General features: G+C 64.2%; 99 protein-coding genes, 2 tRNA genes and 1 pseudogene (1 of these 102 only partly in view). 43 read left to right on the top strand and 59 right to left on the bottom strand.

What is annotated here, in order from left to right:
* Positions 1-106: 106 nt before the first annotated feature.
* Complete coding sequence (gene tssF, locus NCR35_RS07950; RefSeq protein ID WP_250533921.1) at positions 107-1,993, bottom strand: type VI secretion system baseplate subunit TssF; 1,887 nt, start codon at positions 1,991-1,993, stop codon at positions 107-109.
* A gap of 937 nt (positions 1,994-2,930) precedes the next feature.
* Between tssF and argE the strand changes: the two genes are divergently transcribed.
* The gene (argE, locus tag NCR35_RS07945) at positions 2,931-4,163 is read left to right on the top strand and encodes an acetylornithine deacetylase (RefSeq protein ID WP_250533920.1); all 1,233 of its coding nucleotides are present in this window, start codon (positions 2,931-2,933) and stop codon (positions 4,161-4,163) included.
* 29 nt (positions 4,164-4,192) lie between these two features.
* Positions 4,193-5,197: a threonine ammonia-lyase gene (locus tag NCR35_RS07940; protein WP_250533919.1), complete on the top strand. Its 1,005-nt coding sequence runs from the start codon at positions 4,193-4,195 to the stop codon at positions 5,195-5,197.
* A gap of 52 nt (positions 5,198-5,249) precedes the next feature.
* Here the strand turns inward: NCR35_RS07940 and NCR35_RS07935 are convergent, their stop codons facing one another.
* From NCR35_RS07935 to NCR35_RS07920, 4 genes are all read right to left on the bottom strand, one after another.
* On the bottom strand, positions 5,250-6,068 hold the full coding sequence (locus tag NCR35_RS07935; RefSeq protein WP_175940647.1) for an ABC transporter permease subunit: 819 nt from the start codon (positions 6,066-6,068) through the stop codon (positions 5,250-5,252).
* Positions 6,068-6,976 carry an ABC transporter permease subunit gene (locus tag NCR35_RS07930; protein WP_250533918.1) on the bottom strand — a complete coding sequence of 303 codons (909 nt, stop codon included), beginning with the start codon at positions 6,974-6,976 and terminating at the stop codon, positions 6,068-6,070. The genes NCR35_RS07935 and NCR35_RS07930 overlap by 1 nt, the downstream gene beginning before the upstream one ends.
* The gene (locus NCR35_RS07925; RefSeq protein ID WP_250499451.1) at positions 6,973-8,145 is read right to left on the bottom strand and encodes an ABC transporter ATP-binding protein; all 1,173 of its coding nucleotides are present in this window, start codon (positions 8,143-8,145) and stop codon (positions 6,973-6,975) included. The genes NCR35_RS07930 and NCR35_RS07925 overlap by 4 nt, the downstream gene beginning before the upstream one ends.
* A gap of 122 nt (positions 8,146-8,267) precedes the next feature.
* On the bottom strand, positions 8,268-9,323 hold the full coding sequence (locus tag NCR35_RS07920) for a polyamine ABC transporter substrate-binding protein (protein ID WP_250533935.1): 1,056 nt from the start codon (positions 9,321-9,323) through the stop codon (positions 8,268-8,270).
* 558 nt (positions 9,324-9,881) lie between these two features.
* On the opposite strand from NCR35_RS07920, the gene NCR35_RS07915 reads away from it, so the two are divergent.
* From NCR35_RS07915 to NCR35_RS07905, 3 genes are all read left to right on the top strand, one after another.
* Positions 9,882-11,213, top strand: a complete 1,332-nt coding sequence (locus NCR35_RS07915; protein ID WP_250533917.1) for an Nramp family divalent metal transporter — start codon at positions 9,882-9,884, stop codon at positions 11,211-11,213.
* A 211-nt stretch (positions 11,214-11,424) separates the two neighbouring features.
* Entirely contained in the window at positions 11,425-12,636 is a 1,212-nt protein-coding gene (locus tag NCR35_RS07910; protein WP_250533934.1) for a phospholipase A, read from the top strand.
* Positions 12,637-12,658: 22 nt separating this feature from the next.
* Positions 12,659-12,862 carry a DUF1289 domain-containing protein gene (locus NCR35_RS07905; RefSeq protein WP_250533916.1) on the top strand — a complete coding sequence of 68 codons (204 nt, stop codon included), beginning with the start codon at positions 12,659-12,661 and terminating at the stop codon, positions 12,860-12,862.
* A 96-nt stretch (positions 12,863-12,958) separates the two neighbouring features.
* Here NCR35_RS07905 and NCR35_RS07900 read toward each other — a convergent pair whose 3' ends face one another.
* The 4 genes from NCR35_RS07900 to NCR35_RS07885 form a co-directional block, all read right to left on the bottom strand.
* Positions 12,959-14,551, bottom strand: coding sequence for an ABC-F family ATPase (locus NCR35_RS07900; RefSeq protein ID WP_244848599.1), 1,593 nt, complete (start codon positions 14,549-14,551; stop codon positions 12,959-12,961).
* A gap of 222 nt (positions 14,552-14,773) precedes the next feature.
* Positions 14,774-16,219 (bottom strand): threonine synthase, encoded by a 1,446-nt coding sequence (gene thrC / locus NCR35_RS07895; RefSeq protein ID WP_250533915.1) that lies wholly within the window; start codon positions 16,217-16,219, stop codon positions 14,774-14,776.
* Positions 16,220-16,234: 15 nt separating this feature from the next.
* Positions 16,235-17,551 (bottom strand): homoserine dehydrogenase, encoded by a 1,317-nt coding sequence (locus tag NCR35_RS07890; RefSeq protein ID WP_250533914.1) that lies wholly within the window; start codon positions 17,549-17,551, stop codon positions 16,235-16,237.
* Between the two features lie 26 nt (positions 17,552-17,577).
* Positions 17,578-18,816, bottom strand: a complete 1,239-nt coding sequence (locus NCR35_RS07885) for a pyridoxal phosphate-dependent aminotransferase (protein ID WP_206468098.1) — start codon at positions 18,814-18,816, stop codon at positions 17,578-17,580.
* A 491-nt stretch (positions 18,817-19,307) separates the two neighbouring features.
* On the opposite strand from NCR35_RS07885, the gene NCR35_RS07880 reads away from it, so the two are divergent.
* The 12 genes and pseudogenes from NCR35_RS07880 (at position 19,308) to NCR35_RS07825 (ending at position 32,724) form a co-directional block, all read left to right on the top strand.
* A complete protein-coding gene (locus NCR35_RS07880) occupies positions 19,308-19,682 on the top strand; it encodes an Mth938-like domain-containing protein (RefSeq protein WP_250533913.1) in 375 nt (124 codons plus the stop codon).
* A gap of 341 nt (positions 19,683-20,023) precedes the next feature.
* Positions 20,024-21,697 carry a glycosyltransferase family 39 protein gene (locus NCR35_RS07875; RefSeq protein WP_250533912.1) on the top strand — a complete coding sequence of 558 codons (1,674 nt, stop codon included), beginning with the start codon at positions 20,024-20,026 and terminating at the stop codon, positions 21,695-21,697.
* A gap of 93 nt (positions 21,698-21,790) precedes the next feature.
* Entirely contained in the window at positions 21,791-22,162 is a 372-nt protein-coding gene (locus NCR35_RS07870; protein WP_244848594.1) for an SMR family transporter, read from the top strand.
* 35 nt (positions 22,163-22,197) lie between these two features.
* Positions 22,198-23,355 (top strand): DegT/DnrJ/EryC1/StrS family aminotransferase, encoded by a 1,158-nt coding sequence (locus NCR35_RS07865; RefSeq protein ID WP_250533911.1) that lies wholly within the window; start codon positions 22,198-22,200, stop codon positions 23,353-23,355.
* 16 nt (positions 23,356-23,371) lie between these two features.
* On the top strand, positions 23,372-24,415 hold the full coding sequence (locus NCR35_RS07860) for a glycosyltransferase (protein WP_244848592.1): 1,044 nt from the start codon (positions 23,372-23,374) through the stop codon (positions 24,413-24,415).
* On the top strand, positions 24,412-25,398 hold the full coding sequence (locus NCR35_RS07855; RefSeq protein ID WP_250533910.1) for a formyltransferase: 987 nt from the start codon (positions 24,412-24,414) through the stop codon (positions 25,396-25,398). Before NCR35_RS07860 ends, NCR35_RS07855 begins: the two co-directional genes overlap by 4 nt.
* Positions 25,395-26,441: a bifunctional UDP-4-keto-pentose/UDP-xylose synthase gene (locus tag NCR35_RS07850; RefSeq protein ID WP_250533909.1), complete on the top strand. Its 1,047-nt coding sequence runs from the start codon at positions 25,395-25,397 to the stop codon at positions 26,439-26,441. Before NCR35_RS07855 ends, NCR35_RS07850 begins: the two co-directional genes overlap by 4 nt.
* 9 nt (positions 26,442-26,450) lie before the next feature.
* Entirely contained in the window at positions 26,451-27,347 is an 897-nt protein-coding gene (locus NCR35_RS07845) for a polysaccharide deacetylase family protein (protein ID WP_250533908.1), read from the top strand.
* Positions 27,348-27,406: 59 nt separating this feature from the next.
* Complete coding sequence (locus tag NCR35_RS07840) at positions 27,407-27,868, top strand: peroxiredoxin (protein ID WP_175940246.1); 462 nt, start codon at positions 27,407-27,409, stop codon at positions 27,866-27,868.
* A gap of 381 nt (positions 27,869-28,249) precedes the next feature.
* Positions 28,250-30,142, top strand: coding sequence for a PhoH family protein (locus tag NCR35_RS07835; protein ID WP_250533907.1), 1,893 nt, complete (start codon positions 28,250-28,252; stop codon positions 30,140-30,142).
* A 191-nt stretch (positions 30,143-30,333) separates the two neighbouring features.
* Positions 30,334-31,326: pseudogene (locus NCR35_RS07830) on the top strand (C40 family peptidase); the annotation flags it as partial.
* A gap of 591 nt (positions 31,327-31,917) precedes the next feature.
* Positions 31,918-32,724, top strand: coding sequence for an SDR family oxidoreductase (locus NCR35_RS07825; protein ID WP_250533905.1), 807 nt, complete (start codon positions 31,918-31,920; stop codon positions 32,722-32,724).
* A gap of 48 nt (positions 32,725-32,772) precedes the next feature.
* Here NCR35_RS07825 and NCR35_RS07820 read toward each other — a convergent pair whose 3' ends face one another.
* From NCR35_RS07820 to NCR35_RS07785, 8 genes are all read right to left on the bottom strand, one after another.
* Positions 32,773-33,783, bottom strand: a complete 1,011-nt coding sequence (locus NCR35_RS07820) for an inorganic phosphate transporter (RefSeq protein ID WP_244848586.1) — start codon at positions 33,781-33,783, stop codon at positions 32,773-32,775.
* Positions 33,784-33,884: 101 nt separating this feature from the next.
* Complete coding sequence (locus NCR35_RS07815) at positions 33,885-34,511, bottom strand: DUF47 domain-containing protein (RefSeq protein WP_250533904.1); 627 nt, start codon at positions 34,509-34,511, stop codon at positions 33,885-33,887.
* A gap of 137 nt (positions 34,512-34,648) precedes the next feature.
* Positions 34,649-36,037 (bottom strand): replicative DNA helicase, encoded by a 1,389-nt coding sequence (locus NCR35_RS07810; protein WP_175940241.1) that lies wholly within the window; start codon positions 36,035-36,037, stop codon positions 34,649-34,651.
* Positions 36,038-36,159: 122 nt separating this feature from the next.
* The gene (gene rplI, locus NCR35_RS07805) at positions 36,160-36,615 is read right to left on the bottom strand and encodes a 50S ribosomal protein L9 (protein ID WP_175940240.1); all 456 of its coding nucleotides are present in this window, start codon (positions 36,613-36,615) and stop codon (positions 36,160-36,162) included.
* A 28-nt stretch (positions 36,616-36,643) separates the two neighbouring features.
* Entirely contained in the window at positions 36,644-36,919 is a 276-nt protein-coding gene (gene rpsR, locus NCR35_RS07800; RefSeq protein ID WP_007000150.1) for a 30S ribosomal protein S18, read from the bottom strand.
* A 2-nt stretch (positions 36,920-36,921) separates the two neighbouring features.
* Positions 36,922-37,221 (bottom strand): primosomal replication protein N, encoded by a 300-nt coding sequence (gene priB, locus NCR35_RS07795; RefSeq protein WP_250533903.1) that lies wholly within the window; start codon positions 37,219-37,221, stop codon positions 36,922-36,924.
* A gap of 45 nt (positions 37,222-37,266) precedes the next feature.
* Positions 37,267-37,638 (bottom strand): 30S ribosomal protein S6, encoded by a 372-nt coding sequence (gene rpsF / locus NCR35_RS07790; RefSeq protein WP_061117413.1) that lies wholly within the window; start codon positions 37,636-37,638, stop codon positions 37,267-37,269.
* 132 nt (positions 37,639-37,770) lie between these two features.
* The gene (locus NCR35_RS07785) at positions 37,771-38,733 is read right to left on the bottom strand and encodes a LysR family transcriptional regulator (RefSeq protein WP_250533902.1); all 963 of its coding nucleotides are present in this window, start codon (positions 38,731-38,733) and stop codon (positions 37,771-37,773) included.
* A 171-nt stretch (positions 38,734-38,904) separates the two neighbouring features.
* Here NCR35_RS07785 and gcl point away from each other — a divergent pair, with 171 nt between their 5' ends.
* The 3 genes from gcl to NCR35_RS07770 are packed head-to-tail and all read left to right on the top strand — an operon-like array spanning position 38,905 to position 42,462.
* Complete coding sequence (gene gcl / locus NCR35_RS07780; protein ID WP_250533901.1) at positions 38,905-40,680, top strand: glyoxylate carboligase; 1,776 nt, start codon at positions 38,905-38,907, stop codon at positions 40,678-40,680.
* A 44-nt stretch (positions 40,681-40,724) separates the two neighbouring features.
* Positions 40,725-41,525: a hydroxypyruvate isomerase gene (gene hyi / locus NCR35_RS07775; protein WP_250533900.1), complete on the top strand. Its 801-nt coding sequence runs from the start codon at positions 40,725-40,727 to the stop codon at positions 41,523-41,525.
* 28 nt (positions 41,526-41,553) lie between these two features.
* Positions 41,554-42,462 carry a 2-hydroxy-3-oxopropionate reductase gene (locus NCR35_RS07770; RefSeq protein WP_250533899.1) on the top strand — a complete coding sequence of 303 codons (909 nt, stop codon included), beginning with the start codon at positions 41,554-41,556 and terminating at the stop codon, positions 42,460-42,462.
* A gap of 164 nt (positions 42,463-42,626) precedes the next feature.
* On the opposite strand, the gene NCR35_RS07765 is transcribed toward NCR35_RS07770, so the two are convergent.
* From NCR35_RS07765 to NCR35_RS07740, 6 genes are all read right to left on the bottom strand, one after another.
* Positions 42,627-43,640: an asparaginase gene (locus NCR35_RS07765; protein WP_250533898.1), complete on the bottom strand. Its 1,014-nt coding sequence runs from the start codon at positions 43,638-43,640 to the stop codon at positions 42,627-42,629.
* A gap of 33 nt (positions 43,641-43,673) precedes the next feature.
* The gene (locus NCR35_RS07760; protein ID WP_175940234.1) at positions 43,674-44,600 is read right to left on the bottom strand and encodes a CysB family HTH-type transcriptional regulator; all 927 of its coding nucleotides are present in this window, start codon (positions 44,598-44,600) and stop codon (positions 43,674-43,676) included.
* 39 nt (positions 44,601-44,639) lie between these two features.
* Positions 44,640-45,710, bottom strand: a complete 1,071-nt coding sequence (locus tag NCR35_RS07755; protein WP_250533897.1) for a sulfate/molybdate ABC transporter ATP-binding protein — start codon at positions 45,708-45,710, stop codon at positions 44,640-44,642.
* 15 nt (positions 45,711-45,725) lie between these two features.
* Complete coding sequence (gene cysW, locus NCR35_RS07750; RefSeq protein WP_244848579.1) at positions 45,726-46,628, bottom strand: sulfate ABC transporter permease subunit CysW; 903 nt, start codon at positions 46,626-46,628, stop codon at positions 45,726-45,728.
* Positions 46,625-47,509 carry a sulfate ABC transporter permease subunit CysT gene (cysT, locus tag NCR35_RS07745; RefSeq protein ID WP_250533896.1) on the bottom strand — a complete coding sequence of 295 codons (885 nt, stop codon included), beginning with the start codon at positions 47,507-47,509 and terminating at the stop codon, positions 46,625-46,627. Before cysT ends, cysW begins: the two co-directional genes overlap by 4 nt.
* A gap of 105 nt (positions 47,510-47,614) precedes the next feature.
* Entirely contained in the window at positions 47,615-48,661 is a 1,047-nt protein-coding gene (locus tag NCR35_RS07740) for a sulfate ABC transporter substrate-binding protein (RefSeq protein ID WP_250533895.1), read from the bottom strand.
* Between the two features lie 248 nt (positions 48,662-48,909).
* On the opposite strand from NCR35_RS07740, the gene lexA reads away from it, so the two are divergent.
* From lexA to NCR35_RS07725, 3 genes are all read left to right on the top strand, one after another.
* Positions 48,910-49,578, top strand: a complete 669-nt coding sequence (gene lexA / locus NCR35_RS07735; RefSeq protein ID WP_250533894.1) for a transcriptional repressor LexA — start codon at positions 48,910-48,912, stop codon at positions 49,576-49,578.
* Positions 49,579-49,718: 140 nt separating this feature from the next.
* The gene (locus NCR35_RS07730) at positions 49,719-50,054 is read left to right on the top strand and encodes a hypothetical protein (RefSeq protein ID WP_250533933.1); all 336 of its coding nucleotides are present in this window, start codon (positions 49,719-49,721) and stop codon (positions 50,052-50,054) included.
* Positions 50,055-50,134: 80 nt separating this feature from the next.
* On the top strand, positions 50,135-50,716 hold the full coding sequence (locus NCR35_RS07725) for a DUF2939 domain-containing protein (RefSeq protein WP_250533893.1): 582 nt from the start codon (positions 50,135-50,137) through the stop codon (positions 50,714-50,716).
* A gap of 28 nt (positions 50,717-50,744) precedes the next feature.
* Here the strand turns inward: NCR35_RS07725 and NCR35_RS07720 are convergent, their stop codons facing one another.
* Positions 50,745-51,254 (bottom strand): universal stress protein, encoded by a 510-nt coding sequence (locus tag NCR35_RS07720; protein WP_244848575.1) that lies wholly within the window; start codon positions 51,252-51,254, stop codon positions 50,745-50,747.
* 296 nt (positions 51,255-51,550) lie between these two features.
* Between NCR35_RS07720 and nodI the strand changes: the two genes are divergently transcribed.
* Together nodI and NCR35_RS07710 are read left to right on the top strand one after the other, a co-directional pair.
* Positions 51,551-52,504 (top strand): nodulation factor ABC transporter ATP-binding protein NodI, encoded by a 954-nt coding sequence (nodI, locus tag NCR35_RS07715; RefSeq protein ID WP_250533892.1) that lies wholly within the window; start codon positions 51,551-51,553, stop codon positions 52,502-52,504.
* 5 nt (positions 52,505-52,509) lie between these two features.
* Positions 52,510-53,358: an ABC transporter permease gene (locus tag NCR35_RS07710; protein ID WP_256465388.1), complete on the top strand. Its 849-nt coding sequence runs from the start codon at positions 52,510-52,512 to the stop codon at positions 53,356-53,358.
* A 54-nt stretch (positions 53,359-53,412) separates the two neighbouring features.
* Here the strand turns inward: NCR35_RS07710 and gnd are convergent, their stop codons facing one another.
* The 3 genes from gnd to NCR35_RS07695 all read right to left on the bottom strand — a co-directional run bounded on the left by gnd (position 53,413) and on the right by NCR35_RS07695 (position 57,878).
* On the bottom strand, positions 53,413-54,414 hold the full coding sequence (gnd, locus tag NCR35_RS07705; RefSeq protein ID WP_250533932.1) for a phosphogluconate dehydrogenase (NAD(+)-dependent, decarboxylating): 1,002 nt from the start codon (positions 54,412-54,414) through the stop codon (positions 53,413-53,415).
* Complete coding sequence (gene tkt / locus NCR35_RS07700; RefSeq protein ID WP_250533891.1) at positions 54,399-56,489, bottom strand: transketolase; 2,091 nt, start codon at positions 56,487-56,489, stop codon at positions 54,399-54,401. Before tkt ends, gnd begins: the two co-directional genes overlap by 16 nt.
* 336 nt (positions 56,490-56,825) lie before the next feature.
* Positions 56,826-57,878, bottom strand: a complete 1,053-nt coding sequence (locus NCR35_RS07695; protein ID WP_250533890.1) for an NADP(H)-dependent aldo-keto reductase — start codon at positions 57,876-57,878, stop codon at positions 56,826-56,828.
* Positions 57,879-58,080: 202 nt separating this feature from the next.
* Between NCR35_RS07695 and NCR35_RS07690 the strand changes: the two genes are divergently transcribed.
* On the top strand, positions 58,081-59,529 hold the full coding sequence (locus NCR35_RS07690; protein ID WP_250533889.1) for an MFS transporter: 1,449 nt from the start codon (positions 58,081-58,083) through the stop codon (positions 59,527-59,529).
* 250 nt (positions 59,530-59,779) lie between these two features.
* On the top strand, positions 59,780-59,977 hold the full coding sequence (locus NCR35_RS07685) for a hypothetical protein (RefSeq protein ID WP_244848570.1): 198 nt from the start codon (positions 59,780-59,782) through the stop codon (positions 59,975-59,977).
* A 14-nt stretch (positions 59,978-59,991) separates the two neighbouring features.
* On the opposite strand, the gene NCR35_RS07680 is transcribed toward NCR35_RS07685, so the two are convergent.
* From NCR35_RS07680 to dusA, 6 genes are all read right to left on the bottom strand, one after another.
* Positions 59,992-60,360: a hypothetical protein gene (locus tag NCR35_RS07680; RefSeq protein ID WP_250533888.1), complete on the bottom strand. Its 369-nt coding sequence runs from the start codon at positions 60,358-60,360 to the stop codon at positions 59,992-59,994.
* A gap of 28 nt (positions 60,361-60,388) precedes the next feature.
* The gene (locus NCR35_RS07675; RefSeq protein ID WP_250533887.1) at positions 60,389-60,592 is read right to left on the bottom strand and encodes a hypothetical protein; all 204 of its coding nucleotides are present in this window, start codon (positions 60,590-60,592) and stop codon (positions 60,389-60,391) included.
* Between the two features lie 45 nt (positions 60,593-60,637).
* The gene (locus tag NCR35_RS07670) at positions 60,638-61,027 is read right to left on the bottom strand and encodes a DUF5594 family protein (protein WP_250533886.1); all 390 of its coding nucleotides are present in this window, start codon (positions 61,025-61,027) and stop codon (positions 60,638-60,640) included.
* 21 nt (positions 61,028-61,048) lie between these two features.
* Positions 61,049-61,351, bottom strand: coding sequence for a hypothetical protein (locus NCR35_RS07665; RefSeq protein WP_159836054.1), 303 nt, complete (start codon positions 61,349-61,351; stop codon positions 61,049-61,051).
* A 126-nt stretch (positions 61,352-61,477) separates the two neighbouring features.
* A tRNA-His gene (locus NCR35_RS07660) sits at positions 61,478-61,553 on the bottom strand.
* 130 nt (positions 61,554-61,683) lie between these two features.
* Positions 61,684-62,688, bottom strand: a complete 1,005-nt coding sequence (dusA, locus tag NCR35_RS07655; RefSeq protein WP_250533885.1) for a tRNA dihydrouridine(20/20a) synthase DusA — start codon at positions 62,686-62,688, stop codon at positions 61,684-61,686.
* A gap of 143 nt (positions 62,689-62,831) precedes the next feature.
* Here dusA and NCR35_RS07650 point away from each other — a divergent pair, with 143 nt between their 5' ends.
* Positions 62,832-63,074, top strand: coding sequence for a hypothetical protein (locus NCR35_RS07650; RefSeq protein WP_250533884.1), 243 nt, complete (start codon positions 62,832-62,834; stop codon positions 63,072-63,074).
* A gap of 93 nt (positions 63,075-63,167) precedes the next feature.
* Positions 63,168-63,593 carry a hypothetical protein gene (locus NCR35_RS07645; RefSeq protein WP_175940213.1) on the top strand — a complete coding sequence of 142 codons (426 nt, stop codon included), beginning with the start codon at positions 63,168-63,170 and terminating at the stop codon, positions 63,591-63,593.
* Between the two features lie 33 nt (positions 63,594-63,626).
* Here the strand turns inward: NCR35_RS07645 and NCR35_RS07640 are convergent, their stop codons facing one another.
* The 6 genes from NCR35_RS07640 to NCR35_RS07615 all read right to left on the bottom strand — a co-directional run bounded on the left by NCR35_RS07640 (position 63,627) and on the right by NCR35_RS07615 (position 66,970).
* Positions 63,627-64,739, bottom strand: a complete 1,113-nt coding sequence (locus tag NCR35_RS07640) for an enoyl-CoA hydratase/isomerase family protein (protein ID WP_250533883.1) — start codon at positions 64,737-64,739, stop codon at positions 63,627-63,629.
* Positions 64,740-64,778: 39 nt separating this feature from the next.
* Positions 64,779-65,411 carry a TetR/AcrR family transcriptional regulator gene (locus tag NCR35_RS07635; RefSeq protein WP_250533882.1) on the bottom strand — a complete coding sequence of 211 codons (633 nt, stop codon included), beginning with the start codon at positions 65,409-65,411 and terminating at the stop codon, positions 64,779-64,781.
* Between the two features lie 73 nt (positions 65,412-65,484).
* Positions 65,485-65,673: a hypothetical protein gene (locus NCR35_RS07630; protein ID WP_250533881.1), complete on the bottom strand. Its 189-nt coding sequence runs from the start codon at positions 65,671-65,673 to the stop codon at positions 65,485-65,487.
* Positions 65,674-65,873: 200 nt separating this feature from the next.
* Positions 65,874-66,161, bottom strand: a complete 288-nt coding sequence (locus tag NCR35_RS07625) for a DUF1488 family protein (protein ID WP_248322148.1) — start codon at positions 66,159-66,161, stop codon at positions 65,874-65,876.
* A gap of 177 nt (positions 66,162-66,338) precedes the next feature.
* Positions 66,339-66,698: a hypothetical protein gene (locus NCR35_RS07620; RefSeq protein ID WP_250533880.1), complete on the bottom strand. Its 360-nt coding sequence runs from the start codon at positions 66,696-66,698 to the stop codon at positions 66,339-66,341.
* Positions 66,698-66,970 (bottom strand): hypothetical protein, encoded by a 273-nt coding sequence (locus NCR35_RS07615; protein ID WP_250533879.1) that lies wholly within the window; start codon positions 66,968-66,970, stop codon positions 66,698-66,700. Before NCR35_RS07615 ends, NCR35_RS07620 begins: the two co-directional genes overlap by 1 nt.
* 329 nt (positions 66,971-67,299) lie before the next feature.
* On the opposite strand from NCR35_RS07615, the gene NCR35_RS07610 reads away from it, so the two are divergent.
* Entirely contained in the window at positions 67,300-67,617 is a 318-nt protein-coding gene (locus NCR35_RS07610; protein ID WP_502801657.1) for a hypothetical protein, read from the top strand.
* A gap of 37 nt (positions 67,618-67,654) precedes the next feature.
* Here the strand turns inward: NCR35_RS07610 and NCR35_RS07605 are convergent, their stop codons facing one another.
* Together NCR35_RS07605 and NCR35_RS07600 are read right to left on the bottom strand one after the other, a co-directional pair.
* On the bottom strand, positions 67,655-68,152 hold the full coding sequence (locus NCR35_RS07605) for a heme-degrading domain-containing protein (protein WP_250533877.1): 498 nt from the start codon (positions 68,150-68,152) through the stop codon (positions 67,655-67,657).
* A gap of 177 nt (positions 68,153-68,329) precedes the next feature.
* Positions 68,330-68,406: transfer RNA gene (locus NCR35_RS07600), tRNA-Met, on the bottom strand.
* Positions 68,407-68,636: 230 nt separating this feature from the next.
* Between NCR35_RS07600 and NCR35_RS07595 the strand changes: the two genes are divergently transcribed.
* From NCR35_RS07595 to NCR35_RS07585, 3 genes are all read left to right on the top strand, one after another.
* The gene (locus NCR35_RS07595; RefSeq protein WP_250533876.1) at positions 68,637-69,002 is read left to right on the top strand and encodes a DUF2946 domain-containing protein; all 366 of its coding nucleotides are present in this window, start codon (positions 68,637-68,639) and stop codon (positions 69,000-69,002) included.
* Positions 69,003-69,086: 84 nt separating this feature from the next.
* Entirely contained in the window at positions 69,087-69,449 is a 363-nt protein-coding gene (locus NCR35_RS07590; protein WP_250533875.1) for a copper resistance CopC family protein, read from the top strand.
* 7 nt (positions 69,450-69,456) lie between these two features.
* On the top strand, positions 69,457-69,906 hold the full coding sequence (locus NCR35_RS07585) for a copper chaperone PCu(A)C (RefSeq protein WP_250533874.1): 450 nt from the start codon (positions 69,457-69,459) through the stop codon (positions 69,904-69,906).
* Between the two features lie 62 nt (positions 69,907-69,968).
* Here NCR35_RS07585 and NCR35_RS07580 read toward each other — a convergent pair whose 3' ends face one another.
* Positions 69,969-72,512, bottom strand: a complete 2,544-nt coding sequence (locus tag NCR35_RS07580; RefSeq protein ID WP_250533873.1) for a penicillin-binding protein 1A — start codon at positions 72,510-72,512, stop codon at positions 69,969-69,971.
* 555 nt (positions 72,513-73,067) lie between these two features.
* Here NCR35_RS07580 and NCR35_RS07575 point away from each other — a divergent pair.
* The 3 genes from NCR35_RS07575 (at position 73,068) to NCR35_RS07565 (ending at position 75,751) form a co-directional block, all read left to right on the top strand.
* Entirely contained in the window at positions 73,068-73,478 is a 411-nt protein-coding gene (locus NCR35_RS07575; RefSeq protein ID WP_250533872.1) for a plasmid mobilization protein, read from the top strand.
* 224 nt (positions 73,479-73,702) lie between these two features.
* Positions 73,703-74,383, top strand: a complete 681-nt coding sequence (locus NCR35_RS07570; RefSeq protein WP_250533871.1) for a PspA/IM30 family protein — start codon at positions 73,703-73,705, stop codon at positions 74,381-74,383.
* Between the two features lie 123 nt (positions 74,384-74,506).
* The gene (locus NCR35_RS07565) at positions 74,507-75,751 is read left to right on the top strand and encodes a tetratricopeptide repeat protein (protein ID WP_250533870.1); all 1,245 of its coding nucleotides are present in this window, start codon (positions 74,507-74,509) and stop codon (positions 75,749-75,751) included.
* Positions 75,752-76,066: 315 nt separating this feature from the next.
* Here the strand turns inward: NCR35_RS07565 and glgX are convergent, their stop codons facing one another.
* The gene (gene glgX, locus NCR35_RS07560) at positions 76,067-78,280 is read right to left on the bottom strand and encodes a glycogen debranching protein GlgX (protein WP_250533869.1); all 2,214 of its coding nucleotides are present in this window, start codon (positions 78,278-78,280) and stop codon (positions 76,067-76,069) included.
* 194 nt (positions 78,281-78,474) lie between these two features.
* Here glgX and NCR35_RS07555 point away from each other — a divergent pair, with 194 nt between their 5' ends.
* The 4 genes from NCR35_RS07555 (at position 78,475) to NCR35_RS07540 (ending at position 81,592) form a co-directional block, all read left to right on the top strand.
* Complete coding sequence (locus NCR35_RS07555) at positions 78,475-79,860, top strand: DUF2252 domain-containing protein (RefSeq protein WP_250533868.1); 1,386 nt, start codon at positions 78,475-78,477, stop codon at positions 79,858-79,860.
* 142 nt (positions 79,861-80,002) lie between these two features.
* Positions 80,003-80,446 carry a large conductance mechanosensitive channel protein MscL gene (gene mscL, locus NCR35_RS07550; protein WP_250533867.1) on the top strand — a complete coding sequence of 148 codons (444 nt, stop codon included), beginning with the start codon at positions 80,003-80,005 and terminating at the stop codon, positions 80,444-80,446.
* A gap of 337 nt (positions 80,447-80,783) precedes the next feature.
* Complete coding sequence (locus NCR35_RS07545; RefSeq protein ID WP_206468060.1) at positions 80,784-81,275, top strand: hypothetical protein; 492 nt, start codon at positions 80,784-80,786, stop codon at positions 81,273-81,275.
* Positions 81,276-81,382: 107 nt separating this feature from the next.
* A complete protein-coding gene (locus tag NCR35_RS07540) occupies positions 81,383-81,592 on the top strand; it encodes a dodecin (protein WP_175940183.1) in 210 nt (69 codons plus the stop codon).
* A gap of 81 nt (positions 81,593-81,673) precedes the next feature.
* Here the strand turns inward: NCR35_RS07540 and NCR35_RS07535 are convergent, their stop codons facing one another.
* The 4 genes from NCR35_RS07535 to NCR35_RS07520 form a co-directional block, all read right to left on the bottom strand.
* Positions 81,674-82,759, bottom strand: a complete 1,086-nt coding sequence (locus NCR35_RS07535; RefSeq protein ID WP_250533866.1) for a BMP family ABC transporter substrate-binding protein — start codon at positions 82,757-82,759, stop codon at positions 81,674-81,676.
* Positions 82,760-82,950: 191 nt separating this feature from the next.
* On the bottom strand, positions 82,951-83,880 hold the full coding sequence (locus NCR35_RS07530) for an ABC transporter permease (protein ID WP_250533865.1): 930 nt from the start codon (positions 83,878-83,880) through the stop codon (positions 82,951-82,953).
* A 22-nt stretch (positions 83,881-83,902) separates the two neighbouring features.
* Positions 83,903-85,009, bottom strand: coding sequence for an ABC transporter permease (locus NCR35_RS07525; protein WP_250533864.1), 1,107 nt, complete (start codon positions 85,007-85,009; stop codon positions 83,903-83,905).
* 2 nt (positions 85,010-85,011) lie between these two features.
* Positions 85,012-86,583 (bottom strand): ABC transporter ATP-binding protein, encoded by a 1,572-nt coding sequence (locus NCR35_RS07520; protein ID WP_250533863.1) that lies wholly within the window; start codon positions 86,581-86,583, stop codon positions 85,012-85,014.
* Positions 86,584-86,852: 269 nt separating this feature from the next.
* On the opposite strand from NCR35_RS07520, the gene NCR35_RS07515 reads away from it, so the two are divergent.
* A complete protein-coding gene (locus NCR35_RS07515) occupies positions 86,853-87,785 on the top strand; it encodes a LysR substrate-binding domain-containing protein (protein WP_175940178.1) in 933 nt (310 codons plus the stop codon).
* Positions 87,786-87,937: 152 nt separating this feature from the next.
* On the opposite strand, the gene NCR35_RS07510 is transcribed toward NCR35_RS07515, so the two are convergent.
* Entirely contained in the window at positions 87,938-89,308 is a 1,371-nt protein-coding gene (locus NCR35_RS07510) for an 8-oxoguanine deaminase (RefSeq protein ID WP_250533862.1), read from the bottom strand.
* 467 nt (positions 89,309-89,775) lie between these two features.
* Between NCR35_RS07510 and uraH the strand changes: the two genes are divergently transcribed.
* Both uraH and NCR35_RS07500 read left to right on the top strand, forming a co-directional pair.
* Positions 89,776-90,129 (top strand): hydroxyisourate hydrolase, encoded by a 354-nt coding sequence (gene uraH / locus NCR35_RS07505; protein WP_250533861.1) that lies wholly within the window; start codon positions 89,776-89,778, stop codon positions 90,127-90,129.
* Positions 90,130-90,204: 75 nt separating this feature from the next.
* Positions 90,205-91,398 (top strand): urate hydroxylase PuuD, encoded by a 1,194-nt coding sequence (locus tag NCR35_RS07500; protein WP_250533860.1) that lies wholly within the window; start codon positions 90,205-90,207, stop codon positions 91,396-91,398.
* Positions 91,399-91,452: 54 nt separating this feature from the next.
* Here the strand turns inward: NCR35_RS07500 and ltaE are convergent, their stop codons facing one another.
* The 11 genes from ltaE to NCR35_RS07445 all read right to left on the bottom strand — a co-directional run.
* Complete coding sequence (gene ltaE, locus NCR35_RS07495) at positions 91,453-92,472, bottom strand: low-specificity L-threonine aldolase (RefSeq protein WP_250533858.1); 1,020 nt, start codon at positions 92,470-92,472, stop codon at positions 91,453-91,455.
* Positions 92,473-92,598: 126 nt separating this feature from the next.
* A complete protein-coding gene (locus tag NCR35_RS07490) occupies positions 92,599-93,099 on the bottom strand; it encodes an ureidoglycolate lyase (RefSeq protein WP_250533931.1) in 501 nt (166 codons plus the stop codon).
* Positions 93,099-94,109, bottom strand: coding sequence for an allantoicase (gene alc / locus NCR35_RS07485; protein ID WP_250533856.1), 1,011 nt, complete (start codon positions 94,107-94,109; stop codon positions 93,099-93,101). Before alc ends, NCR35_RS07490 begins: the two co-directional genes overlap by 1 nt.
* Before the next feature lie 32 nt (positions 94,110-94,141).
* Positions 94,142-94,663, bottom strand: coding sequence for a 2-oxo-4-hydroxy-4-carboxy-5-ureidoimidazoline decarboxylase (gene uraD, locus NCR35_RS07480; protein WP_250533855.1), 522 nt, complete (start codon positions 94,661-94,663; stop codon positions 94,142-94,144).
* A complete protein-coding gene (gene puuE, locus NCR35_RS07475; RefSeq protein ID WP_250533854.1) occupies positions 94,660-95,616 on the bottom strand; it encodes an allantoinase PuuE in 957 nt (318 codons plus the stop codon). The genes uraD and puuE overlap by 4 nt, the downstream gene beginning before the upstream one ends.
* A 134-nt stretch (positions 95,617-95,750) precedes the next feature.
* Positions 95,751-96,485, bottom strand: a complete 735-nt coding sequence (locus NCR35_RS07470) for an aspartate/glutamate racemase family protein (protein ID WP_250533853.1) — start codon at positions 96,483-96,485, stop codon at positions 95,751-95,753.
* 68 nt (positions 96,486-96,553) lie between these two features.
* Positions 96,554-98,056, bottom strand: coding sequence for an NCS1 family nucleobase:cation symporter-1 (locus NCR35_RS07465; protein WP_250533852.1), 1,503 nt, complete (start codon positions 98,054-98,056; stop codon positions 96,554-96,556).
* Positions 98,057-98,384: 328 nt separating this feature from the next.
* A complete protein-coding gene (locus tag NCR35_RS07460) occupies positions 98,385-99,140 on the bottom strand; it encodes a GntR family transcriptional regulator (RefSeq protein ID WP_250533851.1) in 756 nt (251 codons plus the stop codon).
* 297 nt (positions 99,141-99,437) lie between these two features.
* Positions 99,438-100,361, bottom strand: a complete 924-nt coding sequence (ldcA, locus tag NCR35_RS07455) for a muramoyltetrapeptide carboxypeptidase (RefSeq protein ID WP_250533930.1) — start codon at positions 100,359-100,361, stop codon at positions 99,438-99,440.
* A complete protein-coding gene (gene tadA, locus NCR35_RS07450) occupies positions 100,355-100,936 on the bottom strand; it encodes a tRNA adenosine(34) deaminase TadA (protein ID WP_250533850.1) in 582 nt (193 codons plus the stop codon). Before tadA ends, ldcA begins: the two co-directional genes overlap by 7 nt.
* Positions 100,933-101,249, bottom strand: the 3' portion of a protein-coding gene (locus NCR35_RS07445; protein ID WP_159836014.1) for a DnaJ family domain-containing protein. It continues 82 nt past the right edge of the window; 317 of the gene's 399 nt are visible here — the last part of the coding sequence; its start codon lies off the right edge, out of view; its stop codon occupies positions 100,933-100,935. Before NCR35_RS07445 ends, tadA begins: the two co-directional genes overlap by 4 nt.

The following is a 101,249-nucleotide window of genomic DNA, read 5'->3' as shown; positions in this document are numbered from 1 at the left end:
CGGCTCATCGAGCCACTGCGGCAGCGCGCGGCCCGACAAGGCGAGCGTGCGCGGCTGATCGAACCAACTCATGCTGCTACTCCTTTCTTGTTTCTACTTGTGAACCTCAAGCGATGCCTCGCGTTCCCATGCGCGGCTGCCATTGCGTGATAAGCCCCCGCTGCACGGACCTGAGCGCCGTGGTCGTATAGCTGTGCGTGGACACGTGCCGCGCGACATAGCGCTCCAGCGCCAAGGCAAGCGCATAGGGGCTCACGCCGGCCATGCGCGCCTCATCGAAAGTGAGCGCACATTCGATCGCGCGTCCGTAGGGCTGGTCCAGTTCGGGCGACAGCAGGCACGCCACCGGTTGCGTGCGCGTGTCGACGAGGGCATCGATGTGACGGCGCTGCGATGCGGAGTCGTCGTTGAGATACAGGCGCAAGAGGCGGCGCAAGCCTTCCGCGGACGATTCATCCGACGACGAATTGAGCGTGTGGTAGTCGAGGTTCAGTTGCCCGTACAACTCCCACGCCCGCTTGCCAATCGCCATAGCCGGTTTCGGTGCTGTCGGCGCGCGAATTAATCCGATGCCCGTGATCGGCAGCGTTCGGTCGGCAACCACATCGTTATGTGCATTGCATTGGATCAGACAAGGCAGGTCGCGATTGGTGAGCCATGCGTCCAGCGTCAGATAACCAAAGGCTTGCGCAAGCGGCTGGCCGTCCTTGTCCATCAGCGCGAGCAGCGTGCGCGTCTCGGTGAACGGACGGCGCGTCTCGTATTGACGCTCGTCGTAGTCTGTCTGATTGAGCACGCGGCGCAGCGCGAAGTAGCGTGCATCGCGCAGGCGGTCGTCCCGATAGGCGGCGTGATAATCGTGAAAGGCCACCGGCGGCGAGTCTTGCCCGGCTTGCCCGCGCACCGCCTGCACCGAATGCACTTCGTAGTCACGCGGCGCGTCGGGCACGGGCGTCAAGACATGCTCACGAGCGGCAGCGTCGATCTTGAGCGGCCCGACAGTTCGCGCAAACAGGTTGATGATCGGCGTGCAGTAAAGGGCGAAGTCCGCCGCGCTGATCCGCTCCGCGAGCGCCCCGAACGGCCGATCGAGCAGGATGACGATCTCGGCCTCGGATCCGTGAATCGACGCGAGCGCCTTGCTCAGACCGGTCACGGTGAAAAAGCCGAAGCGCGCCGGAAAGCAAAACCACTCGTGCAGCAAGTTGTGTCCGTGGAAACGGTCCGGCACGCGTGGCAACAGACTCTGCTCAGGTTCCAGCCCCTCGTGAACCACGGCATCGCGGGTGACGCAGTGGAGCCTGCCGTTGGCGAACGCGCCGGGCGCCGCGATGACCGTCGAGATGCTCGCGGTATGCAGCAGTTCGAATAGGTGCGAGGCCGTGGTCTGATCGCCTGCCAGATACACCGGCAGGCGGTCCAGGCCGCTTAGCCCGGAGATCGGCATGCCGTTGACGGTGCGCAGCGCGATGCGTAGCGCGCCGAGCACCGCCTGGTCCGCCGGCACGTATCGATAAAGCATCGGGATGTCGGGCGGTGGAGCGTTGATGGCCCGAACCCGCGCGATGTCGAGTGGGAAAATCCTCACGTCCTGACTGCTGCGAAACTCGCATGCAGTCTGACCTTCCTCGACCATCGAGGAACTGAACGCGGTGCCACGCGGCAGCAGTAGGCCGTCGTGACGATGCCCGTCGCCGTCCTTGGGGAACGCACGCGCCATCGCCATCGAAGGGATGGGCGTGACGTAGTTGGGGTAGATCACCGCCAACAACGGCTGGATGAAGTCAGGAAACGCGTCCTCGATGCGCTGGGCGCCGCGCGCCATGACGAAGGCGAACGACTGGAGCAGCCTTTGCACGAAGGGATCGGCAACTTCGTTCTCGCTGATGCCCAGCCGTCGGCCTATCTTTGCATGATCATTGCCGAACTCATGCGCGCTCGCTTCGATATAGCGCAGTTGCTCCAGATACTGCTCGAGAAAGCGCGGATCCATGCCTATCGCCTATCGCTAAAGCGACCCGATGCTGCGTTGATGCTCGGGTTGACGAATCGGACTGGCATGCGATTAAGCTAGGGACAGATGCGGGAGAGTTTGCCATCCTAAACATTGTTTTGTCTTTTACTGCGAAGAAACGTGACAGAAATGGATGATGTCCAGGCGCGCCGTCTGGAACGCTCCTTCCACCGTAGGTTGGCGTGATGAGGCTTAGAGATTGGACCAATAGCGCGACGCTGCATTCGAGCAGCCACTGCTCTTGTCCTTGGAAGCAACTCTTCTCGCTATCGGCGAGCACAGACGAGGATGAGGGTGTGACCTGGAAAAGCTCACGACGGTGAGCGGCAGTCGGTCGAACGCAAGTCTTATCTTTGTATCTAGCGCCACCTGAAAGAATTATTTGGCTCAGACGCATGGGTGACGAGCTATCTCGAGCGCGTCCTAGGCGGGCTGCGCCTGACGCAGTTCGACCACGCGCGCCTCGGCATCGGTCGCCGTACGCGACGGGCTATGGATGGGACGCCGGCATCGATGGGCCAGCGCGGTGTCGTCCTGCTCGTAGCGCCTGATCCCGTTGTACCCGGCCTTCGGACTAATCCGGTACTGAGACAGGAGGCGCGTCAGTTGGCACCTTCTTGGCTGGCCAACTTCGCGAATCCAAGCCGCAGTTGCGTGATCTCTTTGCTATCCCAGGTCAGGACCGACCCTGGGCGAATCATTCATCGGAAGTGTTACCTATGTCCTGACATACCTGTTACCCATGTCGCCGGCCCGCACTGCAGCAAAAAGCGTGACCCGCGTGCGCGTGCAGGGAAACGCCATGGGCCGGTACGAAACAAGTGCCCCGACGGCCGCAACCGCAATCAATAAACCCCGCCGCGACCCGCCCCATTCTTTTCAGCTATGATCGAACCCTACCCGCAGGAGAGAAAAAATGTCACAGGTCGCTGACCCGGCGCATCGGCAGCAAGAAGCCGCAACAAGCTCGAGCAACCCGAAATCCCTGCCGTGGATCTCACGGCTCATTTCCTTCGACACGGTAAGCCGCAATCCCAACCTCGGTCTGATCGAAACCGTCCGCGACGACTTGCGCAAATCGGGCATCGAAGCCGTCATCACGACCGATCCGCGCGGCCAGTGGGCGAATCTCTTCGCGACCGTGCCCGCGCACGACGGCGAGACCAACGGCGGCATCGTGTTGTCGGGCCATACGGATGTCGTGCCGGTCGACGGCCAGGACTGGACAAGCGATCCGTTCAAGCCGGAAGTGCGCGACGGCCTGCTCTACGGCCGCGGGGCGTGCGACATGAAAGGCTTCATCGGCGCGGCGCTCGCAATGCTGCCCGTCATGCAGTCGACCAAGCTCGCCAAGCCCATCCACTTCGCGCTTTCGTACGACGAAGAAATCGGCTGCGCAGGCGCGCCGCTGATGATCGAGGACCTCAAGAAGCGCGGCGTGCGCCCGGACGGCTGCATCGTCGGCGAACCGACCTCCATGCGCCCGATCATCGCGCACAAGGGCATCAACGCGTTTCGCTGCTGCGTGCGCGGCGCGGCGGCGCATTCGTCGCTGACGCCGAAGGGTCTCAACGCCATCGAATACGCCGCGCGCCTGATCTGCTTCATCCGCGATGTCGCCGACGAATTCCGTGCGAAAGGCCCGTTCGACGAACTGTACGACGTGCCCTTCACCACCGCGCAGACGAGCACCATCAAGGGCGGCAACGCGCTCAACACCGTGCCCGCCGAATGCACGTTCGACTTCGAATTCCGCAATCTCCCGACGATTGACCCGGAAGCCATCTTCGCGCGCATCGAGTCGTACACGCGCGAGACGCTCGTGCCGAAGATGCAGAAAGAGCACGCGAACGGCGCCATCGAGTTCTCGAAGATCGCGTCGGCGCCGGGGCTCGATGCCACCGAGCAGGCCGCCATCACGCAACTCGTGCGCGCGCTCACCGGCAACCAGGAAAAGCGCAAGGTCGCGTACGGCACCGAGGCGGGACTCTTCGCGCTCGCGGGCGTGCCGAGCATCGTGTGCGGGCCGGGCAACATCGAGCAGGCGCACAAGGCGAACGAATACGTGTCGCTCGAACAACTCGCCGCCTGCGAAGCGTTCCTCGGCAAGTTCATTCACAGCATGTCGGTCGACGCGCAGGCGCGCTGATCGGTCCATCGGAAAACGCATTGCACGCCATGTCCAGCGCGATACAGCCTACCGACAACACCATCGACGGCACGCCGATCCCCACGCTCGACGAGATCGCCGAACAGCATATGGCGCTCGCGCCGTGGGTCGCGCGCACGCCGGTTTTCGAGCGGCACGACTTTCCGAAGCTGGAAGGCACGCCCGTCACGTTCAAGTTCGAACTGTTGCAGGCGAGCGGCACGTTCAAGGCGCGCGGCGCGTTCTCGAACATCCTCGCGCTGACCGAGAGCGAGCGTGCCGCGGGCGTCACCTGCGTGTCGGCGGGCAATCATGCGGTCGCGGTCGCCTACGCGGCGCAGCGCATGGGCGTCGGCGCGAAGGTCGTCATCATCAAGACGGCGAACCCGGCGCGCGTCGAGCTGTGCCGGCGCTTCGGCGCGGACATCGTGTTCGCGGAGAACGTCGCGGATGCATTCGATGTGGTGCGGCGCGTCGAAGCAGAAGAAGGACGCGTGTTCATCCATCCGTTCAACGGCTATCGCACGGTGCTCGGCACGGCGACGCTCGGCTATGAGTGGACGTCGCAAGCGCCCGATCTGGATGCGGTCATCGTGCCGATCGGCGGCGGCGGGCTCGCTGCGGGCGTCTCGACCGCGATGCGCCTCGCGAATCCCGCGCTGCACGTGTACGGCGTGGAGCCGGAAGGATCGGATGCGATGAGCCGCAGCTTCGCGGCCAACCATACGGTGAAGATGGGCGCAATGCACAGCATCGCCGATTCGCTGATGGCCCCGCATACCGAGCAGTACAGCTACGAGCTGTGCCGCCGTCATATCGACGCCGTCGTGACCGTGTCCGACAGCGAGTTGCGCAACGGCATGCGGCAGTTGTTCAGCGAACTCAAGCTGGCGGTCGAGCCGGCGTGCGCGGCGTCCACCGCCGCCCTGCTCGGCCCGCTGCGCGAGACCTTGCAAGGCAAGCGCGTGGGCCTGCTGCTCTGCGGGACCAACACCGACGCCGACACGTTCGCGAAGCATATCGCCACGCCCTGATGTGCAAACGGCCCCTTCCGGGGCCGTTTTTACGCTTGCACGCGTGAACGCATCAACTGACCGCAGCGAGCCGCCGCCGCTCGCTGCGCTGCATGAAGACATTCGCCGCAATCACCCCCACCGTCACCAGCGCGATAAAGAGCGTCGCCAACGCATTCATCTCCGGATTCAAGCCGAGACGCACGCGCGAAAACACGACGAGCGGCAGTGTCGTCGATCCCGGTCCGGACAGGAACGCCGACAGCACGAGGTCGTCGATGGACAGCGTGAACGACAGCAGCCAGCCCGCGACGAGCGCCTGCGAGATGAGCGGCAACGTGATCGAGAAGAACACGCGCAGCGGGGTTGCGCCGAGATCGAGCGCGGCTTCCTCGAGCGACGGATTCAGTTCCCGCACGCGCGATTCCACGATGATCGCGACATACGAGATGCACAGCATCACGTGCCCGATCCAGATGGTGAAGATTCCGCGCCCCGCCGGCCAGCCGATCAGCTTCGCCATTTCGACGAAAAGCAGCAGCAGCGAGATGCCCTGAATGACTTCGGGAATCACGAGCGGCGCGTTGATCATGCCGGTGTACAGCGTGAAGCCGCGAAAGCGCCCCATGCGAGCCAGCACGAAGCCCGCCCATGTGCCGATGACGACCGACGCGCACGCCGTCAGAAACGCGATGCGCAGCGACAGCCATGCGGCGTTGATGAGTTCGTCGTCGGACCACAGCGCGCGATACCACTTCAGCGAGAACTCGGTCCACACGGTGACGAGCGGCGAGTCGTTGAACGAGTACACGACGAGGCTGATGATCGGGATATACAGAAACGCGAACCCGATTCCCAGCGCCGTGATTTGCAGCGAACGGCTCGGCTTGATCATCGGTTTTCCTCCAGTTGCTTTGCCTGGAAGTGCTGGAAAAGCGCCATCGGCACGAGCAGCAGCAGGACCATCGCGCAGGTGACGGCCGAAGCCATCGGCCAGTCGGCGTTGTCGAAGAACTCGTTCCACATGACGCGGCCGATCATCAGCGTATCCGCGCCGCCGAGCAGTTCCGGAATCACGTACTCGCCCACCGCCGGAATGAACACGAGCAGGCATCCCGCGATGATGCCGTTCTTCGACAGCGGCAGCGTGATCTGCACGAACGCCTTCCACGGCTTCGCGCCCAGGTCGTAGGCGGCTTCGAGCAAGGTCAGGTCCATCTTCACGAGATGCGCGTAGAGCGGCATCACGAGAAACGGCAGATACGAATACACCATGCCGATATAGACGGCGATATTCGTGTGGTAGAGCTCGATCGGCGTATGAATCAGGCCGATGGACATCAGAAAGTTATTCAGGAGTCCGTTGTTCTTGAGAATGCCGATCCACGCGTACACGCGAATTAGGAACGAGGTCCAGAACGGCAGCATCACGGCCATCATCAGCACATTGCGCGTGGCCGGATTGGAACGCGCGATGTAATACGCCATCGGATAGCCGATCAGAAGGCACAGCACCGTCGAAACCGCCGCGACCAGCAGCGAATTCATGTAGGTCGCGAAGTACAGGCTGTCGGTCAACAAGAACGCGTAGTGCGAGAAATCCAGCGTGATGTTCATCACGCCGTCTTTCATCGCCACGAGTTGCGTGTACGGCGGAATGCCGAGTTCGCTGTCCGCGAAGCTGATCTTCACGACCAGCAGGAACGGCACAAAGAACAGCAGCAACAGCCACAGATACGGCCCGGCGATGACCGCGGTGCGCCCGCTCACGCCGATGCGCTTGAGCACGTTCATCATCATGACGTCAGCACCACGCCCGCCGACGCGCTCCATCGCACGTAGACTTCATCGTCGAACGTCGGCGATTCGATCTCGCCGATCGCGAGGCTCGACAAATTCGCGACCACGGTTTTGCCGCTTTCGAGCGTCACGTGATAGAGCGTGTAGCCGCCCATGTACGCGATGTTGCTGATCTTGCCGCGCCCCCAGTTGAACGCGCCTTCGGGCGGCTTGCGCGTAAGCGCGATGCGCTCGGGACGCACCGAAATGGTCACCGGCATGCCGAGCGGCCCGGTGATGCCGTGACTCACGTACAGGCGCACCGGCAGTTCCGCCGATTCCACGAAGATGTGATCCGGCTCGTCTTCGACCACCGTGCCGTCGAAGAGATTCGTCGAGCCGATGAACTGCGCCGAGAAACGCGTGTTCGGATACTCGTAGACATCATGCGGCGTGCCGAGCTGCACGATGCGGCCTTCGCTCATCACGGCGAGGCGGTTCGCCATGGTCATCGCTTCTTCCTGGTCGTGCGTGACCATGATGCAGGTAACGCCGACCTTGTCGAGAATGTTCACGAGCTCCATCTGCGTGCGCTGGCGAATCTGCTTGTCGAGCGCGGACATCGGCTCGTCGAGCAGAAGCAGCTTCGGACGCTTGACGAGACTGCGCGCGAGCGCCACGCGCTGCTGCTGGCCGCCGGAAAGCTGATGCGGCTTGCGCTTCGCGAACTGCGCCATCTGCACGAGTTGCAGCGCGTTCTCTACGCGGTCCTTCAGCTCGCCGCCCTTCACGCCTTCCTGCTTCAGCCCGAAGGCGACGTTCGACTCCACGCTCATGTGCGGAAAGAGCGCATACGACTGGAACATCATGTTGACCGGCCGGCGGTACGGCGGCATCTTCGCGAGGTCTTCGCCGTCGATCAGAATCTGCCCTTCCGTCACGGACTCCAGGCCCGCCAACATGCGCAGCAGCGTCGACTTTCCGCATCCGGAACTCCCGAGCAGCGCGAAAAGCTCGCCCTTCTTCACCGACAGATCGACGCCCCGAACCGCCACCGTCTCGCCGAATTTCTTGACGACGTTCACGACCTGCACGAAGTTGTCGTCCGTGCCCGGACCGGATGCCGCACTGCCCGGCTGCGGCCGGCCCGATTGTGGCGCTGCCTTCAACGCGCTCGACTGCTCACTCATGATTGCCTGTTCGACTCCTGCGTCTGTGGTTCGCCGCGAATCACCTGCGCCGACGAATCACGAACAAAGCCCCCGGAGGTCCGAGGGCTTCGTCATTTCAATGAATAACCGGTTCTCTCGACTTAGCGGCCGGACTTGAATTCCGTCCAGAGCCGCGTCTGCAAACGCTGGATCTCGGGCGGCAACGGCTTCAGCAGGAACAGGGTCTTGAGGACGTCCTGCGGCGGATACACGGCCGGGTCGTCCGCCACGTCCTTGCTCACGTACTTGCGCGCTTCCAGGTTCGCGCTCGGGTAGTACACCGCGTTGGTGATGGCGGCGTGGACCTGCGGCGTCTCGATGTAGTTGATCCACTCGTGCGCGGCTTCCTTGTTCTTCGCGTCCTTCGGAATCGCCATCACGTCGAACCAGATCGGCGCGCCGCCCTTCGGAATGTAGTAATCGATCTTGAACGGCTTTTTCGCCTCGATGGCGCGGTGCTTGGCGATCACCACGTCGCCCGACCAGCCGTACGTGAAGCAGATGTCGCCGCCGACCATGTCGTTGATATAACCCGACGAATTGAACTGCGTGATGTAGGGGCGAATCTTCTTCAGCATCGCGAGTGCTTCGCGATAGTCCGCCGGATTCGTGCTCATCGGGTCTTTGCCGATGTAGTGCAGCGCGGCCGCGAACATCTGGTCCGGCGCGTCGAGCACGGACACGCCGCATGCCTTCAGCTTCGAGATGTTCTCCGGCTTGAAGAGGATGTCCCAGTTGTTCAGCTCGGCGTTCGGGCCGAGGATCTGCTTCGCCTTGTCGACGTTATAGCCGAGTCCGGTCGTGCCGTACGCCCAAGGCACCGCGTATTTGTTGCCGGGGTCCGCGCCCGCGACGAGTTGCATCAACGTGGGATCGAGATACTTCAGGTTCGGCAGCTTCGACTTGTCGAGCGGCGCGAAGATGTTCGCCGCAATCTGCTTGCCGGCGTAATTGCTCGTCGGCACGACGATGTCGTAGCCCGAGTTGCCCGTGAGCAGCTTGGCCTGCAGCGTGTCGTCGCTGTCGTAGTTGTCGTACTTCACCTTGACGCCCGTCTGCTTGGTGAAGTTCGGGATCGTGTCCTTGGCGATGTAGTCCGACCAGTTGTACACGTTGAGTTGCGTATCTTTCGCCGATGCCCCGAGCGGAAGCAGCATCGCCGCGCACCCGAGCGCGCCCGCGAGCTTCGCCAGTTTGTTGTTCATCTCGATTCTCCCTTGTTCCGACTTCTCGATGGCATCGCGCACGCGGTCCGCCGCTTCTGGTCGAGCGGCCCGCGACAGCCTGTAAAACCCCGAAAACTACCACTAAACCGAAGTGCGACAAAAAATAATGCGCCGCTTGTCGCACAAAGCACACGGGCGACGGCGCCTTCGCCCTTCGCCCGCAAAAGTGCGCGCATTTTAGCCCCTATTCGCCCCGGGCGACACCGGATAAAACCACGCGCTTCGGTTTGCAGTAACGTCATGGCGGGAAACATTCGCCCGTGCGCCGGTCGCGTGCCGCCTTCATCCCGCCGCGGAAAAGGCGCGCGTCGCGCTTTTGGGCTTCGGAAACAGTCAGCGGAACAGTCGTTGCTTAACCAACCGGCGTGCGTCGCGGGAAAGCGTCGCCGTCGTGGCATCCGTCACGCTTATCCGTCACGCACGCTGCCACGGCGGCCTCGGGAACCGCCCGAGCGCGCCGTCGCACCGCACCTCGAGGCCACCGTCTGCATGAACACCAATCCGTCCGCGCTTGCTCAACTCTCCGCCTCGAAGTCTGGCGCACCGCCCCGCCCCGGCACGCGCGATGTCCCGCCCCGGCGGCCGCGCGGCCGCTGGTATTCGTTTGCCGGAGCCGGCGCGCTCGTCGCCGTCGGCTACATGGACCCCGGCAACTGGGCGACGGCGCTTTCCAGCGGCGCGCGTTACGGCTATCAACTGCTCTTCGTCGTGCTGCTCGCGAGCCTGATGGGCATGCTGCTCCAGTGGGTCGCCTCGCGCGTCGGCGTCGTCACGGGGCGCGATCTCGCGCAGCTCTGCCGCGAACGCTACAGCCGCCGCACGACCATCGTGCTGTGGCTCGCGTGCGAAGTGGCGATCATCGCGTGCGATGTCGCGGAAGTGGTCGGCAGCGCGGTCGCGTTGCAGATGCTGCTCGGCGTCTCGCTCACGGTGGGCGTGCTGATGTCGGCGGTCGGCACGTTCGCGATGCTCGCGCTGCAAAGCCGCGGCAAGCGGCCGTTGCAGCGCGCCGTGACCGCGCTGATCCTGTTCGTGAGCTTCTGCTTCGTGATCCAGCTTGCGCTCGCGCATCCGGCGTGGCATGAGGCGCTGGCAGGCTTCGCGCCGCCGCCCGCGCTGATCCGCGATGCCGGCATGCTCTGGCTCGCGGCCGGCGTGCTCGGCGCGACCGTCATGCCGCACAACCTCTATCTGCACTCGTCGCTCGTGCGGGATCATGCGGCGGACCGCGACGACGAAGCCATCGGCGATGCGCTCAAGGGCGTGAACATCGACACGTTCGCGTCGCTTGGCATTGCGTTCATCGTCAACGCGTCGCTCTTGATCGTGGCGGCCGCCGTCTTCCACGCGGGCGGCCACGCCGAAGTCGACGATCTCGCGGACGCGCATCGGCTCATCGCGCCGCTCGTCGGCAGTCACTGGGCGGGCATTGCGTTCGCGTCGGCGCTCCTCGCGTGCGGACTCAACGCGACGGTGACCGGCACGCTCGCCGGCCAGGCCGTGATGGAAGGCTTTCTGAACCTGAAGGTGGCGCGCTGGGCGCGGGCGCTGCTCACGCGCGGGCTGGCGATCGGCCCCGCCCTCGCGGCGGTCGCGAGCTTCGGCCAACACGGCTCGAACTCGCTGCTCGTCGCCACGCAGGTCGTCCTGAGCGTGCAATTGCCGCTCGCGGTGATCCCGCTCGTGCGCTTCGCTTCGGATGCCGGGCTCATGGGCCGCTGGCGCGTCGCGCGGGTGCCGCTCGTGCTGTCGTGGGGCTGCGCGGGCGTGATCGTCGCGCTCAATGCCGCGATGCTTTGGCAGGCGGCGACGGGCCATTGAACGTCCCGCATCGCAGACGAGAGCGAGCCGGCGTCCGGGCAAGGTCGGCGTCATCCGGTTAGGATCGACGGTTATCGCGCTTCGTCGGACACAGCGAAACCGCAGTCCGACGATCCCCCTTCGCCAACAGGATGCCGACTACATGGCCTCAGGCCCCCGCTTGCTTACGATTCCGTTCATCAACCTCCGAACCCGCCGCGCGCTGCGGTGCATGTTCCTTGTGTTCGGTCTCTCGACCGGCACCGCCGCGCACGCGACCGTCGCCGTACTGCAACCGGCGCGCGAAGCGGCGGCCACGCAGCCGCTCGAACTGACGCTGCTCTACACCGACGACGATGCGAAGCCGCTCACCGTGGACGTGCCGAAGCAGCTCACCGTGCGCCTGACCAACGGCGACTTGCCGCCCGCCCCGCTTGTCCTCGCGCGCGACCCGAAGACGCCCGACCGCCTGCGGCTCGCGCCGGGACAGTATCGGCGTGTGCGCTATTCAGCGCCGTGGCCGGACTCGGCGCGCGGCACGATCAAGATCGATCCGGTGGGCTTCGATGCCTCGCCGATGCTCGTCACGCTGAATCGAGGCGAGGATCAGATGCAGGTGGTCGCCGCGGAGCAGCGCGAAACGCAAGCCGCGACGCCGACGCAACTCGCAAGCGCGGCGGCCGTCGCCAACACGTCCGCCGTACCGACCACGACGACCGACACGATGCTCTCGGGCCGCTTCTCGACCTTCGAGCCGATCTACTTCGCCGACGGCCACAACGGCGACAATCTCGCCAAGTTCCAGTTCAGCTTCAAATACCGCCTGCATTTGCCCGACGATCCGCGCTCGCGCGGCTTTCTCGACAACCTATATTTCGCGTACACGCAGACGTCCATCTGGGATTTGTCGGCGCCGTCCGCGCCCTTTCGCGACACGAGCTATCAGCCGCAGCTTTTTTACTACGTGCAGGACACCGGCTGGAAGAGCCCGCTCTTCACGCGCATGGGCGTGACGGCGGGTATCGGGCATGAGTCGAACGGGCGAAGCGGCGCGGAGTCGCGTGGAATCAATATGGCCTTCGTGCGGCCAACGTGGGACTTCGGCGACATCAACAGCAATCACCTGACGCTATCACCGAAGTTCTATTACTACCTGTCGAAGAGCGACAACGAAGACATCGCGGACTATCGCGGCTATGTCGATTTCCTCGTTAAATACGGCAGCCCGGATGGCTGGCAGCTCGCAACGACACTGCGCAAGGGCACGAAGCACTGGTACGGCAGCGTCGATTCGCAACTGACCTATCCGCTCGCGAAGCTGATCGGCAGTGCGTGGGGCGGCTACGTGTTCGTGAGCTATTTCAACGGCTACGGCGAGGACATTCTGGACTACAACCAGCGACATCACTGGATCGCGCGGATAGGCTACAGTATTGCCCGCTGATTCATTTCCTACGATCCCGCTCATGTCCTCGATTCTCCACGAACTTCCCGACAGCCCTTGCATCGGCGTGTGCTCCACGCTTTTCGACGACGTCTGCAAAGGCTGCGGCCGCACGGCGGGCGAGGTCTCGAACTGGGTGTTTCTGAGCGACGAGGAGAAGCGCGCGATCTGGGAGCGGATCACGCGCGAGGGAACGGCGATGCGGTTTCGCAATGACAAGGTGTGAGCGTTGGCGGTTGCCTGACACAGCAAAACGGGCGTCTGCAAACGAAAAAAGCCGCAAAACGCGGCTTTTCTCTCTTCAGCGGCCGAACTCGCCGACTTACTGAATCCCCTGGCTCGCCAGAAAATCCTCGTAATTCCCGCCGAAGTCCCGCAACGTGCCGTCCGTCTTCACCTCGATGATCCGGTTCGCCAGCCCGCTCACGAATTCGCGGTCGTGCGACACGAAAATGAGCGTGCCTTCGAACTTGTCCAGCGCGATCTGCAGCGACTCGATCGACTCCATGTCCATGTGGTTCGTCGGCTCGTCCATCAGCAGCACGTTGTGGCGGCCTAGCATCAGCTTGCCCCAGATCATGCGGCCCTTCTCGCCGCCCGACAGCACCTTCACGTTCTTCTTGATGTCGTCGGCGTTGAACAGCAGACGGCCGAGCGTGCCGCGCACCATCTGGTCGTCGTCGCCTTCCTGACGGTACTGGTCGACCCACTCGGTCAGCGTCTCGTCCTTCGGGAACTCTTCGTACGTGTCCTGCGGCATGTAGCCGACGTTCGCGTTCTCCGCCCACTTGACCGTGCCGCCGTCCAGTTCCAGCGCGCCCTTCAGCGCCTTGAGCAGCGTGGTCTTGCCCGCGCCGTTCTCGCCGATGATCGCGATGCGTTCGCCCGGCTGTACGCTAAGGTTGAAGTTCTGGAAGATCGTGCGGTCGTACTTCTTCGTGATGCTGTCGGCCACCACCGCGATGTTATGCAGCTTCTTCTCGAAGTCGAAGCGGATGAACGGGTTCTGCCGCGACGACGGCTTGAATTCCTCGATCTTGATCTTGTCGATCATCTTCAGGCGGCTGGTGGCCTGGCGCGCCTTCGACTTGTTGGCCGAGAAGCGGCGCACGAAGTCCTGCAGGTCGGCCACGCGTTCCTTCGCCTTGGCGTTCGCGGCCTGCTGACGCTCGCGCGCCTGCGTGCTCGCGAGCATGTAGTCGTCGTAATTGCCCGGCCAGATTTTGAGCGTGCCGTAGTCCATGTCCGCCATGTGCGTGCAGACCTGGTTCAGGAAGTGCCGATCGTGCGAGATGATGATCATCGTCGAGTTGTACTGGTTGAGCACGTCTTCCAGCCAACGGATCGAGTTGATGTCGAGGTTGTTGGTCGGCTCGTCGAGCAGCAGCACGTCGGGCTTCGAGAACAGCGCCTGCGCGAGCAGCACGCGCAGCTTCCAGCCTGGCGCGATGTTGCTCATCGGGCCGTTGTGGTCGGCAATGTTGATGCCGATGCCGAGCAGCAGTTCGCCTGCGCGCGCTTCGGCGGTATAGCCGTCGTATTCCGCGAACTTCGCTTCGAGTTCGGCGGCGCGCATGTAGTCGTCGTCGGTGGCGTCCGGGTTCGCATAGATCGCGTCGCGCTCGGTCATCGCGGCCCACATTTCGGTGTGGCCCATCATCACGACGTCGAGCACGCGCATGTCTTCGTACGCGAACTGGTCCTGACGCAGCTTGCCGAGACGCACGTTCGGCTCCAGCATGACGTTGCCGGAACTAGGTTCGAGATCGCCGCCCAGAATCTTCATGAACGTCGACTTGCCGCAGCCGTTCGCCCCGATCAGGCCATAGCGATTGCCTTCGCCGAACTTGACCGAGATGTTCTCGAAGAGGGGCTTGGGCCCGAATTGCATGGTGATATTGGCGGTAGACAGCACGGCGCGTCCTTTCGAATGGAGTACGGCGAAAAACCTGAGATTTTAGCAGCTTTTGACGGCTTTTTCGCCGTCTGAAGCCGTTATGCGGGCGGTTGTCCGGCGCGGCATCCGGCAAAAATGCCCGCGATGCGGCCGTCCGGCCGCGAAGCGCGCGCCGAAAGCGCCGCGGGGGCGCGGCCCTCGTTGGACCGCGCCCCCGCGCGTCGTCTCGCCCCCGAACCCTCAGGTCCGCTCGGCGATATAAGCCTTCACGACGCTCGCATCGGCAGGAACGATATCGAACCTTTGTGGCAGTTTTTCAAGTCCCACGAATGCCGCCGGCCGCTCGGGCTCGCGTTCGAGCGCCTCGCGGATGGTTTCGCCGAATTTGATCGGCTGCGCCGTCTCGAGCACGATCATCGGCACGCCGGGCTTGAGATTCTCGCGCGCGACCTTGACCCCGTCCGCCGTGTGGGTGTCGATCATCGTGTCGTAACGCTCGAACACGTCGCGGATGGTCCGCACGCGGTCGTCGTGGCCGCTCTTGCCCGACACGAAGCCGAATTGCTTCACGCGGGCGTAATCGCCGCTCGCCGCGAGATCGAACCCGCCCTTCTCTTCGACATCGCGGAAAAGCTGCACGACGCGCGCCGGATCGCGGCCGAGCAGGTCGTACACGAAGCGCTCGAAGTTCGACGCCTTCGAGATGTCCATGCTCGGCGATGTCGTGTGATACGTCTCCGCCGCGCCGCGCACGCGATACACGCCAGTCCTGAAGAACTCGTCGAGCACGTCGTTTTCGTTGGTGGCGACGACGAGCTGGTCGATCGGCAGGCCCATCATGCGCGCGATATGTCCCGCGCACACATTGCCGAAATTGCCGGACGGCACGGTGAACGACACGCGCTCGTCGTTGCTCTTGGTCGCGGCGAAATAGCCCTTGAAGTAGTAGACGACCTGCGCCACGACGCGCGCCCAGTTGATCGAATTGACTGTGCCGATCTTGTGCTTGGCCTTGAACGCGTGATCGTTCGACACGGCCTTTACGATGTCCTGGCAATGGTCGAAGTTGCCTTCCACGGCCAGATTGAAGATGTTCGGGTCCTGAAGCGAAAACATCTGCGCGGTCTGGAACGCGCTCATCTTCCTGTGCGGCGACAGCATGAAGACGCGCACGCCGGTCTTGCCGCGCATCGCGTATTCGGCGGCGCTGCCCGTATCGCCCGACGTCGCGCCGAGGATGTTCAGTTCCTCGCCGTGCTTGGCCAATGCGTACTCGAACAGATTGCCGAGCAGTTGCATGGCCATGTCCTTGAACGCGAGCGTCGGACCGTTCGACAGTTCCAGCAGCGAAAGCGGCGCGCCGTTCTCCACGCCGAGCGTCTTGAGCGGCGTGATCTGCGAGGCGCTTTCTTCGTGGCGCACGTTGCTGTAGACCTGCGCCGTGTACGTCTTGCGCGTGAGCGAGCGCAGGTCGTCGGCGGGAATGTCGTCGCTGAATTTGGACAGCACTTCGAATGCGAGATCCGCGTACGACAGCGTGCGCCAGCGCGCGAGTTCATCGGCCGATACGCGCGGATACTCCGCCGGCAAGTACAAGCCGCCGTCCTTCGCGAGACCGCCGAGCAGGATGTCGGAAAACGTGTGGCGCTCGCCGGTGCCGGCGCCGCGCGTCGAAATGTAGTTCATGTCGCTTTCCTGCGCTTAATTGAGGGCTGCAATGCGCAGCTTCGTCACCTTCGAGACCACCGTCGCGAGCGCCTCGATCTCGGCGATCGCCGCGTTCGCGTTCTTTTCCACGGTCTCGTGCGTGATGAGGATGATGTCCGTTTCGCCCTCGTGGGCGCCATCGACCTGTTGCGATTCCTTTTGCAAGAGCGCGTCGATGGAAATGCCCTTGTCCGCCAGAATGCGCGTGATGTCGGCGAGCACGCCCGTGACGTCCGCCACGCGCAGCCGCAGGTAATAGCCGCTCGTGATCTCGTCGATCGGCAGGATCGGCGTGTTCGAAAGACTATCGGGCTGGAAAGCCAGATGCGGCACGCGATGCTCCGGATCGGCGGTATGCAGCCGCGTCACGTCCACGAGATCGGCGACCACGGCCGATGCCGTCGGCTCCGCGCCCGCGCCCTTGCCGTAGTAGAGCGTCATGCCGACCGCGTCGCCATGCACGACGACCGCGTTCATCGCGCCTTCTACGTTCGCGAGCAGGCGCTTTTCCGGCACGAGCGTCGGATGCGTGCGCAGCTCGATGCCCTTGTCCGTGCGCCGCGCGATGCCGAGCAGCTTGATGCGATAGCCGAGATCTTCCGCATAGCGAATGTCGATGGCCGCGAGCTTGCTGATGCCTTCCACGTATGCGCGGTCGAACTGCACCGGCACGCCGAATGCGATCGCGCTCATGATCGTGATCTTGTGCGCGGCGTCGACGCCTTCGATGTCGAAGGTCGGATCGGCTTCCGCGTAGCCCAGCTCCTGCGCGGCCGAAAGCGCCGTCGCGAAGTCGATGCCGCGGTCGCGCATCTCCGAAAGAATGTAGTTCGTCGTGCCGTTGATGATGCCCGCGATGGCCTCGATGCGGTTCGCGGTCAGCCCCTCGCGCAACGCCTTGATGATCGGAATGCCGCCCGCCACCGCCGCCTCGAACGCGACCATCACGCCCTTCGCGCGCGCCGCTTCGAAAATCTCCGTGCCGTGGACCGCGAGCAGCGCCTTGTTGGCGGTCACGACGTGCTTGCCGTTGGCGATCGCGCGCAGCACCAGTTCGCGCGCGAAACCCGTTCCGCCGATCATTTCGCACACGATGTCGATGGCAGGATCGTCGACGACCGCGTGGAAGTCGTCCGTGACCGCGACTCCCTCCGCAGCCTTGGCCTTGGCCGGCGTGCGCACCGCGATGCGCGCGATCTCGATGCCGCGGCCCGCGCGTCGTTTGATTTCTTCCTGATTGCGCCGCAGCACGGTGAAGGTGCCGCTGCCCACCGTGCCGAAGCCCAAGAGTCCTACTTTGATCGGTTCCATACTGCGCGAGTCTTATAAAGGGAGATTTAAGCGGAGTGCCGTTTGCGATAGCCGTCGAGGAAGCGCGCGATGCGGTTGATCGAATCGGCCAGATCGTCGATGTTCGGCAGGAAGACCACGCGGAAGTGATCCGGCGTCGGCCAGTTGAAGCCGGTGCCTTGCACGAGGAGCACCCGTTCTTCGAGCAGCAGGTCCGTGATGAACTGCTGGTCGTCGGCGATCGGGTACATCTTCGGATCGAGCTTGGGGAACATGTAGAGCGCGGCCTGCGGCTTCACGCAGCTTACGCCGGGAATGGCCGTGAGCATGTCGTAGGCGAGATCGCGCTGCTTGAAGAGCCGCCCGCCCGGCACGATCAGGTCGTTGATGCTCTGATAGCCGCCGAGCGCCGTCTGAATGGCGTACTGGCCGGGAACGTTCGGGCATAGGCGCATCGACGCGAGGATGCCGAGCCCTTCCAAATAGTCCTTCGCGCGGCGACGGTTCTCCTCGATCAGCCCCGAAATCGCCATCCAGCCCGCGCGGTAGCCGCACGAGCGATAGCTCTTCGAGAGGCTATTGAACGTGACCGTGATGACGTCTTCGGACAGCGCGGCCATCGACGTATGCGTCTTGCCGTCGTAGACGATCTTGTCGTAGACCTCGTCCGCGAAAATGATGAGACCGTGTTCGCGCGCAATGCCGATCAGTTCCAGCAGCAGTTCGTCCGAGTACAGCGCGCCCGTCGGGTTGTTCGGATTGATGACGACGAGCGCCTTCGTGTTCGGCGTGATCTTCGCGCGGATATCGTCGAGATCGGGCATCCAGCCGTTGCCTTCCTCGCACATGTAATGGCGCGGCGTGCCAGCCGAAAGGCTCACGGCCGCGGTCCACAGCGGATAGTCGGGCGCGGGCAGCAGCACTTCGTCGCCGTCGTTCAGAAGCGCCTGCATGGCCATCACGATCAGCTCCGACGCGCCATTGCCGATGAAGATGTCGTCCAGTTCGACGCCCGCCACGCCCTTTTGCTGCGTGTAGTGCATGATCGCCTTGCGCGCCGCGAACACGCCCTTCGAATCCGAATAGCCCGACGAGCCGGGAAGATTGCGGATCATGTCCTGAATGATCTCGTCCGGCGCCTCGAAGCCGAACGGCGCCAAATTCCCGATATTCAGCTTGATGATGCGATGCCCTTCCTCTTCGAGGCGCTTCGCGTGTTCGAGCACGGGTCCGCGGATGTCGTAGCAGACGTTTTGCAGCTTGTTGGATTTAAGGATCGGTTTCACGGCTAGCGGCTCTTTTGTTGAACGGGCTGTCGGGTTCGCTTGTTGTGCGGCTGCTGAAGCGGGCGATTTCGGCGGCCGGCGCGCCGTTCGGACGCGCGGCGCTGCTCGAAGTATCGCCGAAGTGTCGACGAGTATCGACGAAACAGCGCCGGACAGGCAAAGCGGGATGTTACGGAGTTGTGCGGCCGACCAGACGTTTGGCTTTGCGCAATGGCCGGCGCCGCGATTGACGCCGGGCCAGATAGGGCAAGGGCGCTGCCGGCCGGATTGCGTGTCGATGGCGGCTTGTGGCGGCACGCGAGCGCAACGGGCGCCGCAAGCGAACCCGGCGGCCGGAAAGTTATAATTTACTGATTATGGCTCAGTTCCGCAATGCACCATCGTGCGCCATCGGCGGGAGCGCTTCGCCCCGTTAACGTGCCGCGCCGGATCGGCCGCGGCGCGTCAGCCGGAACCAGGCCCGCCCCCTCTTTCCTTGCCGGATCATCGTTTTGAAACTTCATCAGGAATCCAGCGGCGCGCTCAACACCATCACGAGCTACGGCGAAGGCTTCGTGGCCGTCAATCTCCAGCGCCACGAAGGCAGCGTCATCATCGTGCCGGACGCGCCCGTGCAGGACTGGCCCGTCGCCGCGTTCGACGCCCTCACCCCCGCCGACTTCGATGCGCTCATCGAAGCCGCGCCCGAGGTCGTCATCTTCGGCAGCGGCGCGAAGCTGCGCTTTCCGCATCCGCGCCTCGTCGCGAATCTGGCGAAGCATCGCATCGGCGTAGAGACCATGGACTTCGGCGCGGCCTGCCGCACCTACAACATCCTGATGTCCGAGGGGCGGCGCGTCGCCGCCGCGCTTCTGATCGAAGGGTGATGTCGCCCGGTCGCGAATAAGCGTCCGATAAGCGTCCGATAAGCCGGCGTCAGGCACACTCGCGGCTCCCACGGCCGCCGCGCCCCGTTTGCATGCGCCAGTAAGCGTGCGCCAAATTGACGAATCGCGGCCGTCCGTGCGATACACTCCCGCCCGGCGCGCGCACGCCGCCGCGTCCCGCATGTCCTGGCCGATGAACTTCGGCGGCTCATGCGTGCCTCAAGATGCGGCGCGCACCGGGAGCATGAAAGCGCCGGAAGCATGAAAGCGCGGGCATCGCGCCTTGCCAAGCCATTTCGAATCACTAGCGCCGCAATTGCGGCATCGGACAGGTCGACTTCATGAACGATACGCCTTCGCGGCTACCGCTCACACGTCTTTCGCTCATTCTTCTCGTACTCGCGCTCGCGATCGTCTGGTTCGCGCCGCTCGGCCTGCGTCATCTGGTGCCGAGCGACGAAGGCCGCTACGCCGAAATGGCGCGCGAGATGTTCGTGACCGGCGACTGGATCACGCCGCGCTACAACGGCTACAAGTATTTCGAGAAACCGCCGCTGCAAACCTGGGCGAACGCGCTGACGTTCGCGTGGTTCGGCATCGGCGAATGGCAGGCGCGGCTATACACCGCGCTCACCGGCTTCGCGGGCGTGCTCCTCGTCGGCTACACCGGCACGCGCGTGTTCAACGCGATGACCGGTTTCGCCGCCGCGGTGATCCTCGCGACGTGCCCGTACTGGAACCTGATGGGCCACTTCAACACGCTCGACATGGGCCTGTCGTTCTGGATGGAGGTGACGCTGTGCGCGCTGCTGCTCGCGCAGCGCCCCGGCCTGCCGACGCGGCAGGTGCGCCTGTGGATGTGGCTCTGCTGGGCCGCGATGGCCGCCGCCGTGCTCTCGAAGGGTCTGGTCGGGCTGATTCTGCCGGGCGCGGTGCTCGTGCTCTATTCGCTGGTCTCGCGCGACTGGGCGCTGTGGAAGCGGCTCTATATCGGCAGCGGGCTGATCGTGTTCCTCCTCGTGGCCGCGCCGTGGTTCGTGCTCGTGCAGATGAAGAATCCCGAGTTCTTCGATTTCTTCTTCATCGTCCAGCAGTTCAAGCGTTACCTGACGCCCGAGCAAAACCGCCCCGGCGCGTTCTATTACTTCGTGCCGGTGCTGATCGTCGGGTTCCTGCCGTGGCTGTCGATCGCGTTCCAGAGCGTGCGACACGGCATCAAGACGCCGCGCCAGCCGAACGGCTTCGCGCCGGTGACGATGCTGCTCGTCTGGTCCGGGTTCATCTTCCTGTTCTTCAGCGCCTCGCACTCGAAGCTGATTTCCTACGTGCTGCCCATTGCGCCGGCCATCGCGCTCGTGCTGGGGCTCTATCTGCCGTCGCTCACGCGCACGCAGTACCGCAGGCACCTGATCGGCTATGCGGTGTTTCTGATCGCCGCGGCGTTCGGCGCGATTTTCATCGGCCGGGCGGGCAGCGCGAATACGCCCAATGCGCTCTATCGCGAGTTCCAGGTGTGGGTCTATGCGGGGCTCGCGGTGGCGTTCGTCGTGACGATCGTCGCGCTGTGGCTAAACCGTCGCAGCGTGCTCGCGGGCGCGGCGGGACTTGGCGCGGCGTGGCTGCTGCTCGGGACCATCGCGGGCACCGGCCACGACGTGTTCGGCACCGACAGTTCGGGCGTGAAGCTCGTGCCCGCCGTGAAGGCGGCGATGGGGAAGCTGCCGGCCGACACGCCGTTCTATTCGGTCGCGAAGCTCGATCACACGATGCCCTTCTACCTCGGCCACACGATGATCATGGTGCAGGAAGCCGACGAACTGAACTTCGGCGTGCATGCGGAACCGCAGAAGTGGCTGCCGACGCTCGACGACTGGGTGAAACAATGGGACGCCGACCGCTACGCGCTTGCGCTGCTGCCGCCGTCCCGCTATGACGACATGCTCGCGCGCCATGTGCCGATGCAGGTCATCGCCCGGGACGCGCGCCGCGTGATCGTCGAAAAGCCGCAGCCCTGATGGCGCGGCGCCGCCCCGCCGCAATGCCGCAATGCCGCCGGCGCACGAGCGTTCGGCATCCGGCGGCGAACCGAGTATCCTTATTCTTCATCGATGAATCCGATTTCCTTCACTTGCATCGTCATCGGCGTATTGTTGAATGCTTGCGCCCAGTTGCTGCTCAAGGCGGGCGTGAACGCCGTCGGCCATTTCGACATGACGCCGGCGAACATTCTGCCGGTCGGTTTCAAGATCGCGACGCAGTGGCCTATCATCGGCGGCCTCGCGTGCTATGTGGTGAGCGTGGTCGTGTGGATCGTCGGGCTGTCGCGCGTGGACGTTTCGGTCGCCTACCCGATGCTCTCGCTCGGCTACGTCGTCAACGCGTTCGCGGCATGGTATTTGTTCGGCGAAGTGCTGTCGGTGCAGCGGCTCGTCGGCATCGGCATCATTCTCGTCGGCGTGGCCGTGCTCGCGCGCGGCTGACCCCGGATTCTCTCCACTCTTTAAGCACACACTCCATGACTCAGACCTCGCGGCCGTTCCTGCCCTTCGTCAAGCCCGAGATCGACGAAGAGACCATTCGGGGCGTCGTCGACGTGCTGCGCTCCGGCTGGATCACCACCGGCCCGCAGAATCAGCAGTTCGAAGCGGAGCTGTCCGCGTACTTCGGCGGCCGTCCGGTGCGCGCGTTCAATTCCGGCACCTGCACGATGGAAATTGCGCTGCGAATCGCGGGCGTCGGCGCGGGCGACGAAGTCATCACCACGCCGATGACCTGGGTCTCGACCGCGAACGTGATCTTGGAAGTGGGCGCCACGCCGGTTTTCGTCGATATCGACCCGGTCACGCGCAACATGGACCTGAACTTGCTGGAACGCGCGATCACCCCGCGCACGAAGGCGCTGATGCCGGTGTATCTCGCGGGCTTGCCCGTGGACATGGACCGGCTCTACGAGATCGCGCGCGCCCACAAGCTGCGCGTGATCGAAGACGCGGCGCAGGCGGTCGGCGCGAGCTGGCGCGGCAGGCGCATCGGCTCGTTCGGCGATCTGGTGTCGATCAGCTTTCACGCGAACAAGAACGTGACGTCGATCGAAGGCGGCGCGCTCGTGATGAACAACGAAGACGAAGCGGAACTCGCGCGCAAGTACCGGCTGCAAGGCATCACGCGCACGGGCTTCGACGGCATGGACTGCGACGTGCTGGGCGGCAAATACAATCTCACGGATGTCGCCGCGCGCGTCGGGCTGGGATCGCTGCGCCGGATCGAGTCGATCACGGAACGCCGCCGCGAACTGGCGCATCTCTACTTCGACGCGTTCGAAGGCGGCGCGGCGGTGCGGCTCGGCGTCGGCCTGCCGGTGAAGAACTTCGCCGACAGCAACTGGCATATGTTCCAGATCGCGCTGCCGCTGGAAAACCTGCGCCTCACGCGAGCGGAGTTCATGGCGCAACTGAAGGAGCGCAATGTCGGCAGCGGCGTGCATTATCCGGCGCTGCATCTGTTCACGCTTTACCGCGAGCGCGGGTTCAAGGAAGGCATGTTCCCGCATGCGGAGCGCTTCGGCGCGAGCACCGTGACCTTGCCGCTCTTCCCCGGCATGAGCGCGGACGATGTCGCGCATGTCGTGAAGTCCGTCGACGAAATCTGCGAGCAGTATGGACACAATCGTTAAGGAAACGCACAGCCACATGAGTCATACCGATTTTCCGGCGAGTTCGCCCGAGGTCTCGGTCATCATTCCGGTGTACAACGAGGCGGACGGTCTCGCCGCCCTGTTCGATCGTCTGTACCCGGCACTGGATGCGCTCGGCGCGTCGTATGAAGTCATCTTCATCAACGACGGCAGCCGCGACAAATCCGCCGCGCTCCTCGCGCAGCAGTTTCACGCGCGCCCCGACACCACGCGCGTCATTCTGCTCAACGGCAACTACGGCCAGCACATGGCGATTCTCGCGGGCTTCGAGCAGTCGCGCGGCGAGATCGTCGTGACGCTCGACGCCGATCTGCAGAATCCGCCGGAAGAAATCGGCAAGCTCGTCGCGAAGATGCGCGAGGGCTACGACTACGTCGGCACCATCCGCCAGCAGCGGCAGGACAGCCTGTGGCGCAAGAAGGCGTCGCGCGCGATGAACCGCCTGCGCGAGCGCATCACGAAGATTCGCATGACCGATCAGGGCTGCATGCTGCGCGCGTACAGCCGCCACATCATCGACACGATCAACCGCTGCGGCGAGATCAACACGTTCATTCCGGCGCTCGCGTACACCTTCGCGCAGAATCCGATCGAAGTGGACGTCGCGCACGAGGAACGCTTCGCGGGCGAATCGAAGTACTCGCTTTATAGCCTGATCCGCCTGAACTTCGACCTCGTCACTGGCTTTTCGGTGGTGCCGCTGCAATGGCTGTCGTTCATCGGCGTGATTCTGTCGGTCGGCTCCGCGGGCCTCTTCGTGCTGCTCCTGATTCGCCGCTTCATGTTCGGCGCGGAAGTTCAGGGTGTGTTCACGCTCTTCGCCATCACGTTCTTCATGCTCGGCGTGATCATCTTCGCGCTCGGGCTGCTCGGCGAATACATCGGCCGCATCTATCAGCAGGTGCGCGCGCGTCCGCGTTATCTCGTGCAGACGATTCTCGAACAACGCGACGGGCTTTCCATCGCGAGCAAGCCGATGCAGGAACCCGTGCAGCCGGTCGCCGCCGCCGTGATCGGCCGCGAGGAACCGGGCCGATGAAGCCGCGCGCCGTCGTCTTCGCGTATCACAACGTCGGCGTGCGTTGTCTGCAGGTGCTGCTCGCGCGCGGCGTGGACGTCACGCTCGTCGTCACGCACGAAGACAGCGCGAGCGAGAATATCTGGTTCGGCAGCGTCGCGCAGGTCGCGGCGGAACGCGGCATCGAAGTCATCACGCCGGCCGATCCCAAAGCGCCCCACGTGCACGAAGCCGTGGCGAAAGCCGCGCCCGATTTCATCTTCTCGTTCTATTACCGGCACATGCTGCCCGTCGCGCTGCTCGCGCTCGCGACGCGCGGCGCGTACAACATGCACGGCTCGCTCTTGCCGAAGTATCGCGGCCGCGTGCCGACGAACTGGGCGGTGCTCAACGGCGAGACCGAAACCGGCGCGACGCTGCACGAAATGGCCGAAAAGCCGGACGCCGGCGCGATCCTCGCGCAGACGCCCGTGCCGATCCTGCCCGACGACACTGCCGCGCAGGTCTTCGACAAGACGGTGGTCGCCGCCGAGCAGACGCTCTGGCGCGTGCTGCCCGCCCTGCTCGCGGGCGAAGCGCCGCATCTGCCGAACGATCTCGCCGCCGGCAGCTACTACGGCGGGCGCAAGCCGGAGGACGGCCGCATCGACTGGACGCAGTCGGGAGAGCGCGTCTACAACCTGATTCGCGCGGTTGCGCCGCCATATCCTGGCGCCTTCACCGATATCGGCGAGCATCGCTTCATCGTCGCGCGCGCGCGGCTCGTGCCGCCGACCGGCGCGCCCAGTATGCCGCCCGCGCGGCTTGCGGCAATGGCCAGTTTGCCGCCGGGCCTGACGGTGACGGATAATGCGCTGTTTGGCGTCTGCGGCGATGGCCGCGTGATCGCCGTGTACGAGCTGCGTCACCGGCTGCTCGACAGCGCGTCGCAACCTTTGGGCGAAGAACGCGCCGTCGATTCCGCCGAATTCGGCCGACTCATTCAATCCTCTCGTCATTCATGAAAAAAGTTCTCATCCTGGGCGTCAACGGCTTCATCGGCCATCACCTGTCCAAGCGCATCCTCGAAACCACCGACTGGGAAGTGTTCGGGATGGACATGCAAACCGATCGTCTGGGCGACCTCGCGAATCACGAGCGGATGCATTTCTTCGAAGGCGACATCACCATCAACAAGGAGTGGGTCGAGTATCACGTGAAGAAGTGCGACGTGATCCTGCCGCTGGTTGCGATCGCCACGCCCGCGACTTACGTGAAGCAGCCGCTGCGCGTGTTCGAACTCGACTTCGAAGCGAACCTGCCGATCGTGCGTTCGGCCGTGAAGTACGGCAAGCATCTGGTGTTTCCGTCGACGTCCGAGGTGTACGGCATGTGCACCGACGAGCAGTTCGACCCGGAAAACTCCGTGCTTTCATACGGTCCCATCAACAAGCCGCGCTGGATCTACGCGTGCTCGAAGCAGCTGATGGACCGCGTGATCTGGGGCTACGGCATGGAGGGGCTCAACTTCACCCTCTTCCGCCCGTTCAACTGGATCGGCCCGGGCCTCGACTCCATCTACACGCCGAAGGAAGGTTCGTCGCGCGTGGTGACGCAGTTCCTCGGCCATATCGTGCGCGGCGAGAACATCAGCCTCGTGGATGGCGGCGCGCAAAAGCGCGCATTCACGGATATCGACGACGGCATCGGCGCGCTGATGAAGATCATCGAGAACAAGGACGGCGTGGCAACGGGCAAGATCTATAACATCGGCAATCCGAAGAACAACTTCTCGGTGCGCGAACTGGCGAACAAGATGCTCGCGCTCGCGGGCGAGTTTCCGGAATACGCGGATACGGCGAAGCGAGTGCAACTGGTCGAGACGTCGTCGGGCGCGTACTACGGCACCGGCTATCAGGACGTGCAGAACCGCGTGCCGAAGATCGACAACACGATGCAGGAGCTCGGCTGGGCGCCGCAAGCCACGATGGACGACGCGCTGCGCAAGATTTTCGAGGCGTATCGCGGACACGTGGGCGAAGCCCGCAAGCTCGTCGAACAGGCGTAAGACCGCAGCGTGGCCCGCATCGTCCTCAAGATCGACGTCGATACGCTGCGCGGCACGCGCGAAGGCGTGCCGAACCTCGGGCGCCTGCTCGACAAGTACAACGCCCGCGCGACGTTCCTCTTCAGCCTCGGCCCGGATCACACCGGCTGGGCGCTGCGCCGGGTGTTCCGGCCCGGCTTCCTGCAAAAGGTGTCGCGCACGTCGGTGGTCGAACATTACGGCATCCGGACGCTGATGTACGGCGTGCTGCTGCCGGGGCCGGATATCGGCCGGCGCGCGGTGTCGGAAATGCGCGCGATCCACGAAGCCGGCTTCGAGTGCGGCATTCATACGTGGGATCACGTCTACTGGCAGGACAACGTGCGTTCGCGCGACCGCGCGTGGACCGTCGCGCAGATGCAGCAAAGCCACGCGCGCTTCGTCGAGATTTTCGGCGCGCCGCCCGTCACGCACGGCGCGGCCGGCTGGCAGATGAACGGCTATGCGTTCGAGCAGATCGACGCCTGGGGCATGCGCTATGCGTCGGACGGCCGTGGACACACGCCGTACATTCCGGTGCTCGATGGCCGCACGCTCGCGCACATTCAGATGCCGACCACCCTGCCCACGCTCGACGAAGTGCTCGGCGTGAACGGCGTCGACGAGAGCAACGTCGCGGCGCACGTCTTGCGTCATACCGCGAATAACCCGCACGATCAGGTGTTCACGCTGCATGCCGAACTCGAGGGCCAGAAGCTCGCGCCGGTATTCGAGCAGCTGCTCGCGGGCTGGCGCGCGCAGGGACACAGCTTCGCCACGATGGGCGACTATCATGCGACGCTCGACCGCGCGAGCTTGCCGTCTTATCCCGTGACGTGGGGCGAGATCCCGGGCCGCGCGGGCGAGCTGATCGTGCAGCCGGGCTGAGACGCCGTTTTGCATCGGCGATACACAGCGAACACAAGACAACAACAGGAGAAACCTTCGTGCCAGTCGCAGTCGACCAGCCCGTTCCCGACTTCACCGCGCCCGCCACGGGCGGCGAGTTCACGCTTTCGAGCCTGCGTGGCCAGAAAGTCGTGCTCTTCTTCTATCCGAAGGACAACACGCCGGGCTGCACCACGGAGAGTCTGCAATTTCGCGACCACTACGACCAGTTCAAGGCGGCGGGCGCTGAAATCGTCGGCATCTCGCGTGACAGCGTGAAGTCGCACGACAATTTCAAGGCCAAGCTGGAACTGCCCTACACGCTCGTCTCCGACGCCGACGAAGCCATCTGCTCGCTGTTCGACGTCATCAAGATGAAGAAGATGTACGGCAAGGAAGTGCGCGGCATCGAGCGTTCGACGTTTCTGCTCGACGCCCAGGGCGTGCTGCGGCGCGAGTTTCGCGGCATCAAGGTGCCAGGGCACGTAGAGGCCATCGTCGAGGCTGTACAAGCCATTTGAGGCACGCTATATTGATTCGCAATGAGCGCCTGTCCACCCCATTCCTCAAGCCTTTGCGCGAGCCGCCGTATGCCGTTTGGCGCGGTCGGCATGGACCCGGGCTATGTGGAACGGGCACGGCGCAGGCGCTCTGAAAGAGAAGTCAGCCGCTGGTTCCGGTAGCCGGAACGGCGGCTTTTTTATTGGTGTCGCGCGCTTCCTCGCTTTTGTCGTGGGCGCGACGCAACCTCAAGGAGCAGATCGAAACCTAGGCGAACCGGCGTTTTCGACAACGAAGCGCGCCACCGGGCGCAAACTGCGGCACACGTAGCTTACGGGCGGACGAGCAGGATGCGACAGGCGGCGCACGATACACGACCCGATTCCTTTCGAGGGAACACCATGCCTTTGCCTACCGCCCCGGCCAAGCTCGGCCATCTCCTTCCGGCCGAAGAGTACAAGGCCAAAGCCCGGCCTTCGAAGCAGCCGAAAAAAACGGCTGCGGCGAGCGACGACGACGCCATCGGCTCGGTCGAGACCGTTGCCGCCGAGCGTCCCGCCGCCGCCAATTCTGCGAACGCCACGAACGCCGCCAACACGCTGCGCTCCATCGCCAGCGACGTGCTCGCGCAGGCGCCGCAGGACGCATCGACCGAGACACCCGCCGCTGCTGCGCCGGTTGCGCCCGTTGCGCGCGGCCGTCGCACGAAGCAGACTGCCGCCCTGTTGCAGCCGGTGCCCGCTGCGCGCCAGAAAGACGAAGAGACGAGCGAGGAAGCCGGTCCCGTCAAGCGCGAGGCGCGCGCGGACGCGCCCGCCGCGACGCCGGCTCCGAGCACCGCGCCCGCCAAGGACGCGCGCACGCAGAACAAGCGCCGCCAGCGCGGCGCGGTCGAGGAGGAACTGCACAAGCTCTTCGTGCTCGACACGAACGTGCTGATGCACGACCCGAGTTCGCTCTTCCGCTTCGAGGAACACGACGTCTATCTGCCGATGATGACGTTGGAAGAGCTCGACAATCACAAGAAGGGCATGTCGGAAGTGGCGCGCAATGCGCGTCAGGTGAGCCGCACGCTCGACGCGCTCGTCGCGCACGCGGGCCAGATGTCGGAGGGCATCCCGCTTGCCGCGCAGGGCAACCGCGACGCGCTCGGCCGCCTCTACTTCCAGACGACGCTGACCGATATCGAGCCGGTCGAAGGTTTGCCCGTCGGCAAGGCGGACAACCAGATTCTCGGCGTCGTGCGCGCGCTGCAGAAGGAGCGGCCGGACCGGCAGGTCGTGCTGGTGTCGAAAGACATCAACATGCGCATCAAGGCGCATGCGCTCGGCCTGCCCGCCGAGGACTACTTCAACGATCAGGTGCTGGAAGACAAGGACCTGCTCTATTCCGGCGTGCGCGCGCTGCCCCAGGATTTCTGGACGAAGCACGCGAAGGGCATGGAAAGCTGGCAGGACACCAAGACCGGCACCACGTATTACCGCGTGACCGGGCCGCTTTGCCCGTCGATGCTCGTCAACGAGTTCGTCTATCTCGAGCCGCAGAACGGCGAGCCGTCGTTCCACGCGGTCGTGCGCGAACTGAACGGCAAGACGGCGCTCTTGCAGACGCTGCGCGACTACGGGCATCACAAGAACAATGTGTGGGGCATCACGGCGCGCAATCGCGAGCAGAACTTCGCGCTGAATCTGTTGATGAATCCGGAAGTCGATTTCGTCACGCTGCTCGGTCAGGCGGGCACCGGCAAGACGCTGATGGCGCTTGCCGCCGGCCTCGCGCAAGTGCTCGACGACAAGCGCTACAACGAGATCATCGTGACGCGCGCGACGGTGCCGGTCGGCGAGGACATCGGCTTTCTGCCGGGCACCGAGGAAGAGAAGATGCAGCCGTGGATGGGCGCGTTCGACGACAACCTCGAAGTCCTTCAGAAAACCGACGACGCCGCCGGCGAATGGGGCCGCGCAGCCACGCAGGAGTTGATCCGCTCGCGGCTGAAGGTGAAGAGCATGAACTTCATGCGCGGGCGGACGTTCGTCGATAAATACGTGATCATCGACGAAGCGCAGAACCTGACGCCCAAGCAGATGAAAACGCTCGTCACGCGCGCCGGTCCGGGTACGAAGATCGTGTGCCTCGGCAACATCGCGCAGATCGACACGCCGTATCTGACCGAGGGCAGCTCGGGGCTGACTTACGTCGTCGACCGCTTCAAGGGCTGGACGCACAGCGGTCATGTGACGCTGGCGCGCGGCGAGCGCTCGCGGCTCGCGGATTACGCTTCGGACATTCTGTAACCACGCGCGGCATCGATGAAACGGCCCGGCGGAGCGATCCGCCGGGCTTTTGTTTGTCCGGGCGTTCCGCTCTCGCAACACTTATCGCACAAAGTTAAAGTGGAACCTCACGATGTCTTGCCGCACGGCCGTGCGGCGGGCTAGTATCGGCGGACTGTCTTCTCTTCGGCGAGCGCGCTCGCTCGGCCTCAATGCGTCGAATCTGGCTACCGCTTTTCGTGTCCGTCCTGCTTGCCGCGTGCGGAAGCGCGCCGCAACAGGCGGCGCGTAAGCCCGCGGTCTCGGCCAGCACGACGCCGCGCGCGTATAAACCGCCGTCGGGCTTCCCGAACTTCGTCGATCACAGCGTCGGGCGCGAGGAGATCTCCATTCAGGCGATGTCGCTCGTCGGCGTGCCGTACCGCTGGGGCGGCAATACGCCCGAGGCCGGTTTCGATTGCAGCGGGCTCGTGCGCTATGTGGTCGATCGCGCCGCGTCCGTGAATCTGCCGCGCACGACCGCCGAGATGAGCGGGCGGGGAGAATCCGTCGAGCCGGACGAAGTCGCGCCCGGCGATCTGATCTTCTTCAACACGACCGGGCGACCGCATTCGCACGTCGGCATTTATGTCGGCAAGCTGCGTTTCGTGAATGCGCCGTCGACGGGCGGCACCGTGCGGCTCGATTACCTGACGAATCCCTACTGGGCGAAGCGGTTCGACGGCATTCGCCGCGTCGCGCCGCCGAAGACGGCGCCGACGCCGTTCGATGCGCCGACGTATGTGGCGGGGCGTGGAGCGTGGTCCGAAGAGGCAACTGCCAGCGCGATTGCGGTCGAGCGACCGTCGACGTCAATCGGCGCAGCGGCTTCGGCTTATGCGGGCCGCGCGCCTGTCTCAGCGACGACGAGCGGGACTTCCGTAGCCTCGGCCTATGTCCGCCAGAAGCCGGCCGCAACCACCGGCGCGGATTCTTTCGAGCCGCCGCCAGGGTCGATTAACGCGGCGCAGAGGCAATCGTCTGCTGCGGCTTCGGCTTCGGCTTACGCGCGGCAAACGCCTGCCGCAGCCGCCAGCGCTGATGCCTTTGAACCGCCGCCCGCGTCGTTGAGCGCTGCGCAGCGGCAGTCGTCCGCTGCGGCTTCGGCTTATGCACGTCAAACGCCTGCGGCACCAGCCAGCGCGGACGTCTTTGAACCGCCGCCCGCTTCGTTGAGCGCCGCGCAGCGGCAATCGTCTGCTGCAGCTTCGGCCTACGCGCGTCAAACGCCGGCCGCAGCCGCCAGCGCGGACGCCTTCGAACCGCCGCCCGCTTCGTCGAGCGCGGCGCAGCGGCAATCGTCAGCAGCGGCTTCGGCTTACGCGCGTAAAACGCCCACCGTAGCCGCCAGCGCGGACGCATATGAACCGCCGCCCGCATCGTGGAGCGCGGCACAGCGCCAGTCGCAGACATCCAGCAGAAGAACAACCGCGTCCCCAAGCCAGGCACCCGATCCGATCCGGGCCGCCGCCGATGCCTACGAGCCTCCGCCGCCACTCTCACGCGCCGCCCGCCAGCAAGCCCAGGCGGCCATGGCGTCGCAGGCCGCCGAACCGCCCGTGCGCGCGATGCGGGCGTCGACGGGCTCGCTAACTCCACCGCGCGCCGCATCGAACGACGACCCCATCGCCCGGTTCGCAACAGGCGCCGACTGACGCGACGCAAGCCGCGCAATGCGACACCCCGCGCCCTGCTCTGCTATCGTGTCCGATACTTCCTCGACAGCGGCATCAAAGAACCGATAGGAGCGCAACATCATGGATCTGGGAGTGGCCGGCAAGGTCGTGTTGATCACGGGCGGCAGCAAGGGAATCGGCTTTGCGTGCGCGAAGGCGTTCGCGAGCGAAGGCGCGAAAGTCGCAATCGTCTCGCGCGATGCCGCGAATCTCGCCCGTGCGCGGGAACAACTCGCGGCCGACGGTCATCACGTCCACCTCGCGCGCGCCGATCTGCACGAGGCGCATAGCGCGGAAGACGTGGTCGAAGAAGCGAGCGCGGCGCTCGGTCCCATCGATATTCTGATCAACAGCGCAGGCGCCGCCCGCCGCTACGACCCCGATACGCTCGACGCCGCCGCCTACAAGGCCGCGATGGACGCGAAGTACTTCTCGTACGTCTATCCGCAACAGGTCGTGCTCGAGCGCATGGCCGAACGCCTGCGCAACGACCCCGGCGCGGAGCCGGGCGCCATCGTCAATATCGTGGGCATGGGCGGCAAGATCGCGACGGACATTCATATCGCGGGCGGCGCGGCCAACGCAGCGCTGATGCTCAACACGGTCGGACTCGCGCATCACTACGCGAAGCTCGGCATTCGCATCAACGCGATCAATCCGGGCGCGACGCTCACCGAGCGCGTCGAGGAAGCGCTGCAACTGGAAGCGCAACGACAAGGCGTCACCCGCGATCAGGTGCTCGCCGAAAGTCAGGCCAAGGTGCCGCTCGGGCGTTACGCAAAACCGGAGGAGATTGCCGACGTCGCCCTCTTTCTGGCGAGCCGCCGCGCAAGTTATGTGTCGGGCGCGATCATCCCGATGGACGGCGTGTCGTCGCCGATCATCTGATGCGCCGCGGCCCGCGTTCTCACGCGGGCCGCGGGCCAAGCCGACTGCTTACAGGAAGCGGTGTCCGATCCACCAGCCCGCCGCGGCGAGCGCCGAGGAAGCCGGAATCGTCAGAATCCACGCCCACACGATGTTGCCAGCGACGCCCCAGCGCACCGCGCTGAACTTCTGCGTCGCGCCCACGCCGACGATCGCGCCGGTAATCGTGTGCGTCGTCGAAACGGGAATGCCCAAGAACGACGCGACGAAGAGCGTGATCGCCCCGCCCGTCTCCGCGCAGAAGCCGCCGACGGGCTTGAGCTTCGTGATCTTCTGGCCCATCGTGCGCACGATGCGCCATCCGCCGAACAGCGTGCCGAGTCCCATCGACAGATAACAGAGCCCGATGACCCAGATCGGCGGCGCATCCGAGCCCACGGAAGCGTAGCCGGTCGCGATCAGCAGCATCCAGATGATGCCGATGGTCTTCTGCGCGTCGTTGCCGCCGTGCCCGAGCGAATACAGTCCAGCCGAGAGCAGTTGCAGACGCCGGAAACGCCGGTCCACTTTCGACGGCGGCGTGCGGAAATACAGCCACGACACCAGCAGCATGAAAAACGAGCCGAGCACGAAGCCGAGCAGCGGCGAGATGAAGATGAACGCGACCGTCTTCAGGAGCCCGTCCCAGTTGAGCGAGCCCCAGCCCGACTTCGCAAGCGCCGCGCCGACGAGCCCGCCGATCAGCGCATGCGACGAGCTCGACGGAATGCCGTACACCCACGTGACGATGTTCCAGCCGATCGCCCCCACCAACGCGCCGAAGATGACGTAGTGATCGACGATGTCCGGGTCGATCGTGCCCCTGCCGACCGTCGCGGCGACTTTCAGGTGGAAGATGAAATACGCGATGACGTTGAACGCCGCCGCGAACGCGACGGCTTGCTGCGGCTTCAGCACGCCGGTCGAAACGACCGTCGCGATGGAGTTGGCGGCGTCGTGGAAGCCGTTCATGAAGTCGAACACGAGTGCGACCATGACGAGCGTAGCGACTGCCCAGATAGCGAGTTGAATCGAATGCATCAGTTGGTGTGGTATTGACCGGCGCTGTACTGACGGCCGGTCTGTGTCGTCATCGCCCGCCGCATCCAATCAGCCTGCGCGAACGGGCTTGGGCGGCATGATCAGGCGTTTTCCAGCACGATGCCTTCGATGATGTTCGCGACATCCTCGCACTTGTCGGTGATCGTCTCCAGAAGCTCGTAGATCGCCTTGAGCTTGATGAGCGTCTTCACGTCGTCTTCTTCGCGGAAGAGCTTCGACATGGCCGAGCGCAGCACGCGGTCCGCGTCCGACTCCAGGCGGTCGATTTCTTCGCAGATCTTGAGAATCTCGCTCGCGCGCTTCATGTCTTCGAGCAGACTCACGGCCTGCTGCACGCGCAGACACGTGGCCGTGCAGATATGCGCGAGCTGGCTCGCTTCCGATGTCACCGCGCGCACGTCGTACAGCGAGATGGCCGTGGCGACGTCCTCCATCAGGTCGAGGATGTCGTCCATCGTCGTGATGAGCTTGTGGATCTCGTCGCGGTCGAGCGGCGTGATGAACGTCTTGTGCAGCAGATCGATGGTTTCGTGCGTGAGCTTGTCGGCACGCTTTTCGTTGGTCTGGACGTTCTGCTTGTGAACCTCGGCTTCGTCGAGGTTGTCGATCAGCAGTTCGAGCTCGCGGCTTGCATCGACCATGCATCTCGCGTGCGCGTTGAAAATCTCGAAGAATTTGCCCTCGGTGGGCATGAAACGACCGAACATGAAAGTCCCGATAGATGGGTCAATGAGGCTGACATCAAACCGACATATTGTACCTGCGCGCAGCACCCCGCGCACCGCGCGCGGACGCCGCGTGCATGGGGCTTGATCGAAGGCTTGACAGTCTTGCTGGAACGGGGCTATTCGCCGCCGTAGAAGCTCTGGACGCCGGCGAAGTTGTCGAACTTCGTATACTGGCCGTGGAACGTCAGGCGAACTGGCCCGATGGGACCATTACGCTGCTTGCCGATGATGATTTCCGCGGTGCCCTTATCCGGACTGTCGGGGTTATACACCTCGTCGCGGTAGATGAAGAGGATCACGTCCGCGTCCTGCTCGATAGCGCCGGATTCGCGCAGGTCCGACATGATGGGCCGCTTGTTCGGACGCTGCTCGAGACCGCGATTGAGCTGCGACAGCGCGATCACCGGCACGTCGAGTTCCTTCGCGAGGCCCTTCAGCGAACGCGAGATTTCGGAGATTTCGGTCGCGCGGTTCTCGCCACCGCCGGAGCCGGACATCAGCTGCAGATAGTCGACGATGATAAGCCCGAGCTTGCCGCACTGGCGCGACAGGCGCCGCGCCCGCGAGCGCAGTTCCATCGGATTGAGGCCGCCGGTTTCGTCGATGAAAAGCTGCGCCTCGCTCATTTTCTGCACGGCATGCGTGAGCTTCGGCCAGTCTTCGTCGGTGAGACGCCCCGTGCGCATGCGGTGCTGATCGAGCCGGCCGACCGAACCGAGCATACGCATGGTCAATTGCGTGCCGGGCATTTCCATCGAAAACACGGCAACGGGCAAGCCGTACTCCACGGCCACGTATTCGCCGATGTTCATCGAGAACGCCGTCTTACCCATCGACGGGCGCCCCGCCACGATAATCAGTTCGCCGCCGTGCATGCCCGAAGTCATGCGGTCGAGATCGACGAAGCCGGTCGGCGTGCCGGTGACATCGCTCGGATTCGCGGTGTGATAAAGCGTGTCGATGCGCTCGACGACCTGCGTCAGCAGCGGCCCGATTTCGAGGAAGCCTTGCGTGCCGCGCGCGCCGTCCTCGGCGATGGAGAACACGCGCGCTTCGGCTTCGTCCAGAATCTGGCGGACTTCCTTGCCTTGCGGATTGAACGCGTCGGCGGAGATTTCATCGGCCACGGACACGAGACGGCGCAGCACCGCGCGGTCGCGCACGATTTCCGCATAGCGGCGGATATTCGCCGCGCTCGGCGTGTTCTGCGCGAGCGCGTTCAGATACGCGAGGCCGCCCACTTCCTCGGCCTTGCCGGCCATCGTCAGCGATTCGTAGACGGTGATCACGTCGGCCGGCCGCGTCGCGGCGATCAGCTTGCCGATGTGCTCGTAAATGATGCGATGGTCGTAGCGGTAGAAGTCGCTCTGCGACATCACGTCGGCGATGCGGTCCCATGCCGCGTTATCCAGCAGCAAGCCGCCGATCACCGATTGCTCGGCTTCGATCGAGTGCGGCGGAACCTTCAGCGCGTCGAGTTGCGGATCTTTGGACGGTGCGTTCATGGGGTGGAATTATCGACGAAATCGGCCATGCGGTGTATTGATCGGACAAACAAAAAAGGCAGGAACCCGCGAAGGTTCCTGCCCTTTCTTACTGCTCGCGAAGCCGAAGCCTCGCGTAAAACTTAGGCGTGTTCGCCGAGCACCGACACCGTGACGTCGACCACGACGTCCGTGTGCAGCGCCACTTGAACCGGATGGTCGCCGACCATCTTCAGCGGGCCTTGCGGCAGACGCACTTGCGCCTTTTCCACTTCCGCGAAGCCTTGCGACTTCAGTGCTTCGGCGATGTCCGCGTTCGTGACCGAACCGAACAGACGGCCGTCGACGCCGGCCTTCTGCGAGATCTGAACCGTGAAGCCGTTCAGCTTGTCGCCTTGAGCTTGCGCTGCAGCCAGCTTTTCAGCGGCGTTCTTTTCGAGTTCGGCGCGGCGAACTTCGAATTCGGCGATCGCGTCCTTGGTCGCGCGGCGAGCCTTCTTGCCGGGGATCAGGAAGTTACGTGCGTAGCCGTCCTTGACCTTGACGATGTCGCCCAGGTTGCCCAAATTGACGACCTTTTCCAAAAGAATGATTTGCATTTTTGGCTATTCCTTATGCGTCGTCTGATTAGGCCTTGTGCAGGTCGGTGTACGGCAGGAGCGCGAGGAAACGCGCGCGCTTGATTGCCGTGTCGAGCTGGCGCTGATAGTGCGCCTTTGTGCCAGTCAGACGAGCCGGCGTGATCTTGCCGTTTTCGCCGATGAAGTCCTTCAGCGTTTCCGTGTCCTTGTAGTCGATGTACTCGACGCCGGCTGCCGTGAAGCGGCAGAACTTCTTGCGCTTGAAGAGCGGGTTTTGTTGCTGACGACGCTTGTCGAATTTCTTACCAGTCGGGCGGGGCATGTTCAGTCCTTTCCAATGTCCTGCAATTCTGTGATGTGAAACACCAGGGTTCGGGAGTTACGGCCTTTTTTCGCCAGAAAGCCCGTGAAGCGCGTTTCGACGCCCATCGGACAGCTTTCCAGCCTGCCGCTCGCTTCTCCGGCGGCGACCGCGGGCAGTGTCAGTTCGATCTTCCGGGCGATGCCCGCTTCGACGACTTCTGCCGCGTGTTGCAACGTGCAGCTTGCGATCGGAATGCCGGCGGGCGTGTATCGCACCGGTTCGCGTTCCACGACGCTCGCTATCAGTTGCAGCCGGTTCACGAGTGAGTTTCGGTTCCCTGGTGGCTTGACAGTGTTGAACTGTCCTTAAGCCTGCGCTTCGGACGGCTGGCTGGCCGCCTTCTTGGCTTCTTCGCGCTGCACTTCCTTCATCATCGGCGACGGGCCGGTTTCGGCCTTCTTCATCTTGACGATGAGGTGGCGCAGAACGGCGTCGTTGAACTTGAACGCGTGTTCAAGTTCTTCGAGCGTCGCCTGGTCGCATTCGATGTTCATGCAGACGTAGTGAGCCTTCGCGAGTTTCTCGATCATGTAGGCCAGTTGGCGGCGGCCCCAGTCCTCGATACGGTGGATCTGGCCACCGTGCGACGTGATCGTGCTCTTGTAACGCTCGATCATCGCGGGCACTTGCTCGCTTTGATCGGGATGCACGATAAAGACGATTTCGTAATGACGCATATTCACTCCTTTTGGATATAAGCCGCCCGGGCGTCGGACCGGTGCGGCAAGTGAGAAGCCAGCGAGTATATACCGTTTGGTGGTCGGACGGCAAGACGAACCGGAGTTTTCCGACTGACTTTCGCCGCTTTTTCAATCATTTAGCGCGCCAGCGCTCGCCTGCCGATGCGCTTCGCCAGGCGGCTCGGCCGCGCGGCTCCAATAACCGGGCTGCGCGTAGATTTCCTTCAGGTAATCAATGAAGTAGCGCACGCGCGCCGGCACGTAGCGTTGCTGCGGGTAGACGGCGAGGATGTCGTAGTCGGGCAACTCGTACTCGTCCAGCACGGTTTCGAGTTCGCCCGCCGCCAATTGGCGCTGAATTTCCCACGTCGAGCGCCAGCCGAGCCCGAGGCCCTCCGACACCCAGCGATGCAGCAATTCGCCGTCGTTGCAGTCGAGGTTGCCGCTCACGCGCACGGTCGCGAGCTTGCCGTTGCGCCGGAAATACCAGCCGCGGTTCTGCCCGCCTTGCAGGTTGAACGCGAGGCAGTTGTGATTCGGCAGATCGTCGAGCGATTTCGGCTTGCCGTGCTTGCGGAAGTACGCAGGCGTGCCGCACACCACGCGCCGGTTGCTCGCCAGCTTCACCGCGACGAAGTTCGGATCGACCGCCCCGCCGATGCGGATCGACAGATCGTAGCCCTCGCGCACCAGATCCACGACGCGGTCGGTCAGATTGAACGACATCTGCAATTCCGGCTTGTCGGCAAGGAACGCCGGCGCGTGCGGCGCGACGTGCATGCGCCCGAACGCCGCTGGCGCCGACACGATCAGATGCCCGCCGACCGCGCGCCGCCCCGCCGCCAGTTCGTTCTCCGCCTGATCCCACTCGGCCAGCAAATTTTTGCAGCGGTCGAGAAACGCCGCGCCCTCTTCGCTGACCACGAGCCGCCGCGTCGAGCGGTACATCAGCTTGACGCCGAGACGCTTTTCGAGCGCGTCGATGCGCCGTCCGAGAATGACCGGCGACACGCCCTCTTCCAGCGCCGCCGCCGCGAGGCTGCCGGCTTCCGCGACGCGCACGAACGTCTCGATCTGCTTGAAGCGGTCCATTTTCCTGTCTCCTGTGCCGAGCCGCGCCGCTGCCTCATTCGAAACTTTTTGTTTGGGAAAAAGCGACTCCGACTGATCTTATCAAACCTTTTTCACAATCTTAAAGTGCAACGGAACCCTGCTTCGATGCAGACAGCGATAACGGAAAGAGACTGAAGGAAGGAGACATTCATGGCCAAGATGAGAGCCGTCGACGCAGCCGTCCTCGTGCTGGAAAAGGAAGGTATCGATACCGCGTTCGGCGTGCCGGGCGCCGCGATCAACCCGTTCTACTCGGCGATGAAAAAGTCGGGCAGCATCAGCCACGTGCTCGCGCGCCACGTCGAAGGCGCGTCGCACATGGCCGAAGGTTATACGCGCGCCGGGCCCGGCAACATCGGGGTATGCATCGGCACGTCGGGGCCGGCGGGCACGGACATGATCACGGGCCTCTACTCCGCTTCTGCCGATTCCATTCCGATTCTTGCGATCACCGGGCAGGCGCCGCGCGCGCGTCTCTACAAGGAAGACTTCCAGGCGGTCGATATCGAATCGATCGCCAAGCCCGTCACGAAGTGGGCCGTGACCGTGCGCGAGCCGGCGCTCGTGCCGCGCGTGTTCCAGCAGGCGTTCCATCTGATGCGCTCGGGCCGCCCCGGCCCGGTGCTGGTGGATCTGCCGATCGACGTGCAGCTCGCCGAAATCGAATTCGACATCGACACCTACGAGCCGCTTCCGGTCTACAAGCCGAAAGCGACGCGCGCGCAGATCGACAAGGCGCTCGCGATGCTCAACGACGCCGAGAAGCCGCTCATCGTCTCCGGCGGCGGCGTGCTAAACGCGGCGGCCGAAGACCTGCTCGTGCAATTCGCCGAAACGCTGGGCGTGCCCGTCATCCCGACCCTGATGTCGTGGGGCGCCATCCCCGACGATCACCCGCTGATGGCCGGCATGGTCGGCTTGCAGACGTCGCATCGCTACGGCAACGCGACGATGCTTGCATCGGACTTCGTGCTCGGCATCGGTAATCGCTGGGCGAACCGGCATACGGGCAGCGTCGAGGTCTATACGAAGGGCCGCAAGTTCGTTCACGTCGATATCGAGCCGACGCAAATCGGCCGCGTGTTCGGACCGGACCTCGGCATCGTCTCGGATGCGAAGGCGGCGCTCGAACTCTTCGTCGAAGTGGCGAAGGAATGGAAGGCCGCAGGCAAGCTGAAGGACCGTGGCGCGTGGGTCGCGGACTGCCAGCAGCGCAAGCGCACGATGCAGCGCAAGACGCACTTCGACAACGTGCCGATTAAGCCGCAGCGCGTCTATGAAGAGATGAACCTGGCGTTCGACCGCGACACGTGCTTCGTGACGACGATCGGTCTTTCTCAGATCGCCGGTGCGCAGTTTCTGCACGTGTTCAAGGCGCGCAACTGGATCAACTGCGGTCAGGCCGGCCCGCTCGGCTGGACGATTCCAGCTGCGCTCGGCGTGCGCGCGGCGGACCCCCAGCGCAAGATCGTCGCGCTCTCGGGCGACTACGACTTCCAGTTCATGATCGAAGAGCTTGCGGTGGGCGCGCAGTTCAAGCTGCCGTACGTGCATGTCGTCGTGAACAACTCGTACCTCGGTCTCATTCGTCAGGCGCAGCGCGGCTTCGACATGGACTACTGCGTGCAGCTCGCGTTCGACAACATCAACGCGCCCGAACTCGAAGGCTACGGCGTGGATCACGTCGCGGTCGCCGAAGGCCTCGGCTGCAAGGCGCTGCGCGTATTCAAGCCGGAGGACATCGCCGGGGCGCTGAAGAATGCGCAGGCGCTCGCGGCGGAACATCAGGTGCCGGTCGTCGTCGAGATGATTCTCGAACGCGTGACCAACATCGCGATGGGCACCGAGATCGACGCCATCAACGAGTTCGAAGAACTCGCCGAGAGCCGTGCCGACGCGCCGACCGCCGTCACGCCGCTCGACTGAAGCATCAACTGACGACCCACTGACCGACCATCAGGAAAAGAACAATGCCGAAATTCGCCGCAAATCTGACGATGCTCTTCAACGAAGTCCCGTTCCTCGACCGCTTTGCCGCGGCGGCGAACGCGGGCTTCGAGGCCGTCGAATTCCTGTTTCCGTATCCGTATTCGATCAGCGATCTCAAAGCGCGCGTAGAGGACAGCGGCGTGCGGATCGTCCTGCACAACCTGCCTGCCGGTAACTGGGAAGCAGGCGAGCGCGGGATTGCGTGTCTGCCGGATCGCGTCGCCGAGTTTCGCGACGGCGTGCCGCGCGCGATCGAGTACGCGCGCGCGCTGAACGTGCCGCAACTGAACTGCCTCGTCGGCATACCCACAGCGGGCGTCTCGGCGCAGCAGGCGCGCGAAACGATCATCGAGAACCTTCGTTTCGCCGCCGATGCGCTGAAGCAGGAAGGCATCCGTCTGCTCGTCGAGCCGTGCAATTCATACGACATTCCGGGCTTCGCGCTGAACCGATCGCACGAAGGACTCGACGTGATTCGCGCGGTCGGCTCCGACAATCTCTTCCTGCAATACGACATCTATCACATGCAGCGCATGGAGGGCGAGCTGGCCGCGACGATCAGGAAGAACCTGCCGTCGATCGCGCACATTCAGCTTGCCGACAACCCCGGCCGCAACGAACCCGGCACCGGCGAAATCAACTACGCGTTCCTGTTCGATCTGCTCGATTCGATCGGCTACGACGGCTGGATCGGCTGCGAGTACAAGCCGCTCGCGGGCACCGAAGCCGGGCTCGGCTGGCTTCGCTCGATCGCAACGGACAAGGCGCGCGCCGCTGCCTGAACCACGACACAAAGGAGGAGCACACAGTATGGCAACGATCGGTTTCATCGGCCTCGGCATCATGGGCGCGCATATGGCGCGCAACCTCATCAAGGGCGGTCACGCGCTCGTCGTGAACGGCAAGTATCCGGTGCCCGACGATATCCGCGCGCAAACGAAAGTGGTCGCGGACTCGACGGCCGTCGCGCAGGCAAGCGAGATCGTCATCACGATGGTGCCCGACACGCCCGATGTCGCCAACGTCTTGTTCGCCGATGACGGCGTGGCCAAGGGCTTGAGCCAGGGCAAGCTCGTGATCGACATGAGCTCGATCAACCCGCTCGATACGCAGGAGTTCGCGAAGAAGATCAACGCGCTCGGCTGCGATTACCTCGATGCGCCCGTGTCCGGCGGCGAAGTCGGCGCGCGCGAAGCGACGCTCACGATCATGGTGGGCGGCCCGGAGAAGTCGTTCAACATCGCGAAGCCGCTCTTCGAACTGATGGGCAAGAACATCTCGCTCATCGGCGACAACGGCGCGGGTCAGACCTGCAAGGTGGCCAACCAGATCATCGTCGCGCTGAACATCGAAGCGGTCGCCGAGGCATTGCTTTTCGCATCGCGTTCGGGCGCCGATCCGGAACGCGTGCGCAAGGCGCTGATGGGCGGCTTCGCATCGTCGCGCATTCTCGAAGTGCACGGCGAGCGCATGACGAAGCGCACGTTCAATCCCGGCTTCAGGATCGAACTGCATCAGAAGGACCTGAACGTCGCGCTCGACGGCGCGCGCAAGATGGGCCTCGCGCTGCCTCACACGGCGAGCGCACAGCAGTTGTTCAGCGTATGTGCAGCCAATGGCGGCAAAGCGTGGGATCACTCGGCGCTCGTGCGCGCGCTCGAGATCATGTCGAACTTCCAGGTGGCGGAAGAACCGCAGCAAGCGAAGGCTGCTGCGTAGGCTCGCGCCTGAACCGTGGGGCGTCCCGCGTATGGGCACGCGGGACAAATGCCGCTCTGGGCTGAGGGCGGCAAGTGGGGTCCGAGAGCGGCATCCGGCGGCGCGCCGGGTTAGCCTTGGTCGGTCAGACGGTTCGCCGTCGGGTGTCCGCGTCGGATTCGCGTTCAGTAAGTATCGAAGAGGCGTTGCAGCGCCGCGGCGTCTTTCACGCCGGCCGATAGCGCCAGCATCAACAGCACACGCGCCTTGTATGGATTCAGCGTTCCCGCGCTGACCGTGCCGAGCGCATCGTCGCTAGCCGCGCCGTTTCGCATTACGTGTCCCGAACCGACGCGCGATGCCCGCACGACGGCGACGCCCGCCTTCACCGCATCGCTTAGGGCTTCTGTGATGCTCTCGTGCATCGAACCATTGCCCGTCCCCGCGACGACGATTCCCTTCACGCCCGCCGCGACGAGCGCATCCACCGCGACGCCCGAAACGCCCGCATAGCTCGCGATTATTTCGACCATCGGCCAGTTCTCGGCCACGGCGAATTCGCTTGCCGTCGTATGCGGCTTCGTCACCGTACGCTGGAATTCCACGCGGCCGTCCTGCACGAAACCGAGCACGCCGGTTTCGGGCGAGCGAAAGGCATCGACGGCATACGTGCTCGTCTTCGTCACATCGCGGGCGCTGTGGATCTGGTTATTGAACGCGACAAGCACGCCCTGCCCTGCGGCATGCTTCGAAGCTGCGACCGTGACCGCGTTGAGCAGATTGAGCGGGCCATCGGCGGATAGCGCGGTCGATGGCCGCATCGCCGCGGTCAGCACGACAGGCTTCGTGGTCTTCACGGTCAAGTGCAGCAGATACGCCGTTTCTTCGAGCGTGTCCGTGCCATGCGTGATGACGATGCCGTCGATGTCGTCCTGCGCGGCGAGTTCGTTGATGCGCGCGGCGAGCGTCGTCCAGAGCGCCAGGCTCATGTCCTTGCTGTCGATGCCCGCGATCTGTTCGGCATGAATTCGCGCGACGGAGGCGAGCGCAGGCACGGCGTCGAGCAGCTTGTCGACGCCGACGACGCCCGCCTTATAACCGGCCGTGGACGCAGCATCGCCGGCCTGTCCGGCGATCGTGCCACCCGTTGCAAGGACGGCGATGCGAGGGGGAATGCGAGGGAGAGTCTGTGTGTTCATGCCGGCGATTGTAAATCAGCCGGCATGTGTGTTTCAGGCCGCTTCGCGCAGTTGCGCGGCGATCTGCGCTTCGTCGAGCTGCGGCGCGAACATTTCGATCAGCCGGTACGCATACGCGCGCAGGAACGCGCCCTTGCGCAAGCCCACGCGCGTGGTGCTGGCTTCGAACAGGTGCTGCGTATCGAGCGCGACGAGTTCGGTATCGCGCTTGGCGTCATAGGCCATCGCCGCGACAATGCCGATGCCCATGCCGAGTTCCACATACGTCTTGATCACGTCCGCGTCGATGGCGGTGAGCACGATGTCGGGCATCGCGCCCGCGCTCGCGAACGCCTGGTCGACGTGTGAACGCCCCGTGAAATCCTGATCGTAGGTGACGATCGGATATTCCGCGATCTGCTCCAGCGTGATGTCTTTACGCCCGACGAGCGGATGGTCCTTCGGCACCACCACCGTGTGATGCCACGAATAGCACGGAAACGTGACGATGTCGGGATAGCGGTCCAGTGCCTCGGTCGAGATGCCGATATCCGCCTCGCCGTTCACGATCATCTGCGCGATCTGTTGCGGACTGCCCTGCCGCAGCGCCAGATGCACCTTAGGAAATACTTCGGTGAACTGACGGATTACTTTTGGCAGCGCGTAACGGGCCTGCGTGTGCGTCGTGGCGACCACGAGATGCCCGTTGTCCTGATCCGCGAACTGGCGCGCCACGCGCCGCAGGTTCTCCGCATCGAGCAACATGCGCTCAATCAGCTGATGCACCTGCTTGCCCGGTTCGGTCAGCCCCGTGAGCCGCTTGCCGCGCCGGATGAAGATATCGACGCCCAGTTCGTCTTCGAGATCCTTGATCTGCTTGGACACGCCCGACTGCGACGTGTACAGCACGTTTGCTACTTCCGTCAGATTCATGTTCTGACGCACGGCCTCGCGCACGAAGCGCAGTTGCTGGAAGTTCATGGTTCGCCTCTCTTGTCTTGCTGCCGTTTTATGGATGTCTCATTGCGCCGGAAAGACGCGCAGCGCGCGCGGCACGGCGCGCACGCCATCGCCGATATCGAGCTTCAGCGAGCGCCATGCTTCCCGGTCCAGTTCCGCTTCGAGCACGCCGCCCGCGTCGCCTTCCAGTTCCACACGTACCGAGCCGCCGAGCGTCACCACGCGCCGCACGCCGACCACGATACCGTCGCGATGCGCGAGACCCGCGGCATCGTCGGCGCGGTACAGCGCGAGGTCGTGCGGCCGCACATAGGCGAGCGCGCGGCCGCTGAAGTGTGCTTGTGCGGCGATGGCTTGCGCCGCGCCATCCGCGACGAAGCCGCCCGCATCGACATGACCCTGAAGGCGATTGGCCGCGCCGAGGAATTCATACACGAACGATGTTTGCGGATGATCGTACACATCCTGCGGGCTGCCGACCTGCTCGACGCGGCCATGATTCATCACGACGATGCGATCCGCCACTTCGAGCGCTTCCTCCTGATCGTGCGTGACGAAGAGCGTGGAGATATGCAGATCGTCGTGCAGGCGGCGCAGCCAGCTTCGCAGTTCCTTGCGCACCTTCGCATCGAGCGCGCCGAACGGCTCGTCGAGCAACAGCACTTTCGGTTCGACAGCGAGTGCCCGTGCAAGCGCGATACGTTGCCGCTGCCCGCCCGAAAGCTCCGAAGGAAACCGCTGCGCGAGCCAGTCCAGTTGCACGAGCTTGAGCAATTCGTGCACTTTCTCGCGGATCACGGCTTCCGACGGACGCTCGCGGCGCGGCTTCACGCGCAGACCGAACGCCACGTTTTCGAACACCGTCATGTGCCGGAACAGCGCGTAATGCTGGAAGACGAAGCCCACTTGCCGGTCGCGCGCGCCCACTTGCGCGACGTCTTCGCCATTGAGCAGGACCTGACCGGCATCGGCATATTCGAGGCCCGCGATCACGCGCAGCAGCGTGGTCTTGCCGCATCCGGACGGCCCGAGCAGCGCGACGAGTTCGCCCGCCGGAAAGTCGAGCGTGACGTTGTCGAGCGCGGTGAAATCGCCGAAGCGCTTTTGCAGATTGCGAACGATGATGCTCATGATGTGTCCTTTGCCTTAGTTCTTGGCGCCTGCATCGGCGAGCGATTGCGACATGCGGCGTTCCGCGACGAGCTTGAGTCCGAGCGTCACGAGCGCAAGCAGCGCGAGCAGCGAGGCGACGGCGAACGCGGCCGAGAAGTTGTATTCGTTATAGAGGATCTCGACGTGCAGCGGCATGGTGTCGGTCTGTCCGCGAATGTGGCCCGATACCACCGATACCGCGCCGAACTCGCCCATTGCGCGTGCATTGCAGAGAATCACGCCATACAGCAGGCCCCACTTCACGTTCGGCAGCGTCACGCGGCGAAAGATCTGCCAGCCCGAAGCGCCCAGCACATGCGCGGCTTCTTCCTCGTCGTTGCCTTGCGCCTGCATCAGCGGAATCAATTCACGCGCGACGAACGGGAACGTCACGAAGATCGTCGCCAGCACGATGCCCGGCACCGCGAAGATGATCTGAACGTCGTGCGCCGCGAGCCACGGACCGAACCAGCCTTGCGCGCCGAACATCAGCACGTAGATGAGGCCGGAGATCACGGGGGAAACCGAGAACGGCAAGTCGATGAGCGTGGTCAAGAGCGCCTTGCCGCGAAAGTCGAACTTCGCGATCGCCCACGATGCCGCGAGGCCGAACACGACGTTGAGCGGCACGGCAATCGCCGCCGTCGTCAACGTGAGCTTGATGGCGGACCATGCGTCCGGGTCTTTCAGCGACTCGAAGTAATAGTCGATGCCCTTCGCGAACGCTTGCGCGAACACCGCGACGAGCGGCACCACGAGAAAGAGCGCGAGGAACAGGAGCGCGATGCCGGTGAGCAGCCAGCGCACCGCGCGCGGTTCCGTGACGGGATCGAGCGTGCGCGCATCACGCGGCGCAGCGGTGTTCATCGCGATGGCTTTGGTGTCAGATGTGCTCATGCGTGGCTCCCTTGCACCGATACCGCGTGCGCAGGAACAGCGCCCGTGCGGCTCGTGCGCCGTTGCAGGAACCATTGCAGCGTGTTGATGAGGAGCAGCATCAGGAACGACACGCACAGCATGACGACGGCGAGCGCAGTGGCGCCCGCATAGTCGTATTGTTCGAGCTTCGTGATGATGAGAAGCGACGTGATTTCCGACTTCATCGGCACATTGCCCGCGATGAAAATCACCGAGCCGTATTCGCCGAGTGCGCGCGCGAACGCCAGCGCAAAGCCGGTCAGAAGCGCCGGAAAGAGCGACGGCAGCACGACGCGGCGAAACGTCAGCCAGCGCGTCGCGCCGAGGCACGCGGCGGCTTCTTCCTGCTCGCGTTCGAAGTCTTCCAGCACCGGCTGCACCGTGCGCACGACGAACGGCAAGCCGATGAACGTCAGCGCCACCAGCACGCCGAGCGGCGTGAACGCGACCTTGATGCCGAGCGGCGCGAGATACTGCCCGATCCAGCCGTTGCCCGCATACACGGCCGCGAGCGAGATGCCCGCCACAGAAGTCGGCAGCGCGAACGGCAAATCGACGATGGCGTCCACGATGCGCTTCATCGGAAACGTGTAGCGCACGAGCACCCACGCGACGAGAAAGCCGAACACCGCGTTGATGAGCGCCCCGCCGAGCGCCGCGCCGAAGGTCAGCCGGTACGACGCCAGCACCCGCGGCGATGTCACCGCGCGGACGAACTGCGCCCAGTCGAGCGTCGCCGTCTTCGCGAACGTGGCGGCGAGGGGTATCAACACCACGAGGCTCAGATACGCGAGCGTGATGCCGAGCGTCAGGCCGAAGCCCGGTAGCGCGCTCGGCTTGCGCAAAGTGAAAGTCGTCATCCTTGCTTTCGTCCTGTTCCAGTGCGCCGGGGAGCGCGTGTCATCGAATGCTTGTGTGACCGGCGGCGTCATGGCGCGCCGCTTCGGTTTGCTTACGTTTTGCGCTTATTGCGGTTGATAGATCGAGTCGAACACGCCGCCATCGGCGAAATGCGTCTTCTGCGCCTTGGTCCAGCCGCCGAACGTGTCGTCGATGGTGTAGAGCTTGATCTTCGGGAACTGCTTCGTGAGGTCGGCCGGCACCTTGTCCGAGCGCGAACGATAGAAGTTGCGCGCGGCGATCTGCTGGCCTTCGTCGCTATACAGATACTTTAGATACGCCTCGGCGAGCTTGCGCGTGCCGTGCTTGTCGACGACCTTGTCCACCACCGCGACCGGCGGCTCGGCCAGAATGCTCACCGAAGGCACCACGATCTCGAACTTGTCCGGACCGAATTCCTTCAGCGACAAAAACGCCTCGTTTTCCCACGCGATCAGCACGTCGCCCTGGCCGCGCTGCACGAAGCTCGTCGTAGCGCCGCGCGCGCCGGAGTCGAGCACGCCCGCGTTCTTGTACAGCTTCGCGACGAAGTCCTTCGCGGTTTGCTCATTGCCGCCCGGCTTGTGCTGCGCGTAGGCCCACGCGGCGAGATAGTTCCAGCGCGCCCCGCCCGATGTTTTCGGGTTCGGCGTGACGATGGAGACGCCCGGCTTCGTGAGGTCGTCCCAGTCCTTGATGTGCTTCGGGTTGCCCTTGCGCACGAGGAACACGATCGTCGACGTGTACGGCGAGGCGTTATCCGGCAGGCGCTTCTGCCAGTCGGCGGCCACGAGCCCCTTGCCCGCGAGCGCGTCGATGTCGTAGGCGAGCGCGAGCGTGACGACGTCCGCCTGCAGGCCGTCGATGACCGCTCGCGCCTGTCCGCCCGAACCGCCGTGCGACTGCTTGAACGTGACGGTCTCGCCGGTTTCGGCCTTCCACTTCTTGGCGAATGCCTGATTGAAGTCCTGATACAGCTCGCGCGTCGGGTCGTACGACACATTCAGAAACGACGTCTGCGCGTGTGCTTGCGTGCTCATCGCCACAATCGCGCCGATGCCCGCCGCCGTCAGCGCAAGCGCCGTCAACGCTTTGCGTGCTTTGGTCCCCAATCCCGCTTTCGTGCTTTGCATTCCCCGTTCTCCGTCTTATCCAATTGACGGAATCAGTCTATCGGCGGGCCTATATGAACAGAAATAATCGTTTTTCAGTCTTTTATATCCAAAGCTGCTAAAGCCTGAGGCGCGCGCTCATGTGGCGTGGCACGTCGGCCCGTGTTGCGGTTTCGCGCGGAACTTAAAGTAATGCTTGAAAAGCGCGGAATACTGTATAAAAATACAGTCATCTGTTGATCCATACAGTGCACGAGAGGCCCGAGCCAGTGACCAGAACCTCAAAACTTACCGCGCGTCAGCAGCAGGTCTTCGAACTGCTCCAGCGCGCAATCGAGCGCACCGGCTTTCCGCCGACGCGCGCGGAGATTGCCGCTGAGCTGGGCTTTAGCTCCGCGAACTCTGCGGAAGAGCATCTGCGGGCACTGGCGCGCAAGGGCGTCATCGAACTGGCGGCGGGTTCGTCGCGCGGCATCCGGCTGATTGGCGACGCAGGCCGTTCAGAAGACGCCCCGCACCAGTTCACGTTGCCGCACGCGAGCATCATGCAGCTCTCGCTGCCGCTCGTGGGCCGTGTCGCAGCGGGCAGTCCCATCCTCGCGCAGGAGCATATTTCGCAGCATTACGCGTGCGATCCCGCGCTGTTCTCGAGCAAGCCCGACTACCTGTTGAAAGTGCGCGGCTTGTCGATGCGCGACGCCGGCATTCTGGATGGCGACCTGCTCGCCGTTCAAAAACGCACCGAGGCGAAGGACGGACAAATCGTCGTTGCGCGGCTCGGCGACGACGTCACGGTGAAGCGTTGGAAGCGACGTCCGGACGGCGTCGAACTCATCGCGGAGAACCCGGACTACGAGAACATTTTCGTACGGTCCGGCAGCGGAGACTTCGCGCTGGAAGGCATCGCAGTGGGCCTGATCCGCTCGGGCGAATTCTAGTCAGCGGCGGCAGCGCGCTTTCAAGCGTCGCTGAGCGCCTTTTCACGCCACGCACGACGCGGCGCGTTTCGAGTACATCAAGCACGGACGGCAGCCGCTCGCGGCATGCCGGGGTGCGTCCTATCGTCTGGAGAGTCATGATGGAACGTTTTGCCCGTTTGCTGCCCTTTCGCCGGTTCGGCCGTCTGCGTCATCTACGTGCGTTGATTCCTTGCGGCGCCGCTGCGCCTTCGCGAGCCGAAGCTGCGCCGGATCTCTTCGATTCCATGCCCGCGCTGCCGTCTCGCCAGCCTGCGTTCGCGCGCGTGTCGCTGACGCAGACGGTCCACGCGGAGCCGCCGCGGAGTGCTCCCGTGCGCGTCTATCGAAGCGAGTCGCGGCTGATCCTGGTCGGCAAGATCAGCGAAGTGTCGCGCATGATCGACCGCTGCATCGACGAAGAGCGCGCCGGTCTCACGGGCGGAACGGTGGCGTGAACTGGCGGCGGGTCGGGGAATTTGTCGTGCGTCGGCGTGGTCCATTCTGCATTGACCTTTGCTGAAGGCTTGACCGTCGCATGTCCCGCACCGCTCGTTTGGTTGTCGCCACGCTCGCCGCCGTATTGCTCGTGGCGGCGCTTGGCTTCGTCTACGCGTCGCCGTATATCGTGCTGGACCGCGTCAAGCGCGCCGCCGACGCGCGAGACGCCCAAACGGTCAACGACTACGTCGATTTCCCCGCGTTGCGCGCGAGCTTGAAGGATCAGATCGCCGCGCTGCTCACGCGGCGCATCGACGTGCAGAAGAGCGGCAACCCGCTCGCGATCATCGGCGCGATGATCGGCGCGGCGCTGGTCGGCCCGCTCGTGGATTCGTATGCGACGCCGGACGGAGTCGCCGCCATCCTGAACGGCATACCGCCGCGCGGCAATCCCGGCGAACGTCCGCCTGCGGCGGGCCGAGCCGATGCAAATGCGTCCGCGCCGGCGAGTGCGTCCAATCCGGCTCCGCAACCGCCGCAAACGACGGCCGGCTATCGCGGCATCAACACGTTCGTCGTGACGTACCAGCACGGCGCAGGCGATGCTCGTTATTCCGCCATCTTTCACCGCAGCGGGCTGGTGTCGTGGAAGCTCGTTGCTGTCGACCTCAACGGCTGACGCGCCTTCGCAATCCGTCGTCGAAAGCTCACGCGCCCGCTTCGGCCTTCGCCGGCTTCGCGGCATACGCAGCGGCATCTTCCGCTTCTGCCGATTCGCCTGCCTGACAGACGGCAACCAGAATGCTGCACGACACGCGATCGAGCAAAGGCGTGTTCCCCGCGCCCATCCACCAACGAGCGAGACCGCTCCGGCAGCGGTGCCCGACGACGACGAGATCGACCTTGAGGCTGTCGGCCAGCGCGGCGATTTCGTCGATCGGATGGCCAAACGCGAAGTGCCCCTGCGCTGACAAGCCGCGCTCGCGCAGCCACTCGACGCCTTCCTGCAGAATATCGCGCGCCGCTTCTTCGAAGCGCCCGCAGGCCATATCGGTCAGCAATCCGGCGCTCTGCGCAATGCTCGACCGCATGTCGACCACCGCGAGCACATGCGTTTCCGCGTTGAGGTCGAGCGCGAGATTCGCGCCCTGGCGCAGCGCCTTGCGGCCCTCTCTGGAACCGTCGTAGCACAGCAGAATCTTTCTGTAGCTTGTCATGATGCCTCCCTGCCGCAGCGCAGATTGACTGCGGCGTAACTTCATGATCCTGTGCAGCGCCAGACGTGGCAACGATGGAAAACGCTAACTTCACGCAATAGCGCGCCGCACCCGCGCAACGTTGGACTCATGACTAGCTGGCCGCGTGCCAGATTGCGTCGAAGCCCGTCGCACAAGGCTTCGCGGCTTTCGGCATGCTCGCACGACTCGCCCGGCGCACCGCTTCTGCCCGCGCAAGCGCCGCGCCGGTGCATTCGATTACACTAGCTCGCTGACCTTTCCCCGGCAGGAAACGCATGACACAGCGCACCACGCGCGAGCACGCGCCCGAATCGGCCGACGCGCCCGCCATCGAATTCAGCGAAGTCATCAAAAGCTACGGCGCGAAGAACGTCGTCGACGGCCTGTCGTTCGACGTGCGCCCCGGCGAATGCTTCGGCCTGCTCGGTCCGAACGGCGCGGGCAAGACGACGACGCTCAGGATGCTGCTCGGCATGACGTCGCCCGATCACGGAAACATTCGGCTCGTCGGCGAACCGGTGCCGTCGCGCGCGCGTTTCGCCCGCGAACGCGTCGGCGTCGTGCCGCAGTTCGACAATCTCGATCCCGACTTCAGCGTACGCGAGAACCTCGTCGTCTTCGGCCGCTACTTCGGCATCGCGGGCGCGCGCATGGACGCGCTCGTGCCGTCGCTGCTCGAGTTCGCGCGGCTCGAAAACAAGGCCGATGCGCGCGTCGGCGAATTGTCCGGCGGCATGAAGCGGCGGCTGACCTTGGCGCGCGCTCTGGTCAACGATCCCGACGTGCTGATCATGGACGAACCGACCACCGGTCTCGACCCGCAGGCGCGCCATTTGATCTGGGAGCGTCTGCGCTCGCTGCTCGCGCGCGGCAAGACCATGCTGCTCACGACGCATTTCATGGAGGAAGCCGAGCGCCTGTGCGACCGCGTCTGCGTGATCGAGGAAGGCCGGAAGATTGCCGAGGGCCGTCCGCGCGACCTGATCGCGTCGGTGATCGGCTCGGACGTGATCGAGATTTACGGCCCCGACCCGCAGGCGCTGGCCGCCGAACTGCAACCGCTCGTCGAGCGCATGGAAGTGAGCGGCGAGACGCTTTTTTGCTACGTCGACGACCCGCAAGCCGTGCACGCGCGCGTCAAGGGGCGCGAGGGCGTGCGTTATCTGCATCGACCGGCGAATCTGGAAGACGTTTTCTTGCGGCTGACCGGCCGCGAAATGGTGGATTAATCGCGATGGAAACCTTCGATCAGCCGCGCGTCGCAAGCAAAAAGCCCAGCGAGACGCACCCGCGCGACGCCGCGCCGCTCACCAACGCGCTGCCCGCGAACGCGACGCACTGGATGTCGGTCTGGCGGCGCAATTACCTCGTCTGGAAGAAGCTCGCGGTCGCCTCGATGATCGGCAACCTCGCCGACCCGATGATCTATCTGTTCGGCCTCGGGCTCGGTCTCGGGCTGATGGTCGGCCACGTCGAGGGCGTGTCGTATATCGCGTTTCTCGCCGCGGGCACGGTGGCCTCCAGCGTGATGATGTCCGCGAGCTTCGAAGCGATGTACTCCGGCTTCTCCCGCATGCATGTGCAGCGCACGTGGGAAGCGATCATGCACACGCCGCTCACGCTCGGCGATATCGTGCTTGGCGAAGTCGTGTGGGCCGCAAGCAAGTCGGTGCTCTCGGGCGTCGCGATCATGCTGGTCGCGGGCGCGCTCGGCTACGCCAGTTTTCCGTCGATGCTGCTCGCGCTGCCCGTCATCGTGTTGACCGGGCTGGCGTTCGCGAGCACCGCGATGATCGTCACCGCCATCGCGCCGAGCTACGACTTCTTCATGTTCTATCAGACGCTCGCGCTCACGCCGATGCTCCTGCTCTCCGGCGTCTTCTTTCCGGTCGCGCAACTGCCCGCGCTCGCGCAGCATGTGACGCAGGCGCTGCCGCTCGTACACGCCGTCGAACTGATCCGCCCCGCGATGCTCGGCCGCCCGCTCGACGGTTTCGCGCTGCACGCGGGCGTGCTGGCCGCTTATGCCGTGCTGCCGTTCTTCATCTGCGCGTGGCTGTTCCGCCGTCGCATGATGAAATGAAAAACGGCGATGGACCGTCGCGGTTCATCGCCGTCTAACCGGACGCTCAGCGCGTCACTTCGCCGGAAACTCCTTGTGGCCGCCGAAGCCGAAGCGCATCGCGGACAGCATGCGCTCGGGGAACAGATCGGCGTCGCGCGAGCGGAAGCGCGTGTACAGCGCCGCCGAGAGCACTTGCGCGGGCACGGCTTCCTCGATGGCCGCCTCGATCGTCCAGCGCCCTTCGCCGCTGTCCGCCACGATGGTCGAGAAGTGTTCGAGTCCGCCGTCGCTCGCGAGCGCGCCCGCCGTCAGGTCCAGCAGCCACGACGACACGACGCTGCCGCGCCGCCACACTTCCGCGATATCCGCGAGGTCGAGCGAATAGCGCTCGTTCTCGGGAAGGTCCGTCGATTCCTTGTGCTTCAGAATGTGGAAGCCTTCCGCATACGCCTGCATCAGCCCGTACTCGATGCCGTTGTGCACCATCTTCACGAAGTGCCCCGACCCGACCGGCCCGCAATACATGTAGCCGTTCTCGACGCGCGGATCGCGTCCTTCGCGCCCCGGCGTCGCGGGAATGTCGCCGCGTCCCGGCGCGAGCGTCGCGAAGATCGGATCGAGCCGGCGCACGACGGCCTCGTCGCCGCCGATCATCATGCAGTAGCCGCGCTCCAGTCCCCAGATGCCGCCCGAGGTGCCGACATCGACATAATGCACGCCCTGCTCCCTCAACTGCGCGGCGCGCCGAATGTCGTCCTTGTAGAAGCTGTTGCCGCCGTCGATCACCACATCGTCCGCTTGCAGGATTTTATGCAAATCCGAAAGCGTGTCTTCGGTGATCTTGCCGGCAGGCAGCATCAGCCAGATGACGCGCGGCGCGGCCAGCTTCGCCACGAGATCGCCCAGGTCCTTCGAGCCGGTCGCGCCTTCGCTCGCGAGCGCGTCGGTGGCTTGCGGATTGTGGTCGTAGACGACGCAATCGTGTCCGTCGCGCATCAGGCGGCGGCCGATGTTGCCGCCCATGCGCCCTAGCCCTACGATGCCGATCTGCATGTCGATCACTCCCCGGCCGATTTGACGCGCTCGATCTGCTTCTTCGCCGCTTCGTAGACGCCTTCGAGCGTGAAGCCGAACTTCGTCTTCAGCGCCTTCAGCGGCGCCGACGCGCCGAACGTGTGCATCACGATGGTCGCGCCGAAGCGCCCCACGTAGCGGTCCCAGCCGAGCGTCGCGGCCTGCTCGACGGCCACGCGCGCATGCACGTCGGGCGGCAGCACCGAGTCCTTGTACGCGTCGTCCTGCTTTTCGAAGATGTCCCACGACGGCATGGACACGACGCGCGCCGCGATCCCCTCGCTCGTGAGCTTCTCCCATGCCTCGACGCACAACGACACTTCGCTGCCGGTCGCGAGCAGCAGCACTTCCGGCTTCTTGCCGCCTTCGGCATCCGCGAGCACGTAAGCTCCGCGCCGCACGCCTTCAGCCGACCCGAACTTGGTGCGGTCGAACGTCGGCAGCGGCTGACGCGTGACGACGATGCACGAGGGCTCCTTCGAGAACGACAGCGCCACGCGCCACGCCTCGCTCACTTCGTTCGCATCGGCCGGACGCAGCGTGCAGAGTCCCGGCACGCCGCGCAGCGAAGCCAGCTGCTCGATCGGCTGATGCGTCGGGCCGTCCTCGCCCACGCCGATGGAATCGTGCGTGAACACGTAGATCACCGGCACTTCCATGATCGCGGAGAGCCGGATCGGCGGCTTCATGTAGTCGCTGAAAATCAGGAACGTGGACGCGAACGGCCGCATGTTCGAGAGCGCGAGGCCGTTGGCAACCGAGCCCATGCCGTGCTCGCGAATGCCGAAGTGCAGATTGCGCCCGGCGTAGTTGTCATGCTCGAAGCTGCCCGCGCCTTCGAACTTGAGATTCGTCTTCGTCGATGGCGCAAGGTCCGCCGCGCCGCCGATCATCCACGGAATGCGCTTCGCGATGGCGTTGAGCACCTTGCCCGACGATTCGCGCGTCGCCATGCCCTTCGCGTCCGCCTCGAACGTCGGAATGTCGGCGTCCCAGTCGTCGGGGAGCTTCGATTCCAGCATCTGCCACAGCTGTTTCGCCAGATCCGGGTCCTGCTTCTCGTAGTCGTCGAAGCGTTGCTTCCACTCCGCATGCGCCGCCTTGCCGCGCGCGCCCATGCCTTCGGCGAAGTGCTGCATGACGCCATCGGGGACGAGGAACTGCGCGTCTTCCGGCCAGCCGTAGAACTTCTTCGCGAGCTTGATTTCCTCGTCGCCGAGCGCCTCGCCGTGGGCCGCCGCCGTGTCCTGCTTGTTCGGCGCGCCCCAGCCGATGATGCTCTTCACGACGATCAGCGTCGGCTTGTCGGTCGACGCCTTGGCTTCCTTGAGCGCGGCTTCGAGCGCGTTGGCGTCGTTGGCGTCGTCGACGTGCAGCGTGTTCCAGTTGTAGCCGCGAAAGCGCGATTCCACGTCGTCGCTGTATGCGAGGTCGGTGTGGCCTTCGATCGTCACGCGGTTGCTGTCGTAGATCCAGATGAGGTTGGACAGCTTCAGATGCCCGGCGATCGACGCCGCCTCGTGCGAGATGCCTTCCATCATGTCGCCGTCGCCGCACAGCGCGTACACGCGGTAATCGAAGAGCGGCGCGCCCGACTTGTTGAAGTGCGCCTCCTTCCAGCGCGCGGCCATCGCCATGCCGACGCTGTTGCCCAAGCCCTGGCCGAGCGGCCCGGTCGTGGTCTCGACGCCGGTGGTCATGCGAAATTCAGGGTGGCCGGGCGTCTTGCTGTCGAGCTGGCGGAACTGCTTGATATCGTCGAGCGACACGGCCGGCTTGCCGGTCGGCTTGCCGCTTTCGTCCACTTCCTTGACGCCCGCGAGGTGCAGCAGCGAATACAGCAGCATCGACGCGTGCCCGACCGACAGCACGAAGCGGTCGCGGTTCGGCCAGAGCGGCGCGTCGGGGTCGTAGCGCAAATGGTATTGCCAGAGGTGGAACGCGACGGGGGCAAGCGCCATCGGTGTGCCGGGGTGGCCGGAATTGGCCTTCTGCACGGCGTCCATCGACAGCGTGCGGATCGTGTCGATCGTGAGGCGATCCAGATCTTGGGACTGCGGCGTTGCTTGAGACATGAGCGACGACTCCTTTCGCGAAGAGCGCGCTGAGGCACGACGGGCGCCTCAGCGGCAACCAGGACCATCGAGCAAGCGCAGTGCCTTGCTACAGGCACCGCGCCCGGGTGTGAGCGGCCGCGCGCAGCCGTTTGATGCTGGCGCGGCGGCTTTCGGCAGGACGCGAACGCGCTACGTTCAGATGCGCATTCGGTGTTTCAGCCGGGCGACGCGATGCAACGAAGGCGCATCGCCCGGATAATGCATGCGGCTTCTGAGCCGCGAAAGCGCCGGAACGTCAATGCTGACACATTCGCGGCGCGGCGGCCCGAATCATGTCATGAGTCATAACACGACTCAGGGCGCTGGGTTCGGCTGGCGCTCGTGCAGCGCTTCGATCTCGGCCAGAATCTCGTCGGACAGTTCGATTTCCACGCTCGCGATATTCTCCTGCAACTGCGCCATCGACGTCGCGCCGATGAGCGTGCTCGTCGTGAAAGGCCGCGTGTTGACGAACGCGAGCGCGAGCTGCGTCGGGTTCAGACCGTGGCGCTTCGCCAGTTCGACGTAAGACGACGTCGCGGCGATCGCTTGCGGCTTGCTGTAACGCTGGAAGCGCTCGAAGAGCGTGATGCGCGCGCCGGCCGGACGCGCCCCGCCCTCGTACTTGCCCGAGAGCCAGCCGAACGCGAGCGGCGAGTACGCGAGCAGACCGATGCCTTCCTTGTGCGTGAATTCGGACAAGCCCAGTTCGTAGGTGCGGTTCACGAGGCTGTACGGATTCTGAATGCTGACGATGCGCGGCAGCCCGGCCTTCTCCGCTGCGCGCAGGAACTGCGACACGCCCCACGGCGTTTCGTTCGACACGCCGACATAGCGAATCTTTCCTGCCTTGACGAGATCGCCGAGCGCGGCGAGGGTTTCTTCGATCGGCACCGTGTATTCGTCGTCGATGTACGGATACGCCGAACGGCCGAAGGTCATCGTGCTGCGGTCCGGCCAGTGCAGCTGGTACAGATCGACGTAATCCGTTTGCAGGCGCTTGAGGCTGCTGTCGATCGCCTCGTTGATGTTCTTGCGGTCGAACTGGTTGCCCGCGCCGCGAATGTGACGCGGATTGTGCGGCTGGCGCGCGGGCCCGGCGATCTTGGTCGCGAGCACGATATCGCCGCGTTTGCCCGCGTTCTTCGCGAGCCACGTGCCGATGTATTCCTCGGTGCGGCCCTGCGTTTCGGGGCGCGGCGGGACCGGGTACATTTCGGCGGCGTCGATCAGGTTCACGCCTTGCGCAAGCGCATAGTCGATTTGCTCGTGCGCCTCGCTCTCGGTGTTCTGCTCGCCCCAGGTCATGGTGCCGAGCCCGATGAGGCTCACGTCGACGCCCGAATCGCCCAGTTTCCGATACTTCATCGCTCAGTTCCTTTTTGTTGACGCCTGCTGGCGCGGTTCCACGGCGGCATTGCCGACAACCGCAGAAGCTACCATAGGCGCGCGAGGTCTGCTCCGCCGATAGAATGCAAGGCTTAGCGATGCAGCCAAACCGGTTCCGGAGCTTGCAGTTCGCTTGATGTGGCTTACCGATAACGTCTTCCAACGACAAACCACGCAGCCGATGTCATCCTCCACGACGCCCAGCCAGTCCGACGACGCGAAGCCCGGTTCGTCGCTGATCGTTTCCCTCGTCGCCGCGACTTTCTTCATGGAGAACCTGGACGGCACGATCATCGCGACCGCCATGCCGCAGATGGCGCACTCGTTCGGCGTGCATCCGGCCGACATGAGCCTCGGCATCACCGCGTATCTTCTGACGCTCGCCGTCTTCATTCCGATCAGCGGCTGGGCGGCCGACCGCTTCGGGCTGCGCACGGTGTTCGGCAGCGCGATCGCGGTGTTCACAGCGGCCTCCGTGCTGTGCGGCGCGACGTCCACGTTGCCGGCGTTCGCCGCGGCGCGCGTGCTGCAGGGCATCGGCGGCGCGATGATGGTGCCGGTCGGCCGCCTGGCCGTGCTGCGCGCCACGCCGAAGGACGGACTGATGCGCGCGATCGCCATCATCACCTGGCCGGGGCTCGTCGCGCCGGTGATCGGACCGCCGCTCGGCGGCTTCATCACGACGTATTCGTCATGGCGCTGGATCTTTTATCTGAACGTGCCGCTCGGTCTGATCGGCTTGCTGCTGACGCTGCGCCATATCGACAACGTGCGCGAAGACGCAAACCGCCGCTTCGATTTCGCGGGCTTCGTGCTGTGCGGCATCGCCTGCACGACGCTGCTCTACGCGATGGAACTGATCGGCCGCAACGACGCGTCGTGGAGCATGATCGGCGCGCTCGTCGCCGTCGGTATCGCGGCGGGCATCGCGTCGTGGCGATATCTGCTTCGGACGGAACAGCCGGTGGTCGATTTGTCGGCGCTCAAGGTGCACACCTTCGCCGTGGCGATGGGCGGCGGGTCGCTCTTTCGAATCGCGATCAGCGCCGCGCCGTTCCTGTTGCCGCTGATGTTTCAGGTCGGCTTCGGCATGAACGCGTTCATGTCGGGACTGCTCACGCTCTCCGTCTTCGCCGGCAATCTCGCGATGAAACTCGTCACCACGCCCGTGATGCGGCGCTTCGGCTTCAGGCCGGTGCTGGTGGTCAACGGGCTCATCGCCGCGCTTTCCCTTGCCGCGATGAGCCTGCTCGCGCCTTCGACGCCCACGCTCGTCATCGTCGTCGTGCTGTTCGTGAGCGGCCTGTCGCGCTCGCTGCAATTCACCGCGCTCAATACGCTCAGTTTCGCCGACGTGCCGAAGACACAGATGAGCGGCGCCTCGGCGCTATCCAGCACGCTGTTTCAAATGTCGATGGGCGTGGGCGTAGCGGCCGGCGCGATCGCGCTGCGCATCGGCGAGTGGCTGCACGGACATGACGCGCATTCCATCGGTCCGGAAGATTTCGGCGTGGCGTTTCTGATCGTGGCGTTGATCGGGGCGCTGGGTGTGATCGATCTGTGGCGTCTGCCCAAGGATGCAGGGGCGCTGGTTTCGGGGCATGTTAAAGGGAAGGCTACGGAGCGTTAGGCGCGTGACAGGCGCGGAGTGCGAGCCTTGCAGAACTGGAAGCGTTGGTGTCCTGCAAGGCTCGCACGTGCGGGGACGCTTACAAGACTCCGTACGGTTCAGAGGTTCAGGACGGCTGCTGGTTCGAAGGTCTAGAAAAGTCCCCACGTACCGAAGGCTCGGAAGGTTTGGGACGCTTTCAAGACTGCCAACAGTTCCAGATAGATCGGACCAGGTTAAAGGTTTGCGCCCTCGCGCCGTAAACGCGCGTATGAACCTGCAAAGTCTCGAATCCCTCGCCGCTCTGAGCGAAGCCGTCGCCGTGATCCGCCATGCGCGCGGGCTGAAGAATCCGGACGACCTGCCGACCGGCACGCCCGAATGGCAAACCGTCAGCGACGCCTTCGCGGACGACTTCCTGCGCGCCCTCGACGGCGAACCGACCGTGCGCGCGTGGTGGACAATCTAGGCTTCGAAGAAACGCTAGCGTCTCAGTGAATCCAGCCACCCGAGCGCAATCGCCGCATTGACGATCACGCCGGCGGTCGCCGCCAGCGCCGCGATCATCGTCCAGAACGCCGACCGGCGCGAAGCCTCCGCGGATTCGCGAGCGAGTTGCGCAGCGTCGTTGGCCGACGACACCGACGCGAACATCGCCCGGAACTGCTCGTCCTGACGAGCGGTGTCCTTCGCGTGCAGCCATGCGCGCTTGTGCGCCGCTTCGGGGTCAGCGGACTGCGCCGCGTCGAGTTCCGCTCGTATCGACGCTTCGCCGGCTGCTTCGTAGCGGCGAAATCGTGCTTCTCGCGCCTCTCGCGCTTCGTCCGCGTTCTCTTTCTGATGTTCGGCCATACCCGCTCGCGCGCCGCTGCAAAAGCGCTTACCGGTCGTTCGACATCGCCTTCAGGCGATCGTTGCCGGCATCCCGCGCGGCGTCGGCCGTGGCGAAGTTGTCTTCGGACACCAACGCGCGCTTGACCTCGCCCGCCGCGAAATCCACGAGCGTGATGACCCACACGAACCCGCCGCCCTGTTCCGCCGTCTGCACGAATGCACGCAGCTTGCCTTCATTCGACGATGTCATCTGATCCTCCACGTTCGTCCGGGTGCTTCTGACAAGGCGCGGCGCTCACGCCTCGAAGTCCAGTCCGCCGAGCAGCACCGACGGCTCCGCCTGCGAGCGCGTCGGCACATCCACTTCGCGGGCGTCCTGCCATGCGCGCAGTTTGTCCCCGAGCGCGTCGAGATAACGCTGCAAACGGGCTTCGCCGCCAGGACGCAGCAATCGCTCGATCTCTTCGTCGTCCCACGTCAGGAAGACGTTCATGTCGAACGGATAACGCCGCGTGCGCGCGCCATGATCCGACGGCGGCGCGCTCACGCGCAGCCGCGCCGGCTCGCGCGGATTGCCGCCGGGAACGACTTCGACGCGCAATGTCTGATCGACCACGCGGGCCACGCCCTCGGCGATGCGCGGCATGATTTCGGTTTCGAACCTGTGCGCCTGTTCGCGATTCAACGCCTACCTCTCGGAACTGACTCAGACAGGCGGCAAGTCTTCGAGCGATTTCTCGATCTGCCCTTCCTGCACGCGCGCCTCGATGCCCACGTGGCCGTTCGAGTACGGCAATGCGGTGACTTTCGGTCCGAGAAACGTTCGCCCGCCGAGCCTGAAGAGCGTGCGGACTTCCTTGCCGCTTTTGATGGCGTCCACGACTTGATGGACGTCCACGATGGTGGTCGGCGCCGCCCAGTCGTTCGTGGCGGAATCGAAGCTGCCCCAGCGCACATTGGTCACGCGGTCGTTGACCCAACGCACGCCGTCGATCGCCAAAGTAGCCATAGCTGTCTCCGTCGTCGTTCGTTCGGGGTGGTGGTGCGTTGATGCTAGCACGGTGCGTGTGCTGTGTTTAGCTGCGGAAAAGCAAAAAGCCCGGTCGCGATGACCGGGCTTTTCGTATGAATTCTTTGGGGTGGCTGATGGGACTCGAACCCACGACGACAGGAATCACAATCCTGGACTCTACCAACTGAGCTACAGCCACCGCTGACAACTGCTGATTTACTACGTCTCGTATTCGCAAGATTGCCTGCCAATCGAGAAGCGAGATTATACGAACAAAGTTTCTGCTTGCCTAGTGCTCTTGAGCATTCTTTTACGATCGATGCGTGCGGTCAGGACTCCACCGCTTCCGCCGCTTCGCGCAAGTAGGTGCGTGCCTCGTCGAAGATCCCCAGATCGCCCTTCGCAAGCCGGCGGCTGTCCGACAGCGTGCGCCGCCATCCGCGCGCGCCCGCGACGCCGCGATATAGCCCCAGCGCATGGCGCGTCACCGCGCCGAGATACGTGCCGCGCGCGAGTTCGGCGCGCGCATAGTCGATCAGTTGAGCTTCGATTTCCTCGCGCGTCGGCACCGGCGTCGTCGCGCCGTAGAACCGCGTATCGACGCCCGCCAGCACGTAAGGATTGTGGTACGCCTCGCGCCCGAGCATGACGCCATCGACATGCTTCAGGTGCTCCTCCACTTCGTCGAGCGTCGTGATGCCGCCGTTGATCGAAATCTCGAGATGCGGGAAGTCGCGCTTCAACCGGTACGCGTAGTCGTACTTGAGCGGCGGAATCTCGCGGTTCTCCTTCGGGCTCAGGCCCTTCAAGATCGCATTGCGCGCATGGACGATGAACACTTCGCAGCCCGCCTGCGCCACCGTGCCGACGAAATCGCGCACGAACGCGTAGTCTTCAACCGCATCGACGCCAATGCGATGTTTGACCGTCACCGGAATCGACACCGCATCGCGCATCGCCTTCACGCAGTCCGCGACGAGTTCCGGCTCGTTCATCAGGCATGCGCCGAACGCGCCCCGCTGCACGCGCTCCGACGGGCAGCCGCAGTTCAGGTTGATCTCGTCGTAGCCCCATTGCTCGCCGAGCTTCGCGCTCTTCGCGAGATCGGCCGGTTCGCTGCCGCCCAGCTGCAGCGCGACGGGCGCTTCCGCCGGCGTGAACGCGAGATGACGCGCGACATCGCCGTAGAGCAGCGCGCCGGTCGTCACCATTTCGGTGTAAAGCCACGCGTGATGCGACACCATCCGATGCAGCGAACGGCAATGGCGGTCCGTCCAGTCCATCATCGGGGCGACGGACACACGGCGGGGGCTGTTTTTCGAAGCGGCGGACATGGCAGACGTCTGGTTCGGCTAATCCGCAATTTTACCGCAGCGCGCAATGCGCGGTTCCCGGCGCGCGTCCCGAATCTTTCCCCGCGCCGGCTGTCACACCGAACATGCGACGCCCGCGTGCGTCGAGCCTCGCGGAGACTGACATGAAAAGCATATCGATCGCGGCCGCTGCGCTGCTGTGCGCGGCGTTCGCCGCACAGGCGCAAACCGCGCGACCGGACGAAGGCGCGTCCATGGTCAAGCCGCCCGGCGCGCCGGGTTCGCCGGCAACGAGCGCCGCGCGCCCCGACAATCCCGACAACATGCCGGTCAAGCGCCCCGCCCCGCCGCCCAACAGCGACCGTATGCTGCATCACAGTCCCGCGAGCGACGCCATCGCGAAGTAGGCATCGGCTCCGGCTGGCGGGCGCGCGCCCCTATAATGGCGCTCGTCCCGATTTTCGCGCGAACCGCGTTCTCGCCCGCCAGCGGGTAAGCCAATGCAAAAACTCATTCTGCCGTTCGTCTCCGGTTTTCTCGCCGCACTCTTCTTTCGCGAATCGACGCTCGCGCTGCTGCACGCAGCCGGAATGATCGACGCCGCCGGCTTTTCGACCGCGCCGTTTCTGCCGCTCGGCATTCCCGAATTCATCGCCAATGCGTTGTGGAGCGCCGTGTTCGGCGTATTGATGGCGTGGCTGTTGCGCGTCGCGCCCGAACACCGCGCGCCATGGATCGGCGCGCTCGTGTTCGGCGGCATCGTGCTGACGGCGGTCAGCGCGTTCGTGATCGATCCGGCGCGCGGCATCTGGCCGAGCGGCAACATGCTGCCGCGCCTCGCGCCAGGCTTCATTGCAAACGCGATCTGGGGCTGGGGCGCGCTCGTGTTCATGCGCGCTTTCATGGCGGGCAGCGAGACCGCCTGAAAGCAAGCACAAGCGGCGAAGCAGCCGCTTCCGTTAGTCCTTCAATGATCGCAGCGGATGCGTCGCCGGCGTCCAGGCGCTGTCGAACATGCGCTCGACGTCATCGGGCCGCACGTCTTCAGCGCGCGCCACTTTCCATTGCGGCTGGTTGTCCTTGTCGACGATGCGCGCCCGGATGCCTTCCAGCACGTCGCCCCGCTCGAAGACCGAGCGCGTGAGGTCGAGATCGCGGCGCAGCGTTTCGGCCATCGTCGAGAAGCGCGCGCGGTCGACCTGCTGAAGCGACACATCCACGGAGAGCGGCGAACGCTCGCGCAATGCGGCCGCCGTCGCGCGCAGCCATTCGTTGCCGGATGCATCCGCGTCCCGCTCCAGCGAAGCGAGAATGGCCGCGCCGTTGCCGGCCGCGAAATGCTTGTCGATGAGCGTGCGTGCCTCGGCGAGCGCGCTGGTATCCGGGATCGGCGAGACCTTGTACTTCGTGGTCTCGTTCTCGACGAAGCGTACGATCGCGACGCCATCCAGAAAACGCTGATGACGCAGCGATTCGATCAGGCCGGGCAGCGCGCCGTCGTCGAGATACGCGTCGGCCAGGCGGGCATAGAGCGCGTCCGCCGGGCCGATGCTCGCGCCGGTGGCGGCGAGATAACGGCCAATTGCGCCGGGCGCGCGGGCGAGAAACCAGCTCACGCCGACATCCGGAAAGAGACCGATGCGCGTTTCCGGCATGGCCATTTTCGTGGATTGCGTGACGATGCGCAGTCCGCCCGTATGATGCGCGCCCTGCGAAATGCCCATGCCGCCGCCCATCACGACGCCGTTCACGACGGCGATATACGGCTTCGGGAACGTGAAGATGGCGTGATTGAGCTTGTACTCTTCGGTAAAGAAGGCGTCGATCGAATCGCGGTCGCCGGCCTTCGCGGCTTCATAGAGGAAACGGATGTCGCCGCCGGCGCAGAACGCGCGCACGTGCGGGCTGTAGACGATTACGGCGCGAATCGCCTGATCGTGACGCCACGCGCGCAACGCCTCGCCGATGGCGTGCAGCATCGCGGGCGTCAGCGCGTTCAACGCTTTCGGGCGATCGAGCGCAATGAAGCCGATGCCGTTAGCGGTGTCAATACGAATGTCTTCGGTGGTCATCGTGTCGAGAAGTCGAAACGGTTCGTACGGTCACTTCACTCAGCAGGCGGCGAGCCACGCATCCAGCGACAACTCGACGAGTTCTCTCGCCGCGACGTCGGCGCTTGCCGCGCCGTTCAATTGTAGCGCGGTGATGCCATGCAGGTTCGCCCAGAAAGCCTGCGCGCAAGCCGCCGCAGGGGCTCCAGCCGGCAGCCTTGCAAGCCGGTTCGCTGCCTGCAGTTCAAGGAATGCGTCCGCTATCAGCGAAAGCATGGCGGCGTTGTCGTCCGGCATGTTCGCGCCGTTGGCAGACACATGGTCCATGAACATCAGGCGGTAGGTTTCCGGCTCGCTGAGTCCGAACTGCACATAGGCGCGCCCCAACGCTCTCAGGCGCGCAGCGGCATCCGCGATGCTCGCGTGCGGCGCGAACGCCGCGCGCAGTTGCGCGAGACCTTCTTCGCGCAACGCCCGCTCGATCTCGCCGCGATTCCGAAAGTGCAGATACAGCGCGGCAGGCGAGTAATCGATCGCTTCCGCGAGCTTGCGCATCGAGAGGGACGCGAGCCCTTCCCGTTTGACAATGCCGCGCGAGACTTCGAGTATGCGCTCACGCAGCGCGTCGCGCTGCTGCTTCTTATTATGTCGAGACTGGCGCGTGCGCGCGTCGTCGACACTCATACGAGGCATGGCCGGCTCCGCCCGTTTGGATGTCGCTTTCGAAGACGAGTCGCGAACTGGCGAACTCGAGGACCGGAGAGGGTCAGACGATCATCTGACCGTCGTCGTCGCGCCGAGATCCGGATGCCGCGCGATACAGCGGCTCTTCGGACTCGCCGAGCACGACCGACGAAAACACGATGCAAAATCCCAGAATCAGGACACCGACAGCCGCCCAGATGAGCCACAGTGCATTGGACTCGACGAGCGCGTGAAGAAAGGAATGAAACATGACGACCCCGCGCGATTTTTATAATGGCTGCTCAACGCTTACAAAGGCTGGTGAGCAAGTGACATGCCGTGCGAATCGCATCGCAAGCGGCACAATGGCAGGATCTTACTCTGTTGCTGCGCTGCGGGAAAGCGCATGCAGCCGTTTCAGGCGCGGGCTGGACGGTCGATCAGCGCGTAACGCCGTTACACGCGCTGCCGCTATTCGACGATCACGCGCCCCGGCGGAAAGTGGCCGCTTTTCAGCAGCACCGGCATGCCCTGGGTGACCTGCAGATGTTCGCGCGCGACGGCTTCGATGCGGGCGCGGCCTGCATCGAAGGCATCGATCCAGCCGGCGCTGTCGAAAGTCTTCGCGCCGAAGTGATCTTCGAGCGCTTCGACGGAAATCGCGCATGGCACGCGTCGGCCATCGACGAGCGCGGCAAATTCGATCGTGAGATTGGAATCGCGATAATCGGGCGCGTCGGAAAGAAAACGAATGTTCATGAGACTCTCGTGGATCGGGCGGCGGACGGCAGGCGGTGCTCGTACCCGCACGCGGTGAGGTTGACGCATTGGGTTCGGTACGCGGGCACCGCTTCGCTGGCGTGCGCGTGAATCGATTCGCGGTCTATGGTACTCGCGCTCGCGCCGTGGGGTCCAGCGCCGCCGCGCGCAGGCACCTCAGGGATCGAGCACGTCCTCGTTCACATCCACGACGAGCAGCGAACTCGCGAGCGGGTCTGTGTAATTGAAATCGAGCGAACGCGTCATGTCGCGCACGCGCTCGCAGACGCGCTGCCGCGCTTCATCCGACAAAGGCGGATAGTCGCGCAGCACTCGCGCGTCGAAGCGGTAATGCACGCCCCAGCCGATGTTCCCCGCATGATTCGCCACCCCGCCCGTGCGCCAGCTTACGAATAGCGCGGGCGCCGCATCGGCTCCGCCGCCGATCTCGATGATGTCCGCGCCGATCGGAAACAGGTCGACGAGGCAGTTCGCGATATCGTAGAGCACCGCATGGCGAAGATGGATCGGGCGCATCACGTCGGTTGCAGCAGTCGGTCGATGTAATCGCGCGCCGCCTTCTCGACGCTTGCAAGCGCTTCGTCTTCCGTGGCGAAGCGCTGCTCGGGACCGAGATCGACCAGCGCCTCGAAGTGACGCGGCTCGTCGGGGCCGTTCTGGGCAAGACTCACGGACCCGACATAAATCGCCGTGCCGGCGTCACCGGGCTTCGCGTCGTGCGTCGGAACGAGCCGCGCCGATGCGCTGATGTAATAGCCTCGATAAGGGCCCGTCACTCTGTCGACCATTCCATTGCCTCCGTATGTATTCCGGGATGTGTGTTCGGTCGCGCTCCATCATGCGTTGGACGGCAAATCGCACCGATGCCCCGGTAGTCATAAGGCGCGCGACGCGGAAAATAGTTCACGATTCAGCGGCGGCGATCGGTTTCGCGAGTTCGTCGATTCACGCATCGCAAGCATTGCGCCCGCACGGCTGCCTGCCGGTCTGGTCGGCGTCATGCAAGCGGCCTATGGGACAATGCTCATCCCAAAATACGGCGGCTCCGAAACACAACGAGGAAAAGATGAATCGAAACGATCGGCCGATGCGCCGACTCCCGGCGTGCGCAAGCACGATGCCGAAAGCATGGCGTGCGGCGAGCATTGGCGCGGCCATGGTCGTGGTCGCGAGCCTCGGCGCGTGCGCGTCGTCGAACGAAGCGTCGCTGATCAATTTGCCGGATGGCCAGACGGGCTATGCCGTCAATTGCAGCGGCGCGGACGCAGGCTCGAGCTGGGCGAGCTGCTATGTGCTCGCGGGCAAGGCGTGCGGCGCGACGGGCTATGACATCGTCTCGAAGGACAACGAGGAAGGCGGGCCGAGCGGCGGCGGCATCAGCAACGTGATCTCGGCAAACGTGAAGAACCGTTCGATGATCGTGCGGTGCAAGTGAGCCAACCGGCGACTTCTTTGCCCGCGTGGCCGCCCCTTCAGCTATGGTCCAGCGACAGTGCCGCGAAACCGTGGCCGAGCACGGCGCAGAGCGCTTCGACGACCATCTGGTGATCGCCACGCTGCGGCAGGCCCGACACCGTCACTGACCCGATGACGCCGGCACTCGCGACGCGGATCGGGAAACTGCCGCCGTGCGACGCGAACTGCGCGGGATCGAGGCCGAACTTGTCGGCGAGCGTGGTGCCCGCCTGTTGCAGCGTGAGACCGATGGCATACGAGCTGCGCCGAAAGTGCTCGACCGTCTTCGATTTGCGCTCGGCCCAGCGCGCGTTGTCCGGGCTCGTGCCGTCGAGCGCGGCGAAGAAGAGCCGCTGACCGAAGGTGCGCACGTCGATCACCACGGCAGCATCGCGCGCCAGCGCCATCTCGCGCAATTGCGTGCCAAGTTGCCACGCCTGATCGGCGTGAAACTGCGGAAAGACGAGCGTGTTTTCCTGATGCGCGATGGTTTGCAGGTCGTGCGGAATGTCCATGAGCGGCGCCTTTTCGTTAGCGTGGTGTCGGTTGTCGAATGCGGGATTTTGACACGGGCGCGCGCTAGGGTGAGCGCTAGGGTGAGCCATTCGATAGGAATACTGACGCTCGGAGAAAATAGACCGGCTGAAAAACAGAAAGGGGTTACAGGCCGAAGCACTGTAACCCCTTGAATTTGGTTGCGGGGGTAGGATTTGAACCTACGACCTTCGGGTTATGAGCCCGACGAGCTGCCAGACTGCTCCACCCCGCGTCCGTCGAAGAAAAGATTATAGAGCATCGTTTATGGAAAAGCAACGGTCCATGACGATTGATGCTTGATAAGCTGCCCGAGCGCTGCGTCGATTCGACTCGTCCCGCACCGAGCGCATCAGGAAAGCCGCACTTTCGTGCATGGCATAATCGCCCGTTCAGCGGCATCGGTTATCGCCGCTATCGATTATCGGCTCGGGAACAGGCATGCATTCCTTGCGGCGCGGCATCATGAGAAAGATCGGCGGCATCGCGGCGGTATGGGCGATGCTGCTTCTCTCGCTCGCGCCCGTCGTATCGCAGACGCTCAAGGCCGAGCCTTTCGAAGCCCTGCTCGCCTCGATATGCGCGTCGCGCATCGATACGCCTGATGACATCCACTCTGCGCACCATGCCGGCCACAGCGCCGTCGGCGCGCTCGACGCCTGCGGCTATTGCGGCTTCGTCGGACACGCGCCGACGCCACCGAGTTTCGTTCGAGCGACTGCGTTCGCGAACTTCCTGCGCGACGCTTTCTCGGTAGCCAGCGGAGACAGCGCGTCACATCTCAAACGCTTCCCTAACGCCCAGCCTCGCGCGCCGCCCTTGATTGGCTGAATCGCCCATCATCCGCATTCGTGATCCGCTTCTCTGCGAAGCGATAACGCGCGTCGCGGCACCATATTTTCGACAGGACACACCATGACGTTCCAATCCGCATTGCGGAGCGTGCTCGCCCTCGCGCTGGCCGCTTCCACGCAACTGGCGCTCGCGCACGCGCTGCCGAAGCTCCAGCAACCCGGCCCCGGCGCGACGGTCAGCGCGCCGCACGAAGTCTCCATCGAGTTCGGTGAACGCATCGAGCCGACGTTCAGCTCCCTTCTCGTCACCGACGCACACGGCACGCAAGTCAACACCGCGAAGTCGGCCGTCGATGCGAACGACAAGAAGCACATGAGCGTCGCCCTCGGCGATCTCGCGCCGGGCGTCTATACGGTGCAATGGACCGCGGTCGCAGCCGACGGTCATCGCACGCAAGGTCACTATAACTTCACGGTCAAGTGAGGCCGCTTTGAACAAGAACACATTCCTCTCGGGCGCGCTCGCATGCGCGTCGTTCGCCGTCTTCGCCAGCGCCGCGCACGCGGCCACGCTAGAAGCGCATGATTGCTGGGTCCGCGCGATGCCGCCGACTCTGCCGTCGTCGGGCTACTTCGTCGTGTCGAACAACGGCGATTCGCCCGCGACGCTCACCGCCGCAACGAGTCCCGCGTTCGCCATGACGATGATGCACAAGTCGGAGAACAAGGGCGGCACGGCGACGATGGCGCCCGTCGATACCGTCGAGGTGCCCGCGCACGGCTCGCTGGAATTCGCGCCGAAGGGCTATCACCTGATGATGGAACAGCCCGCCAAGCCGCTCAAGGTCGGCTCGACGATTTCCCTCGCCCTCACCTTCTCCGACAAGAGCACGCTCAACGTTGAGTGCGCGGTGAAATCCGCGGCGACGGTCGGCAAGTAACTCGCCGCCGAACGTAAAAAAAACGCGCCAGCCACGGCGCGTTTTTTCTTGGAGCAAGCCGATCAGGGCCGGTTGAACATGTCCATGATCTGCTTGCGCTCGTCGGTGGTGACTTGCGGCACCGGCGGCGCCTGCATGCCCGCCGGGCCGACGCCGCCCGCGGTCGTCGAATCGCCCGCCATCGGGTTCGTATTGTCGAGACCGATGCTCGCGACGAAGCCCGCGCCCGGCGTGCGGTCCGCAAAGAACAGTTCGCCGTCGACGGTCGTCACGCCGTCGGGCATGGCCATCTGCTGTTGCGGGATGCCGCGCAGCGCGCGTCCCATGTACTCGACCCAGATCGGCAGCGCGAGCTGCGCGCCGAACTCCTTCGTGCCGAGCGACTTCGGCTGGTCGTAACCCATCCACGCCACCGCGACGAGCTGATGCTGATAGCCCGCGAACCAGCCGTCCTTCGCGTCGTTGGTCGTGCCGGTCTTGCCCTGCAAGTCGTTGCGCTTCAGCACGTTAGTGCCCGAGCCCGTACCCGACGTCGCGACGGTGTGCAGCAGGCTGTTCATCACGTACGCGTTGCGCGGTTCGAGCGTCTGCGGCGCATTCGCGCCGGCGGTCAGCGGATCGGCGCGCGAAATCACGGTGCCGCGCGCATCCGCGACCTGCGCGATCAGATACGGATTGATGCGATACCCGCCGTTTGCGAACACCGAATACGCGCCGCTCAGTTGCAATGGCGTGACGAGCCCGGCGCCCAGCGCAAGCGGCAGATACGGCGGCGTCTTGTCCTTGTCGAAGCCGAACTTCTGTGTAACGAAGTCCTGCGCGTAGCCCGTGCCGATATACGACAGGATGCGGATCGACACGAGGTTCTTCGACTTCTGCAAGCCGGTGCGCATGGACATCGGGCCGTCGGGCTGATCGTCGTCCTTCGGCTCCCACGGCTCGCCGCCCGCGGGCGCCGGAAAGTACAGCGGCGCGTCGTTGATGATGGTCGCCGGTCCGAGACCCTTGTCGAGCGCCGCCGAGTAGATGAACGGCTTGAAGCTCGAACCCGGCTGACGCCAAGCCTGCGTGACGTGATTGAACTTGTTCTTGTTGAAGTCGAAGCCGCCCACGAGCGCGCGAATCGCGCCGTCTTGCGGCACCATCGAGACGAGCGCGCCTTCCACCTGCGGCAACTGCGTGACCTGCCAGTTGTCCTTCGCGTCCTTCGTCAGGCGGATGATCGACCCCGGCCGGATGGCGAGCGCCTTCGACGCATTGCTGCGCAAGGCCGCTGCCACGAAGCGCAGCCCTTCGCCCGCGATCGTCGCCGTCTCGCCGCCGACGAACTGCGCGCTCACTTGCTTCGGGCTCGCCGCCGTCACCACGGCCGCGACGAGATCGCCGTTGTCCGGATGATCGACGAGCGCGTCTTCGATGGCTTCAGCGCGGTCATCCGCCGCCGACGGCAGCGCGATGTTGCCCTCCGGCCCGCGATAGCCGTGACGCCGCTCGTAGTCCATCACGCCTTTGCGCACGGCGCGGTAAGCGGCGTCCTGATCGGCCGAGTCGATGGTCGTCGTCACCGTGAGGCCGCGCGTGTAGGTCTCTTCCTTGTACTGCGCGTACATCATCTGCCGCACCATTTCCGCGACGTATTCCGCATGCACGCCGTACTCGGTGCCCGCCGATTTCGTGTGGATTTCCTCGGCGATGGCTTGATCGTACTGTTCGCGCGTGATGAAGTTGAGGTCCAGCATGCGCTTCAGGATGTACTGCTGGCGCACCTTCGCGCGCTTCGGATTCACGACCGGGTTATACGCGGACGGCGCCTTCGGCAGACCGGCGAGCATCGCGGCTTCGGCGAGCGTGATGTCCTTCAGGTCCTTGCCGAAGTACACGCGCGCGGCGGCCGAAAAACCGTATGCGCGCTCGCCCAGATAGATCTGGTTCATGTACAGCTCCAGAATCTGGTCCTTCGTGAGCGCGCGCTCGATCTTGTACGCGAGCAGCATCTCGTAGACCTTGCGCGTGTACGTCTTCTCGCTGGACAGGAAGAAGTTGCGCGCGACCTGCATCGTGATCGTGCTCGCGCCCTGCGATGCGCCGCCGTGCATCAGGTCGGTCACGCCCGCGCGCAGGATACCGATGAAATCGACGCCGCCGTGATCGTAGAAGCGATAGTCTTCGATCGCGAGGACCGCTTTTTTCATCTGGTCCGGGATGTCCTGAAAGCGCACGAGGCTGCGCCGCTCTTCGCCGAATTCTCCGATCAGCACGTGATCCGCCGTGTAGACGCGCAGCGGCACCTTCGGCCGATAGTCGATGAGCGCGTTCAGCGACGGCAGGTTCGGCTCCATCACGACGAGCGCATAGCCCACGATGAGCGCGCCGACCACTGCCGCCACCGCCGCGAGACCCGCGAACCACAGCGCGATGCGCCCGAATACCGAGCGGCCGCCATCGCGCCCGTCCCGGTCATTGCCATTGTTCCGGCCGTTGCGGCCATTGCCACCCCGACCGCCGCCGTCGCGGCCTGCCCCCGAGTCGTTGCGTGAGTCGTTCCAGCGCGGCTCGCGATCGGGTCGCGATGAATTCGAAGAGTCGGGGCGTTTGATGATAGGCATGACTGGGATGGTTCGGCGCGCTTTATAGCGCGCTTGGTGGCGCGCACTGCGCGGCGTATCGAAAGAAGCGGATCAGGCGGCGGACAAAGCGCGCGAGGAAGAACGCAAGCGCGGCAACGACCGGCGAGCGAATGCGTGAGCCGGTCCGACCGAAGAGTAACGGCACATTTTAAAGAATTCGGACGGACCGCTACAGAATGGGCAGGCATTTTTTGTAAGCAAATGACGTCGGGCGACTCGAAGAAGCGGGCCAACGACAACGTGCGCTTACCCACAGAAAGTGTTGAGAGCCTTGTGGACAACCCTATGAGAAAATAGTTAAACCGTTGATCGGGCGCGCTTTTTCGTGCACGCTCATACGCTGACCCACGGCGCGCATTCCGGCGACGATAGGGGACCGCGAGCACGCACAGCGGCCTCGCGAACCGATATGATGGATACATGTATAGCCGGGCCTTTTCGCCGGCGAACGACCTGCGGTAACGAAGTGAGCGATCCCGGCATCGGGACCGCGCATGCGATGTTTGCAATCGCCTTACTGTCTGCGAGCCGCTCATGACGACCAAGCCTACCGAACGCATCGTTGTATTCGTGACCCCCGCGCAAAAGCTCGCCATCAGCAAGACCGCGGACGACCTCGGCATCAGCGTGAGCGAACTCATGCGGCGGGCGGTGCTCAACTTCAACGCGACGAGCGAGCAGATCAAGGTGGCGGGCATCGTCGACCGTCTGCGCGCGCCGAAAGCCCCCGATCCGCTCGATGTCGCGCTGCGCAGCGTGGCCGCCAAGGCAGCGGCCCGCGAGGCGCGCGAAGCCGCCGCGGGCGCGGCCAAGATCGCGCGATCGCAGGCTGCGGCGGCGGCTGCATCGACGGTGGCGACGGCAAGCGTTCCCGTGAGCCGCGACCACACCGACAGCGCCGGCGAAGACGCCTCGCTGACCGGCGACGAACGGCTCGGCGGTTAGGCTAGTCCACAGTCCTCTCTTCACGGCGCGCGTCTGCGTAGCCGTTACATTCCTTCACCTTGCTTAAGTCCATATTAAGTCGCGACGTGCTCTAATGAACGGGTAAACCCGCGCGTGAATGCGGCTTGCTTGCGCTTGCATTCCAGGCGCGGCGCCTCACATTCGATGCGCGGCGCGCCAGCCGCGGTCTAGTGGTCCGTGGTTTTCATCCAGGAGATACATACATGTCGCTTTTCGATTCCATCTCGCGCACCGTCAAAGGTCTGCTGAACGATGCCGCCGACACCATGCAGGACCCCTCGCGCGACGCCCGCCAGATCGTGCGCGAACTGGACGACAGCATCGCGAAGGCGGAGAACTCGCTGATCGAGATCGAGGCGCAGGTCGCCACGCAGCAAAGCAAGCGCGACGCAGCCGCCGAGAAAGCGAGGAAGTACGAAGACGGCGCCAAGCGCGCGCTGCAAAGCGGCGACGAAGGTCTCGCACGCGAGGCGCTCGCGGCACAAGCCAACGCGGAAACGGAGCGCGACGCGCTCGCCGCAGAACTGCAAACGCTCGTGCCTTCGGTCGATCACCTGAAGCAGCAGATCGCCGACATGCGCCAGCGCCGCAACGATCTCAACGCGCGCTCGAACATCCTTCAGGCGAAGCAGCAGATCGCGCAGGCGAAGGACACCGCCGCGACGGCGCTCGGCGGCATCGGCGGAAAGAACCTGTCGGAAGATTTTCAAAAGCTGGAGGACAAGGTCCAGCTCGCGAACGCCCGCTCCGACGCGCGTCTGAATTCGGCGGACCAGAAGTCCGGCAAGGCGCTCGACGACAAGCTGGCTGCGCTCAATCGCGGTCCTTCGGTGGAAGACCGTCTGGAAGCGCTGAAAAAGCAGTTGAATACGCCGGCGCAGTAACCACGGTGGCTGCCGCCGCCGCTTCGCGGACTTTTGCGCTTTCGGGTATCCGCCTTGCGATGTCTCGGCAATCACCGATCGCAGCTTCGAATGGAGACGGGCGTCGCAACGCCCGGCCCGCACATGAAAAAGACTTTGACGGCTCTCGCCTTATCGATGTCCCTCGCGCTGTCGGTCGCTTCGCCGCTCGCATTGGCCGCCGTGCCGACCGCGCAGCAGGTCGAGCAATCGATGACGCAGGGCGACTGGCAGAAAGCCGACGCGCAGTTGAGCGAAGTGCTCGACGCGCATCCGAAGAACGCGCACGCGCATTATCTCTACGCGCAGGTGCTGGACCGCGAAGGCCGCGCGAGCGACGCGCTTTCGCACTTGCAGCAGGCGAAGACGCTCGATCCGTCGCTGAGCTTCACGGACCCGTCGCGCTTCGCATCCACCGAAGCGCGCATCCGCAACGACGCCAGCCGCGCCAATGCGACGACCAATCGCGGCTCCAACGGCTCGGTCGCGCTGAATCCGTTCAACCCGGCGCAAGCCGCCGCGCCGCAGAAGCATGGCCCGTCGATGAGCATGTGGATCGGCCTCGCGGTACTGATCGCGGCGATTGCGCTGGTGCTGCGCTGGGGCCTGCGACGCGCCCGCGCCCGCGACGACGGCCGCAGCCAGGACGACCGCCGCGCGCAGCTCAAACGCGCAACCGAGTTGCTCAACGACGTGCGTACGCTGAAGCTCGACGTGCGGCTCTCGACCGCGCCCGGTCATGAGGCGCTGCTGCGCGACGTCGAAAGCGCGGAAACGCAGTTGCGCGAGATGGTGGAGTCGCTCTCGAACGCGAAGAATCCGGTACCGCCCTACGCCATCGAGGATCTCGAAAATCAGGTGGCGAGTCTGAAGGCGCGCGCCGAGGGCCGGCCGGATCCGAATGCGGCGAATGCGGCGAATGCGGCGAATGCCGGTGCGCAAGGCCAGTCGCCGTTCGCGCAGGAAGCCGACCGCTTCGGGCGCGGCCAGCAGCCATACGGTCCGCAGGCGCCGTATCCGCAGCAGGGACCGTATCCGCCGCAAGGGCAGCAGCCGCCCGTCATCATCCAGCAAGGCGGCGGCGGGTTCGGTGGCGGCATGGGCGGCCTGTTGACCGGCGTGCTGCTCGGCGAAGCCATGTCGCACGGACGCGACCGCGTGATCGAGCGCGAAGTGCCGGTCGAACGCCGCGACGCCGGCAACGACAATGGCGGCCTCGACTTCGGCAACAACAATGGCGGCGGCCTGGACTTCGGCAACGGATCGAACGACTGGGATGACGGCGGCGGCAGCGGCGGCGGAGGCGGTCTCGATCTCGGCAGCAACGACGACAACTGGCGCGACACCTGAACCGCTTTGTCGAGCCACAGGCAAGCAAGAAGGCCCCGCTCGCGGGGCCTTATTCTTTTCTATGCTTGCTTCAGCCGCCGCCCAGAAAGCGCAGCAGCGCCCACAGAAATTTGAAGAAGCCGACGATGAATTCCCAGATGCGTTCGAGCTGATCCCACGTCGCCACGCGCAAGAACGTGTGCAGGATCATGCGAGGGGGCTTGAAAGAGGCATCGTGGAAACAAAAAAGGCGGCTTGCGCCGCCTTTTGCGATTGCAAAGATCGCATGATAACCAATCGGCGTGAGCTCCCGCGTGATCGGCGGGAGCACATGCGTCAACTGGCGGACGGCGTGTCGCCCTGCTCCGGCGGCACTTCGTCGGTCAACGCCTCCTCCAGCCGCTCGAATACGCGTCGAGTCGCGCCGCGCGCCTGAAGCGCGAAAAGCAGCAGCGACCGGCCCGTGACCTGATAGACATCGCCCGAATCGAACTGCGGCAGTTCCTCGCGGACCGGCGCGTTCGTGTCGATCAGACAGCTCCACTGGTCAGGGCCGGGAATGTCCGGCAGCGTGAAATCGACGACATCGTGGTACGCGTTCACGATCAACAGAAGCGTCGCGTCCGATGCCGGCTTGCGGATGCCGGTGGCCTGCGCGCGGCCGTCGATCACCACGCCGAAGCAGCGCATGCCCGGGTCGTCCCACTGCTCGGGCGTGAGCGCGTCGCCGCTCGGGCTGAGCCAAGTCACGTCGGCCACCTCCAGGTCTTCGCGGACTTCGCCCGTCAGGAACCGCTGGCGTCGCAGCACCGGCAGCGTATGACGCAGCGTCGTCAGCTTGCGCACGAACTCGGTCAGCGCGCGGCCGTCGTCGTCGATGCCTTCCCAGTCGACCCAGCTGATCTCGTTGTCCTGACAATACGCGTTGTTGTTGCCCTGCTGCGTGCGGCCGAACTCGTCGCCCGCGAGGACCATCGGGGTGCCTTGCGAGAACAGGAGCGTCGCGAGCAGATTGCGCTTCTGCCGCTCGCGCAACGCGCGGATCTCCGGATCGTCGGTCGGACCTTCGACGCCGCAGTTCCACGATTTGTTGTCCGAATGACCGTCCTTGTTGTCCTCGCCGTTCGCCTCGTTGTGCTTGTCGTTGTAGGAAACGAGATCGTTGAGCGTGAAGCCGTCGTGCGCCGTGATGAAGTTCACGCTCGCCCACGGACGACGCCCGCGCTTGTTGAACTTGTCGCCCGAAGCGGTGATGCGCGTCGCCAGTTCCGCGGATTCGCCTTCGTCGCCCTTCCAGAACGCGCGCACGGTATCGCGATAGCGGTCGTTCCATTCGGCCCAGCCCGGCGGGAAGCCGCCGACCTGATAGCCGCCCGGACCGCAATCCCACGGTTCCGCGATCAGCTTGACGCTGGAGAGAATCGGGTCCTGGCGGCAACTGTCGAGGAAGCCGCCGCCTTCGTCGAAGCCATACGGCTCGCGGCCGAGAATGGTCGCGAGATCGAAACGGAAGCCGTCGACGTTCATCTCCGTCACCCAGTAACGCAGGCTGTCGGTGACCATCTGCAAGACGCGCGGATGCGAGAGATTGAGCGTGTTGCCCGTGCCCGTGTCGTTGATGTAGTAGCGCGTCTGCTCGGGCATCAGCCGGTAGTACGAGGCGTTGTCGATGCCGCGGAACGATAGCGTCGGCCCGCGCTCGTTGCCTTCCGCCGTGTGGTTGTAGACCACGTCGAGGATCACTTCGAGGCCGGCTTCGTGCAAGCGGTCGACCATCTCCTTGAACTCCGCGACGACGCCCGGCCCACGCGAAAAATAGCGCGGATCGGCCGCGAAGAAGCCGATGCTGTTGTAGCCCCAGTAGTTCGTGAGGCCCTTGTCGAGCAGATAGCTGTCGTTCACGAACGCGTGGATCGGCAGCAGCTCGACGGACGTCACGCCGAGGCTCTTGATGTAGTCGACCACTTCCTTCTGCCCGAGCCCTTCGAAAGTGCCGCGCATGTTTTCCGGAATCGCCGGATGGCGCTTCGTGAAGCCGCGCACGTGCGTCTCGTAGAAGATGGTGTGTTCCCACGGCACGCGCACGCGCGTCGCATGCGTCCACGTGAAGTTCTGGTCGATCACCTGGCATTTCTGCATGAAGGGCGCGCTGTCGCGTTCGTCGAACGTGAGATCGTCGCCTTCTGCGTTGAGCGTATAGCCGAAGAGCGCCGGGTCGAACTTCATCTCGCCGACGTGCGCTTTCGCGTACGGGTCGAGCAGCAGCTTGTTCGGATTGAAGCGATGTCCGTTCTCCGGCTCGTAAGGCCCGTGCACGCGGTAGCCGTACACGGCGCCCGGCGCCAGTCCATGCAGATAGACGTGCCAGACTTCGTCGGTGTATTCGGGCAGCTCGATGCGCTGCGTTTCCTTTTCGCCTTTCTCGTCGAAGAGGCACAGTTCGACTTTCGTCGCGTTCGCGGAAAACAGGGCGAAGTTGACGCCGTTTCCGTCCCATGTCGCGCCAAGCGGAAACGGGGACCCTTCGGCAATGCGGAATTGATTCGGCATGAGGATGATCTGCAGAGAATGACGCGCGATGCGTCGGGATAGGGGTGCCGCATTGCACGGCAATAAGCGGATTGGGTAAGAGCAAGGCATGTGCCCGCAGCGACGACGCCAGCGCCCTCGAAAGCCGCGCGCGAACTGCGGTATGCTGACCTGTCCATCGCACATGCAGCATTCGCTCGCCGAAGGAGACACGTTTGTCCACGCGCTTCAACTCCATCCCGACGACATCGCAAGCAAGCGGCACCGCCGATGAAAGCCGCGCCGCCGGCCGCGCGCTGCGCGACGCCATCCCTTTCGAAGCCCACGCGAACTGGCAGCCGGAGCCGGACCGCCCCGATCCCGTCGAGCGCGTGCTCGCCGTCAACGCGGGACGGCAGGCGCGGCTCGTGCCGCTGCGCATGTCGCGCATGGCCGAATCGCCGTTCGCGTTCCTGCGCGGCGCGGCGACCGTCATGGCCTGGGATCTGTCGAGATCGCCGTCGATCGGCCACAACGTGATGATCGACGGCGACGCGCACATCAACAATTTCGGCCTCTTTCGCACGCCGCGTCAGGACGTCGTGTTCGATCTGAACGATTTCGACGAGACGATCGTCGCCCCGTGGGAATGGGACCTGAAGCGCCTGACCGCGAGCATCAACGTCGCGGCCCGCGAAAACAGCGTGGACATGGAAGGCCGGGAGCGCGCCGTGCGTTCCGCGTGCGAGGCGTACCGCACGACGATGAACGAACTGCGCCAGGTGAGCCCGTACGATTTGTGGCAGATGCGCTCTTACGCGAGCGCGCTGCACATCGACGCGCCCACGCATCTCGACGCCGACGAAAAAGCCACGATCGAGCGCACCGTCGAGCGCGCAATGAAACGCTCGCACGCGACGATGCTGGCCAAGGTCGCGGAGCCCGCCGGCAAAAGCTGGCGCTTCAAGGTCGACCCGCCGATCCTCACGCAACTCGACGCCGCCGAGAAAAATCACGTCATCGACGGCTTCAGGGCGTATCTGCAGACCATCGCGGGCGAGTGGCGCATGATGCTCGAACGCTACGATGTCGTCGATGTCGCCCATCGCGTGGTGGGCGTCGGAAGCGTCGGCACGCGTGCGTATCTGGTGCTGCTGATCGGCCGCGCACTCGGCGACCCGATCTTCATGCAAGTGAAGGAAGGCATCGTGCCGGCTGCCGCGCCGTTCGTGCCGCCGCTCGAAGAGCCGTTCCGGCATCAGGGCAGGCGCGTGGTGCATGGTCAGCGGCTTCTGCAAAGCTCATCGGATGCGCTGCTCGGCTGGACGACCATCGCGGGGCGCGATTTCTACGTACGCCAGATGAAGCAGATCCGCGGCTCCGTTCCCGTCGACTGGCTGCATGGCGCGACGTTCGACTTCTACGCGTGGTGTCTCGGACTGCTGCTCGCCCGCGCGCATGCCCGCACCGGCGACCCGGCGCTGATCGCGGGCTACTGCGGCGCATCCGACAAGCTCGATGCCGCCTACGCGGTCTGGGCCGAGCGATACGGCGCCCAGACCGTCGCGGATCATGCGGCCTTTTGTGCGGCGATCAGCGTGGGGCGCGTTCAGGCCGCGTAGTCACTCGCCCCGCGACGCGCGACCGGATTGACTATCATTGCCTTGCCTGCGAGCGGAATGCACGGCTTGCGTGGTTCTGCTCGCGCTCGATGGCTGCGTGTTCACAACAATCGTTTCAGACCTGAAAAGGAGGAATCCCCGCATGAGCATGATCGAAGAATTCAAGAATTTCGCCCTCAAGGGCAACGTCATGGACCTCGCAGTGGGCGTCATCATCGGGGGCGCGTTCTCGACCATCGTGAACTCCGTCGTCAAGGATTTGATCATGCCGGTCGTCGGCCTCGCGACAGGCGGGCTCGATTTCTCGAATCTCTTCATCCGGCTCGGCCACATACCGCCGACCTTCAAAGGCAATCCCGATTCGTACAAGGATCTGCAAACGGCGGGCGTGGCGGTGTTCGGCTACGGCTCGTTCATTACCGTGCTGATCAACTTCATCATCCTGGCATTCATCATCTTTCTGATGGTCAAGTTCATCAACAATCTGCGCAAGCCCACCGAAGCGCCGGCACCCGCCGCGCCGCCCGAAGACGTCCTGCTCCTGCGCGAGATCCGCGACGAACTCAAGAAGACGCCGCGCGTCTAGACGAGCGTGGGGGTCGCGCGCAGAGCAGGCCCTTGGAGCCCCGCTTTGGGGCGCCCTATCCGCCTTTCGTTAGCATGGGCGCTTTTTTTCTTCGCGAAGGCTATTCGCGCGGCGCACAGCAGGACTATTATTGAGACAGATGTCAGATAGATACCCATAGGAAATGCCGAGGGGATGCCAGCGGGCCGCCAACGGGTCATCGGCACGATTCATGCGCTTCTGACGCCTGTCGGCAATTTTGCCGATCGCGCGTTCCGGAGGCCCGAATCACCGTGACCCGATCACATCGATGCGCTATAAAAGATCGACGTGCGGCACGCAAGACGGGAGTGGCCGCATGAGGACGCTGCGTTTCTTGCAATTCTTTTTCAGGCGAGTTTTTATGTCCTTCCCGAAAAAGCGTAGACGCGTGAAGGCTGATGGCGATGAGTCGTTTCTCGCCGTGCTGCGGCATTTCAAGCCGTTCGGCCAGCTGGATACCAAGATTGCACGCGCTCGCGCGCAGGACGAACCGGTGCTGTACGCCCATGCGCTGCCAGGACTCGATGTCCTGCTGTGCAGTGTGCGCGGCGCCCAGCCGCCCTACCCGGCCATCGACGAGCTGCACCGGCGCTGCGTCGAATCCATCACGAATGCTCTGGAGCAGCCGCTCGACGGGCTCGAGAACGGCGGCTACTGGTACGAGGCGAACGGCTTCGGCTTTCTTGTCTTCGCAAGCCGCGCCCGCACGCAGATTCTGAGCGAATTCGGCGCGACCGTTTCGGCTCGCAGACGCCGCGGCACGCGCCGTCAGGATGCAGGCGACGCCGCTTCGCGTCCGCTGCGTTGACCGCCGGCATTTTGCATTCGATATCTTCCGCGTGACACGGCGGCCTTGCTGCGCCGTGGCGCGCGCCTTGCTGGATCGAAGTCCGAGCAAACCACAAGGAGAACAGCATGTCGGATCACGTCTATAAGCAGATCGAACTCACCGGCTCCTCGACGCAATCGAGCGATGACGCCGTGCGCGTCGCGCTGGCCAAGGCCTCGAAGACCTTGCGCAATATGCACTGGTTTGAAGTGACCGAGACGCGCGGGCATATCGAAAACGGCGAAGTCCTGCACTGGCAGGTGACGATCAAGGTGGGGCTGCGGATCGATGATTGAGCGTCGAGTGTCGGCGTTTTGCATGCGGTAAGTGAAAACCGCGCCCTCGGGCGCGGTTTTCGTTTCAGGTGACGACGCGCCTTACTTCGGCAGCGACCCGTCCACGCCCTCCACATACCAGTTGATACGCTGCATTTCCGGGTCCGACAGCGTCTTGCCCGTCGGCACCTTCTCTGCGCCCGACTGATCCTTGATCGGACCGCTGAACACATCCCACTTGCCCGAGTGCAGTTCGTCACGCTTGGCGGCAACGGCCTGCACCGCCTTCGCCGGAATCGCGCCGGTGTTCAGGTCCTCCAGGTCCACGGCCTTTTGCGGGATGCCGAGCCACACCGGATCGTTCTTCCACTTGCCGTCGAGCACCTTCTGGATCACGTCGTTGTAGTACACGCCCCAGTGCGCGACAACCGAGCCGAGATGCGCATCCGGGCCGAACTTCTTCATGTTCGAATCCCAGCCGAACGCGTGCACATGCTTTTCGTTCGCGGTGTTGAGCGTCGCGTTCGAATCCGTGTTCTGCAACAGCACGTCCGCGCCCTGCCCGATCAGCGTCTCGGCCGCCTGCTTTTCCTTGCCCGGATCGAACCAGCTATTGATCCATATGACCTTCGTATGGATCTTCGGATTCACCGAACGCGCGCCCAACGTGTACGCGTTGATGTTGCGGACCACCTCGGGAATCGGCACCGACGCCACGAAGCCGAGCGTATTCGTCTTCGTCACATAGGCCGCCGCGATGCCCGCGAGATACGCGCCCTGGTACATGCGCACGTCGTACGTGCCGAAATTCTTCGCCTTCTTGAAGCCCGTTGCGGTCAGGAAGATCGTGTCCGGAAAGTCCTTCGCGACCTTCAGCTGGAAGTCCTGATAGCCGAAGCTCGTGCCGAAGATCACCTTGTTGCCCTTGTTCGCCAGATCGCGAAACACGCGTTCCGAGTCCGCGGATTCCGGCACGTTTTCCACGCGCGTGATCTTGATCTTGTTGCCGAACTTCGCTTCGGCTTCCTTGCTGCCGGCGTCGTGCGCGAAGGTCCAGCCCGCATCGCCCGGATTGCCGAGATAGACGAAGGCGACGCCCGGGGCGTCGGCGGCTTGCGCACTCGCGGCGGCGAGCGTCGCGGAGAGCGCGACAGTGGCCGTGATCGCCTTCAGCCAGGTTTTCTGCATCGTGATGCTCCTCTTTGGATGTTGTATGCAAAACGGAAAACGGTTCGCCTGAAGTTTCGTCGGTCAAAAAACGCGGCGGAACCTCAGGCGCACGCGGTGCGGTGGCGGAACAACACACACCGATCGCGCAAATTGAATGCGGCACTTTGCATGCGGTACCGCGAATGCAAAATGCCGGCACGCCACGCGCTTTAACTCGCCGCGAAAAACGGCTTGCCGAGCGATGCAGGCGCGTTGAGCTTGATCGTGTTCGGGTTGCGCGAGATCAGCACGAGCACGACGATGGTCGCGATATACGGCAGCATCGCGAGAAATTGCGTCGGCACCGGCACGCCGATGGCCTGCGCGTAGAACTGCAGCGCCATCACCGCGCCGAAAAGCAGCGCGCCGATGAGGAGACGCCCCGGCCGCCACGTCGCGAAGACGACGAGCGCGAGCGCAATCCAGCCGCGGCCTGAGGTCAGTTGCTCCTGCCAGACGTGCAGATAGACGATCGAGTAGTAGCCGCCCGCGATGCCCGCCATGCCGCCGCCGAAAAGCGTCGCGCAGTAGCGCACACCGACCACCGGAAATCCGACCGAATGCGCCACCGCCGGCGATTCGCCGACCGAGCGCAGCACGAGCCCCGCGCGGGTCTTGTACAGGAACCAGCCGATCACCGCGAACATGATGAACGCGAGATAGCCGAGCGGCGTCAGCGAGAAGATCGCCGGGCCGAGAACGGGAATCGACGAGAGGCCGGGAATCGGCAGCACGTCGATGGTCGCGCGCACCGCAGCCGACGTGTACGGCTTGCCGACGTACGCCGAGAATCCGATGCCGAAGATCGTCAGCGACAGGCCCGTGGCGACCTGATTCGCGAGCATGGTGATGGTGAGGAAGCCGAACAGCAGCGCCATCGCGAGCCCGGCGAATACCGACGCGAGAATGCCGAGCCACGGACTGCCCGTGATCGACGTGACCGCGTAGCCGGCGACCGCGCCCATCAGCATCATGCCTTCGACGCCCAGGTTGAGCACGCCGGACTTCTCCGCGACGAGTTCGCCCGCGCCCGCGTACATCAGCGGAATGGCCGCGATGACCGCGCTCGATGCGAGATTGCTGGCTTGATTGATATCCATCTTCGAGTTCTCTTATGCGGTCTCAGGCAGCGCGGTGCGCCGGGGTCCTGCGCCTGATGCGGTAATTCACGAACAGATCGCAGCCGAGGAGACAAAAAAGCAGCAGCCCCTGGAACACGCCCGCGAGCGCCTGCGGCAATTGCAGCGATGTCTGCACTGCTTCGCCGCCGAGATACAGCAGCGCCATCAACAGACTCGCGAGCACGATTCCCACCGGATGCAGCCGCCCGACGAACACGACGATGATCGCCGTGAAGCCGTAGCCCGGCGACCAGCCGGCCTGAAGCTGCCCGATCGGTCCCGCCACTTCGCCCACGCCCGCGAGACCCGCGAGTCCGCCCGAAAGCAGCAGCGAAGTCCAGATGGTCTTCTTGTCCGAGAAGCCCGCGTAGCGAGCGGCGAGCGGCGCGAGACCGCCGACGTTCATCCGGAACCCCGCAAAACTCTTGCGCATGAAAAGCCAGACGAGCGGAATCGCGATTACCGTCAGAAACACCGACGCGTTGATGCGCGTGCCCTTCAGGAAGCTCCAATGCCAGTCGCCGTAGACACGCGGGAACAAGGCGTCGTCGACGAACATTGCGGAAATCGGGAAGTTCATGCCTTCCGGGTCGCGCCACGGACCGCTCACGAGATAGATCAGCAGTTGCGCCGCAACATACGTGAGCATCAGGCTCGTGAGAATCTCGTTGGTGTTGAAGCGGCTTTTGAGCAGCGCCGGAATGGCGGCCCACAGCATGCCGCCCGCGATGCCGCCGATCACCATCAGCGGCAGCGTCCACCAGCCGGATGCATCGCCGACGTGAATGGCGATGCCGCCCGCGACGATGCCGCCGAGCAGCATCTGCCCTTCCGCGCCGATGTTCCACACGTTCGCGCGATAGCCGACCGCCAGCCCCAGTCCGATCAGGCACAGCGGCGACGCCTTCAGCACGAGTTCGGACCAGCCGTTCACGGTCGAGAGCGGCTCGATGAAAAACGCGTGCATCGCGCGCAATGGGTCCTGGCCGACGACGCTAAAGATCAGGAAGCCGATAAGCAGCGTCGCCACGGCCGCCACCACCGGAACCGCAAGCTGCATGGCGCGCGAGGGCGTCGGGCGCGCTTCGAGTCGATACGGAAAAATCATGCTTATTTGCTCAAAGAATCGAGTTCGGCCGCGGGCGCGCGCTTGCCCTCGAACAAGCCCGCCATGAAGAGGCCGATTTCCTCGGCGTTCGTTTCGCCCGTCGCGCGCACCGGCGAGAGCTTGCCGCGTGCGAGCACCGCGAGCCGGTCGCAGATGTCGAACAGTTCTTCCAACTCTTCGGAGATCACGAGAATGGCGACGCCGCGCGACGCGAGATCGAGCAACTGCTGGCGGATGAAACCGGCCGCGCCGACATCGACGCCCCAGGTCGGCTGCGCGACGACGAGCACCTTCGGCGCCTGTAAAATTTCGCGTCCGACGATGAACTTCTGCAAGTTGCCGCCCGACAGGCTCTGCGCGAGCGCGCCGCTGCCGCCGCAGCGCACGTCGAACGCCTGAATGCAGCGATCAGCAAAGCTGCGCACCGCGCCCGATCGAATCCAGCCGCCGCGCACCATCTGTTGCCGATGCGCGGTCAAGAGGCCGTTTTCCGCGAGCGACATCGCGGGGACCGCGCCGCGCCCGAGCCGTTCTTCCGGCACGAACGCAAAACCGAGCCGGCGCCGCGCGCCCGCCGTGAGCCGGGCGGCGGGCGTGCCGCAAATCGACACGGCATCGGCCGCGACGTGGCGATCGCGAATCTCGCCTGAAAGCGCCGCGAGCAGTTCCGCCTGGCCATTGCCCGACACGCCCGCGATGCCGAAGATTTCGCCCGCCCGCACCTCGAACGACACGTTCTGGAGCGACGTGCCGAACGGGTCCGGACTCGCCACCGAAAGATTCCTGACCGCGAGCAATGCATCGCCCGGCGTGTGGGTGCGGCGCGTGTAGTCGGGCAACGAGTGACCGACCATCAACTGCGCGAGCGACGCGTGCGTTTCCTTGCGCGGATCGACATTGCCGGTCACGCGGCCACCGCGCATCACCGTGGCGTTCTCGCACAGCGCCTGGATTTCGTCGAGCTTGTGGCTGATGTAGAGAATGCTGCAACCTTCGGCCGCGAGCCGGCGCAGCACCGTAAAGAGCTTCTGGACGGCCTGCGGCGTGAGCACGGAAGTCGGCTCGTCCATGATGAGCAGCCGCGGGTTCTGCAACAGGCATCGCACGATCTCGACGCGCTGCCGCTCGCCGACCGTCAGGCTATGAACGTGCCGCTGCGGATCGACATCGAGCCCGTAGTCCTTCGACACATCCCGAATGCGCTTGGCGAGCGCCTTCATGTCGAACTTGTCGTCGAGCGCGAGCGCGATGTTTTCGGCGACGGTCAGCGTTTCGAACAGCGAGAAGTGCTGAAACACCATGCCGATGCCGAGCTTGCGCGCCGCGGCCGGACTGCCTATGTCGACGGTCTCGCCCTGCCAGCGGATCTCGCCTTCGTCCGGGCGCACCGCGCCGTAGATGATCTTCATCAGCGTGGACTTGCCCGCGCCGTTTTCGCCGAGCACCGCGTGGATCTCGCCAGGCATGACGACGAGATTCACGCCGTCGTTCGCCTTGACGGACGGGTACTGCTTGCTGATGCCGGACAACGCCAGGCGCGGTGGCGTTGTCGACTTTTGGATGGCGTCGCCCATTGAGCTCTGAATATGCGTCCGACCACCGAGCAGGCCGGACTGGGAAGAATTACCGCGAGAGGGAGCGCAAGACACCGTTGTCGCACGAACTCATATCGCGGGCAGAATTTACAGAATTCGAGGCGCTAAGTCGATCACTCAAAATAGCGCGACTCCCCGCCTAGCGAGCATTTGCGGGTTAGTCACACCTTGACGCAAAGTCTATGTCATATTAAAAACGATATGTTGTACCCCGCCATCGATCAGCCAGAACATATAGTGGAGATAACATGAGTCAGCAACGCGAGGCGATCGATACGTACTTATTGCGCGTCTTGCACACCTTGCTGATGGAACGCAGCGTCACCCGCGCGGCCGTCAAGCTCAATCAGTCGCAACCCGCCATCAGCGCCGCGCTGCGCCGCCTGCGCGACATCACCGGCGACCCGCTCCTCGTGCGCGGCAAGTCCGGCATGGTGCCGACCGAATACGGCCTGCGCCTGCTCGAACCGACGCAGAACGCGCTGCGCGAAATCGAGCGGATCAAGGTCCAGCAGCACAACTTCGACCCTTCCACATCCGTGCGGTGCTATCGCATCGGCTGTCCCGACTATCTGAACGTGCTCTTCGTGCCGACCGTCGTCGAGCGATTCCGGCAGGCCGCGCCGAACGCGACGCTCGAGTTTCATTCGCTCGGCCCCGCGTTCGATTACGAACTGGCGCTCGAAGACGGCAAGCTCGATATCGTCGTCGGCAACTGGCCGGAACCGCCCGAACAACTGCATTTGTCGAATTTGTTCGTCGACAAGATCGTGTGTCTCGTCAGCAACACGCATCCGTTCGCCAAGCGCGGCGGGCTCACGCTCGATCAGTATCTCAACGCGCCGCACCTCGCGCCGACGCCTTATTCCGTCGGTCAGCGCGGAGCAATCGACGTGCATCTGGCGCGCGAACGTCTGAAGCGTCATGTCGTCGTCACGCTGCCGTACTTCAATCTTGCGCCTTACGTGCTCATCAAGTCGGACCTCGTTTTCACGACCACGCGCCTCTTCGCCGCCCATTACGCGAAGTTTCTGCCGCTCGCGGTGGTGCCCGCGCCGCTCGACTTCCCGCCCATGCAGTATTACCAGCTTTGGCATGAGCGGTGTCACTACTCCGACGAAGTTCGCTGGTTGCGCAGCCTCGTCGCCGAAGCGACGCGCTCGCTGATCGATCAGCCTTGAGCTCGCAAGCGGTGCGGCGCGCCTTCAGTGCGCCGCGTTCGCCAGTTCGTCCGCCCGCGCGTTATGCGGCGCTATGACCGCACTCTCTCACTACCACTTTCCCGCGCACCGGGACGCCACGCGCTTCGCCCTTAAGTGAGCGGCGCGCCCCCTCACTGCGCCGCATTCGCCAGTTCGCCCGCCAGCGCGTTATGCCGCTCCACGACCGCGCGCAAATCCACCGTCGTCAGGCGCCCTTCTTTCACGACCACTTTTCCGTCGATGACGCTCGTCGCGACCTGCGACGGCGCGCAGAACACGAGCGCCGCAACCGGATCGTGCAGCGCGCCCGCGAACGCCGGCTGCGACAGATCGAACGAGACGAAATCCGCCGCCATGCCGGGCGCGAGCGCGCCGATGTCGTCGCGGTTCAGCACTTTCGCGCCGCCGAGCGTCGCGATTTCGAGCGCTTCGCGCGCGGTCATGGCGTCCGGTCCGAAGCCGACGCGCTGAAGCAACAGCGCCTGCCGCACTTCGCCGACCATCTGCGCGCCGTCGTTCGATGCGGAGCCGTCCACGCCCAGCCCGACCGGCACGCCCGCGTCGCGCATGGCGCGGATAGGCGCGATGCCGGACGCAAGCCGCATGTTCGAGCACGGACAATGCGCCACGCCCGTTCCCGTGCGCGCGAAAAGCTCGATGCCCGGTTTGTCCAGCTGAACACAATGCGCGTGCCATACGTCGTGGCCGACCCAGCCCAAGTCTTCGGCATATTCGGCGGGCGTCAGGCCGAACTTCTCGCGGCTGTACGCAACATCGTTCACGTTTTCCGCCAGATGCGTATGCAGCGACACGCCGTACCGACGCGCGAGCGCCGCGGAATCGCGCATCAACTCGCGGCTCACCGAAAACGGCGAGCACGGCGCGACGACCACGCGCAGCATCGCGTAGCGGCCTGCGTCGTGATACGTCTCGATGAGGCGCTGCGAGTCCTTCAGGATCGCGTCTTCCTTCTCGACGACCGAATCCGGCGGCAGCCCGCCGTCTTTCTGGCCGACGCTCATGCTGCCGCGCGCCGCGTGAAAGCGCATGCCGATTTCGCGCGCCGCCGCGATGCTGTCGTCGAGCCGGCTGCCGTTCGGATACATATACAGGTGATCGCTCGATGTCGTGCAGCCGGATAGCAGCAGTTCGGCCATCGCGGTCGTCGTGGAGACGGAGATCATCTCGGGCGTCAGATGCGCCCAGATCTTGTAGAGGTTCGTGAGCCAGCCGAAAAGCTCGGCGTTCTGCGCGGCCGGAACCGCCCGCGTCAGGCTCTGATACATGTGGTGATGCGTGTTGACGAGGCCGGGAATGACGAGATGCCCGCGCATGTCGAGCACGTCGTCGGCGGTCTGCGGAAGCTCGCTCGTCGGGCCGACCGCCACGATGCGGTTGCCTTCGATAAAGAGGCCGCCATCGGCGATTTCGCGGCGCTCTGCGTCCATCGTGACGAGCATGTGGGCGTTCTTGACGAGCAGGCTGCGGGGTGTCGCATTCATTCAATGTTCTCCGGAAACGGGTTGCAGCAAGGTAAGAGGACCAGTGAAAGCCCCGGTTACCCAGCGAATGAACGCCGTCTTCGGGACGCGGCTCGATTGCGCGCGGTGTCACTGTCGGCAGCCAAAAACATCGCCGCAATCACAGAGCCGCCATAGTGGACTTCAGCCCGGCGATATATTTGCGAATTTTGGCGCAGGTAGCATCGCAGCAAAAGCCGTGCGGATCGCCCGCGCGTCGCGGTCCGAGACGAGCGGCGGCGCTCATGCGGCCGGCATTATCTTTCCTATCGCGGACGCACAGCGCGTCTCGAATTTCTACAATGCTGTACACGGCGCGCATCTGAAACGCCGACGGGTATGTAGCCACTGACGTGGAGCCTCGATCCGCCGCCGCCGCACGGTTCCCCACAGTGCGGATTTCGGATCGATGCGCGAGCCGGACATCGCACAACACAAGGAACATGCGAATGGGCAAGCTCACCACCCACGTCCTCGACACCGCGCACGGCCGCCCCGGCGCGAACATCCAAGTCGAGCTCTTCGCGCTATCCGGCGACACCCGGCGCGCAATCAAGACCACCCTGACCAACGACGACGGCCGCTGCGACGCGCCGCTGCTCGAAGGCGCGGAACTCGAAACCGGCGAATACGAACTCGTTTTTCACGCGGGCGATTATTTCGCCGGGCTCGGCGTGAAAGTGCCCGAGCCGCGCTTCGTCGATCGCGTCGTGCTGCGCTTCGGCATTGCGGACGCCGCCGCGCATTATCACGTGCCGCTTTTGGTTTCGCCGTGGGCGTACAGCACGTATCGCGGCAGCTGAACCGCGCCAAGCAAGCGATGAGAGCACGCCGCGCATCGACGGAGTGCGCATAACGAATCGGTAGTGGAGGAGTTCATGGAAGGCTTTATCACCGACTGGCTGAATCTGGTCTTGCGCTGTCTGCACGTGATCGTGGGGATCGCGTGGATCGGCGAGTCGTTCTATTTCGTCGCGCTCGACAACAGCCTGAAACCGCCGCAGGACCCGAACGCCCGCCGGCGCGGCGTGTTCGGCGACTTCTGGCACGTTCACGGCGGCGGCTTCTATCACATGCAGAAGTATTCGGTCGCGCCGCAGGACATGCCGGAAAATCTGCACTGGTCGTTCTGGCCGTCCTACACCACGTGGATGTCCGGCTTCGGCCTCTTCTTCGTGCTGTATCTGCTCTCGCCGAGCACGTATCTGATCGACAAGAACGTGCTCGACATGGGCCCGGTCGTTGCGGTGTCGGCAGCGCTCGGCTTTCTGATGGCCGGGTGGATCGTCTACGATTCGCTGTGCCGCCTGCTCGGCCACAACGACAAGCTGCTCGGCATTTGCGTCGGCATCTACGTGCTGATCGCGGCATTCGTCGCGTGCCATGTGTTCTCGGGCCGCGCGGCGTATCTGATCACCGGCGCGATGATCGCGACGATCATGTCCGCGAACGTGTTCTTCGTCATCATTCCGGGACAGCGCAAGATGGTCGCGGCGATGCTCAAGGGCGAAACGCCGAACGCCATCTACGGCAAGCGCGGCAAGCAGCGTTCCGTGCATAACACGTACTTCACGCTGCCGGTCGTCTTCGCGATGCTGTCCAACCACTACGCGATGACCTACACGCACAAGTACAACTGGGTGATCCTCGTGCTCATCATGCTGGCGGGCGCGCTGATCCGTCAGTTCTTCGTGATGCGCCATCGCGGGCAGGTGCTGTGGTACATGCCGGTCGCGGGTCTCGTGCTGGTGCTCGGCGCGTTCGCGTGGACGATGCCCGCGCCGACCGCGCCGGTCGCGCAAGCCGCTGGCGCCCCGACGATCAAGGTCGCCGACATTCAGCCGATCATCCAGCAGCGTTGCGCGGTCTGTCACTCCGCGCATCCGACGATGATGGGCAGCGCGCCGGCAGGCGTTCTGCTCGACACGCCCGCCGAGATTCGCCAGAACGCGCAGCGCGTGCATCAGCAGGCGGTGACGTTGAAAGCGATGCCGCTCGGCAACGTCACGCAAATGACGGATGCCGAGCGTCAGAAGATCGCCGCTTGGTTTGATGGAGGCGCGGTGCAGTAAGCGTCGCGCTGCTGCGAGACGGCCCGGATCGGCTTCTGCCGCGCGGGCCGTTTTTTATTGCGCGGCGAAGTAGGCTTTGACCGCGTCGATGACTGTGTCGATATCCTCGCGCGACACATCGCGATGCGTCACGAACCGCGATGCGTAGAGCATCTGCGTGAGAATGCCACGCTCTTTCAGCCACGCTTCGAGCGGCGCGCAATGCTTCTCGGGAATCTGCGCGAACACCATATTGGTGGCTTGCGACTGAATCACGATTCCATCGATCTCGGCAAGCCCCGCCGCGAGCCGCGCCGCGTTCTCATGATCCTGCGCGAGCCCGTCGACATGATGGTCGAGCGCATGAAGGCACGCCGCCGCGAGCACGCCCGCCTGCCGCATGCCGCCGCCGAGCACCTTGCGCCAGCGGTGCGCAATATCCACGAGCGCCTTGCTGCCCACCAGCACCGAACCGACCGGCGCGCCGAGCCCTTTCGAAAAGCAGATGGAGACGGTATCGAACGGCGCGCACAGCTCGCTCACCGGCCTATCCGACGCCACCACCGCGTTGAAGATGCGCGCGCCGTCCAGATGCGTCGAGAGGCCGCGATCGCGGGCCAGCTTCGTCGCCTGCGCCACGTAGTCGGCCGGCAGCACTTTCCCGCCGATGGTGTTCTCCAGCGCAAGCAGGCGCGAGCGCGCGAAGTGATCGTCGATGGGCTTGATCGCCGCCGCGATCTTTTCGAGCGGCAACGAACCGTCGGGCGCGTTCTCGATAGGCTGCGGCTGGATGCTGCCGAGCACCGCCGCCCCGCCGCCCTCGTATTTATACGTGTGCGCCGCCTGCCCGACGATGTACTCGTCGCCGCGCCCGCAGTGCGCCATCAACGCGGCGAGGTTGCTTTGCGTGCCGCTCGGAAAGAACAGGCCCGCTTCCTTGCCGGTGCGCTCCGCGAGCGTGGACTGGAGCTTGAGAACCGTGGGATCGTCGCCCCAGACGTCGTCGCCCACTTCGGCGGCTGACATGGCGGCGAGCATCGCTTGGCTCGGGCGGGTGACGGTATCGCTGCGTAGGTCGATCTGGCGTGCTGGCATCGTGAGTCGCTTGGTCGGAGTGAGCGTCACAGTGTAGCGCGCAACAAAAAAGACCGGCCATGCTGCGCCGGTCTTTCCGTGACTGCCAGGGGCAATACGCGCAATACGTGCAATACGCGCGACGACTCAGCGCAGCGCCTCTTGTGTCAGCCACAACGACTCTCTCAGGTCCTGCTCGTTGAGATTCAAACCATCGCCGCCGCGATCGACGACGATGAAATCGCTGACCTTATCCAGCGCAATGAGCGGGTGATGCCAGACGCCTTTCGCGTAATTCACGCCCTGCCAGCCACGCGTGACGAACGCGCGAATCTGCGATTCGTCGAGGTCTCCCGCCGGCGCGACGACCACGAGATACGGCCGCTCGTCGAGCGGAATGAACGCCTGCGAGCCGAGCGGATGACGCTCCATCATCTTCACTTCGAACGGCAGCACGCGCGGCTGGCCGCGAAAAAGATTGACGAGCGCGCGGCCGCCCTCGTCCGTCACATCGACCCTGCAGAGATCGTGAAAGCGGATCGTCGTGCCGAGGTTGATCGGAATCTGCTTGGCGCCGTCGAGCTCGATCACATCGCCGAAAGGCTCGAACGCCGCGCGCGTCAACGGTTCGATCGCGAGCGTCTTCATCATGCAAGCGTTCCGAAAAGACGCAGGCGCGACACGCCGCCGTCCGGGTAGATGTTGAAGCGCACGTGCGTGACGGGGCCGAGCGCCGCGAGTTCGGACTCGAAGAAGTGCTGCTTGTCCATCTGCAGCTTCTGTTCCGACAACAGCACCGGCCAGAACATGGCCTGCGTGACGAGCGAGCTGTCCGTGCCGCCCTTCACATACGCCGCCTGCAGCGAGCAGCGGTCGGGGAAATTGCCCTTGAAGTGCGCGGTATCCACTTCGACTTTCTTGATGATGCCCGGCTGCGCGAGCGCGACGATACACCAGTCGTTGCCAGGCTCGCGGCGGCGGCGCGTTTCCCAGCCGTCGCCCATGTTGACGCCGCGGCCCGGCATCAGAAGCGTGGACGCGAGACCGAAGTGCTGGTTGTTCGTGCCGACCATGTACGCGCCGTTTTCCATCGCGGCGAGATCGAACAGTTCGTTGCGATCCGCGTTGCGCCAGTCGAGCTGCGGCTGACCGTACACGCGCAATCGCGCGATGCCGCCGTCCGGATAGATGTTCACGCGCAAGTGCGTGAACGGCTCGGTGGATGCCACATCCAGATAGTGATGGCTATTGCCCTGCAGCGTCGTGGACGGCACGATTTCAGTCCATTGCGTGGACTGGCTCGGCGCGCCATCGGCGACATGCGCGCCTTCGATCGACGCCGCCGGAGGGAAGTTGCCGGTGAAGTGGCTCGTATCCAGATCGATGCCTTTGATCACGCCCGGCCGCGCCAGCTTGACGATGCACCAGTCGTAGCCGGTCGTGCGCTTGCGCCGCGTTTCCCAGCCGTCCATCCACTTGCCATGTTCGTCGTATTTGCCGGGGATGAACACGGCCGGCTCGGGGTTCAGCATGCGTTCCTTCGGCGCGAAGAAATCGTCGCTCGCCTCGAGTGCCTGCGCGCCCAGACGCGGGTCCGCGAGATTCACATAGCGGCGCGTGAAATCGGGCGCGTTGGGATCGAGTGTCGGAATTGCCATTGTCTGCGTCCTGTTGTCGTTGCAAGGGAGGATCAGGCGCGGATCAGGTCGTCGAGCCTGAAGCGCGCGATCCGGTAAATCTGGTCGAGACTCGTGCGAAGCTCTTCGTCGCGGTCGTGATTCACGCGCGCCTCGAAGTTCGCGATGATGCCGTGACGGTCATAGCCGCGCACCGCGAGAATGAACGGGAAGCCGAACTTCTCGCGGTACGCCGCGTTCAGCGACTGGAGCTTGTCGAACTCTTCCTGCGTGCAGAGATCGAGGCCCGCGCCGCTCTGCTCACGCGTCGATTCGGCCGTGAGTTCGCCGCGCACCGCCGCCTTGCCCGCGAGTTCAGGGTGAGCGTTGATGAGCGCGAGCTGCTTCTCTTCGCCCGCCGTTTCGACTGCTTGCGACATGGTCGCGTGCAATTCGTCGATGCTCGAAAACGGGCGCTTCTCAGCCGCGATCTCCGCGACCCACGGCGAATGCTCGAAGATGCCGGCGAGCACGGTCACGAACGCGTCGACTGGCATGGTGTTGAGTTGGTCGAGTGTGGTTTGCATCGCCTTCATGCCGCCGTCCCGTTGTCTGCCTGCGCTTGATCGTAGGGGTGATGTTCGCGCCAGTGCCGCGCGATATCGACGCGCCGCGTCACCCACACGCGGTCGTGCTTTTCGATGTGATCGAGAAACTTCTGCAAGCCGCGGAAGCGCCCCGGACGGCCGAGCAGCCGGCAGTGCATGCCGATGGACAGCATCTTCGGTGCTTCGTCGCCTTCTTCGTAGAGCACGTCGAAGGCGTCGCGCAGGTACGTGAAGAAGTGGTCGCCCGTATTGAAGCCTTGCGGCGTGGCGAAACGCATGTCGTTGGTGTCGAGCGTGTACGGCACGATGAGTTGCGGCGTGCTCTTGCCGTTGCCCAGATCAACGTCCATCCAGAACGGCAGGTCGTCGCCGTAATAGTCCGAGTCGTACAGGAAGCCGCCGTATTCCGCCACCAGCCGATGCGTGTTCGGACTGTCGCGGCCCGTGTACCAGCCGAGCGGCCGCACGCCCGTCACGCGCTCGATGGCTTCCATCCCGAGACGCATATGCTCCGCTTCGCGCTCCGGCGACATGTCCTGATAGTGAATCCAGCGATACCCGTGGCACGCGATCTCATGCCCCAGTTCCACGAACGCCCGCGACAGCTCGGGATGCCGCTCCATCGCCATGCCGACGCCGAACACGGTCAGCGGCAGGCCGCGCTTCTCGAATTCGCGCAAGATGCGCCAGACGCCTGCGCGCGAGCCGTATTCGTAGATGGACTCCATGCTCATGTGACGCGCCGGATACGACGCCGCGCCCACGATCTCCGACAAGAACTGCTCGGAGCCGGGATCGCCGTGCAGCACGCAGTTTTCGCCGCCTTCTTCGTAATTGAGCACGAATTGCACGGCGACGCGCGCACGCCCCGGCCAGTTCGCCTGCACGGGATGGCGGCCGTAGCCGATCAGGTCGCGTGGATAGTTCGGATCTAGAGACATGGCTGGGTCGGGAAACGGGGCGTTGGGAAGCGGAATGTCGACGATTCAGTGTAGCGAAAACGCCCGGACGCGCCCATACAGCGACGCAGATATTGCGGGTCACGTCACCGGTATGTGTCGATCGTTCCGGGCGTTCAGCGCGGACCGAAATCGGCGAGCACGCCGTCGTAGCGTTTCGGCAGCGGCCGCGCGAAGTCGCCGCGCTTGGCCGTATGCAGCCTGAGCGCGATGAGCGCCTCGGCCCATTTGACGGCCGCCGTCACGCCTTCGACGACCGGCGCGCCGATGGCGTCCTCCACTTCGCGGCAGAATTCCGCCATGCCCGCGCAGCCGAGCACGATGGCGTCTGAGCCGTCTTCGTCGAGCGCGCGCCGGCATTCGTCGATGATCGTCTGCCGCGCCGCCGAGCCGGGCTCGTCGAGTTCGAGCACCGCGACGTCCGTCGCACGCACGTTCTTGCAGAAGCGCGTCATGCCGTAGCGCTCGGCGAGATGCCATGCCATGCCGCACGTGCGCCGCAGCGTCGTCACGACCGAGAAGCCCGGCGCGATGACGCTCGCCGCGTGCATCGCGGCCTCCGCGATGCCGATCACCGGCCCGCGCGCCAGTTCGCGCGCCGCGTACAGCGCCGGATCGCCGAAACACGCGATCACGTAGCCGTCGAAGCCCTGCCGCTCGCCCGCCTCCACTTCGGCGAGCAGGCCGAGCGAGGCAATGGCTTCGTCGTAATAGCCTTCGATGGAAGGCGGACCCATCGTCGGGCTGACCGCGACGATTTCCGTGCCGGGCGCGGCGACCTCACGCGCGCAGCGCGCCATCGAATCGGTCATGCGCTGCGTGGTATTCGGGTTGATCAGTTTGATGCGCATTGCTGTCTCCTCCTCATTGCGTCTTTCCGTCCGCCGCGACGTATCGCGGCGGCTCGGTTCCCTTCACTTCAAGCCGCGCGCTTGCGATCCGCCAGGATCCAGTAGAACAACGCGCCGAGCCCCGCGCCGATGAACCACGAGAAGTTCGCGGCGCCTTCGAGCGAGGGCAGCATCACGCAGAGAATCGCGATGACTGCGGCGGGCAAGAGCGCCATGACCGCGCGGCGATTGACGCCCTTCGTGTACCAGTACTTGCCGGTGTCGGACGTCGTGTAGAGGTCGTTCACCGCGAGCTTGCCGCGCTTGAGCAAATAGAAGTCGAGGATCAGCACGCCATACAACGGTCCGATGAAGCTGCCGAGAATGTCCAGCGTGTAGTGGATCACGGCGGGATTGTTGAAGAGATTCCACGGCGTGATGAAGATCGACGCGGTCGCGGCCATCATCCCGCCCATGCGCCAGCTGATGAGACGCGGCGCGACGTTGGAGAAGTCGAACGCCGGCGACACGAAGTTCGCCACGATATTGATGCCGATGGTCGCGATGGTGAACGTCAGCGCGCCGAGAATGACGGCCGTCGGATGATCGATGCGGCCCACCGTCTCCACCGGATCGGTAATCAGTTGTCCGAACACCGGCAACGTGGCCGCCGTCGTGATGACCGTCACGAGCGAGAACGCGAGGAAGTTGACCGGCAGCCCCCAGAAATTGCCGCGCTTCACGCTGCGAAAGGTCTTGCAGTAGCGCGAAAAGTCGCCGAAGTTCAGCATCGGGCCGGAGAAATAGGACACGACGAGCGAGATCGCGGTGATCATCACCGGCACGACTTCCATGCCGTGGTACTTCACGCCGCCGAGATTCAGCCCGATGTTGTGAATGCCCGCGCGCCACACCATGTATCCGGCGAGCCCGAACATCACGACATAGACGGCAGGTCCGGCGAAGTCGATGAACTTCTTGATCATCTCCATGCCGCGCCAGAACACGACCGCCTGCAACACCCACAGCAGCATGAAGCCGGCCCAGCCGAGCGCCGACAGCCCGACGAAGCCGTAGCGATGCACGTCCGCATAAGGCATCAGCGACGGCACGAACTTCAGCACGACGATCACGAGCGCGCTGGACGCCAGATACGTCTGGATGCCGTACCACGCCACCGCGATCAGCCCGCGAATGACGGCGGGAATGTTCGCGCCGAGCACGCCGAACGTCGCGCGGCACGCGACCGGATACGGCACGCCCGCCACCTGACTCGGCTTCGCGATGAGATTGCACAGCAGATTCACGAGCCCGATGCCGATCAGAAGCGACACGAGCACCTGCCAGCTCGTCAGCCCGAGCGCGAAGAGACTGCCCGCGAACACATAGCCGCCGACGCTATGCACGTCCGACGTCCAGAACGCGAAGATGTTGTACGCGCCCCACGTCTGATTCCTGAGCGGCGCGAGATCTTCGTTGTACAGACGATCGCTGTAGCCGGCGGGCAAGCCGGTCTCGTGCTCGGAAGATTCGTACGGGGTTTCATACGGCGGCAGTGCCGAACTGCCGGGCGTTGCACTGAACTGAGCCATGACCTCTCCTTGGATGGGCGGCTTGCGTCATGAAAAAGCGGCAATTGCTTGGGATCAAGCGTCGTCGGATACCTTCGCGAACGGGCTCGCCGCCACGCTCGCGCGGTACTCTTCGGATTTGCTCCATCGCCTGCGGCGTAGTGCCGAGAGCGAGCGGGCTTCAGCCCATCTCGCTCGCCGTCAGGCGCTTTTCATTGCACGCTCGTCGATGAGCGTCTCGTTCAGTGCGGCGCATGCTGCGAACGGGGTCGCGCGCGCGGCTCGCCACGCGTCCGCTGCATCGGCGCGGGCGCGGTCTCCAGTCATGTGTGTTCGTGCTGCGGCTTGGCTATGCGCCGAACGCCTTCCCGCGTTCGCCCGGCCTTGCGAATACTTCCTTCAGATCGACCGCGCCACGGGCGGGCCGCTCCAGCATCTTCAATTCGACATCGCGCAGATGTTGCGCCATCAGATCCGCGGCTTTCGCGGCGTCGCCGGCATCGAGCGCGGCGAGGATCGCTTCGTGATCTTCGAACGAGCACGAACTCTTGCCGAGCGATTCATACAGCGCCGAGATCAGCGTCGAGCGCGCGACGAGCCCGGACAGACAATCGCACAGCACGGCGTTGCCCGTGAGAGCGGCCAGTTCGGTGTGGAACTCGCCCGACAGCCGAATCCACGCGGAAAAATCGCGGTTCTCGAATGCTCGCCTTTCGCGCCCGATGGTCGCGCCGATCGACTTCAGCCGCCGCGTGCCGTGCCCTTTGCAGATGCGCTCGACGACAGCCAGCTCGACGATGCGCCGCATCTCGAACACGTCGTGCACTTCCTGCAGCGACGGACTGGCGACGAACGCGCCGCGATTCGGTTCGAGATCGACGAGCCGCTCGCTTGCCAGTTGGGACAGCGCCTGGCGCACCGGGCCGCGTTTCACGTCGAATACTTCGCACAACTGCGCTTCGGTCAGCTTCGCGCCGGGAGCAAGCCGGTGTTCGAGGATCGCGGCGCGGATGTTCTCGGCGATCGACTCGGGACTTGCTGCGGCGGCTTCGTTCAGAGAACCGGCGGAAGCGTTCGATGCAGCACTCGTTTTACGGTCGGACATGATGTGCTCGCTCGCATGTTGATCATCTTAGAATCGACATAAAGATTGTCAACAATTCAAAATAAGAATCTCGGTGGAGGATGGTGTCGCGCGAGGTGATACCTGTCTGCCAGCCAATAGCGGCAAGCATTTGGGGCGATTACGCTACTTTTTGTCGGCATTGTCTGCCTTATTTTGTCGACAATCTGCAGCGCCTTAATGGTGCACCGCGACTCATCGTGACGTACACAAAAGACCGTTAGTTGCGCCGCAGGTCGAACAAAAAGGCACTCGCGACAAGTGCCCTTGGCCGCAAACCTAAGCCAGATGCGGATAGTCCGAAAGCGCAAGCGTGAATCCCCGCTCGTTCGCGACAAGGTGTGCAGTCGCACCAAAAGGCAGCGTGAGCAGGTTATCGACGTGCCCGAACTGCAAGCCGGTGACGAACGGCACGCCGGTCGCAGCCCTCATCTGCTCGATCACCGTGTCGAGCGAGAAGCCGTTGTCGTAGTCGGACAGGCGCCCGCCCGAGAACTCGCCCATGACGACCGCCTGCTGCCGTCCGAGCACGCCCGCCTGATGCAGCTGATAAATCATCCGCTCGATGCGAAACGGATGCTCGTTCACGTCTTCGATGAAGAGAATGCCTCCGTCGACCGGCGGCAGATACGGCGTGCCGACGAGCGCGGCCAGTATCGCGAGGTTGCCGCCCCACAGCATGCCGGTCACATCCACTGACTGTCGCTGCGGCGTGTGGCTCGTCACGGTGAAGCTCGGCTGCGAGATCGCCTGCCAGAAGTGGTGCATGGTGAACGCGCTCAGCTGCTCCGCGCCGAAATTCCCGGCGAACATCGGGCCGCCGAAGCTCTTCACCGCCGAACGCGCGTACAACGCGCACTGAATCGCCGTGAAATCGCTATGGCCGACGAGCGCCACGGGTTCGTCGGCGAGCCGCCGCAGGCCGTCGTAGTCGAGGCCGTGCAGGATGCGCGATGCGCCATACCCGCCACGCACCGCCAGCACGATATCGGGCAGCCGCCGCGACGGATCGGCGAGACGGTTCAGATCGGCGGCGCGTTCGCTGTCCGTGCCGCCGAATCGTTGGAAGCGGCGGCGCGTCGCATCGAGATTTTCGAGCCGATGACCCTGCGCCCGCAAACGCCCGATGCCCCGCTCGACGGCCGCAGGATCGTGCGGATAGCCGGAAGGCGCGATGAGGTCGATGGTGCGTGATTTCACGATGTTCCGTTCGTGTTGGTGATGGAATCGGCTGTTTGCCGCGCGGCGCGCTCTTCCCGCGCGAGAAGCCGGCGCTCGGCGAAGAAGTTCTTGAGCGCGTGGCCGCATTCGTCGGCAAGCACGCCGCCCGTCACGGCCGTGTGATGATTCAGCCGCTCGTTCGCGAACATGTCGACGACGCTGCCGCACGCGCCGGTCTTCGGGTCGGCCGCGCCGAACACGACCCGCGCGATGCGCGCGTGCATGATCGCGCCCGCGCACATCAGGCACGGCTCCAGCGTCACATACAGCTCGCAGCCCGGCAGCCGATAGTTCCGCAGCGTCTGCGCGGCGGCCCGCAGCGCGACCATCTCCGCGTGCGCGGACGGATCCTGCCCGCGAATCGGATGATTGAAACCCGTGGCGATGACCTCATCGCCCAGCACGACGACCGCGCCCACCGGCACTTCGCCGGCGCGACGCGCTTCGTCGGCGGCGCGTTGCGCGAGCGCCATGAAGCGGCGATCGCGGTCGCTGGCGGGAGCGGTGGATTCTGATGTGTCGGGAGAAGCGCCGGGCGGCGGCTCGGGGAGCGTCAAGGCTGCTCCGGCTCCGTGTCGCCGCGCGCCGCGACGCGCTCGGAGAGCCGCTCCGCGATGCGCCGGCGATATTCGTGCGGCACGCAGCCGCCGCCGCGCAGCGATTCGAGCGCCATGTCCAGCGCGAGCATCTTCACCTGGATGCGGCAGCGGGCGGCGGGATCGGTCACTTTGTCGAGTTCGTCCTGCAGGCCACGCAGCGCGCGAAGCTGCTCGACGGCGGGCGGAACGAAACCCGCGTTCTTGAGAATACGGTTGGCGACGCGCACTTCCTCGGGAACGAGAAGATCGTCGTCCAACTGAAGCGGCGCGC

Origin of the sequence: Caballeronia sp. AZ10_KS36 (assembly GCF_023631105.1) — a bacterium.
Lineage (GTDB): Bacteria > Pseudomonadota > Gammaproteobacteria > Burkholderiales > Burkholderiaceae > Caballeronia.
The sequence above is the reverse complement of the archived record's forward strand: the minus strand, read 5'-3'. Positions and strand labels throughout refer to the sequence as shown.

Bases quoted from the DNA above. Each gene is read 5' to 3' on its own strand.
- tssF (WP_250533921.1), bottom strand. From the start codon at position 1,993: ATGGATCCGCGCTTTCTCGAGCAGTATCTGGAGCAACTGCGCTATATC.
- argE (WP_250533920.1), top strand. From the start codon at position 2,931: ATGTCACAGGTCGCTGACCCGGCGCATCGGCAGCAAGAAGCCGCAACA.
- NCR35_RS07940 (WP_250533919.1), top strand. From the start codon at position 4,193: ATGTCCAGCGCGATACAGCCTACCGACAACACCATCGACGGCACGCCG.
- NCR35_RS07930 (WP_250533918.1), bottom strand. From the start codon at position 6,976: ATGATGATGAACGTGCTCAAGCGCATCGGCGTGAGCGGGCGCACCGCG.
- NCR35_RS07925 (WP_250499451.1), bottom strand. From the start codon at position 8,145: ATGAGTGAGCAGTCGAGCGCGTTGAAGGCAGCGCCACAATCGGGCCGG.
- NCR35_RS07920 (WP_250533935.1), bottom strand. From the start codon at position 9,323: ATGCTGCTTCCGCTCGGGGCATCGGCGAAAGATACGCAACTCAACGTG.
- NCR35_RS07915 (WP_250533917.1), top strand. From the start codon at position 9,882: ATGAACACCAATCCGTCCGCGCTTGCTCAACTCTCCGCCTCGAAGTCT.
- NCR35_RS07910 (WP_250533934.1), top strand. From the start codon at position 11,425: ATGTTCCTTGTGTTCGGTCTCTCGACCGGCACCGCCGCGCACGCGACC.
- NCR35_RS07905 (WP_250533916.1), top strand. From the start codon at position 12,659: ATGTCCTCGATTCTCCACGAACTTCCCGACAGCCCTTGCATCGGCGTG.
- thrC (WP_250533915.1), bottom strand. From the start codon at position 16,219: ATGAACTACATTTCGACGCGCGGCGCCGGCACCGGCGAGCGCCACACG.
- NCR35_RS07890 (WP_250533914.1), bottom strand. From the start codon at position 17,551: ATGGAACCGATCAAAGTAGGACTCTTGGGCTTCGGCACGGTGGGCAGC.
- NCR35_RS07875 (WP_250533912.1), top strand. From the start codon at position 20,024: ATGAACGATACGCCTTCGCGGCTACCGCTCACACGTCTTTCGCTCATT.
- NCR35_RS07870 (WP_244848594.1), top strand. From the start codon at position 21,791: ATGAATCCGATTTCCTTCACTTGCATCGTCATCGGCGTATTGTTGAAT.
- NCR35_RS07865 (WP_250533911.1), top strand. From the start codon at position 22,198: ATGACTCAGACCTCGCGGCCGTTCCTGCCCTTCGTCAAGCCCGAGATC.
- NCR35_RS07860 (WP_244848592.1), top strand. From the start codon at position 23,372: ATGAGTCATACCGATTTTCCGGCGAGTTCGCCCGAGGTCTCGGTCATC.
- NCR35_RS07855 (WP_250533910.1), top strand. From the start codon at position 24,412: ATGAAGCCGCGCGCCGTCGTCTTCGCGTATCACAACGTCGGCGTGCGT.
- NCR35_RS07850 (WP_250533909.1), top strand. From the start codon at position 25,395: ATGAAAAAAGTTCTCATCCTGGGCGTCAACGGCTTCATCGGCCATCAC.
- NCR35_RS07835 (WP_250533907.1), top strand. From the start codon at position 28,250: ATGCCTTTGCCTACCGCCCCGGCCAAGCTCGGCCATCTCCTTCCGGCC.
- NCR35_RS07825 (WP_250533905.1), top strand. From the start codon at position 31,918: ATGGATCTGGGAGTGGCCGGCAAGGTCGTGTTGATCACGGGCGGCAGC.
- NCR35_RS07820 (WP_244848586.1), bottom strand. From the start codon at position 33,783: ATGCATTCGATTCAACTCGCTATCTGGGCAGTCGCTACGCTCGTCATG.
- NCR35_RS07815 (WP_250533904.1), bottom strand. From the start codon at position 34,511: ATGTTCGGTCGTTTCATGCCCACCGAGGGCAAATTCTTCGAGATTTTC.
- NCR35_RS07810 (WP_175940241.1), bottom strand. From the start codon at position 36,037: ATGAACGCACCGTCCAAAGATCCGCAACTCGACGCGCTGAAGGTTCCG.
- rplI (WP_175940240.1), bottom strand. From the start codon at position 36,615: ATGCAAATCATTCTTTTGGAAAAGGTCGTCAATTTGGGCAACCTGGGC.
- rpsR (WP_007000150.1), bottom strand. From the start codon at position 36,919: ATGCCCCGCCCGACTGGTAAGAAATTCGACAAGCGTCGTCAGCAACAA.
- rpsF (WP_061117413.1), bottom strand. From the start codon at position 37,638: ATGCGTCATTACGAAATCGTCTTTATCGTGCATCCCGATCAAAGCGAG.
- NCR35_RS07785 (WP_250533902.1), bottom strand. From the start codon at position 38,733: ATGGACCGCTTCAAGCAGATCGAGACGTTCGTGCGCGTCGCGGAAGCC.
- gcl (WP_250533901.1), top strand. From the start codon at position 38,905: ATGGCCAAGATGAGAGCCGTCGACGCAGCCGTCCTCGTGCTGGAAAAG.
- hyi (WP_250533900.1), top strand. From the start codon at position 40,725: ATGCCGAAATTCGCCGCAAATCTGACGATGCTCTTCAACGAAGTCCCG.
- NCR35_RS07770 (WP_250533899.1), top strand. From the start codon at position 41,554: ATGGCAACGATCGGTTTCATCGGCCTCGGCATCATGGGCGCGCATATG.
- NCR35_RS07765 (WP_250533898.1), bottom strand. From the start codon at position 43,640: ATGAACACACAGACTCTCCCTCGCATTCCCCCTCGCATCGCCGTCCTT.
- NCR35_RS07760 (WP_175940234.1), bottom strand. From the start codon at position 44,600: ATGAACTTCCAGCAACTGCGCTTCGTGCGCGAGGCCGTGCGTCAGAAC.
- NCR35_RS07755 (WP_250533897.1), bottom strand. From the start codon at position 45,710: ATGAGCATCATCGTTCGCAATCTGCAAAAGCGCTTCGGCGATTTCACC.
- cysW (WP_244848579.1), bottom strand. From the start codon at position 46,628: ATGAGCACATCTGACACCAAAGCCATCGCGATGAACACCGCTGCGCCG.
- cysT (WP_250533896.1), bottom strand. From the start codon at position 47,509: ATGACGACTTTCACTTTGCGCAAGCCGAGCGCGCTACCGGGCTTCGGC.
- NCR35_RS07740 (WP_250533895.1), bottom strand. From the start codon at position 48,661: ATGCAAAGCACGAAAGCGGGATTGGGGACCAAAGCACGCAAAGCGTTG.
- NCR35_RS07730 (WP_250533933.1), top strand. From the start codon at position 49,719: ATGGAACGTTTTGCCCGTTTGCTGCCCTTTCGCCGGTTCGGCCGTCTG.
- NCR35_RS07725 (WP_250533893.1), top strand. From the start codon at position 50,135: ATGTCCCGCACCGCTCGTTTGGTTGTCGCCACGCTCGCCGCCGTATTG.
- NCR35_RS07720 (WP_244848575.1), bottom strand. From the start codon at position 51,254: ATGACAAGCTACAGAAAGATTCTGCTGTGCTACGACGGTTCCAGAGAG.
- nodI (WP_250533892.1), top strand. From the start codon at position 51,551: ATGACACAGCGCACCACGCGCGAGCACGCGCCCGAATCGGCCGACGCG.
- NCR35_RS07710 (WP_256465388.1), top strand. From the start codon at position 52,510: ATGGAAACCTTCGATCAGCCGCGCGTCGCAAGCAAAAAGCCCAGCGAG.
- tkt (WP_250533891.1), bottom strand. From the start codon at position 56,489: ATGTCTCAAGCAACGCCGCAGTCCCAAGATCTGGATCGCCTCACGATC.
- NCR35_RS07695 (WP_250533890.1), bottom strand. From the start codon at position 57,878: ATGAAGTATCGGAAACTGGGCGATTCGGGCGTCGACGTGAGCCTCATC.
- NCR35_RS07690 (WP_250533889.1), top strand. From the start codon at position 58,081: ATGTCATCCTCCACGACGCCCAGCCAGTCCGACGACGCGAAGCCCGGT.
- NCR35_RS07685 (WP_244848570.1), top strand. From the start codon at position 59,780: ATGAACCTGCAAAGTCTCGAATCCCTCGCCGCTCTGAGCGAAGCCGTC.
- NCR35_RS07680 (WP_250533888.1), bottom strand. From the start codon at position 60,360: ATGGCCGAACATCAGAAAGAGAACGCGGACGAAGCGCGAGAGGCGCGA.
- NCR35_RS07675 (WP_250533887.1), bottom strand. From the start codon at position 60,592: ATGACATCGTCGAATGAAGGCAAGCTGCGTGCATTCGTGCAGACGGCG.
- NCR35_RS07665 (WP_159836054.1), bottom strand. From the start codon at position 61,351: ATGGCTACTTTGGCGATCGACGGCGTGCGTTGGGTCAACGACCGCGTG.
- dusA (WP_250533885.1), bottom strand. From the start codon at position 62,688: ATGTCCGCCGCTTCGAAAAACAGCCCCCGCCGTGTGTCCGTCGCCCCG.
- NCR35_RS07650 (WP_250533884.1), top strand. From the start codon at position 62,832: ATGAAAAGCATATCGATCGCGGCCGCTGCGCTGCTGTGCGCGGCGTTC.
- NCR35_RS07645 (WP_175940213.1), top strand. From the start codon at position 63,168: ATGCAAAAACTCATTCTGCCGTTCGTCTCCGGTTTTCTCGCCGCACTC.
- NCR35_RS07640 (WP_250533883.1), bottom strand. From the start codon at position 64,739: ATGACCACCGAAGACATTCGTATTGACACCGCTAACGGCATCGGCTTC.
- NCR35_RS07635 (WP_250533882.1), bottom strand. From the start codon at position 65,411: ATGCCTCGTATGAGTGTCGACGACGCGCGCACGCGCCAGTCTCGACAT.
- NCR35_RS07630 (WP_250533881.1), bottom strand. From the start codon at position 65,673: ATGTTTCATTCCTTTCTTCACGCGCTCGTCGAGTCCAATGCACTGTGG.
- NCR35_RS07625 (WP_248322148.1), bottom strand. From the start codon at position 66,161: ATGAACATTCGTTTTCTTTCCGACGCGCCCGATTATCGCGATTCCAAT.
- NCR35_RS07620 (WP_250533880.1), bottom strand. From the start codon at position 66,698: ATGCGCCCGATCCATCTTCGCCATGCGGTGCTCTACGATATCGCGAAC.
- NCR35_RS07615 (WP_250533879.1), bottom strand. From the start codon at position 66,970: ATGGTCGACAGAGTGACGGGCCCTTATCGAGGCTATTACATCAGCGCA.
- NCR35_RS07610 (WP_502801657.1), top strand. From the start codon at position 67,300: ATGCCGAAAGCATGGCGTGCGGCGAGCATTGGCGCGGCCATGGTCGTG.
- NCR35_RS07605 (WP_250533877.1), bottom strand. From the start codon at position 68,152: ATGGACATTCCGCACGACCTGCAAACCATCGCGCATCAGGAAAACACG.
- NCR35_RS07595 (WP_250533876.1), top strand. From the start codon at position 68,637: ATGAGAAAGATCGGCGGCATCGCGGCGGTATGGGCGATGCTGCTTCTC.
- NCR35_RS07590 (WP_250533875.1), top strand. From the start codon at position 69,087: ATGACGTTCCAATCCGCATTGCGGAGCGTGCTCGCCCTCGCGCTGGCC.
- NCR35_RS07580 (WP_250533873.1), bottom strand. From the start codon at position 72,512: ATGCCTATCATCAAACGCCCCGACTCTTCGAATTCATCGCGACCCGAT.
- NCR35_RS07575 (WP_250533872.1), top strand. From the start codon at position 73,068: ATGACGACCAAGCCTACCGAACGCATCGTTGTATTCGTGACCCCCGCG.
- NCR35_RS07570 (WP_250533871.1), top strand. From the start codon at position 73,703: ATGTCGCTTTTCGATTCCATCTCGCGCACCGTCAAAGGTCTGCTGAAC.
- NCR35_RS07565 (WP_250533870.1), top strand. From the start codon at position 74,507: ATGAAAAAGACTTTGACGGCTCTCGCCTTATCGATGTCCCTCGCGCTG.
- glgX (WP_250533869.1), bottom strand. From the start codon at position 78,280: ATGCCGAATCAATTCCGCATTGCCGAAGGGTCCCCGTTTCCGCTTGGC.
- mscL (WP_250533867.1), top strand. From the start codon at position 80,003: ATGAGCATGATCGAAGAATTCAAGAATTTCGCCCTCAAGGGCAACGTC.
- NCR35_RS07545 (WP_206468060.1), top strand. From the start codon at position 80,784: ATGAGGACGCTGCGTTTCTTGCAATTCTTTTTCAGGCGAGTTTTTATG.
- NCR35_RS07540 (WP_175940183.1), top strand. From the start codon at position 81,383: ATGTCGGATCACGTCTATAAGCAGATCGAACTCACCGGCTCCTCGACG.
- NCR35_RS07535 (WP_250533866.1), bottom strand. From the start codon at position 82,759: ATGCAGAAAACCTGGCTGAAGGCGATCACGGCCACTGTCGCGCTCTCC.
- NCR35_RS07530 (WP_250533865.1), bottom strand. From the start codon at position 83,880: ATGGATATCAATCAAGCCAGCAATCTCGCATCGAGCGCGGTCATCGCG.
- NCR35_RS07525 (WP_250533864.1), bottom strand. From the start codon at position 85,009: ATGATTTTTCCGTATCGACTCGAAGCGCGCCCGACGCCCTCGCGCGCC.
- NCR35_RS07520 (WP_250533863.1), bottom strand. From the start codon at position 86,583: ATGGGCGACGCCATCCAAAAGTCGACAACGCCACCGCGCCTGGCGTTG.
- NCR35_RS07515 (WP_175940178.1), top strand. From the start codon at position 86,853: ATGAGTCAGCAACGCGAGGCGATCGATACGTACTTATTGCGCGTCTTG.
- NCR35_RS07510 (WP_250533862.1), bottom strand. From the start codon at position 89,308: ATGAATGCGACACCCCGCAGCCTGCTCGTCAAGAACGCCCACATGCTC.
- uraH (WP_250533861.1), top strand. From the start codon at position 89,776: ATGGGCAAGCTCACCACCCACGTCCTCGACACCGCGCACGGCCGCCCC.
- NCR35_RS07500 (WP_250533860.1), top strand. From the start codon at position 90,205: ATGGAAGGCTTTATCACCGACTGGCTGAATCTGGTCTTGCGCTGTCTG.
- ltaE (WP_250533858.1), bottom strand. From the start codon at position 92,472: ATGCCAGCACGCCAGATCGACCTACGCAGCGATACCGTCACCCGCCCG.
- NCR35_RS07490 (WP_250533931.1), bottom strand. From the start codon at position 93,099: ATGAAGACGCTCGCGATCGAACCGTTGACGCGCGCGGCGTTCGAGCCT.
- alc (WP_250533856.1), bottom strand. From the start codon at position 94,109: ATGGCAATTCCGACACTCGATCCCAACGCGCCCGATTTCACGCGCCGC.
- uraD (WP_250533855.1), bottom strand. From the start codon at position 94,663: ATGAAGGCGATGCAAACCACACTCGACCAACTCAACACCATGCCAGTC.
- puuE (WP_250533854.1), bottom strand. From the start codon at position 95,616: ATGTCTCTAGATCCGAACTATCCACGCGACCTGATCGGCTACGGCCGC.
- NCR35_RS07470 (WP_250533853.1), bottom strand. From the start codon at position 96,485: ATGCGCATCAAACTGATCAACCCGAATACCACGCAGCGCATGACCGAT.
- NCR35_RS07465 (WP_250533852.1), bottom strand. From the start codon at position 98,056: ATGGCTCAGTTCAGTGCAACGCCCGGCAGTTCGGCACTGCCGCCGTAT.
- NCR35_RS07460 (WP_250533851.1), bottom strand. From the start codon at position 99,140: ATGTCCGACCGTAAAACGAGTGCTGCATCGAACGCTTCCGCCGGTTCT.